The sequence below is a fragment of the Stenotrophomonas sp. 220_Sma genome (assembly GCF_056487375.1).
In genome coordinates, this window is the sequence record NZ_CM151348.1 from 437019 (window position 1) to 546648 (window position 109630).

The 109630-nt window shown below is 66.1% G+C and carries 108 protein-coding genes, 1 pseudogene and 1 riboswitch (2 of these 110 only partly in view); of the genes and pseudogenes, 63 read left to right on the forward strand and 46 right to left on the reverse strand.

Annotated elements, in window-relative coordinates:
• Nucleotides 1–107, forward strand: the 3' portion of a protein-coding gene (gene hglS / locus ACZLIB_RS02080; RefSeq protein ID WP_478469018.1) for a 2-oxoadipate dioxygenase/decarboxylase HglS. It extends 1258 nt beyond the left edge of the window; the window shows 107 of its 1365 coding nt (coding positions 1259–1365); its start codon lies off the left edge, out of view; its stop codon occupies nt 105–107.
• Between the two features lie 162 nt (nt 108–269).
• Here the strand turns inward: hglS and ACZLIB_RS02085 are convergent, their stop codons facing one another.
• On the reverse strand, nt 270–1784 hold the full coding sequence (locus ACZLIB_RS02085) for an acetyl-CoA hydrolase/transferase family protein (protein WP_125429983.1): 1515 nt from the start codon (nt 1782–1784) through the stop codon (nt 270–272).
• Nucleotides 1785–2169: 385 nt separating this feature from the next.
• On the opposite strand from ACZLIB_RS02085, the gene glnE reads away from it, so the two are divergent.
• Nucleotides 2170–4965 (forward strand): bifunctional [glutamate--ammonia ligase]-adenylyl-L-tyrosine phosphorylase/[glutamate--ammonia-ligase] adenylyltransferase, encoded by a 2796-nt coding sequence (gene glnE, locus ACZLIB_RS02090; protein WP_478469020.1) that lies wholly within the window; start codon nt 2170–2172, stop codon nt 4963–4965.
• A gap of 486 nt (nt 4966–5451) precedes the next feature.
• Here glnE and ACZLIB_RS02095 read toward each other — a convergent pair whose 3' ends face one another.
• The 6 genes from ACZLIB_RS02095 to ACZLIB_RS02120 form a co-directional block, all read right to left on the reverse strand.
• A complete protein-coding gene (locus ACZLIB_RS02095; RefSeq protein WP_004139497.1) occupies nt 5452–6012 on the reverse strand; it encodes a queuosine precursor transporter in 561 nt (186 codons plus the stop codon).
• A gap of 75 nt (nt 6013–6087) precedes the next feature.
• Nucleotides 6088–6603: a hypothetical protein gene (locus ACZLIB_RS02100; RefSeq protein ID WP_478469021.1), complete on the reverse strand. Its 516-nt coding sequence runs from the start codon at nt 6601–6603 to the stop codon at nt 6088–6090.
• A gap of 32 nt (nt 6604–6635) precedes the next feature.
• Nucleotides 6636–7145: a hypothetical protein gene (locus ACZLIB_RS02105; protein WP_049400082.1), complete on the reverse strand. Its 510-nt coding sequence runs from the start codon at nt 7143–7145 to the stop codon at nt 6636–6638.
• 19 nt (nt 7146–7164) lie between these two features.
• Complete coding sequence (locus tag ACZLIB_RS02110) at nt 7165–8016, reverse strand: DUF2145 domain-containing protein (protein WP_478469023.1); 852 nt, start codon at nt 8014–8016, stop codon at nt 7165–7167.
• A 48-nt stretch (nt 8017–8064) separates the two neighbouring features.
• On the reverse strand, nt 8065–8292 hold the full coding sequence (locus ACZLIB_RS02115; protein ID WP_004139505.1) for a hypothetical protein: 228 nt from the start codon (nt 8290–8292) through the stop codon (nt 8065–8067).
• Between the two features lie 154 nt (nt 8293–8446).
• Nucleotides 8447–9412, reverse strand: a complete 966-nt coding sequence (locus ACZLIB_RS02120; protein WP_478469025.1) for a mitochondrial fission ELM1 family protein — start codon at nt 9410–9412, stop codon at nt 8447–8449.
• Between the two features lie 120 nt (nt 9413–9532).
• On the opposite strand from ACZLIB_RS02120, the gene ACZLIB_RS02125 reads away from it, so the two are divergent.
• On the forward strand, nt 9533–10123 hold the full coding sequence (locus ACZLIB_RS02125) for a malonic semialdehyde reductase (RefSeq protein WP_004139510.1): 591 nt from the start codon (nt 9533–9535) through the stop codon (nt 10121–10123).
• A gap of 86 nt (nt 10124–10209) precedes the next feature.
• Nucleotides 10210–10917, forward strand: coding sequence for a YceI family protein (locus ACZLIB_RS02130; RefSeq protein WP_005407837.1), 708 nt, complete (start codon nt 10210–10212; stop codon nt 10915–10917).
• A 221-nt stretch (nt 10918–11138) separates the two neighbouring features.
• Here ACZLIB_RS02130 and ACZLIB_RS02135 read toward each other — a convergent pair whose 3' ends face one another.
• A complete protein-coding gene (locus ACZLIB_RS02135; protein ID WP_478469027.1) occupies nt 11139–11540 on the reverse strand; it encodes a hypothetical protein in 402 nt (133 codons plus the stop codon).
• Between the two features lie 210 nt (nt 11541–11750).
• Between ACZLIB_RS02135 and ACZLIB_RS02140 the strand changes: the two genes are divergently transcribed.
• Nucleotides 11751–12584 (forward strand): hypothetical protein, encoded by an 834-nt coding sequence (locus ACZLIB_RS02140; protein WP_478469029.1) that lies wholly within the window; start codon nt 11751–11753, stop codon nt 12582–12584.
• A 74-nt stretch (nt 12585–12658) separates the two neighbouring features.
• Here the strand turns inward: ACZLIB_RS02140 and ACZLIB_RS02145 are convergent, their stop codons facing one another.
• Together ACZLIB_RS02145 and ACZLIB_RS02150 are read right to left on the reverse strand one after the other, a co-directional pair.
• Nucleotides 12659–13456 (reverse strand): siderophore-interacting protein, encoded by a 798-nt coding sequence (locus ACZLIB_RS02145; RefSeq protein ID WP_132808963.1) that lies wholly within the window; start codon nt 13454–13456, stop codon nt 12659–12661.
• 59 nt (nt 13457–13515) lie between these two features.
• Nucleotides 13516–14076, reverse strand: a complete 561-nt coding sequence (locus ACZLIB_RS02150) for a PadR family transcriptional regulator (RefSeq protein WP_049399094.1) — start codon at nt 14074–14076, stop codon at nt 13516–13518.
• A gap of 568 nt (nt 14077–14644) precedes the next feature.
• Here ACZLIB_RS02150 and aceE point away from each other — a divergent pair.
• The 7 genes from aceE to ACZLIB_RS02185 all read left to right on the forward strand — a co-directional run bounded on the left by aceE (nt 14645) and on the right by ACZLIB_RS02185 (nt 22932).
• Nucleotides 14645–17332, forward strand: coding sequence for a pyruvate dehydrogenase (acetyl-transferring), homodimeric type (gene aceE, locus ACZLIB_RS02155; protein WP_164225596.1), 2688 nt, complete (start codon nt 14645–14647; stop codon nt 17330–17332).
• Between the two features lie 224 nt (nt 17333–17556).
• Entirely contained in the window at nt 17557–18519 is a 963-nt protein-coding gene (locus ACZLIB_RS02160; RefSeq protein ID WP_478469031.1) for a hypothetical protein, read from the forward strand.
• 246 nt (nt 18520–18765) lie between these two features.
• Nucleotides 18766–19236 (forward strand): hypothetical protein, encoded by a 471-nt coding sequence (locus ACZLIB_RS02165; protein WP_478469033.1) that lies wholly within the window; start codon nt 18766–18768, stop codon nt 19234–19236.
• The gene (locus tag ACZLIB_RS02170) at nt 19226–20191 is read left to right on the forward strand and encodes a beta-ribofuranosylaminobenzene 5'-phosphate synthase family protein (protein ID WP_478469034.1); all 966 of its coding nucleotides are present in this window, start codon (nt 19226–19228) and stop codon (nt 20189–20191) included. Before ACZLIB_RS02165 ends, ACZLIB_RS02170 begins: the two co-directional genes overlap by 11 nt.
• Entirely contained in the window at nt 20184–21821 is a 1638-nt protein-coding gene (locus ACZLIB_RS02175) for a non-canonical purine NTP pyrophosphatase (protein WP_478469035.1), read from the forward strand. Before ACZLIB_RS02170 ends, ACZLIB_RS02175 begins: the two co-directional genes overlap by 8 nt.
• A gap of 422 nt (nt 21822–22243) precedes the next feature.
• Complete coding sequence (locus ACZLIB_RS02180; protein WP_478469036.1) at nt 22244–22741, forward strand: hypothetical protein; 498 nt, start codon at nt 22244–22246, stop codon at nt 22739–22741.
• Nucleotides 22738–22932 (forward strand): HNH endonuclease, encoded by a 195-nt coding sequence (locus tag ACZLIB_RS02185; protein WP_478469038.1) that lies wholly within the window; start codon nt 22738–22740, stop codon nt 22930–22932. The genes ACZLIB_RS02180 and ACZLIB_RS02185 overlap by 4 nt, the downstream gene beginning before the upstream one ends.
• A gap of 831 nt (nt 22933–23763) precedes the next feature.
• Here ACZLIB_RS02185 and ACZLIB_RS02190 read toward each other — a convergent pair.
• The 3 genes from ACZLIB_RS02190 to ACZLIB_RS02200 all read right to left on the reverse strand — a co-directional run bounded on the left by ACZLIB_RS02190 (nt 23764) and on the right by ACZLIB_RS02200 (nt 25315).
• A complete protein-coding gene (locus tag ACZLIB_RS02190) occupies nt 23764–24132 on the reverse strand; it encodes a hypothetical protein (protein WP_478469040.1) in 369 nt (122 codons plus the stop codon).
• Between the two features lie 456 nt (nt 24133–24588).
• On the reverse strand, nt 24589–25014 hold the full coding sequence (locus ACZLIB_RS02195; protein WP_478469041.1) for a TonB family protein: 426 nt from the start codon (nt 25012–25014) through the stop codon (nt 24589–24591).
• Nucleotides 25015–25105: 91 nt separating this feature from the next.
• Complete coding sequence (locus ACZLIB_RS02200; RefSeq protein WP_478469043.1) at nt 25106–25315, reverse strand: hypothetical protein; 210 nt, start codon at nt 25313–25315, stop codon at nt 25106–25108.
• Between the two features lie 519 nt (nt 25316–25834).
• Here ACZLIB_RS02200 and ACZLIB_RS02205 point away from each other — a divergent pair.
• The 4 genes from ACZLIB_RS02205 to ACZLIB_RS02220 all read left to right on the forward strand — a co-directional run bounded on the left by ACZLIB_RS02205 (nt 25835) and on the right by ACZLIB_RS02220 (nt 29770).
• On the forward strand, nt 25835–26452 hold the full coding sequence (locus ACZLIB_RS02205) for a hypothetical protein (protein ID WP_478469044.1): 618 nt from the start codon (nt 25835–25837) through the stop codon (nt 26450–26452).
• A 9-nt stretch (nt 26453–26461) separates the two neighbouring features.
• Nucleotides 26462–27400, forward strand: coding sequence for an XVIPCD domain-containing protein (locus tag ACZLIB_RS02210; RefSeq protein WP_478469045.1), 939 nt, complete (start codon nt 26462–26464; stop codon nt 27398–27400).
• 132 nt (nt 27401–27532) lie between these two features.
• Entirely contained in the window at nt 27533–28459 is a 927-nt protein-coding gene (locus ACZLIB_RS02215) for an XVIPCD domain-containing protein (protein WP_478469047.1), read from the forward strand.
• A gap of 165 nt (nt 28460–28624) precedes the next feature.
• The gene (locus ACZLIB_RS02220) at nt 28625–29770 is read left to right on the forward strand and encodes a YncE family protein (protein WP_478469048.1); all 1146 of its coding nucleotides are present in this window, start codon (nt 28625–28627) and stop codon (nt 29768–29770) included.
• Between the two features lie 50 nt (nt 29771–29820).
• On the opposite strand, the gene ACZLIB_RS02225 is transcribed toward ACZLIB_RS02220, so the two are convergent.
• The 3 genes from ACZLIB_RS02225 to ACZLIB_RS02235 all read right to left on the reverse strand — a co-directional run bounded on the left by ACZLIB_RS02225 (nt 29821) and on the right by ACZLIB_RS02235 (nt 32123).
• Nucleotides 29821–30882: an MrcB family domain-containing protein gene (locus tag ACZLIB_RS02225; protein ID WP_478469049.1), complete on the reverse strand. Its 1062-nt coding sequence runs from the start codon at nt 30880–30882 to the stop codon at nt 29821–29823.
• A gap of 293 nt (nt 30883–31175) precedes the next feature.
• Nucleotides 31176–31568 carry an XVIPCD domain-containing protein gene (locus ACZLIB_RS02230; protein ID WP_094000574.1) on the reverse strand — a complete coding sequence of 131 codons (393 nt, stop codon included), beginning with the start codon at nt 31566–31568 and terminating at the stop codon, nt 31176–31178.
• 75 nt (nt 31569–31643) lie between these two features.
• Nucleotides 31644–32123 carry a nuclear transport factor 2 family protein gene (locus tag ACZLIB_RS02235; RefSeq protein WP_478469050.1) on the reverse strand — a complete coding sequence of 160 codons (480 nt, stop codon included), beginning with the start codon at nt 32121–32123 and terminating at the stop codon, nt 31644–31646.
• Between the two features lie 221 nt (nt 32124–32344).
• Here ACZLIB_RS02235 and ACZLIB_RS02240 point away from each other — a divergent pair, with 221 nt between their 5' ends.
• Nucleotides 32345–33157, forward strand: coding sequence for an alpha/beta fold hydrolase (locus ACZLIB_RS02240; RefSeq protein WP_458074931.1), 813 nt, complete (start codon nt 32345–32347; stop codon nt 33155–33157).
• Between the two features lie 9 nt (nt 33158–33166).
• Complete coding sequence (locus ACZLIB_RS02245) at nt 33167–33340, forward strand: hypothetical protein (protein WP_097048477.1); 174 nt, start codon at nt 33167–33169, stop codon at nt 33338–33340.
• Between the two features lie 91 nt (nt 33341–33431).
• On the opposite strand, the gene ACZLIB_RS02250 is transcribed toward ACZLIB_RS02245, so the two are convergent.
• Nucleotides 33432–34112, reverse strand: coding sequence for a hypothetical protein (locus ACZLIB_RS02250; protein WP_478469052.1), 681 nt, complete (start codon nt 34110–34112; stop codon nt 33432–33434).
• Between the two features lie 133 nt (nt 34113–34245).
• Here ACZLIB_RS02250 and ACZLIB_RS02255 point away from each other — a divergent pair, with 133 nt between their 5' ends.
• Together ACZLIB_RS02255 and ACZLIB_RS02260 are read left to right on the forward strand one after the other, a co-directional pair.
• The gene (locus tag ACZLIB_RS02255; protein WP_177179481.1) at nt 34246–34905 is read left to right on the forward strand and encodes a hypothetical protein; all 660 of its coding nucleotides are present in this window, start codon (nt 34246–34248) and stop codon (nt 34903–34905) included.
• A gap of 70 nt (nt 34906–34975) precedes the next feature.
• Nucleotides 34976–35944: a polysaccharide deacetylase family protein gene (locus tag ACZLIB_RS02260; protein ID WP_182267156.1), complete on the forward strand. Its 969-nt coding sequence runs from the start codon at nt 34976–34978 to the stop codon at nt 35942–35944.
• A gap of 3 nt (nt 35945–35947) precedes the next feature.
• Here the strand turns inward: ACZLIB_RS02260 and ACZLIB_RS02265 are convergent, their stop codons facing one another.
• The 3 genes from ACZLIB_RS02265 to ACZLIB_RS02275 all read right to left on the reverse strand — a co-directional run bounded on the left by ACZLIB_RS02265 (nt 35948) and on the right by ACZLIB_RS02275 (nt 37731).
• Nucleotides 35948–36790: a class I SAM-dependent methyltransferase gene (locus ACZLIB_RS02265; RefSeq protein ID WP_478469053.1), complete on the reverse strand. Its 843-nt coding sequence runs from the start codon at nt 36788–36790 to the stop codon at nt 35948–35950.
• A 131-nt stretch (nt 36791–36921) separates the two neighbouring features.
• Complete coding sequence (locus tag ACZLIB_RS02270) at nt 36922–37245, reverse strand: hypothetical protein (protein ID WP_032130414.1); 324 nt, start codon at nt 37243–37245, stop codon at nt 36922–36924.
• A gap of 69 nt (nt 37246–37314) precedes the next feature.
• Entirely contained in the window at nt 37315–37731 is a 417-nt protein-coding gene (locus ACZLIB_RS02275; protein WP_164079999.1) for a hypothetical protein, read from the reverse strand.
• Nucleotides 37732–37821: 90 nt separating this feature from the next.
• Here ACZLIB_RS02275 and ACZLIB_RS02280 point away from each other — a divergent pair, with 90 nt between their 5' ends.
• Entirely contained in the window at nt 37822–38106 is a 285-nt protein-coding gene (locus tag ACZLIB_RS02280; RefSeq protein WP_478469055.1) for a hypothetical protein, read from the forward strand.
• 88 nt (nt 38107–38194) lie between these two features.
• Here ACZLIB_RS02280 and dmeF read toward each other — a convergent pair whose 3' ends face one another.
• On the reverse strand, nt 38195–39172 hold the full coding sequence (dmeF, locus tag ACZLIB_RS02285) for a CDF family Co(II)/Ni(II) efflux transporter DmeF (RefSeq protein WP_478469057.1): 978 nt from the start codon (nt 39170–39172) through the stop codon (nt 38195–38197).
• 48 nt (nt 39173–39220) lie between these two features.
• On the opposite strand from dmeF, the gene ACZLIB_RS02290 reads away from it, so the two are divergent.
• Complete coding sequence (locus tag ACZLIB_RS02290) at nt 39221–39505, forward strand: metal-sensing transcriptional repressor (RefSeq protein WP_032130410.1); 285 nt, start codon at nt 39221–39223, stop codon at nt 39503–39505.
• Between the two features lie 173 nt (nt 39506–39678).
• Here ACZLIB_RS02290 and ACZLIB_RS02295 read toward each other — a convergent pair whose 3' ends face one another.
• The gene (locus tag ACZLIB_RS02295; RefSeq protein ID WP_014645760.1) at nt 39679–40050 is read right to left on the reverse strand and encodes a MerC domain-containing protein; all 372 of its coding nucleotides are present in this window, start codon (nt 40048–40050) and stop codon (nt 39679–39681) included.
• Nucleotides 40051–40119: 69 nt separating this feature from the next.
• Here ACZLIB_RS02295 and ACZLIB_RS02300 point away from each other — a divergent pair, with 69 nt between their 5' ends.
• Entirely contained in the window at nt 40120–41445 is a 1326-nt protein-coding gene (locus tag ACZLIB_RS02300) for a GTP-binding protein (RefSeq protein WP_478469058.1), read from the forward strand.
• Nucleotides 41446–41517: 72 nt separating this feature from the next.
• On the opposite strand, the gene ACZLIB_RS02305 is transcribed toward ACZLIB_RS02300, so the two are convergent.
• Nucleotides 41518–43125, reverse strand: a complete 1608-nt coding sequence (locus ACZLIB_RS02305) for an ABC-F family ATP-binding cassette domain-containing protein (protein ID WP_478469059.1) — start codon at nt 43123–43125, stop codon at nt 41518–41520.
• Between the two features lie 240 nt (nt 43126–43365).
• Nucleotides 43366–44265, reverse strand: a complete 900-nt coding sequence (locus tag ACZLIB_RS02310) for a LysR family transcriptional regulator (protein WP_032130406.1) — start codon at nt 44263–44265, stop codon at nt 43366–43368.
• A 228-nt stretch (nt 44266–44493) separates the two neighbouring features.
• Between ACZLIB_RS02310 and ACZLIB_RS02315 the strand changes: the two genes are divergently transcribed.
• Together ACZLIB_RS02315 and ACZLIB_RS02320 are read left to right on the forward strand one after the other, a co-directional pair.
• The gene (locus tag ACZLIB_RS02315; protein WP_478469060.1) at nt 44494–45672 is read left to right on the forward strand and encodes a serine hydrolase domain-containing protein; all 1179 of its coding nucleotides are present in this window, start codon (nt 44494–44496) and stop codon (nt 45670–45672) included.
• Complete coding sequence (locus ACZLIB_RS02320; protein WP_478469061.1) at nt 45669–46853, forward strand: MFS transporter; 1185 nt, start codon at nt 45669–45671, stop codon at nt 46851–46853. The genes ACZLIB_RS02315 and ACZLIB_RS02320 overlap by 4 nt, the downstream gene beginning before the upstream one ends.
• Before the next feature lie 403 nt (nt 46854–47256).
• Here the strand turns inward: ACZLIB_RS02320 and ACZLIB_RS02325 are convergent, their stop codons facing one another.
• A complete protein-coding gene (locus tag ACZLIB_RS02325; RefSeq protein ID WP_478469063.1) occupies nt 47257–48873 on the reverse strand; it encodes an EAL domain-containing protein in 1617 nt (538 codons plus the stop codon).
• Nucleotides 48874–49101: 228 nt separating this feature from the next.
• On the opposite strand from ACZLIB_RS02325, the gene cycA reads away from it, so the two are divergent.
• Both cycA and ACZLIB_RS02335 read left to right on the forward strand, forming a co-directional pair.
• Nucleotides 49102–50475: a D-serine/D-alanine/glycine transporter gene (cycA, locus tag ACZLIB_RS02330; RefSeq protein WP_049399140.1), complete on the forward strand. Its 1374-nt coding sequence runs from the start codon at nt 49102–49104 to the stop codon at nt 50473–50475.
• Nucleotides 50476–50693: 218 nt separating this feature from the next.
• Complete coding sequence (locus tag ACZLIB_RS02335) at nt 50694–51470, forward strand: lytic transglycosylase domain-containing protein (protein WP_478469064.1); 777 nt, start codon at nt 50694–50696, stop codon at nt 51468–51470.
• A 42-nt stretch (nt 51471–51512) separates the two neighbouring features.
• On the opposite strand, the gene ACZLIB_RS02340 is transcribed toward ACZLIB_RS02335, so the two are convergent.
• Nucleotides 51513–53033, reverse strand: a complete 1521-nt coding sequence (locus ACZLIB_RS02340) for a tetratricopeptide repeat protein (protein WP_478469066.1) — start codon at nt 53031–53033, stop codon at nt 51513–51515.
• 165 nt (nt 53034–53198) lie between these two features.
• Between ACZLIB_RS02340 and ACZLIB_RS02345 the strand changes: the two genes are divergently transcribed.
• Nucleotides 53199–55280, forward strand: coding sequence for an NHL repeat-containing protein (locus ACZLIB_RS02345; protein WP_336684663.1), 2082 nt, complete (start codon nt 53199–53201; stop codon nt 55278–55280).
• On the opposite strand, the gene ACZLIB_RS02350 is transcribed toward ACZLIB_RS02345, so the two are convergent.
• Nucleotides 55258–55665: a YciI family protein gene (locus tag ACZLIB_RS02350; protein ID WP_478469068.1), complete on the reverse strand. Its 408-nt coding sequence runs from the start codon at nt 55663–55665 to the stop codon at nt 55258–55260. The two genes, ACZLIB_RS02345 and ACZLIB_RS02350, sit on opposite strands and share 23 nt — an antisense overlap.
• 207 nt (nt 55666–55872) lie before the next feature.
• The gene (locus ACZLIB_RS02355) at nt 55873–56100 is read right to left on the reverse strand and encodes a hypothetical protein (RefSeq protein ID WP_478469069.1); all 228 of its coding nucleotides are present in this window, start codon (nt 56098–56100) and stop codon (nt 55873–55875) included.
• A 294-nt stretch (nt 56101–56394) separates the two neighbouring features.
• On the opposite strand from ACZLIB_RS02355, the gene ACZLIB_RS02360 reads away from it, so the two are divergent.
• The 13 genes from ACZLIB_RS02360 (at nt 56395) to ACZLIB_RS02420 (ending at nt 68894) form a co-directional block, all read left to right on the forward strand.
• Nucleotides 56395–56808, forward strand: coding sequence for a YciI family protein (locus ACZLIB_RS02360; protein ID WP_279943182.1), 414 nt, complete (start codon nt 56395–56397; stop codon nt 56806–56808).
• A gap of 68 nt (nt 56809–56876) precedes the next feature.
• On the forward strand, nt 56877–57299 hold the full coding sequence (locus ACZLIB_RS02365; protein WP_012509913.1) for a VOC family protein: 423 nt from the start codon (nt 56877–56879) through the stop codon (nt 57297–57299).
• A gap of 34 nt (nt 57300–57333) precedes the next feature.
• Nucleotides 57334–57744 (forward strand): VOC family protein, encoded by a 411-nt coding sequence (locus ACZLIB_RS02370; protein ID WP_134952180.1) that lies wholly within the window; start codon nt 57334–57336, stop codon nt 57742–57744.
• A 23-nt stretch (nt 57745–57767) separates the two neighbouring features.
• Nucleotides 57768–58124 (forward strand): DUF1428 domain-containing protein, encoded by a 357-nt coding sequence (locus ACZLIB_RS02375; RefSeq protein WP_110710915.1) that lies wholly within the window; start codon nt 57768–57770, stop codon nt 58122–58124.
• A 45-nt stretch (nt 58125–58169) separates the two neighbouring features.
• Nucleotides 58170–59432: an RNA polymerase sigma factor gene (locus tag ACZLIB_RS02380; RefSeq protein ID WP_478469070.1), complete on the forward strand. Its 1263-nt coding sequence runs from the start codon at nt 58170–58172 to the stop codon at nt 59430–59432.
• Nucleotides 59433–59539: 107 nt separating this feature from the next.
• Entirely contained in the window at nt 59540–60736 is a 1197-nt protein-coding gene (locus ACZLIB_RS02385) for a hypothetical protein (RefSeq protein WP_049398325.1), read from the forward strand.
• Nucleotides 60727–61827, forward strand: a complete 1101-nt coding sequence (locus tag ACZLIB_RS02390; RefSeq protein ID WP_019337987.1) for a hypothetical protein — start codon at nt 60727–60729, stop codon at nt 61825–61827. The genes ACZLIB_RS02385 and ACZLIB_RS02390 overlap by 10 nt, the downstream gene beginning before the upstream one ends.
• A 100-nt stretch (nt 61828–61927) precedes the next feature.
• Nucleotides 61928–62605, forward strand: a complete 678-nt coding sequence (locus ACZLIB_RS02395; RefSeq protein WP_049398327.1) for a hypothetical protein — start codon at nt 61928–61930, stop codon at nt 62603–62605.
• Nucleotides 62606–62621: 16 nt separating this feature from the next.
• Nucleotides 62622–64268 (forward strand): CsgG/HfaB family protein, encoded by a 1647-nt coding sequence (locus ACZLIB_RS02400; protein ID WP_478469072.1) that lies wholly within the window; start codon nt 62622–62624, stop codon nt 64266–64268.
• A 381-nt stretch (nt 64269–64649) separates the two neighbouring features.
• Nucleotides 64650–66299 carry a M28 family metallopeptidase gene (locus ACZLIB_RS02405; protein WP_346487126.1) on the forward strand — a complete coding sequence of 550 codons (1650 nt, stop codon included), beginning with the start codon at nt 64650–64652 and terminating at the stop codon, nt 66297–66299.
• Between the two features lie 212 nt (nt 66300–66511).
• A complete protein-coding gene (locus tag ACZLIB_RS02410) occupies nt 66512–67771 on the forward strand; it encodes a sensor histidine kinase (protein WP_049398329.1) in 1260 nt (419 codons plus the stop codon).
• Entirely contained in the window at nt 67761–68531 is a 771-nt protein-coding gene (locus ACZLIB_RS02415) for a LytR/AlgR family response regulator transcription factor (RefSeq protein WP_032128763.1), read from the forward strand. The genes ACZLIB_RS02410 and ACZLIB_RS02415 overlap by 11 nt, the downstream gene beginning before the upstream one ends.
• A gap of 18 nt (nt 68532–68549) precedes the next feature.
• Nucleotides 68550–68894, forward strand: a complete 345-nt coding sequence (locus tag ACZLIB_RS02420) for a hypothetical protein (RefSeq protein ID WP_032128762.1) — start codon at nt 68550–68552, stop codon at nt 68892–68894.
• 39 nt (nt 68895–68933) lie between these two features.
• Here the strand turns inward: ACZLIB_RS02420 and ACZLIB_RS02425 are convergent, their stop codons facing one another.
• Entirely contained in the window at nt 68934–69548 is a 615-nt protein-coding gene (locus ACZLIB_RS02425; protein ID WP_032128761.1) for a hypothetical protein, read from the reverse strand.
• A gap of 309 nt (nt 69549–69857) precedes the next feature.
• On the opposite strand from ACZLIB_RS02425, the gene ACZLIB_RS02430 reads away from it, so the two are divergent.
• Nucleotides 69858–70787 carry an oxygenase MpaB family protein gene (locus ACZLIB_RS02430; RefSeq protein WP_149909013.1) on the forward strand — a complete coding sequence of 310 codons (930 nt, stop codon included), beginning with the start codon at nt 69858–69860 and terminating at the stop codon, nt 70785–70787.
• Between the two features lie 228 nt (nt 70788–71015).
• On the opposite strand, the gene ACZLIB_RS02435 is transcribed toward ACZLIB_RS02430, so the two are convergent.
• On the reverse strand, nt 71016–71603 hold the full coding sequence (locus ACZLIB_RS02435) for a TetR/AcrR family transcriptional regulator (protein ID WP_132809048.1): 588 nt from the start codon (nt 71601–71603) through the stop codon (nt 71016–71018).
• Between the two features lie 133 nt (nt 71604–71736).
• Between ACZLIB_RS02435 and ACZLIB_RS02440 the strand changes: the two genes are divergently transcribed.
• The gene (locus tag ACZLIB_RS02440) at nt 71737–72951 is read left to right on the forward strand and encodes an MFS transporter (protein ID WP_478469073.1); all 1215 of its coding nucleotides are present in this window, start codon (nt 71737–71739) and stop codon (nt 72949–72951) included.
• Complete coding sequence (locus ACZLIB_RS02445) at nt 72948–74120, forward strand: MFS transporter (RefSeq protein ID WP_032128757.1); 1173 nt, start codon at nt 72948–72950, stop codon at nt 74118–74120. The genes ACZLIB_RS02440 and ACZLIB_RS02445 overlap by 4 nt, the downstream gene beginning before the upstream one ends.
• A 391-nt stretch (nt 74121–74511) precedes the next feature.
• Here ACZLIB_RS02445 and ACZLIB_RS02450 read toward each other — a convergent pair whose 3' ends face one another.
• Entirely contained in the window at nt 74512–76623 is a 2112-nt protein-coding gene (locus tag ACZLIB_RS02450) for a M13 family metallopeptidase (protein WP_329914202.1), read from the reverse strand.
• Between the two features lie 176 nt (nt 76624–76799).
• Between ACZLIB_RS02450 and ACZLIB_RS02455 the strand changes: the two genes are divergently transcribed.
• The gene (locus tag ACZLIB_RS02455; RefSeq protein WP_107433506.1) at nt 76800–79862 is read left to right on the forward strand and encodes a bifunctional diguanylate cyclase/phosphodiesterase; all 3063 of its coding nucleotides are present in this window, start codon (nt 76800–76802) and stop codon (nt 79860–79862) included.
• Between the two features lie 95 nt (nt 79863–79957).
• Here ACZLIB_RS02455 and ACZLIB_RS02460 read toward each other — a convergent pair whose 3' ends face one another.
• Nucleotides 79958–80839, reverse strand: coding sequence for a LysR family transcriptional regulator (locus ACZLIB_RS02460; RefSeq protein ID WP_478469074.1), 882 nt, complete (start codon nt 80837–80839; stop codon nt 79958–79960).
• A gap of 96 nt (nt 80840–80935) precedes the next feature.
• Between ACZLIB_RS02460 and ACZLIB_RS02465 the strand changes: the two genes are divergently transcribed.
• The 3 genes from ACZLIB_RS02465 (at nt 80936) to ACZLIB_RS02475 (ending at nt 83933) form a co-directional block, all read left to right on the forward strand.
• The gene (locus tag ACZLIB_RS02465; protein WP_164080459.1) at nt 80936–81346 is read left to right on the forward strand and encodes a DoxX family protein; all 411 of its coding nucleotides are present in this window, start codon (nt 80936–80938) and stop codon (nt 81344–81346) included.
• A gap of 31 nt (nt 81347–81377) precedes the next feature.
• A complete protein-coding gene (locus ACZLIB_RS02470; RefSeq protein ID WP_478469076.1) occupies nt 81378–82166 on the forward strand; it encodes a dioxygenase family protein in 789 nt (262 codons plus the stop codon).
• A 117-nt stretch (nt 82167–82283) separates the two neighbouring features.
• Nucleotides 82284–83933 carry a Na+/H+ antiporter gene (locus tag ACZLIB_RS02475; RefSeq protein WP_032128751.1) on the forward strand — a complete coding sequence of 550 codons (1650 nt, stop codon included), beginning with the start codon at nt 82284–82286 and terminating at the stop codon, nt 83931–83933.
• Nucleotides 83934–84034: 101 nt separating this feature from the next.
• On the opposite strand, the gene ACZLIB_RS02480 is transcribed toward ACZLIB_RS02475, so the two are convergent.
• Entirely contained in the window at nt 84035–84283 is a 249-nt protein-coding gene (locus ACZLIB_RS02480; protein WP_032128750.1) for a DUF3297 family protein, read from the reverse strand.
• 90 nt (nt 84284–84373) lie between these two features.
• Here ACZLIB_RS02480 and ACZLIB_RS02485 point away from each other — a divergent pair, with 90 nt between their 5' ends.
• Nucleotides 84374–84916, forward strand: a complete 543-nt coding sequence (locus tag ACZLIB_RS02485; RefSeq protein ID WP_005407911.1) for a DUF6630 family protein — start codon at nt 84374–84376, stop codon at nt 84914–84916.
• A gap of 42 nt (nt 84917–84958) precedes the next feature.
• Here ACZLIB_RS02485 and ACZLIB_RS02490 read toward each other — a convergent pair whose 3' ends face one another.
• From ACZLIB_RS02490 to msrB, 5 genes and pseudogenes are all read right to left on the reverse strand, one after another.
• The gene (locus ACZLIB_RS02490; protein WP_049398338.1) at nt 84959–85234 is read right to left on the reverse strand and encodes a DUF4031 domain-containing protein; all 276 of its coding nucleotides are present in this window, start codon (nt 85232–85234) and stop codon (nt 84959–84961) included.
• A gap of 13 nt (nt 85235–85247) precedes the next feature.
• Nucleotides 85248–85745: a hypothetical protein gene (locus tag ACZLIB_RS02495; protein ID WP_032128748.1), complete on the reverse strand. Its 498-nt coding sequence runs from the start codon at nt 85743–85745 to the stop codon at nt 85248–85250.
• A 128-nt stretch (nt 85746–85873) separates the two neighbouring features.
• Nucleotides 85874–86813 (reverse strand): annotated as a pseudogene (gene motB / locus ACZLIB_RS02500) (flagellar motor protein MotB).
• Nucleotides 86814–86816: 3 nt separating this feature from the next.
• On the reverse strand, nt 86817–87671 hold the full coding sequence (gene motA / locus ACZLIB_RS02505; RefSeq protein WP_032128746.1) for a flagellar motor stator protein MotA: 855 nt from the start codon (nt 87669–87671) through the stop codon (nt 86817–86819).
• A gap of 91 nt (nt 87672–87762) precedes the next feature.
• Nucleotides 87763–88230: a peptide-methionine (R)-S-oxide reductase MsrB gene (gene msrB, locus ACZLIB_RS02510; RefSeq protein ID WP_005415117.1), complete on the reverse strand. Its 468-nt coding sequence runs from the start codon at nt 88228–88230 to the stop codon at nt 87763–87765.
• A gap of 140 nt (nt 88231–88370) precedes the next feature.
• Between msrB and ACZLIB_RS02515 the strand changes: the two genes are divergently transcribed.
• Together ACZLIB_RS02515 and ACZLIB_RS02520 are read left to right on the forward strand one after the other, a co-directional pair.
• A complete protein-coding gene (locus ACZLIB_RS02515) occupies nt 88371–88748 on the forward strand; it encodes a classical arabinogalactan protein 4 (protein ID WP_478469078.1) in 378 nt (125 codons plus the stop codon).
• A gap of 144 nt (nt 88749–88892) precedes the next feature.
• On the forward strand, nt 88893–89072 hold the full coding sequence (locus ACZLIB_RS02520) for a hypothetical protein (protein WP_004140556.1): 180 nt from the start codon (nt 88893–88895) through the stop codon (nt 89070–89072).
• A 56-nt stretch (nt 89073–89128) separates the two neighbouring features.
• Here the strand turns inward: ACZLIB_RS02520 and ACZLIB_RS02525 are convergent, their stop codons facing one another.
• Entirely contained in the window at nt 89129–89608 is a 480-nt protein-coding gene (locus ACZLIB_RS02525; RefSeq protein WP_005407919.1) for a winged helix-turn-helix transcriptional regulator, read from the reverse strand.
• 149 nt (nt 89609–89757) lie between these two features.
• Between ACZLIB_RS02525 and ACZLIB_RS02530 the strand changes: the two genes are divergently transcribed.
• The gene (locus ACZLIB_RS02530; RefSeq protein ID WP_032128742.1) at nt 89758–91062 is read left to right on the forward strand and encodes a D-amino acid dehydrogenase; all 1305 of its coding nucleotides are present in this window, start codon (nt 89758–89760) and stop codon (nt 91060–91062) included.
• Nucleotides 91041–92111: an alanine racemase gene (gene alr / locus ACZLIB_RS02535; protein WP_125892444.1), complete on the forward strand. Its 1071-nt coding sequence runs from the start codon at nt 91041–91043 to the stop codon at nt 92109–92111. The genes ACZLIB_RS02530 and alr overlap by 22 nt, the downstream gene beginning before the upstream one ends.
• A gap of 563 nt (nt 92112–92674) precedes the next feature.
• On the opposite strand, the gene ACZLIB_RS02540 is transcribed toward alr, so the two are convergent.
• Nucleotides 92675–93238: a DUF3016 domain-containing protein gene (locus ACZLIB_RS02540; RefSeq protein ID WP_478469079.1), complete on the reverse strand. Its 564-nt coding sequence runs from the start codon at nt 93236–93238 to the stop codon at nt 92675–92677.
• A 244-nt stretch (nt 93239–93482) separates the two neighbouring features.
• Between ACZLIB_RS02540 and ACZLIB_RS02545 the strand changes: the two genes are divergently transcribed.
• Both ACZLIB_RS02545 and ACZLIB_RS02550 read left to right on the forward strand, forming a co-directional pair.
• The gene (locus tag ACZLIB_RS02545; RefSeq protein ID WP_478469080.1) at nt 93483–95471 is read left to right on the forward strand and encodes a hybrid sensor histidine kinase/response regulator; all 1989 of its coding nucleotides are present in this window, start codon (nt 93483–93485) and stop codon (nt 95469–95471) included.
• Between the two features lie 43 nt (nt 95472–95514).
• Nucleotides 95515–95805, forward strand: coding sequence for a DUF3247 family protein (locus ACZLIB_RS02550; protein WP_032128738.1), 291 nt, complete (start codon nt 95515–95517; stop codon nt 95803–95805).
• A 166-nt stretch (nt 95806–95971) separates the two neighbouring features.
• Here ACZLIB_RS02550 and ACZLIB_RS02555 read toward each other — a convergent pair whose 3' ends face one another.
• On the reverse strand, nt 95972–96235 hold the full coding sequence (locus tag ACZLIB_RS02555; RefSeq protein ID WP_005407925.1) for a hypothetical protein: 264 nt from the start codon (nt 96233–96235) through the stop codon (nt 95972–95974).
• Between the two features lie 156 nt (nt 96236–96391).
• Here ACZLIB_RS02555 and ACZLIB_RS02560 point away from each other — a divergent pair, with 156 nt between their 5' ends.
• The 3 genes from ACZLIB_RS02560 to ACZLIB_RS02570 are packed head-to-tail and all read left to right on the forward strand — an operon-like array spanning nt 96392 to nt 98834.
• On the forward strand, nt 96392–97456 hold the full coding sequence (locus ACZLIB_RS02560; RefSeq protein ID WP_032128737.1) for a class I SAM-dependent methyltransferase: 1065 nt from the start codon (nt 96392–96394) through the stop codon (nt 97454–97456).
• Nucleotides 97453–98154: a pseudouridine synthase gene (locus ACZLIB_RS02565; RefSeq protein ID WP_005407927.1), complete on the forward strand. Its 702-nt coding sequence runs from the start codon at nt 97453–97455 to the stop codon at nt 98152–98154. Before ACZLIB_RS02560 ends, ACZLIB_RS02565 begins: the two co-directional genes overlap by 4 nt.
• The gene (locus ACZLIB_RS02570; protein WP_032128736.1) at nt 98151–98834 is read left to right on the forward strand and encodes an HAD family hydrolase; all 684 of its coding nucleotides are present in this window, start codon (nt 98151–98153) and stop codon (nt 98832–98834) included. Before ACZLIB_RS02565 ends, ACZLIB_RS02570 begins: the two co-directional genes overlap by 4 nt.
• Nucleotides 98835–99078: 244 nt before the next feature.
• Here ACZLIB_RS02570 and fabB read toward each other — a convergent pair whose 3' ends face one another.
• The gene (gene fabB, locus ACZLIB_RS02575; protein ID WP_014645811.1) at nt 99079–100287 is read right to left on the reverse strand and encodes a beta-ketoacyl-ACP synthase I; all 1209 of its coding nucleotides are present in this window, start codon (nt 100285–100287) and stop codon (nt 99079–99081) included.
• Nucleotides 100287–100802, reverse strand: a complete 516-nt coding sequence (gene fabA, locus ACZLIB_RS02580) for a 3-hydroxyacyl-[acyl-carrier-protein] dehydratase FabA (protein ID WP_005407930.1) — start codon at nt 100800–100802, stop codon at nt 100287–100289. The genes fabB and fabA overlap by 1 nt, the downstream gene beginning before the upstream one ends.
• A 191-nt stretch (nt 100803–100993) precedes the next feature.
• On the opposite strand from fabA, the gene dinB reads away from it, so the two are divergent.
• A complete protein-coding gene (gene dinB / locus ACZLIB_RS02585; RefSeq protein WP_478469082.1) occupies nt 100994–102088 on the forward strand; it encodes a DNA polymerase IV in 1095 nt (364 codons plus the stop codon).
• Between the two features lie 295 nt (nt 102089–102383).
• Here the strand turns inward: dinB and ACZLIB_RS02590 are convergent, their stop codons facing one another.
• Nucleotides 102384–103295, reverse strand: coding sequence for an MBL fold metallo-hydrolase (locus ACZLIB_RS02590; RefSeq protein WP_478469084.1), 912 nt, complete (start codon nt 103293–103295; stop codon nt 102384–102386).
• Nucleotides 103296–103380: 85 nt separating this feature from the next.
• On the reverse strand, nt 103381–104019 hold the full coding sequence (locus ACZLIB_RS02595) for an NAD(P)-dependent oxidoreductase (protein ID WP_478469085.1): 639 nt from the start codon (nt 104017–104019) through the stop codon (nt 103381–103383).
• A 108-nt stretch (nt 104020–104127) separates the two neighbouring features.
• Between ACZLIB_RS02595 and ACZLIB_RS02600 the strand changes: the two genes are divergently transcribed.
• The 3 genes from ACZLIB_RS02600 to gph all read left to right on the forward strand — a co-directional run bounded on the left by ACZLIB_RS02600 (nt 104128) and on the right by gph (nt 106566).
• A complete protein-coding gene (locus ACZLIB_RS02600) occupies nt 104128–105057 on the forward strand; it encodes a LysR family transcriptional regulator (RefSeq protein WP_049398348.1) in 930 nt (309 codons plus the stop codon).
• The gene (locus ACZLIB_RS02605; protein ID WP_049398349.1) at nt 105054–105845 is read left to right on the forward strand and encodes a class I SAM-dependent methyltransferase; all 792 of its coding nucleotides are present in this window, start codon (nt 105054–105056) and stop codon (nt 105843–105845) included. The genes ACZLIB_RS02600 and ACZLIB_RS02605 overlap by 4 nt, the downstream gene beginning before the upstream one ends.
• A gap of 64 nt (nt 105846–105909) precedes the next feature.
• Complete coding sequence (gph, locus tag ACZLIB_RS02610) at nt 105910–106566, forward strand: phosphoglycolate phosphatase (RefSeq protein WP_182267210.1); 657 nt, start codon at nt 105910–105912, stop codon at nt 106564–106566.
• Between the two features lie 141 nt (nt 106567–106707).
• Here the strand turns inward: gph and btuB are convergent, their stop codons facing one another.
• On the reverse strand, nt 106708–108552 hold the full coding sequence (gene btuB / locus ACZLIB_RS02615; protein ID WP_478469087.1) for a TonB-dependent vitamin B12 receptor: 1845 nt from the start codon (nt 108550–108552) through the stop codon (nt 106708–106710).
• Between the two features lie 115 nt (nt 108553–108667).
• A riboswitch (cobalamin riboswitch) is annotated at nt 108668–108890 on the reverse strand.
• A 61-nt stretch (nt 108891–108951) separates the two neighbouring features.
• On the opposite strand from btuB, the gene ACZLIB_RS02620 reads away from it, so the two are divergent.
• Nucleotides 108952–109630: the 5' portion of an acyltransferase family protein gene (locus tag ACZLIB_RS02620; RefSeq protein ID WP_110710946.1), read on the forward strand. 449 nt of this gene lie beyond the right edge of the window; only the first 679 of its 1128 coding nucleotides appear in the window; the start codon lies at nt 108952–108954; its stop codon lies off the right edge, out of view.

A 109630-nucleotide genomic window follows, 5' to 3' on the forward strand; every position in this document is an offset into this window, starting at 1 on the left:
CCAACCGCGAGGCCTTCGAGCAGGCGCTGGGCGTGGCGGTGAATGACGAGTTCGAGATCTACGAGCGGCTGCAGGCCGAATCGTTGGCGAGCCTGCGCACCGCGTGAAGGTAGAGCCGGCCGCTGGCCGGCTGTTCTGGGGAGCCGGCCAGCGGCCGGCTCTACCCGATGTCCGCACCTGGGATCATGGCGCTGCCCTCTGTAGAGCTGAGCCATGCTCGGCTGCCCAGGAAAGCAGTCGAGCATGGCTCGACTCTACAAAAGCGGGTTTCAGCTCTTCATCGTGCCGGTATCCAGCCAACGCTGGTGCCACGACAACGCTTCCGGCAGCAGATGCGGGGTGTGCTTGCCGTAGCTCTCGCGGCTGGCGCGGTCGAAGTAGTCCTGCAGCTGCGGGCGGAAATCCGGGTGCGCGCAGTTGTCGATCAGCACCTGCGCACGCTTGCGCGGGGTCAGGCCACGCAGGTCGGCCAGGCCCTGTTCGGTGACGATCACCGACACGTCGTGTTCGGTGTGGTCCACGTGGCTGGCCATCGGCACGATCGCCGAGATGGTGCCGTTCTTCGCGGTGGACGGGCTCAGGAACGCCGACAGGAAGCCGTTGCGGGCGAAGTCACCGGAACCGCCGATGCCGTTCATGATCCGCGTGCCCATCACGTGCGTCGAATTGACGTTGCCGTAGATGTCCACCTCGATCATGCCGTTCATGCCGATGCAGCCGAGGCGGCGCACCAGTTCCGGATGGTTGGAGATCTCCTGCGTGCGCATGATGATGCGCTCGCGGTAGAAATCGATGTTCTCCTTGAACGTCTCGTTGGCCTGCGGGCTCAGCGCGAAGCCGGTGCACGAGGCATAGCTCAGCACGCCGTCACGCAGCAGGTCGAGCATGCCGTCCTGGATCACTTCGGTGAACGCGGCCAGGTCGCGGAAACCACTCTTGGCCAGGCCGGCCAGCACCGCGTTCGGAATATTGCCCACGCCTGACTGCAGCGGCAGCAGGTTCGGCGGCAGGCGCCCCTTCTTCACTTCGTGCTTGAGGAACTCGATCAGGTGCGAAGCGATCTGCTCGCTGGTCGCATCGATCGGGCTGAACGGGCTGTTGCGGTCCGGGCCGTTGGTGCGCACCACGGCCACGATCTTGTCCGGGTCGCAGCGCAGCGCGGTGTCGCCGATGCGGTCGTTGGCGTTCACCAGCGGAATCGGCTTGCGGTGCGGTGGCAGCGCGGTGCCGTAGTAGATGTCATGCATGCCGTCGACGCCGGCCGGCTGCCATTCGTTGACCTCGACGATCACCTTCTTGGCCAGGTCCAGCCAGGTCTTGTTGTTGCCGACCGAGGTGGAGGGCACCAGCGAACCGTCTTCGCGGATGGCCGAGACTTCGATCACGGCGGTATCGATCTCGCCATAGAAGCCGAACCACACGTGCTGGGCCACGTGGCTGAGGTGGATGTCGATGTAATCCAGCTTGCCCTCGTTGATGCGGTTGCGCGCATCCGGGTCGCTCTGGAACGGCATGCGCATGGCGATGCCATCGGCCTTGGCCAGCGCGCCATCGAGTTCCGGCGCGGTGGAGGCGCCAGTCATCAGGCTGATCTGGAAGGGCTGGCCCTGGGCATGCACCGCTTCGATGCGGCGGGCCAGTTCGACGGGAACGGCCTTGGGATACCCGGAGCCGGTAAAGCCGCTCATGGCCACGGTTTCACCGGGCTGGATCAGCGCGGCTGCGGCCTCCGCGGAGACCACGCGGTCACGGAGACGCGCGTTGGCGATGCGATCAACAGACATGACGACACGTGTTGCTGGGGGGAATTCCGATTATCGGCCATCCTCCTCCGTACGGGGGGTTCTACCTTCGTGGAATGGCTTTTCCCCGCAGGGGTCACCCCTACCCACCGGTTTTGTTTTGCAGTGCAGCGTGCAAAGTGCTTTCGCAGCCCGCACGATGGACCTGCATCCCGACGTGGGGGAGGGAGCAGAGCCCGCTGGCAGTTCGCTGCAAGCGGGCTTTTTTATTGCCTGTCGTCCAGTATGAATACGCGGTCTCCATTATCGGTAGTGCCGACCGCTGGCCGGCAACCCCAGTAACCTTCGGCAGGATCATCGGATTTGCCGGCCAGCGGCCGGCACTACCGGGTCCGTTGCGTCCCGGCCGGGTCGATACAATCAGCCCATGAGCCTCGCCACCGCTGACCTGCCCGCCACCCTGCAGCCTCTTGTCGACCGCGCCTTGGCGCGCCTGGCCCAGGTCCTGCCCGAGCCCATCCCGGCCAACCTGCTGCCGTTGCTGACCCGGCTGGCGGTGGCCAGCGACTTCGCACTGGACACCCTGGTGCGGCAACCGGCCTTGCTGGCACAGCTGGCCGCGCCCGGCTGCCCGCCGATCCCAGCGCCGGTGCTCGATCCGCTGCAGCCCAGCGACTGGCCGGCGCAGATCCGGCGCTGGCGTACCGCGATGTCCACACGGCTGATCTGGCGTGACCTGGCCGGCCTCGACGACGTGCCGCAGACCCTCGCCGGTGCCACCACCTTGGCCGAGGACTGCCTGCGGCTGGCACTGGACGCCCTGCAGCAGGAATTCGCCCAGCGCCACGGCGTCATCGCTGATGAACATGGCACGCCGCAGCAGCTGGTGGTGTTCGGCCTTGGCAAGCTGGGCGGTGGCGAGCTCAACTTCAGTTCCGATGTGGACCTGGTCTACGCCTACCCGCATGGCGGCGAATCCGACGGCGCGCGCGCACTGGCTGCCGAGGAGTATTTCGCGCGCCTCGGCCAGCGCCTGGCCAAGCTGCTGGACGAGACCACCGTCGATGGCTTCAGCCACCGCGTCGACCTGCGCCTGCGTCCGTTCGGCAGCGCCGGCCGCGTTGCACTCTCGTTCGCGGCGATGGACCAGTATTTCCAGCGCGAGGGCCGTGATTGGGAGCGCTATGCCTGGCTGAAGGCGCGCGCGGTGGCCGGCGATATCGAGGCCGGTGAGGCGTGGCTGCAGACCCTGCGCCCGTTCGTGTACCGCCGCTACCTGGATTTCACCGCGCTAGACGGCCTGCGCGAAATGAAGGCGGCCATCACCGCTGAAGTCGCACGCCGCGAACTGCACGACGACATCAAGCGCGGTGCCGGTGGCATCCGCGAGATCGAATTCCTGTGCCAGGCGCTGCAGCTGATCCGCGGTGGTCGCGAACCGGCATTGCGCGAGCGTCGGCTGCTGGTGGCGCTGGACGCACTGGTGGCCGCCGGGCAGATCGCGCCCGAGGATGGCAGCGCATTGCGCGAGGCTTACCTGTTCCTGCGCCGGCTGGAAAACCGCCTGCAGATGCTGCGTGACGCGCAGACCCATGTGCTGCCCAGCGACGCACTTGACCGCGAACGCATCGCCGTTGGGCTCGGCTATCCGGACTGGGAGGTGCTGCGCGCGGCGCTGGCCGTGCAGCAGCAGCGGGTCAGTACCGAATTCGCCGCGCTGCTGGCGCCGCGCAAGGGCCAGGCCGCGCCCGATGCACTGGCCAACTACTGGCGCAGCCTGCCCGAAGGCAGCAACGCACCGCTGCTGGCCGAAGCCGGTTTCCTCGATGCCAACGGCGCTGACCAGTCGCTGCGCGATTTCGCCCAGGGCACCGGCGTGAAGTCGTTGTCCGATGCCGCGCGTGCGCGGCTGGATCGCGTGCTGCCCGCGCTGCTGCATGCGGCCACGCGTTCGCCGCAGCCGGATGCCGCGCTCAAGCGCGTGCTCGGCCTGTTGCAGGCGGTGCTGCGCCGGACCAGCTATCTCGCCTTGCTGGACGAACAGCCCAGCGCACTGGCGCGGTTGGTGGACGTGCTGGCGCGCAGCGCGCTGCTGGCCGAACGGTTGGCGGCGTATCCGCTGCTGCTGGACGAACTGCTGGACGTGCGCGTGTCCGGGCCGATGCCCGATGCCGCCGGCATGCTGGCGGAGTGCCAACAGGTACTGGTGGTGGAAGATCCGGAATCCGCGCTGCGCTGGCTCAATGAAACGCGGCTGGCACTGAGTTTCCGCATGGCGATGGCCACGCTGGATGGCCGCCAGGGCGCGGTCGACAGCACGCGGCAACTGGCCGAACTTGCGCAGGCGGTGGTGGTCACCGTGCTGGCGATGGCCGAGGCGGACATGCGTGCCGCACACGGCGAGATTCCCGGTGGCCGCTTCGCGATCATCGGCTATGGCAGCCTTGGCGGCCTTGAACTGGGCTTCGGTTCCGACCTGGACCTGGTGTTCCTGCACGACAACCCGGCCGGCGTAGATGCCAGTGATGGCGCGCGTCCGCTGGAGCCGGGGCGCTGGTATGCGCGCCTCGCGCAGAAGGTGATGGCGCTGCTCGGTGCGGTGACCGCCGCCGGGCGCCTGTACGACATCGACGTGCGCCTGCGCCCGGATGGCGGCAAGGGTTCACTGGTGTCTTCGCTGGCCAGCTACACCGAATACCAGCGCGAACGCGCGTGGACCTGGGAACACCAGGCACTGGTGCGCGCGCGTGGCGTGGCCGGCGATGCCAGCCTGCTGGCCGACTTCGAGCAGGTGCGTGCGCAGACGCTTGGGCGTGAGCGCGACACGGGTGTGCTGTACGCGGACGTGCTGAAGATGCGTGGCCGCATGCGCACCGAACTTGACCGCAGCGATGCCGCGCGACTGGACCTGAAGCAGGGCGCCGGTGGCGTGGTGGATCTGGAGTTCCTGCTGCAGACCGGTGTGCTCGCGCGCAGTGCACAGCACGTGGCGTTGCTGCAGCCGCGCGATACGCCATCGTTGATCGATGCGTTGGCCGTTGCTGGTTTCCTGCCGGAAGACACGGCGCAGGCATTGCATGGAGCACATGCCACGCTGCTGGACGTGGGCCTGGCCTGCACCCTGGACCGGCGCCCGCGGCTGGCACCGACCACGCCCGCGATTGAAGAGGCGTGTGCCGCGATTACCGCCGCGTGCATCGCCGCGGAGCTGCCGTTCGCCTGAGTGGGGGCACCCGCCAGCGCAATGGCCTGCTTTGGGTGGGTGCCGACCGTTGGTCGGCACAATCTGTCGGCAGCGATGGGTTCTGCAGGGCGTGCCGACCAACGGTCGGCACCCACCGGATCAATGGCCGGCGATGACCCGCTGTTGGTAGATGCCAACCTTGGTTGGCATGAATGCAAAGCGCCAACCAAGGTTGGCGGCTACCAGATCAATTGCTCGGCGATGGTCGCCGTTGGTAGGTACCGACCGTTGGTCGGCACCATCTGTCGGCAGCGATGAGTTCTGCAGGGCGTGCCGACCAACGGTCGGCACCCACCGGATCAATGGCCGGCGATGACCTGCTGTTGGTAGATGCCAACCTTGGTTGGCATGAATGCAAAGCGCCAACCAAGGTTGGCGACTACCGGATCAATGGCCCGGCGATGACCCGCCGGATCAATGATCTGAGCATTGGCCTGCTGTTGGCACCTACCAGAGCAACGGCGGTCAGCTGGTGGTGCGCAGCGGCGCCATCTTCCACAACAGCGCGCGGAACGGGGCCAGCAGGCAGACGCCGATCGCCAGCTTCACCGCCAGGTCGCCGGCAGCCCAGCTCACCCACGGCAGGGTCGAACCGGCGAACGCGATCGACCAGAAAATGGTGGTATCCACCGTCGCGCTGCAGGTGGTGGCCACCATCGGTGCGCGCCACCAGCTGCCACGCCGCAGGCGGTCGAACACGGTGATGTCCAGCAGCTGCGCCACGATGAAGGCCGAGCACGAGGCAATGGCGATGCGCGGGGTGGCCACCCAGATCGACAGCAGCACCGCCACCGCGAAACCGATCCACGCCACGCGGCGGGCGGGGCCCGGGCCGAAGCGGCGGTTGATCAGGTTGCTGACCAGGAACGCGACCGGGTAACTGAAAGCACCCCAGGTCAGCCAGTCGTTGATCGGGTACTGCACCAGTACGTTGGACAGCAGCACCACCGCGCCCATGGCCAGCACCGCCAGCACCAGGGCGCGGGCGGTCAACGGGGCAAACACAGGGGCAGGACGCACGGACATGGCGAGCCAGGGGGACAAAGGGGATCGCCCATTATCCGCCCGGCCCGCGGCAATGCCAAAACCGGCCGTTCAGCTTTACAGCGTTTCGCTCATCACATCGCCGGCGGCATAGGCGGTCGGCACATAGGCCAGCGCCTGGCCCTGCGCGCTCTTCACGGTCCAGCCGGCACCCGCGTCGGTCGGGTCGAAGCGCACCTGCTGGCCGACGACGAAACCGGCAATCGGGTCATCGCCTGCAGCCGCCGGCCATTGCAGCGTTGCGGTCTGGTCGGCCTTGCCGGGCACCTGCAGGTGCACCTGGCGATCACCGGTTGGCGTGGTGGCGACCTGCTTCACTTCCATCGGTGGCAGCGGCACCGCCGGCGTGCGTGCGGCGACCTTGCCGTTGCGCTCGCTGGCCTTGAACGGGGCCTTGGACAGTTCGGCCAGTCCCATCGACGTGGCCAACGGAATCGACAGCACGATCAGCGACGTGACCAACACGCTGGCCTGGCCGCTGTTCAACTGCGGCGCGGCGCCGGCATGGACGGTGGGCACCACCAGCGCCGAAAGCAGCAGGGCAGTGGCGGGAACGCGCAGGCAACGGAACATGGAGACCTCCTGGTCAGGGTGGGGACGGCGGCTCAGCGCCGGGTGTCGAAGATGTCGCGCGGGCCGGTGGCCTCGGGTAGATATTCCAGTGGACGGCCCTGGTTGTCCTTCAACTGCCATCCCTGGTCGGCGCCGGTCGGTTCGAAGTTCACGGTCTGGCCCACGGTGAACTGCACGGCGGGATCGCCGATGCCGCGCGGGTACTGCATCGATGCGGTGTTCTGCGGGTCGTTGGCATCGCGCAGCAGCACTTCGCGGCGGCCATCCACGGTGGTGGCGATCGCACTCACCTGCATCTGCGGCAGCTTGATCTGCTGCGGGCGGGCCAGCGGCTGGCCAGCATCGGCGGCATCCTGGGCTTCCTTCGCCGCCGCCGCGCGGGCCGACGTCACCATCTGTGTGGACATCTCCAGGCTCGGTCCCTGCGGGCCCGGGTCGTGGATGATCACGATGCGGCGCTCTGCATGAGCGGCCGTGGACCAGGCCAGGCTTGCGACGATCAGCATCAGCATCGGCATCAGGACGGCGGGCAGGGTACGCATGTCGTTCTCCTTGCTGGATTCAGGGCGTGGCGGCGGCAGCACCAGCTACCGGCACGTGAGGGATCACCAGTTCCTGCTGCAGCTGGCTGCGCTGGTGCAGGAAATCGAACACCGATTCCACCGTCACCACCGAATAGTTGCCGGAGATGCGCTCGCCGGCCGGATGGTCGGTTGTGGTGGCGTTGGCCACGAACAGACGCGCACCCACGCGCTTGCCGAGGCCGATATGCAGCACGCTGGGCTGGTACTTCTGCTGGCGCAGCCACTGCTGCGCCTGTTCGCGCTTGACGATGGCCGGCGCGCCTTCGGTCTGCGCCATCGCCGCGGCCAGCACTTCCAGCACCCACTGGTTGGAGTTCTGGTAGTCGGTGGCAAACGGGTAGGCAACCACGTTGTATTTGGTTTCGTGCAGTGCCTTCGGCTGGATCGACGGCGACACCAGCATCGCTTTCAACGCGGCACGCAGTTGCGCCGAGGGCACGCCGATGCGCAGGTCGGTATGGCCGCCGCTCTCACCGACGAAGTTGCCCAGCCCTTCGTGGTACAGCTGCGAGCTGTCGGTCTTGCAGCGGTTGAGCAGGTGCATCGCGCGCCAGCGGCCATTGTCCTCACGCACCAGGAAGGCCAGGTGGCTGTGGCGCAGGCCGTAGCGGCTCAGATCCTGGCCACCGCGCGCGGCCACCACCACGTCCACATCGGGCAGCGCGTCCAGGCGCTCAGCGGTGGTCCAGGCCACGTCCAGCATCGCCGCCTGCGCGGCCACGCTCGGGTAGCGCTCGCGGCATTCGGTGCTGTTGGCCCAGGCCGGTGCGGTCGCCAGCAGGCTGGCGATCAGCAGCGCGGCGCGCGGCAGGTGGGAGAAACGATCCATGTCGATACCTTCAACGGCGGGCAGGCCCGCGCGCCGATCATACGCTGCTCAGCGCAGGGGACGATCCACGCCCTTGCGCTGGAGCTCCTTGTCGCAGGCATCGCTGATCGGGGCCACCGGCAGGGGCGGGCGCTGGCCCTTCGGATCGCGCAGCGCCGGTTGTTCGCGGTACGCGTCCAACTGCTGCTGGCATTGATACGAAATCGGATCCAGCTCGGTGGGCGTGGTGGAGCAGGCAGCGAGCAGGGCCAGGGGCAGCAGGAGCAAGGTACGCATGAAGACGTTCAGAGTGATGGGGGAAGCTGGACTCTAACCGCGCAGCTGGATCGAAATGTTCAGAAATCGCTGGATACCCCGGTAGTGCCGGCCGCTGGCCGGCAATGTCAGGATCTTCGGTAGCGCGTAGAGCATTGCCGGCCAGCGGCCGGAACTACCGCAATGCCAGGCGCTGTTTCACTTCTGCCGCGATCCGTGCGGTTTCGCGCAGTGGCTCGATGCGGTTGTACTGCCAGTCCAGCCAGTGCGCCTGCAGCCGGCCGCGCTCGCGCAGCTGCTGCTGGAAGCGTGCCAGCCGGCCCTGCACGGTATCGGCCAGCGCCACCATCACCGGCATGCGCGTGGCGCAGGCTTCAGACAGCAGATTCACCGAATCGGGCGAGACCACCACGCGGTTGGCCCAGCCGAGCAGGCCGCCATAAGGATTCGTACCGTCGCCGCCGTCGCCCCAGATCACGTGCGGCAGGTCGGCGAACGTCGCGCGCAGGATCTCGGCCAATGCCGGTGGCGTGCGCCGCGAAGTCGTGGCCAGCAGGCTGCCGCCCTCAGCGCGGATCTGATCGGCCAGCGCCTGGAACACGCCCACCATCGCGGTCTCGTCCCAGGGTGCCAGCGGCGTCGGCCCGCCCACCAGCAGCGCGGTGCGCGGGCCAGGCAGGGTACTGAAGCCAGCGAACGCGGCGCGGCCCCAGGCCAGCCAGTCATCATCCACCGGGTTGAGGCTGCCGAGCAGGGTCAGCACGTTGCTGCCACGCAGGGCATCGTGTTCGGGCACCACCACCATGTCCCAGTGGCGGGCATTGATGCGCGGGTCGAGGATCTGCACCACCTGGCTGCCACGTGCGCGCAGCACGCGCAGTGCGCCGGCGGCCTGACGGCCACAGCCGATCGCCAGCGGCGGTGCGTCCGCGGCGAGTGACGCGAAAGCCTCGCCATAGCCGTTCACATCACCGGGCAGCCGCCGCGGCGACAGCCAGCGCCAGGGTGCGCGGGGCTGCAGGACCAGCGGGCGATGGGTGCCCTGGCGCAGCGCAGAGGCCAGCGCGACCGCCTGGCGGACATTGCCCGCACGGCCGTCCGTGACCGTCCAGGGCGCACTCGATCGTTTCACCTGTGGCATTAATTCGTTTCAGCCCTGCTGGGTGTTGCAACAGTCGCGACACTCTACACTGCGGCTCGTCGTTTCGCCCCGCGCCGCCCGCGGGCACTGACTTCCCTTAGCCGCCCTGGAGATCCACCGATGTCCCACGCGCTCGACGCTGCTGCCCTCGACCAGCTGTTCCGTACTGCCCGCACCCAGAACGCTTTCCTCGACAAGCCGGTCCCGGCCAGCCTGCTGCAGGAACTGTATGACCTGGTGAAGTGGGGCCCGACCGCCGCCAACACCACGCCGGCCCGTTTCGTCTTCGTCACCTCGAAGGAAGCCAAGGCCAAGCTGGCCCCGGCCCTGTCCGAAGGCAACCACGACAAGACCATGGCCGCCCCGGTCACCGTCATCATCGGCTTCGACCTGGACTTCCACGAGAAGCTGCCGTACCTGTTCCCGCACACCGATGCCAAGGCCTGGTTCGACGGCCCGCAGGAAGGCCGCCACGAAGCCGCCATCCGCAACGGCAGCCTGCAGGGCGCCTACCTGATCCTGGCCGCACGCGCGCTGGGCCTGGATGCCGGCCCGATGTCGGGCTTCGATGCAGCCAAGGTGGATGAAGCCTTCTTCGCTGGCACCTCCATCAAGTCGAATTTCCTGGTCAACCTGGGTTACGGTGACTCGGCGGGCCTGTTCCCGCGTCTGCCGCGCCTGTCGTTCGACGAAGCGGCGCGCATCGCGTAAGTCGCTGTATCGGTTTCGGGCCTGCCGTCCCGTGGCAGGCTCTTGCTGCACCGTGTACCCACCCTACGATCCGGAGAGTTCCTCAGATGAGCGCCACCCGTAAACTGCTGCTGCCGCTGGCCCTGACCCTGGCCATCGCCGCCTGCTCCAAGCCGGCCGACACCGCTGCCCCGGCTGCTGACGCTGCCGCCCCGGCCACCACCGAACAGGCTGCCACCCCGGCTGCCGACGCCGCTGCCGCCGCGCCGGCCGCCGAAGCGATCAAGATCGCCTCGGGCACCTACAAGCTGGACCCGACCCACACCGACGTGCTGGCCCAGTGGAGCCACTTCGGCTTCTCCAACCCCAGCGCGCACTTCGGCAACGTCGAAGGCACCCTGGTGTACAACGCCGAAGACGTGACCAAGTCCACCGTGGAAGTGAAGCTGCCGCTGAGCGGCCTGAACAGCTTCACCGCGAAGTTCGACGAGCACCTGAAGAGCGCCGACTTCTTCGACGCCGCCAAGTTCGCCGATGCCACCTTCAAGAGCACCAAGGTGGAAGCCGCTGGCACCAACAAGCTGACCGTCACCGGCGACCTGACCATCAAGGGCATCACCAAGCCGGTCACCCTGGACGTCACCGTCAACGGCGGCGGCGAGCACCCGATGGCCAAGGTTCCGGCCGCCGGCTTCGATGCCACCACCACCCTGAAGCGCAGCGATTTCGGCGTCGGCGCGTATGCTCCGAACGTCAGCGATGAAGTGAAGATCCGCATCACCACCGAAGCCACCGGCGAAAAGCCGGCCGCTTGATGCACCCAACTCACTCGTCGTGAGAAGGCAGAAGGCCCGCTGAAAAGCGGGCCTTCTTTTTGGGGTTCTGGTAGAGCCGGCCGCTGGCCGGCTGCATGCTAGGTGCCCGATGCTGATGGGGTTGCCGGCCAGCGGCCGGCACTACCCGGTAGGTGCCAACCTGCATCTGGTGGGTGCGGACCTACATTTGGTGGGTGCGGACCGTTGGTCCGCACGATCCCTCAGCGCAACGCGCCCAACCACGCCCCACACGCTTCGCTCGGGCTCTGCTTGGCCTTCACCGCCAGCCCGCTCACCCGCACGAAGGTCTGCGCGGCCTGCGCGACCACCTGGCGTGCGATCAGCGCCGCCTGCTTGGTCGCGGCCTGCTGCTTGCGCAGCTGCACGATGTTGATCGAAGGCCGGCCCACCGGCGCGTACTTCTGGTCGCGGCGCAGCACATCGGCCACCTGCGTCACTTCGAATTCGGCCTGCAGGTAGCGGTGTTGTGCTTCCACCAGCTCACGCAGCGGTACGCGCAGGGCAGCGGTGTCGGCGAAGGCGGCCAGTGCCGCGTCGCAGGCGGCGTCATCGGCAAAGCGGGTACGCAGCGCATCCACGCTGGCCAGGGTCAGTTTGGCCATGTGGCCCTCGTTGCTGCAGGAAAGGAGCGCGATTGTCGCATTGCTTGGCGTGCTCCGGGCCGGGAGGCTTTCGCTTTGGTAGAGTCGACTGTCAGTCGACTGCTCTTGGCGCGATGCCGGAAACCTCCGCGCTGCGCGCGATAGTCGACTGACAGTCGACTCTACCTGGCTGGCATTTCAGGCGCAGCCGCATCCACGGAAGGAAGACCCATGCAGGACACGCAGTACTGGTTGAACGAATTCTGGACGGGCCTGAGCGTGCTCGATCTGCTGGGTGGCAGCGTGCTCGGCACGTTGCTTGGCCTGGTGCTGGGCATCTTCGCCTGGCGCTGGCTGCACCGCCGCGGTTGGTTGCAGCGGCGCAAGCGCTGGCATCACTGGCTGCTGGCCAGCTACGTGGTGCTGCTGCCGCTGGCCACCGCCTTCTTCGGCCTGCAGCTGGGCTTTACTGCTGGCGCGCACCGCGCGCTGTTCAAGCAGCTGGACCATTTCCGGCCGCACCTGCAGACCCTGGTGGAAGGCTGGAGCGAAGGCTTCACCGATTCGCTGGACGACCCGCGCATGCGCGAGGCATTGCGCAGCCAGGGCACGGTGGGGGATGTGGCCGATACCATCGCTTCGGCCTACCTCAGCGAACATCCGTTGCCCGGTCTTGATCGTCTTGGCAACGGCCCGTTGGCGCGCGGCACCGGTTGGGTGATCGGCAAAGTGCGCGAAGGCCTGCTGCGCGGCATGGTGGAAGACACGCTGGTGGACAAGGCCGGCACGCTCGGTCTGGAGCCCAAGGTCGTGCGCGAGGCGCTGACCATGCATGTGGATGAGCTGCTGCACACCCGTGGCGTGCTGCGGCTGGTGAAGGCGCAGATCAACGGCATAATGCCCGGTGTGTACTTCGGGCTGCTGTTGCCGTTGCTGATCATCGCGCTGCTGGTGGCGCTGGAGATCTGGGCCGCGCAGCGGTTCGGGTGGACGCGGCAGGTGGCATCCAACGCGGTAGTGCCGGCCGCTGGCCGGCAACTGCAGGTTCCTGCCGAAGGTTCATGAGGTTGCCGGCCAGCGGCCGGCACTACCTGTTGCAGGGCGGGCGGACCAACGGTCCGCATCCGCCATCTCTTCGATCAATCGCCGTCGGTTTCGTCCGGGTGGGCCTTCCAGTAGCCGGTCGAGCGGATCCAGTCGCGCGGCACGCCCAGGTGGCCTTCGATGAACTTGCGCATCATCCGGGCGCGGCGCGATTCGGTGGCGATCCAGTAGAAGACATCGCCTTCCGGCGCTTCGAAGTCGGTCAGCATGTCTTCCAGCAGCGTGCTGCTGGCCGCCGGAAAGCCATTGCGCTCCAGCCAGTGGATACGCACGTTCTCGTACTGCGGCAGGTCCTGGCGTTCGGCTTCATCGCTCACTTCGATGAAGGCCTGCACCTCGGCATCCTCCGGCAGCACGTCCAGCCAGCGGGCGATGGCCGGCAGCGCGGTTTCATCGCCAATCAGCACATAGGCGTCGTAGCTGTCGGCCACCACGAACGAGCCGCGCGGGCCGCCGATCACCAGCGTGTCGCCAGCCTTGGCCTGCTCGGCCCACGGCCCGGCAATGCCCTGGTCGTGCAGCACGAAGTCGATGGCCAGCTCGCCGGTCTCGTGGTCCCACCAGCGCGGGGTGTAGTCGCGGGCCGGTGAGGGCTCCTTGCCGGCCGGATAGCTGCGGCCTTCGGCAGTGACCACCGGCAGCACCATCTCGCCGCTGGCATTGGGGAAGAACAGCTTGATGTGGTCGTCGGCGCCGGGCGAATCGAAACCGGCCAGCTCGGCGCCGCCCAGCACGATGCGGCGCATGTGCGGGGTGACCTCTTCGGTGCGCAGCACGGTCAGTTCACGGAAGCGCACATCCAGGCGCAGGCGCGTGTTGTTGTGTTCGGTCATGGGGTTACCTGTAAAGGTGTCGCGCGGGGGCGCGCGGCGTAGGGGCGACCTGGCTGGAGTCAGTCTGGCTGGGTCGTTGAAAAGGATTGGCTCTCGCTACCGGCCGTACCGTTGAGCAGCGCGGACGCCCGCGTCAGCAGCGCCGCTACTTCTTCCGCCTCGCCCTCGGCCCAGCGGCCGTGGTGATGCACCAGCGCCCGCTTGAACTCGCGCAGGGCACCGGCCAGCGGCGGCGGCAGCGAGGCCTTGGTGATCTCGCGGGCACGGTCGAAGGCGCGCCGCTGCGCCAGGCGCACCTGGGTGCGCTGCACCTTCAGCTCGAACTCGCCGGCGGTGGTGATGCGGAAGATCCGCTTGCCGTCCACTTCCTCGGCCTCGATCCAACCGGCCTGCTCGAAGCTGGCCAGCAGCGGGTACATGGTGCCGGCGCTGGGCGTGTAGGCCTGCATGAACTGGTTGCTGATCAGCTGCATCAGCTCGTAGCCATGGCGCGGCTGCTCGCCGATCAGGGCCAGCACCAGCAGGCGCAGGTCGCCGCGGCTGAGCACCCGCGGCTGGCCGTTGCGGCGTGGCACTTCCGGATTGGTGGAACGGGCTCTGGGAGAAGCGGTACGGCTCATTTCGATATATCGGTAAACGAGTGTGCAAACGATATATCGATATATCGAAGCCGACAATCATCGATCCGGCCACAAGCAGGTCAGTTTTGGGCCACGGCCGGCCCCGCGCACAGCAAAAGGGGCGCCCCTTGCGAGGCGCCCCGGGCAACACTGTGGAAGGGAGTGAGGCAGGGCCAGACGGCGGACCGAAGCGGGCGAGGCCAACACTCGAGGCCTACCCTGAGGGCAGGGCGGGGGGCTATCCAGAGGCAGGTGCGACACGTTGTCGCCCGTTCAGCGCCAGCACGCGGAGCCGATACAGGTGGGCATGGCGCTGCCCTACAACCGTCATCGGCAGCGGTAACACTGCGTCCTGCACATGGGCGCAGCGGCCCGCAAGCGACAGCGCGCGCAGCCAACAAGGCCCGCCGCAGGGCCTTCAGCGGGCCCGGCAAGCCCCTTGCGGACACTGGCCGGTTGCATCCATACGCCTGCGTAGCCAAGTGACGAAAGCCCTTGGTGCGCTACACTTTGCGGTCTAGAAATCTATACAACAGTCGCGCGCGTGCGTGCGGTTATGGGAGCGCTAATGAACTGGTTGAACGAGGTGCTGAACAACGACCCGAATCCTGTGGAAACCCAGGAGTGGATCGAGTCGTTGAAGGCCGTTATTGATGTCGAGGGCTCTGAGCGCGCGCATCAGCTGCTGGAAGGCATGGTGGAACTGACCCGTCGTTCGGGCGCCTACCTGCCGTTCTCTCCCACCACCGAGTACGTCAACACCATCGAGCCGCAGCTCGAGGCCAAGAGCCCGGGCAATGCCGAGCTGGAATGGCGCATCCGTTCGATCATCCGCTGGAACGCGATGGCCACCGTGGTGCGTGCCAACCGCAAGCCGGGTGACCTGGGCGGCCACATCGCCTCGTTCGCCTCCGGCGCCACCCTGTACGACGTGGGCTTCAACCACTTCTGGCGCGCCCCGAGCGAAAACCACCCGGGCGACCTGCTGTTCATCCAGGGCCACAGCGCCCCCGGCATCTACGCGCGTTCCTTCCTGGAAGGCCGCATCAGTGAAGAGCAGCTGGACAAGTTCCGCATGGAAGTGGACGGCGGTGGCCTGTCCTCGTACCCGCACCCGTGGCTGATGCCGGAGTACTGGCAGACCCCGACCGTGTCGATGGGCCTGGGCCCGCTGGCCGCCATCTACCAGGCGCAGTTCATGCGCTACCTGGAAAACCGTGGCCTGATCGAGAAGTCCGACCGCAAGGTGTGGTGCTTCATCGGCGACGGCGAGAGCGACGAGCCGGAAACCCTGGGTGCCATCGCCCTGGCCGGCCGTGAAGGCCTGGACAACCTGATCTTCGTGGTGAACTGCAACCTGCAGCGCCTGGACGGCCCGGTGCGCGGCAACGGCAAGATCATCCAGGAACTGGAAGGCGTGTTCCGTGGCGGCGGCTGGAACGTGATCAAGCTGCTGTGGGGCGGTTACTGGGATGCCCTGCTGGCCAAGGACAGCGACGGCGTCCTGAAGAAGCTGATGATGGAAACCGTCGACGGCGAATACCAGAACTGCAAGGCCTTCGGCGGCGCGTATACCCGCGAGCATTTCTTCGGCAAGTACCCGGAAACCGCTGCGATGGTGGCCGGCCTGAGCGACGACGACATCTGGCGCCTGAACCGTGGTGGCCACGACCCGCACAAGGTGTACGCCGCCTACCACCAGGCTGTGAACACCAAGGGCATGCCGACCGTCATCCTGGCCAAGACCGTGAAGGGTTACGGCATGGGCAGCGCCGGTGAAGCGCTGAACCCGACCCACCAGACCAAGAAGCTGGACGACGAAGCGGTGCGCCACTTCCGCGACCGCTTCAACATTCCGGTGACCGACGCGCAGCTGGCCGACGGCCAGGTGCCGTTCTACCACCCGGGCCCGGATTCGCCGGAAGTGCAGTACCTGCAGGAACGCCGTGCCGCGCTGGGCGGTTACCTGCCGCAGCGCCGCCGCAAGGCCGACAAGACCTTCGTGGCACCGAAGCTGGAAAGCTACGAGCGCCTGCTGAAGAGCAGCGGCGAGCGCAGCTACTCCACCACCATGGCCTTCGTGCAGAGCCTGAACATCACCCTGCGCGACAAGGAACTGGGCCCGCACATCGTGCCGATCGTGGCCGACGAAGCCCGTACCTTCGGTATGGAAGGCCTGTTCCGCCAGATCGGCATCTACGCGCCGTTCGGCCAGAAGTACAAGCCGGTCGATGCCGACCAGCTGATGTTCTACCGCGAAGACCAGAGCGGCCAGGTGCTGCAGCAGGGCATCAGCGAGCCGGGTGCGATCAGCTCGTGGATGGCCGCCGGTACCAGCTACTCGGTCAGCAACGTGCCGATGCTGCCGTTCTACATCTACTACTCGATGTTCGGCTTCCAGCGCGTGGGCGACATCGCCTGGCAGGCCGCCGACATGCGTACCCGCGGCTTCCTGCTGGGTGGCACCGCCGGCCGCACCACGCTGAACGGTGAAGGCCTGCAGCACGAAGATGGCTTCAGCCATCTGGTGGCGGGTGGCATCCCGAACGTGCGCAGCTACGACCCGACCTTCGGCTTCGAAGTGACCGTGGTGCTGCAGCACGGCACCAAGCGCATGATGGAAGACCAGGTGGACGAGTATTACTACGTCACCCTGATGAACGAGAACTACACCCACCCGGAAATGCCGGAAGGCGCAGCCGAAGGCATCGTCAAGGGCATGTACCTGCTGACCGACGCCGGCAAGCCGAAGAAGGGCGAGCTGCGCGTGCAGCTGCTGGGTTCGGGCACCATCCTGCGCGAAGCCATTGCCGCGGCCGAGCTGCTGGACAAGGACTTCGGCGTGACCGCCGATATCTGGAGCTGCCCGAGCTTCAACGAACTGCGTCGCGATGGTTTCGACGTGGAACGAGCCAACCGCCTGCATCCGGAAGGTGAGCAGCGCAAGGCCTACGTGACCGAGCTGCTGGAAGGCCGCCAGGGCCCGGCGATTGCCGCCACCGACTACGTGCGTGCGTATGCGGACCAGATCCGCGCGTTCGTGCCGATGTCGTACACGGTGCTGGGTACGGATGGTTTCGGCCGTTCGGATACGCGTGCGAACCTGCGCCGGTTCTTTGAAGTGGACCGGTACTACATCGCCCATGCCGCGATTGCGGCGCTGGCGAAGGAAGGGAAGATGACCGCGAAGGACGTGGCCCGGGCGATCAAGCAGTACAAGATTGATCCGGAGAAGGCTAATCCTGTTGGGGTTTGATTAGCTCAAAGCTCGATGTAGAGAAGCGGCCCTAGGGCCGCTTCTTTTTTTTCAGAAATCGGGCATTCTTACTGTTAGCTTAGTGAATATTTTGGGCCGTGATTGTGCAGATAAACGGGAAACCTGAGACTCACGTCGCCGTAGTGAACGGAAAAGCTCATCTTCCTACGACTAGATACTATGGAAGCAAACGTCGACAGATCAATTGGCTTTCCAATCAGCTGTTGAAGTATGAATTTCATAGTGTGCTAGATGCCTTTGGTGGTACAGGTACTGTCTCGCTTCACCTGTCCAATCTGGGAAAGGAGGTTTTCTACCACGACTCATTCCATTTCAATTCAATCTCTGCAAGAGCGCTGCTTTCTCCTAATTCGCGTCTCATAAAGAGGGAAAGGTTGGAGGGCGTTATTTCAGCTGTACGTCCTCAAAGCGGTTTCATCGCTAAAAACTACGACGGAATTTTCTATCCAAAGTCCGAGAACCGGTGGTTGGATGGTGCGTTGCGTACTCTCGATGAGGCTAGACTAAGGAGAGATGATCAGAATGTTTTCCAGTACTGCCTTTTTCAGGCGTGCCTTCAGAAACGCCCCTACAATATGTTTCATCGCGCTAATCTGGGAATGAGAACGGCGAGAAACGTTTCGAGAAGTTTTGGAAACCTGACTACATGGGAGACGCCTTTTGAGGTGTTAATGCTCAGGGCATATGATGAGCTTGTTCTTGCGAGAGATAATTATTCTGGTCGTGGGCGAGTTTTAAAGCCAACTTCCGTCATGAGCATTAAGCCGAAATTCGATCTTGTGTACCTGGATCCGCCATATTTGCGTGAAAGAGCGCCTGAAACTTATTTGCGCAGATATCACTTCCTGGAGGGGCTGGCGAGAAGGGCGAGCTGGGCGGATTTGATCGATCGTGAGTCAGGGTGTAATTTCTTCAGGGAAGGCTATCTTTCTGAGGACTGGGAAAATCCTAAGACAATCGAGGTAATGCTTGATAAATTGATTGAGATCCATTCGGGGGCAACTGTAGCGTTGTCATATGTTGATAATGGCGTTCCAGATGTGAGTGCTCTTCGTAGAATATTCAGAAGGCATTTTTCTGAAACAAAAATATACAGAATGCCAGTGAGCTATGCGTTGTCGCGACGAAGCAATAGCGAGCTACTAATTATTGGAAGGAATCAATAGGTATGTGGGAGAAATATTTAAGAGTTAGAGCTCCGTTGCTTGTTCTCGTTTTCTATTTATTTCTCTCGCTGGGGTTGTTGATATGGCATTTGTGGTCGCCATTTGTAGGTAAATGGGAGCCGATAGTCACGGGAGTCATCGCTGGCGCCTTCATTGCAGTCCTTCAATTCTCATGGGACTGGCTCGATGCAAAGGGTGTAGCCAAGTTAAAGTCACTGAAAGTTTCAAATGTGCTAGTTACGCGAGATGAAGAGGAGTACTACCGTAGTAAAATTGAGGGGTCGAAAAAAAAAGATCGATTTGCTTGGCAGTACTGCATCTCGATTTCTTAGAGATTTCGCTGACGGCTCAACTAGCCGGGAAGACAAAAAGGTACTGTTGCGAGCACTCGATAGAAATGTTTCGGTAAGAATTCTGGTTGCTGAAGAGGAGTTTCTTCCGGATGAGGAGGCGAGATCCAAGGCGCAGCTTGCTAAGGTTCGAATGAAAGAGCTAAGCAAAAGATATGACTGTTTCAAGGTGCGTTATTATTCGCATTCTGCCGCGCACTCAGTATTTTTGGTCGATGACATCTGTATGGTAGGTCCTATTTTCGCCGATCGCATGAGTAAGGACACTCCTGCCATTGAAATGCTCGTCGAGAGTCCTTTAGTTGCCGTGTACCTCGAGCACTTTGAGGCGGAATGGAAAGGTGGGGTGTCGATTGGTGAAGATTGAGATTCCGGCCAGAATTCATATTGGCCTTATATCGCTCTCTGACAACGCAATAAGGAGAAACGGTGGCCTGGGGTTTTCGATCGCTGACTTCGGGACGAAAATGACAGTCGAGGCGGCCGCGTCTACTGAGGTCATCGATCTCCGCGATTCGCCGCTCTCCGCAGATGAAAGGGAAAAAGTACGGCGTCTGATCTGCGCCGCACTGGAGAAGGTGGCGAGCGGCGCTGCAGCAAAGATCGTTATTGAGCAGGACTCGATTGCTCCCCACATAGGGCTTGGCTCAGGTACTGCCACCATACTAGGCGGAATTGAAAGCGCAGCTCTGGTTAATGGAGTACCCCTGGATCGGGCAGCCCTACTTGCGCTATCAGGACGAGGGGGAGCCTCGGGCGTCGGTGTAAACACGTACTTTGATGGCGGCTACGTGTTTGATCTTGGCCACCGCCGAGGGAGCGGCTCATTCACATCTTCAGACTTCTCGTTCTGCAGTGAACAGCCTGTAGTTGGATGGAAAGGAGTGCTTCCAGATTGGGAGATTGGTCTCTGTATCCCTCATATCCCTGCGCCCTCACTCGACGACGAGAAACGGTTGTTCGAAGAAATCTGCCCGATCCCGATGTCCGAGTCAGCACTTGCGGCGTACTACGCGCTCTTTGGAGTACATGCTTCAGTAATTGAGAGGGATTACAGCGGTTTCGGGCAAGCCGTGGAGGAAATGCAAAAACTCGCTTGGAAAGGTGCCGAGTGGGCTCTTCATGGGGGTGAACTTAGACAAGTCCGTGCCATCCTTCGGTCGTCAGGTGCACACGCGGTTGGTATGAGTAGCTTAGGGCCAAGCTTGTACTTCATGTCGGACAACATCGCGGCGACCATGAGGCGAGCGGAGAGTCTGCTGCCGACGGCGTCTCTAGCGGCGGTCTATCCGAGCCGACTTGGGAGAGTTATAAGTGACTGAGCTTTGGTTTCTTACTACAAATGCCATTAAGCTCGCAAACTTTAGAGCTCTAGCCAGAGGTACTGGCCTTTCGATACACAGCTTTCATGAAAGAACATTTCTCGCAAGTTACTATGAGCCACGGCTAGACGATCGCCAGGAGATCCTTCGGCTTAGCTATGAGAGTGCTCTCTTTCAATGGAATCGTGCCGGTTTAGACTTGGAGTCATTCTTCTTCATTGAAGATACCTCAGTGATAATTCATGCGTTAAGCGGTGATCGAGAGGTCCCTGGGGTCGATGTCAAGTACTGGATGAGGGATATGGACTTTCCGACACTAGACGAGCTGCTTAGGGCTCGTGGAAATGACCGCGCGGTAACGGTCAGGTCGGATATAATTCTTCACTTGCCCCCCAGCATTCAAAAATGGTTTCGTTCTGATAGTGGATATATTCAGTTTACGGGGGAGACAAGCGGTCATATTACTGATGTTGAGCACGCTCTAGGCCAGAACCCCCTCCGGCCATGGCAGGACTCCAAGAGCTTTAATAAGTGGTTTGTACCGAACGGATGCGAGGTTCCATTCAGTGCGTTGGATCCGGACAGTGCCGATCGGGCTGACTTTAGGCGGCGTGCATTTGAAGGGCTTATTTCATTCCTATCGGATATTGGGATACGTTCCACAAATTCGTCTCCTCCTCAGCGGCAGATGCAGATGCCCGGATTGCCGCCGGGCTCGCCACTTCTAGTCATTTGTGGTCTTAGCGGTTCTGGAAAAACTACCATCGCAGAGTATCTCGTTAATAGGGCGGGATATATGCACTTTGAGGCGAGCGATTTCATGCGCTGCGAGTACTACGAGCGCCTGGGTCGTTCTCCTTCTGTTCGCTTGTCAGACTTCGCTATTCAAGTGCTTGACTCTGAGCCTTGGATAATTCCAGAGAAAATAATGTCAGCCATGGAGGGTTTTGGTGATTTCCCGATGGTAATTACCGGATTCCGCTCCGAGAGAGAGGTTGAGCACCTTCTTGCAAACTATGAAGGTCGCGGTGGTGTTGAGGTCGTTGTGGTGGATGCCAGGCAGAATCTAAGGTACGCACGCATTCGCAAGCGAGGTCGACGAGACGCGCCAGAGTCATTGCGAGATCTGCGCTCTAAGGATCAAGAGCAGCTCAGGATGGGTGTTTCGAGGATACGCAAGAATTGGCCAAAAATAATTAAGAACAATGGAAGCATTTCTGAGCTAAGGCGAAACGTTCGCCATATTGTTCCAACTCAAAAGCCAGAAAAATGGCGTAAAGCAATGCGTATTGCAACGAATGAGCTGGAGCGCTCGCTGATTCGAGCGATGGGTTCAATTAGTAGTGCGGACGGGCTGACGACAACTCGGATTGCAGATCTGGTTAACCGATTGTCGATTCGCGATTTTGACACCCATAAGGACAACGTAAGCAGATACTTCAATCAGCGCTTTAGTCCTTATTTTACTTTCAAATTGATAGCTGGTAGGGGGCACTACTCGTTGTCGCAGACGGGGCGATCCTATTTGCTCGCTCTGAAGGCTAGTCCTCACGCTAGCCTAAAGCGAGCCCCTCCAGAGAAGAATGAAAGGCCTCAACTGAATTTGCCCTTCCCTCCTGCCAAACCTTAAAAAATGTAGCAAGCGCGTTCATATAAGTACCCAGCGAATCCATAGGGGGCTTAGGAAGTATTAAGCTATGAAACTATGAGGAATGCAGGTATCGATATCCATCGAGGTCCGCACACCTCGCGTTATGCTGGCTAGGTTGCATGCCAATCAAAGCGACTACGCTCGAAGCGGGAACGATGATTGTCACCAGCACTCATAGTTTCAAACGAAGTTGATCCCGCTGAAAAGAGGCAGTTGTAGGAGATGGGCCGCGTTGCCTCCTACTGTGGCTGGCAAGAACGTGCTGATTGCGACATGGATAGATACCATCCGTCTCGGAGGCCAATAGGCCTCATCAATCAGTTGAGACGGGGGAAGCAAGGTAGAAGTAGACGTTTGATAGGGCTGTTAAGGCGGGTTACCTGTGGTCTTCGAAGACCAACGTGAAGGGCGACGCGAATCCCTTCTATGAGCACATGACTCAAGTACAGTCAGGTGATGTGGTCTTTGCGTTTGCCAACACCCGCATTCAGGCCATCGCGATTGTCAACGGTGCGTACTACGCGAAAGATCGCCCCGAGGACTTCAAGGCGACGGACAACAAGTGGCGCAACGATGGTTGGGCCGTTCCGGTCGACTATCACCTAGTGGACGCGCCACTGAAGGTGAGCGACCACATGGGGAAGATCGGGAGTCTCCTCCCTACGAAGCACTCACCGCTGAAGGTTGATGGCAAGGCCAATCAGGCTTACTTTTTCCCAGTGCCCGACGCGATGGCTGCCGAACTACTAGAGCTGCTCAAGTCGATCCGGAAGATTTGGGCTAGTGGCGAGACGAAGGCCCGGTCAAGGAACTCGAGGAAGAAAAGCGCACTAGCGAGACCGAGAAGTCCCAGCTCATCAAGGCAGGAAAGGGCCAGGGCATCTATCGAAGGAACGTGAGCGCTATAGAAAGATATTGCCGCGTTACCGGTGCAAGCGATGCTGATTTCCTGATCGCTGGTCACATTAAGCCGTGGGCGAAGAGTGATAATCGCGAGCGCCTAGATGGAAGTAATGGACTTCTGCTGGCGCCCATATCGACCGGCTGTTCGACCGGGGGTACATCTCTTTTGAGGGTGATGGTGGTCTGATTCTGAGCAGGGAGCTGCCGGAGGCAGTACGGTTGCAGTGGGAGGTGACTCAGAACACCTCGCCCGTTCCGTTCTCGGCAGTGCAGGTCGAGTACCTGAACTATCATCGGACCGTACTGCTGCGTAAGTAGGCAGGAATTACCGGCTGCAGGCGTCTCCGATGTGGAGATGCCTTGCGCAACCCGCAGAGGTGAATTTCTACCGCTGGTCGCTGGCGTTCCAGAGCTCGACTACTTCGTGGGGCGGAAGGAAAAGCCAGCTTCAGCAACGCTCGATGGGCAAAGCCGTCACCTGCTACGACACAAGAATGCCGCATGTCGTCGATGGGGCAGGTGAGGAGCCGAATGATGTGATTTGTAGGCATCAGTTGGACTGAGCGACTACTCCGGCACAATCCGTCTATTCCAATGCGACAGCACCGGTTCGACACAGGGGACATCAATTTCCCTGCCCCCATACAGCACAATCACAAGCTGCTCCAACGAGTTGTCCACCAGCATCACGGGTGCACCGTGACAGCTGACCTCGAAGTACCTCTCTCCCGCGTACCGCGCGTGCTGTACCAGGCCCTCGCGCACAAGTCGAACGGCTTCCTCGCGCATGACAGAAAATTCAGCGTCGGACACCTTCCGAAACGTCCGCAGTTCCAAGCCAGCTTTGGGTACATGACAGCTGGCGATCGTCGCAGATAGCGCCGCCAGCAGGGCGGCACCACAGATCACAGGTCTCATTGGACGCTCTGCAGAGAGGGAATGAACTAGAAGGCGAATGGACCGCCGATAACACGTGGATGACCAGCAACCACGCGGCAGATGGCCAGACTCAACTGCACTACTCTCGCACGTGCAACCGCTCAGCCACCTGCGCAGTCAACGCTACACAAGCCATCTTCAACCCTTCCATCACCCGATCCCCCAGATACTCCTCGGGCGCGCCATTCTGCCGAGTCCGCTCCGCAGCCAGCATCAGCTCCGCCACCACACGCAGCCCCGCCAACGCGCAATCCGCATCCGCCAGCTGAAGGCAACGCCCAGGCAGTTGATGCCGCTCCGGCCAAGGCTGGCCGTCCGCAGCCGCGCCGGTGCCGATGCGGTGCAGCGTGGCGACGAAGGCGTTGGGATCGACGGACGGTTCGCGCTCGGGTTCGGCGTTGTCCGGATCGTACTGCGCGTGCAGGGAACGGAAGTCCGGTGTGTTCATGGCAATGCTCCGTACAGGACAGATAGCAGCGCCACCAGATAAAGGCGGCGGACGGTGCGTGTCTCGAAAACCGGTGAATACCCAAGCCGGCGGGCCCGAAGGCCCCCACGCACCGCCCGCCATGGAACGCGAACGGATTGCCAGCCGGCGCCATCCGAAGATGACGCCGACTGGCAAGCGCAAAGCACTGGGTATTCAGACGGGTTTTCGAGTCCCGCGCCACCCTTTTCCGGTGGCACGCCAAGAGATACCCGTGCAGCGACCAAATGCCAAGAAAACCGCAGAACCGGCGATTGCCAGTCCTGACGCTTTCGGCATTGTCGCACACGGTGTTAAGCCGGCAAGGGATTGTGCTGCAACGCTCTTGAAGGGCTTGGCGCTATTGGCTCTAAGCGCAGGAATACCCGCAGCCAAGGCGATGACCTGGGGCCAATCGCGACAGATTGGACCGACGGTTCAGCCGGGCGGCGCCTCGGCCGTAGGCACGAAGGTCAGACGGACCCGAACCCGCGCATGCAGCGCGACGCCCTCAACCACGACCGGATCAAAGCGCCACTGGTCCACTGCGGTAAAGGCCGCACGATCAAGCTCCCGCAGCCCGCTGGACCGCGCCACCATCACGTTGGAAACGTGGCCCAGCTCATCCAGTTGAGCAACCAGCAGCACCGCCATGGGAGCCTGCAGGAAGGTATCGGGCGGCGTGGCGTGGGGCGTTGAATACACAACGGTGGGCGCCTGCTGCAGCTTGAAGGTGGGGTTGTCGCCGGCCTCTACGAATACTTCGGTGGAAACCTGCGGGTCTGCCGCCATGGCCATGGCAGGTGTAGCGCCCAGCAGCATCAGGGCGAGGTTCAGTGCCAGGGCGGTGTTCAAACGGGGCATACGTGGTTTCCATTCCGGTGCGCTGCCAGCATAGCGGCCATCCCCTGGCATCGCTTGCCTTGAATGCCGGCATGCGGGACTGCTGCGCGGATTACATAGGCGCGCCCGGCCGTGGCCATAGTGCATCGTCGCGCTCCAGGTCGTAGTCGCTGCCGAACGTCAACGCCGCCTCGCGCGGCGGCAGGTCTGCGTAGCAGCCCAGCAGGTACTCATCCATGCCGGCATCGCTATGGTCGATGGCGAACAGGTGGATGAGCTCCTTGTCGAAGGCTTCCAGCCATGTGGGGTCGATCTTGGTCATGGTCATCCTCCAGTGGGGGAAGGGAAGATGGCTTAGGGCTGTCTCAGCGACTGTGACGGTGCGGCCCCGCCCAACTTTGGCGGGGCCGCATCCGCTTCGCTTTCGGCCGTTGATCAACTCGTATGGCAAGCTGCAGCGCAAGTGGCACAGCCATTCGACTGCCGGTACCACCTCTGGGCTTCAGCCACGGCCGTCCTGCAGCTGGTGTGCAAGCCCAGGTCCTGCGTGGACTGGGCGCGAGCAAGCCAATAGCATCCCTGTTTATGCACCTCATGGTCTCCATTGGCCTGCGGCGTTCTGTTCACAAAGTAGCGGTCCATTTACTACCCCCTATGCGTGTACGTAAGCGCACCATTGCGCGTGGTCGACTTTGATCACTCCCAGTCGCAGGAGCCGCGACGCAGCGAACTTCGTCGCAGAATCATCTGCGGCCGGGGTGTATAAGTACGGGCGAAGGCGCCTTCAACGGCTGCGATGAGCCTTGGAAGAGGAAAAGCGATGTTTCGACAAGGAAGATGGTTGGTCTGCCTGGCCCTGGTACTGTCGGGTTCCCTGCTGAGCGGCTGCCAAGCCAGCTCGGAGGCGGCACCCGGGCCGCGCGCTCCGGTAGAGAACGGGACCCTGGTGCCCTTCGTCAGGCCGCTGCCGCTGGTAGCGATGACCACACCCATGGTGGTCGAGTTCACCCTACCGTCCCCAGGGGAAAGCTCCTCGCAAACCTTGTTTCTTGGAATTCGGGTGAGTGGAGAAGACGGGCTGCAATCACTGAATGCGGGCCGTGAGGTCCGCAGTACGGGCCTGCCCGCCGAGGTGAAACTGGAGCGGCTGGAGGCCCAGCAGCGCATTCCTGTTCCGTTGGTGAGGGTGGAGTCGGTGGCAGGAACGCCCGCGCGGATTGAGCCCATAGGACCCACGGGCCGGGTGGCAGGCGGGTGGTTGGATGACGTCGATCATCAGTCTCTGCAGTCAGCAGGATTGGAGGCGCCCGACAGCCACCACACACAACTGGCCCTCGCTTGGGCTCAGGAACTGCAGCCTGGCAACTACAGGCTGAGCATGCAGATACTGAAGCCTGATGATCGATTGGCGGCCACACAAGCCGAGTTGCTGGTGGCCTACGTAAACAAGTCGAAGTAGGAGTGCGTCATGGACGACAAGTACACAGTCACAATCTTCGTTGCCGCTCCTGGCACGCCGCTGCTGGCGGGAGGGACATCCAGCGCCGGCCACGTCTACTACAAAGTGGCGCATGGCAAGGACGAGGTGAGTTTTGGCTTCGCACCCATCGAGCATGGCGTCGTCACTGGGCCCGGAATGGTCTACAACAATGACGCCGAGCAGTACAAAGACCCGTACTACACGCGGACGATGGAGATCAGCAAGCAGCAGTACGACAAGCTGGTGGAATTCGGCGCAAAGCCCGGCGAGCATGGATTCAATACCGAGTATCACGGTGTAGAGAACAGCTGTATCGACTACACGTGGGGCGCGCTGAATCACGCTGGGCTTCATCGAACCAACCTTCTCTTCATGCAAGACAAGAGCTTCGAAGGTGGCCTGAAACCGCTCAGCAATGTGGAGTACATCCGCAGCATCCGCGCGCCCTTCCCAGATAGCGCGCTGAATACCGAGCACTACAACAAAATGCCGGAGAGAACGCTGATGCAGCGAATCATCAGCGATGAGCAACTGCCGCGCGGCGATCGAGATATGCTCGATTCCATCCGCAGGGGAGTGGCGGGCATCGATGAGGTGCATGGCCGTTCCTACGATGGGACCAGCGAGCGGATCTCAGCGGGGTTGTTGGCTACGGCCAAGGAGAGCGGGCTGGAGCATGTCGACCATGTGGTATTGGGTAATTCTCCAAGCGATGGTTCGGCGCAGCTACTGTTCGTCGTGCAGGGGGAGCTCAACGATCCCGCCCATGTGCGAGCTTCGATGACGGCGGAGGAGGCTGCGCGAACGCCGGTGGAGCAGTCATTCGCCAAAGTCGAGCAGATTTCGCAGGCCCAGCAGGAGCGCGCCTCGTTGGCGCCGCAGGAGCCGACCCTGGAACAAACCCGGGCGCCGCTGCAGATGGGCTGACTTCCAGCGACTGCACGGCAGATCACAGTTTCGAGCGCCTCGGCCTCGAAACTGCTTTCATCTCCACCTGCCCCCATCCCACCTATGCCATCATCCAGCCAGGACCGCAGCACCCATCAAGGCTGAACAGGCATGGAGCAGGCAACACGCTACACGGCAACGCTGTACCTGGCCGCCCCCGGCACCCCGCTTAAGAGCGGGGGCATCTCGCCGCGCGGCCATATGTACCTTCAGGTGGCCGCTGGCGACGAAGCCCACAGCTACGGCTTCGCACCACCGCGCCAGGCGCCGGACGAAACCCGCACCGGCGTGCAGTACGCGCAGGTGCGCCACGATGATGCCGACGAGCATCTGGACCCGTACTACAGCCGCACCCTGGAAATCACCGAGGAGCACTACGGCTGCCTGCGTGATTTCGCCGAGGAACCGGCCGAGTTCGAATTCGATGTGGATCGCCCGGCCACCATCAACCGTTGCAGCGATTTCGTCTGGGCGGCGCTGCACTACGCCGGCCTGCATCCGCTGCCGGCGCCGCTGGACGGCGGCAGCAACCTGGGCGAGTTCGCGGTGTTGTTCAACCTGCCGGAAATCCAGTGCATTGCCGCGCCGTTCCCGGGCAGCGACCTGAATACCGAAACCCACCATGCGATGCCCGAGCGCGAGGCCGAACACCATCGCCAGGGCGACCGTGCGAGCGATGAGCCGCCGCCGACGCCGATCGAAGTGGCCGGCACGCTGCTGGACCCTTCGCATCCAGACCATCGCCTGTTCGCGCAGCTGATCCAGAAAGTGGCCGAGCTGGACGCCGCGCATGGCCGCCCGTTCGATGCCGCCAGCCAGCGCATCAGCGCCAGCCTGCTGGTGCTGGCCAAGCAGAACAATCTCTCGCGCGTGGACCACGTGCTGCTCAGCCAGCCGACGAAGAGCAGCCATGCGGCGGAGAGCATCTTCATCGTGCAGGGCGACCGCAACGACCCGGGGCACCGTCGCGCCAGCATTGCCACCGAAGTGGCGGCCAAGACCGATGTGGCCGATTCGCTGCGCTTGAAGGAGCAGTAATCAGCGCGCCTGCCATACGCGCGTCGGCGCACGCCACGCCCCCCACCTGCTACCATTCCCCCGCAACCCCAGCCAGCCCACCCGCGCAGACAGATGCAGGTCGGGCCGTCGCAGTACGGCCCAGCGAGCCAGGACACCTTCCCGTGCCCATTCAAGGACGCTCGCATGTTCCGTAATCCTCTTTTCCGCTCGGCCGCCCTGGCCGTTGCCGTTTCGCTCAGCCTCGGCGTGCCCTCCGCGTTCGCCGACAACGCACCCTCCGCCAGTGCCACCGCCGCAGTGCAGCGCCAGGCGGTGGCCAAGGGCCTGTACGAGCTGGCCTACAGCCCGAAGCAGAACGCCGTGTTCGTGGCCTCGTCCGGTGGCTTCGGCGATGACGCCGGCCCGGCCCAGGTGCTGCGCCTGAATCCGACTACGCTGGCCGTGGAAACCCGCATTCCGCTGGAGCGCAAAGCGTTCGGCGTGGTGCTGGATGACGCCCACAACCGCTTGTACGTGGGCAACACCGTGGACCTGTCGGTGACCGTGGTCGACACCGCGCAGAACAAGGCCGTGGGCACCATCCAGCTGATGGAGAAGAAGACCGGCAAGGACGGCAAGGCCGCCTACACCCACGACCTGCGCGAGCTGGTGGTCGACAGCGCGGCCAACCGCCTGTACGTGACCGGCCACAGCAGCCAGCCGGACGTGAGCAGCGTGCTGTTCGTGATCGATACCACCACGCTGAAGGTGATCAACACCATCGATGGCCTGGGCAATGCCAAGGCACCGGGCCTGGCGCTGGATGCGGCCAACAAGCGCGTCTACACCAGTAACCTGCTGGCCGACCTGGTGGTGGTGGGCACCGATTCGAACAAGGTGGTGGCGCAGCACAAGATCGCCGCCGAGCAGCCGATGAACATCGCGCTGGACCCGGCCGGCAAGCGCCTGTTCGTGACCGATCAGGGCTCGGAATTCCTGCGTGGCTACCAGGCCAAGAGCAGCGGCCTGGTCAGCAAGCATCCGGGCCAGCGCGTGCTGGTGCTCGACCGCAGCACTGGCAAGGAACTGGCCAGCATCCCGACCGATGCCGGCCCGCTGGGCATCCTGCTGGATGCGCCGCGCAAGCGCCTGTACGTGACCAACCGCGAAGCCGGCACGGTGACCGCCTACAACAGTGACAGCTACCAGAAGGTGGCCACCTACACGGTGCCGACCCACCCGAACAGCCTGGCGCTGGATGCGAAGAACAACGTGTTGTTCGTGAGCATCAAGAACGGCGAGAAGGACGACAAGGGCGCTGACGAGAGCGTGGCGCGGATTCAGCTGTAACGAGCAAGAGTCGGCCGCGCATGAGAGAAGCGCGGCCGACTCGTTGGGTTCTACGCAATACGATATCGATAGGCGAGAGCTTGCAGATTCGCATTTGAGATTTGCCACGGCTGCTGAATGTGCGCGGTCCCACCGGCGCAAACGGGTACGCCGTCGTGCGATTGCAATTGGATACCATGGACGACGAACAGGCCGTTGTTCGGATGATGCTTTAGGTGGTGCTGTACTTCGTTCTTGGTGAGCACGATGTCACCCAAACCGCCGGTGGTTCCCTTCACCTCAATGTAGTGAACCTGGCCTTCCTTTCTGATCTCTAGATCGTAAGGGGCCGTGGCACTCGTATCCTTGATTTCATATCCAGCGCTGCCGAAGTGCTCCTTGGCTAGTGCCATTGCCCGCAGCTCCACTGCACGGCGCTGAGGTTGCGTGAGCCCGAAGCCCTGTCCATTCTTCTTGAGACCCGAGGCGGTCTCTTCAATTGCTTCGACCACTGCAATGACGTCCGGCGAGGTTTGGCCACTGCGCTTCTGCGCTGGCTCGCCGTGATAGATGCTCCTCAGTAGGCGCGCCATCGTGAGCATATCGTCGCGCAGTTGCTCATCGGAAGGGACATCATCCTTTGCGTAGAAGTATGAGACTGCCGTCGTGCTTTCGTAGGCCTTGGCCAGGCGGTGCGCACCCAGCGCCATATTGGTGGTTAGGCGAGGATCCTGCGCGATCTCTTGCGCAAGGATCTCGACCGCCCATTTGGTTAGGCGTTGTGTCTCATCATGCGATCGGCCAACGAGCCGGCCGTCAACGTTCCTGGTAGAGGCGTGGGACAGCGCTAAATAGACCCCAGAACCATCCTCTGTGAACAACCAAACTACGTACCAGCCAACAGTGGCGGAAGGTGAGCGTTTTTGGGATGAGAAGCGAGCCCAGGGAACTCTGGCCTTTCGGGTAACCCCATCTTTCCCCTCTACCAGGAGGTCGCTTTGGCTAATGCCTACCGTGCTGCTGAGGCGCTCGCTGTCAATCCTGACAAGAGTGGGTAGCCGCTGCTTGATGATTTGTCCACGCGCCTGCATGGCATCTGTTGGTAGTGAACTGTACTGAGGCTGCAGTTCCATCACGTTCTGCAATTCGTCCCTGATACCCACGACGCCCCCTGCGCTCTTTTCGATAGGCGCAATTAATGCATGCAGGGGTATCGATCCGCAATGCGTATCAAGCTGGAGTCATTGGCGCCAAGGCATGTCGTTTGTGGACGGTTTGGCGTAGATGTGGCCAGAGCCACCGCAGTTCGCGGTAGACAGGGTTATGATCGGGATAGCTTCCGATTGGACTGAATCCCAAGTAGGGCGCTGCAATTCAGCGGGCGCCCTGGTCAGGTGTTGGCCAGCTCTGAGGAGAGCCGGTGCGATTACCCCATCCGCGGCGCAGGATTCTGCATTTCCTGCGCCTGCGCCTCGACCGGCTGCTCTACACCCACCCCCAGCTTCTGCATCGATTGCTCCACCGGCGTCTGCGCCGCCAAAGCCGTCGGCATCATCGCGCGCAGGTGCGCAGGGTTGGCCGGGTCGCCCTGCACCACAAAGATGTTGTGCCCGGCCGGCTGGTTGGCCGTGGCGTTGCTGACCAGCACATGGTCGACCTGCTGCAGGCCCTGTTCGCGGGCGAGCACGGTCAGGCTGGCGGTCAGACGCTCGCTGGTCTGATCGAACGGGCGACCATGCTGGGCGTCCAGTGTGGCCACGCCCTGGCGGATCTGCTGGTTGAGGCCATAGTCGGGGTGGTTGGGGGTGATCTCTGCCATGGCGATCGAACGGTAGCGGTGGGTCGTGGTGGGCCCGGTCAGTATAGATCCGGCCCGCGAAGCACGCCCGAGGGGTCAGTCCGCCGCACGATGGTCGTAGCTGATCACCCGCTCGGCCAACCAGCGTCCGTCCACGCGACGCCAGACCTGGATGAAGCGGGCCTGGCCCACCCAGCGCTCCACGCCGTCCTTGCCGCGTTCATGGAAGCGGTGGTCGCCGATCTCCAGCGCCCGCTCGTCGTGCAAGGGGAACACCTGCAGCGAAGGTTCCACCAGCTCACGGCGCAGGCTCCAGCCGCCCTTGCGCGCATTGCTGCACATGTTGGCCACGCTGCGGCGGAAGTCCTCGCGATTGCTGGCCGACTTGCCGTCCTTGTCATGGAAGAACTCCATGTCTTCGGTGGTCATCGCCGCGGCCTTGTCGGCGTCGCAGGCCTCGAAGGCCACAGCAAAGAGCTGGGTGTCGGCCTGGCGGATCTGTTGGCGCAGGTCATCGGTGGACGGCGCTGTGGCGACGAGGCCGGCAGCCAGCAGGGGCAAGGTAAGCTGCAGCATGGCGAGGCTCCAAGGGTGGTTCACGCAGGCTCGCATGGCGTTTGGGCCGCTGCAGCCGGCTTCCGATGAAACGGCCCTTCTACGGAGTGAATGCCCGCATTGACGGTCCGGCTCCGGCGGCGTCGCCTGTGCAGGCGATGTCATGGCGATCGGCGATTCCGTCACGGTCGCGATAGGGGCCGGCCAATAGCCTGAAAGCCTCCCCTTCCACAGGAGCTCCCATGCCTGCTTCCCGCATCCGCCTGCACGTTGAAGACACCGGTGGTGACGGCCGCCCGGTCATTCTGATCCACGGCTGGCCGCTGTCTGCCGATGCCTGGAAACAACAGGTGTCGATCCTGCGCGATGCGCAGCATCGGGTGATCAGTTACGACCGGCGCGGCTTCGGCCGTTCCGACAAGCCGGCCGAGGGCTATGACTACGACACGCTGGCAGCGGACCTGGCCGGGGTGATCGAGGAGCGTGACCTGCACGACGTCACCCTGGTCGGCTTCTCGATGGGCGGCGGTGAGGTGGCGCGCTATGTGAGCAATCATGGGCAGGACCGTCTGCACAGCGTGGTGTTTGCAGCGGCGGTGCCGCCGTTCCTGCTGCGCAGTGATGACAACCCGGAAGGCCCGCTCACCCAGGAAAAGGCCGATGAAATGCGCAGCGGTCTTGAGAAGGATCGTGAGGCGTTCTTCGATGGCTTCACCCGCGATTTCTTCAGCGCCCATGGCCAGTTGATGGTGACCGAAGAGACGCGTCAGGCGGCGATCGCGCTGTGCCATCAATCCGACCAGACGGCGGCGCTGGGGTGCATGAAGGCGTTTGCTACAACCGACTTCCGCGAAGACCTGAAGAAGATCACGGTGCCGACCTTGATCCTGCACGGTGACAGCGATGCCATCGTGCCGTTTGAAGGTTCTGGCCAGCGCACGCACCGAGCCATCCCGGGCAGCGAAGTGGTGATCCTTGAGGGCGCGCCGCATGGCTGCAACACCAGTCATGCTGATCACTTCAATCTGGCGCTTTTGAACTTCCTGAAGCAGTAAGCTGCAGCCATGCGTGAACCGAAGACGCCCCCGTGGAAGAAGCCCAATCCCAAGGGCCAGACGTCGCAGCCGTTGTCGCCTGCGCAGAAGGAGGCAGCCCGGCAGCGTGCGGAAGAGAACGGGCGGCGTTATCCCAATCTGGTGGACAACATGTGGGCCGCGAAGCTGCCGCGCGGATCGTGATCTGTAGAATCGAGCCATGCTCGACTCCGCTCTGCATCCATCCATGCATGGCGTGGATCTACTGCAACAGCAGCCGAGCATGGGCTCGACTCTACAGGTCGACCAGCGGCTTCCAGCCGGGTTCCAGCCAGGGTGAGATCTCGCGCTGGCGGACGGTGATTGCCTCCGTCGGCAGCCCCGCCAAGCGCGCAAGCTCTGCACGCAGCAGCTCGGCATCCACCGGCACTGCCGTAGCCACCTGCAGCCGATCCCCCTGATGCCTCACCTGCACCGGTAGCGTGGCGTGCGCTTCATGCTCGCCGCCGGTGCGACCGATCGGGTAGCGCATCGTTACCGGGCGCGACAGCTGCGCCAGTGCTGGCTGCCACGCCTGTAGTACGAGGGGCTGCCCGGCAGCGGGAACATGTACTTCAGCAATCGTAGCCGGGTAGCCGGTGATGCTCTCGAGCATGACCTGGAAGCGCGCGCCATCCGGCACGACCAGCACGGTGGCGATCAACGTGAAGAGCGAAACGAACACCGCTGCGACGTTCCAGCTGCGCGGCGCGGAGGCCGGGCGCGTTGCGGTACGCAGACCTGGCTTTCGCCGCAGCTTGCGCGCGTAGATGCGCCGGTCCTTCCTGCGCGGGCTGCTGCTGTGCTCGGGCAGGTTCAAGGGAACCCGTGGAAGGCGCGCCACGCGGGCCTTGATCAGGCGCGAAAGCAGCATCCACGCGATCACGAACGCCAGCAGCGGAAGCAGCGTTCGCACCCACAGATACAGCGTGACCATCCACAACACCTCTACATACGACCATCCATGCTCATCCACATCCTACCGGGACCAGGCCGCGGTTGTCGTATCCGCCAGCCGACAAGCACAGGGCGCTTGGTTAGGATGGTCCTTTGTTGTCATGGATGAACCGATGGTCTCTGCTGCTACCCGCTTCTGTCGTATCTGTGGTCCTGGCCCGATCCTGCTGGCACTGCAGGTGGTGGCGCTGCTGGCGGTAGCCCTTGCAGTCGGCTTCTTCCACTACCGTGTGGGACTGCTGCTGGAGCCGGTGGATGACGCATGCGGTGGGCCCGACCCTGTGGCGCGCATGCAGGTGGCCGAGCAGCTGCTGGCGCGGTCCACTGCGCTTGCACCGTGGCAACCCTTGCAGTGGATTCCGATGGCGGGCGTGGTACTGGCGCTGCTGGGCGCGATGTCGATCAGCGTCTACCGGCTGGGCCGCCTGTCGGAACGCCTGCGACGTGCCAACTGGGGGCTGATGGCGCTGCACGCCGCGATCCTGGCGCTGGCCCTCAGGGCATTGCACCTGTACGACCTGGCATGGACTGGCGTGGCCAAGCTGTCCCCAGCGGCGTGCCTGGTGGAGCTGGGCGAGCAGGGCCGGTTGCCGCTGGCACAGGCACAGCAGGTGGTGTTCGAGATCCTCACCCATGAGCATGCACCGCTGCTGCGCAATCCCGATGATCTTGCCCTGGTGCTGGTCGCGTTGATGCTGATGGCGATGGCTGCAGGATTCATGTTGTGGCGGGCGATCGTTCGCGAACGTCAGGTGCAGTCGCCCGGCCTATAGCGGGTGTGGGACCGGCCGCGCGCCCGCAATCGCGCTAGAGTCAGCACTTCGCCCCTGCAAGGATGTGCTGATGCGTTGGTTGCTGCGTGCTGTGCCATTGCTGCTGTGTTCGTTGGCGGTGCACGCCGCCGAGGTGGATCGCCGGATCGCGATGACCATCGACGACCTGCCGTGGGCGCGGGTGGACGAGATCGTTCCGCCGGACCTGCAATCGCGGCACGAAGCGCTGATGGCCCAGCTTCGCCAGGCGGGTGTGCCGGTGGTCGGCTTCGTCAACGAGAACAAGCTTGAGATCAACGGACACGTGCAGCCCGCGCGGGTGCAGATGCTGCGCGACTGGCTGGACGCCGGGTATGTGCTGGGCAACCACACCTATTCGCACATGGATCTGAACGCCAGGGGGGTGCCTGCGTTCCAGCAGGATTTTCTGCGTGGTGAAACGGTGCTGCGGCCGCTGCTGGCCGAACGTGGACTGAAACCGCAGTGGATGCGCCATCCCTATCTGCGTGCCGGACGCACACCGGAAGAACGCGCGGAGATGGACGTGTTCTTCAAGCAGCATGGCTACCGCGTGGCGCCGGTGACGGTCGACAACGGTGAGTGGGTGTGGGCCTTCGCCTATGCCAACGTGATGAACGAGCAGCCTGATTCCCCGGCGCGCGAGGCGATGCTGGCGCAGCTGCGCAAGGGCTATGTGCCCTACATGCTGAACAAGCTGGACTACTACGAGAAGCAGTCGCAGGCGCTGCTGGGCTACGCGCTGCCGCAGGTGTGGCTGATGCATGCCAACGAACTCAATGCAGCCACCTTCGCCGAACTGGTGGCGGCGACGAAGCGGCGCGGCTATCGCTTCATTTCACTGGATGAGGCGATGCGCGATCCTGCTTACGGGCGTGGCGCCGAGGGCTACAGCGGTCGCTATGGCCCGAGCTGGCTGCACCGCTGGGCGATGGCCGAGAAGAAGCCGAAAGACTTCTACGCCGGTGAACCGGAAGTGCCGAAGTGGGTGATGAAGCTGGCGAAGGTTGACTCGGAATGAAGCTCAGCGCTTGACGGCCAGCACGCCGTCCAGCGCCAGCTCGGCCTTGAAACCGGCCTTTTCCAGGCGCTTGGCCACTTCGCGCGGCACGTCGCGGCCGCTGGTCAGCTTGTTCGGCGCGCCGGTGTAGTGGAACAGGCGCCCTCCCTTGCGGATGACGCGGGCGAGGTGGTCGTAGAACACCTGCGAGTACAGTTCGCCGGCGATGCCGAAGCGCGGCGGGTCGTGCAGGATCGCGTCGACACTGTTACTGGCCACCTGTTCGATCTGCTGCGAGACGTCGCCCTGGCTGAACTGCAGGCGCCCACCGGCGGCGGCCGAGTCCGGATCGGGCGACCACGGGTTGAGTGTGCGCAGCCACATCACGTCGGCGTTCTTTTCGAACGAGCGGATCTGGCCGACACCGGCCTCCAGCGCGCAGGCGGCGAAGTAGCCCAGGCCGCCGCAGGTATCGAGGATGACCTTGCCGGCCGGGGCGACCAGCTCGACCTTGCGGCGCGCATCCTCGAACGGTGACAGCTTGGAGGTCGGCAGCATCTTGATGCCGTCGATCTCGAAGGTCGGTGCGCCCCATTCGGTCGGCACCAGCTTGATCAGCGAGCCGCTGTAGCGCGAGATCGGCGCGAAGTCCTCGCCGTCCCAGTAGTACAGCGTGCGGTCCTTCAACTTGCCCGGCCACGGGTAGGCCTGGCCACGGAAGTGGAAGCCGTCGGCGTTCAGGGCCACGCTGTCCTGGCCGCGGCCAAGGTCGAGCGAGCCCTGCCATTCAGCAGCGCCCTTGTCATGGGCACGGCGCAGGGTGTCAGCGCTGTCGCGGGTCAGCAGGGGGCCGGTGTAATGGGGCACGGCGGGTACCGGGGCGGTTCGGGGGAGGGCATGGTACCGCAGCTGTTGCCGGGGTCACGCGTGGCTGCTGTTGCGCTAGATCCACGCCATGCGTGGATGCCGGCATGGCGGAGCCGAGCGTGGGCTCGGCGCTACCGCTGGCTGGTGCAGCTGAAGCCGTGCGTGGCTCCTTCTCCTGAGATCATGTTGACGCCACGCGATGGCCGCATGCCCTGCAGCGCGCACGACTGACGGTGGACCTCCTGGGTTTCTGGTGGCTGCCGATCAAAGTCGTAGCGCAGGCTGCCGTCTTCCTGCAGCAGCCAATGCACGGTAACGCGCTCGTGGCGACCATCGCCGAGATCCCAGTCCAGGGTGCGCATGATCAGGGTCTGGCCATCGGGCAGCTGCCGGACTTCGTCATAGGCACCCTGGGTCTTCGGCGCGCTTACCGCAAGCAGCAGGAACAGCAGCATTGGCATCGCTCCTCAAAGAAGACAGGATGTGCCCATATTGCCCTGAGCCGCCATCAGAATCATTGCGTCTTACGGGCACTTGACCGCGTATACGGGCCCAGCCCCGATCAGCATCAGCGCCATGTAGTCACTATCACTGGCCTTGCCCTTCAGCGTCGCGCCCTTGTTGAAGTGGAAGATGCCGAAGCCACCGGCCATGCGGATCAATGCGCTGTCGATCTGCTCGGCGTCATCGCGGAAGTAGCGGCTGATTTCGCTGCGGGAGGCCTTGTGCAGGGCATTCGGCTCGCGCTGCCACTGCTCGCCGCGGCTGAAGGAGACGAAGTACTGGCCGCCTTCCTTGTCGATGCGGAAGTCGGCCGGTTTGCGCGCGCCGGTGGCGAAGCAGCCCTGCAACGGGTCGGCGCTGAAAGGAAGCCCGGCATCACCACTGCAGGCGGTGAGCAGCAGTAGGGCACCGGGCAGCAGCAGGCGGAGCGTGCGCATGGGATGTCCCGACGGGGCAGGTGCGGCTAGTGTAGGCAGCGCACGGGCGTGGTCCGTACAGAAATTCGGCAAGGACACAGGGGTTTTCGGATGGCGAAGGACAAGGCACCGTGGTGCGGCGTGGCCAGTTGGCTGGGGATCGTGGTGGGCTGGGGCGCGGGCAGCCTCGCTGCGCAGGCGGCGGTGGCCGCAGGCGGCAATGGCTTGGCTGCGGGATTGGGCGTGGGGGTGCTGGGCGCGGCGCTGGTGGGCTGCGGTCTGGCGGTGGCTTCGCGCGTGCGCGGCGAGCGCTGGCCGTGGATCGGCATCGGTGGTGCAGTGCTGAGTGCGCTGCCGCTGCTGATGTACCTGTTGCGGATGATGTTGAAGCTCTAGCGGTAGTGCCGGCCGCTGGCCGGCACCTGCAGGTTGTGTGCGGCGTTCATGGGGTTGCCGGCCAGCGGCCGGCACTACCCGGCGTGGATCATGCGCTGCGGTGAATCTCCACCGTCACGTGCACCAGCTCCTCATGAATCGCCAGCGCGTTGCGCACGGTATCGGCATCGAGGCTGGCGTCGCTGGTGACCACGCTGGCGCTGACCGCGTACTTGCCGCGACCCACCTGCCAGACGTGCAGGTCGGCCAGGCGTGCCGGCCACGGGCCCTGTTCGATTACCTCGCGTACTTCGGCCACCACCGGCGCATCCATCTGCGCGTCGAGCAGGATGCGGCCACTGTCGCGCAGCAGGCCGATCGCCCAGACCGTCACCAGCACGGCGCCGACCAGGCCCATCACCGGGTCCAGCCAGGTCAGGCCCAGCAGCTTGCCGCCAAGCAGGGCGACGATGGCCAGCACCGAGGTGGCGGCGTCGGCCAGCACGTGCACGTAGGCCGAGCGCAGGTTGAGGTCGTGACCGTGCGCATGGCCGTGATCGTGGTCGTGCCCGTGCCCGTGCCCGTGATGATGGTCATGGTCATGCCCGTGGTGGTGGTGCGCGTGGCCCGGGCTGTCGTGCAGCCACCAGGCGCAGAGCAGATTCACGCCCAGGCCCACCGCTGCAATGGCGATGGCTTCGTCGTAATGGATCGGTGCCGGCACCCACAGCCGTTCCAGCGATTGCACGGCCATCAGCGCGGCGACGCCAAGCAGTGCGATGGCGCTGGTGTAGCCGGCCAGGATCTCGATCTTCCACGTACCGAAGGCGAAGCGCGGATCGTGCGCGTAGCGGCGCGCGCAGCGGTAGGCGAACACCGTGAGGCCCAGCGCCAGCGCGTGCGAACTCATGTGCCAGCCGTCGGCGAGCACGGCCATGGAGTTGAACCACCAGCCGCCGACGATCTCCACCAACATCATGCTGACGGTGAGCCACAGGGCGCGGCGGGTGTTGCGTTCGGCCAGCGGGTTGCCGTCGTCGAAGCGGTGTTCGTGGCGACGGGCGGCGGCGAGGGCGTCCAAGTGCATGGCGGCGGGAGCTGGAGTGGATACCCCCATAGGGTATATGATCCCGCCATGGCCCATGTACACAAGAATCGAAAGCAGCTGCTGACCCGGGTACGCCGTATCGCGGGTCAGGTGGCGGCGTTGGAGCAGGCGCTGGACAAGCCCGAGGGGGAAGCGGGGGACTGCGCGGGCGTGCTGGTGCAGGTCGCCGCGGTGCGCGGTGCCGCCCACAGCCTGCTGATGGAGTTGCTGCACGAGCATCTGCAGGAACACGTAGTGGGTGCCGATGACCCGCAGCAGCGGGCGGACGAGGCTGCGGTGCTGGTGGAGCTGCTGCGCCGCTACGGCAAATAGCAGGGGTAGTGCCGGCCGTCGGCCGGCAACTGCAGGTTGCGTCCGAAGCTCATGCGGTTGCCGGCCAGTGGCCGGCACTACCCGTGGCGTCTGAAGCTCATGCGGTTGCCGGCCAGCGGCCGGCACTACCCGTGGCGTCCGAAGCTCATGCGGTTGCCGGCCGGCGGCCGGCACTACCCGTGCCGGTGCCGCGCGTTCCAGATATGCGTGGCGGCCAGCAGCAGGCTGCCGGTGACCGTCATCGGCGTTTCCCAGTCATGTGAGGGCAGCGCCAGCGCGCCGGCCAGCAGCAGGCCGAGCCCGGCGCCGGCGGTGGCCCAGGCCAGCACGGGCAGTGGGTGGCGGCGCTCGGCCCGCCACAGCGCGTAGCCGGTCAGTGGCAGGGCGATGGCCACGAACAGCAGGTGGACCCATTCCGCTTCGGCCCAGGTGCCGAACAGCGGCAGCGCGGCGGCAAGCAGGGGCAACGCCAGGCAGTGCAGCAGGCACAGGCTGGACAGGGCGACCGCGCCGGCATCGAGCAGGGCGGCAGAAGGCGACTTCATCGGGGGAGGTTCCTTGCGCGGCAATTGTTATACAGTAACATTTCCGTTCCGCAGCCAACCCGCTCCGACATGAACACTGTTTCCCGCGCCGACCGTCGCCTTCCGGTCACCGTGCTGTCCGGCTTCCTGGGGGCCGGCAAGACCACCCTGCTCAACCAGATCCTGCGCAACCGCGAGGGCCTGCGCGTGGCAGTCATCGTCAACGACATGAGTGAGGTCAACATCGATGCGCAGCTGGTGCGCGAAGGTGGCGCCGAGCTGCGCCGCACCGAAGAGACGCTGGTGGAGTTCAGCAACGGCTGCATCTGCTGCACGCTGCGCGATGACCTGCTGCAGGAAGTGCGGCGCCTGGCCGACGCGGGTCGTTATGACTACCTGCTGATCGAGTCGACGGGCATCGGTGAGCCGATGCCGGTGGCGGCTACGTTCGCGGTGCGCGACGAGCACGGCTTCAGCCTGAGTGATATCGCGCGGCTGGACACGATGGTGACGGTGGTCGACGGCAGCGCGTTCCTTGCCGACTTCGGCTCGACCCTGCGCCTGGCTGAACGCGGCCAGCAGGCCGGGCCGGAGGACGATCGAGGTGTGGTTGATCTGCTGTGCGAGCAGGTGGAGTTCGCCGACGTGATCGTGGTCAGCAAGGTCGACCAGGTGGACGACGAGGTGCTGCAGGACACGCTGGCGGTACTGCGTGGCTTGAACCGGGATGCGAAGCTGCTGCTGTCCAGCTTCGGTGATGTGCCGTTGGCCGAGCTGCTGGATACCGGCCGCTTCGACATGGAGCGTGCGCAACGCGCGCCGGGTTGGGTGAAGGAGCTGCGTGGCGAGCACACACCGGAAACCGAAGAGTACGGCATCGGCAGCTTCGTCTACCGTTCGCGGCGTCCGTTCCACCCCGCGCGATTCGCCCACGCGCTGCAGTCCGGCATGCCCGGCGTGATCCGCAGCAAGGGCTGGTTCTGGCTGGCCAACCGCATGGATTGGGTAGGCGAGTTGAACACCGTGGGTGCGGCGACGCGCACGCAGGCGGCTGGCGTCTGGTATGCCGCGCGCGACCGCGTGCGGGCTGGGCTGGAAGACACCACGCCGTTGTTGCCGCCGACGCCGTTGCCCTACAGCGACCTCGGCTGGGCGCGGCAGCAGGCCGATTGCTGGAGTGCGCCGTTGCCGGGGCTGGAAGAGTTTCCGGATGCAGCCGCGCACACGGCGATGCAGCGGCTGTGGCACCCGTTGTGGGGTGATCGCCGCCAGGAGTTGGTGGTGATTGGTGTGCACATGGATGAGCGTGCGGTGCGCGCGGAGCTGGATGCGTGCCTGCTCAACGACCAGGAGCTGCGGGCGGGGCCGCTGCTGTGGCAGCAGATGCCACAGGCGTTCCCGGTGTGGAAGCGCTGACGGTGCATTGAGGCTCCATGGGTTGCCGGCCAGCGGCCGGCACTACCCCGGGTCGATACGCCATGCGTGGATCTACAAGGCGTCATGCCACTGCCAGCCCTCGGTGCTCACGTGCAGCACCTGGGTCGGCCGCAACGCCTGCAGCAGGTGCCGGTCGTGGCTGACCATTACCAGTGCGCCCGGCCATGCCGCAAGCAGTTCTTCCAGCGCCTGTAATGCACTGAGGTCCAGTGCATTGCCGGGCTCGTCCAGCAGCAACAGTTGGGGCGCGGGATCGGCATACAGCACGCTGGCCAGCGCACCCTTCACCCGCTCGCCATCGCTGAGGCTGCTGGCGGCGCGCTGGATGCGCTGTGCGTCCAGACCCAACAGGGCCAGGCGCGTGCGCAGCTCCCCGGGGTCGGCACTCGGGTTGGCCGCCTGTACGCTATCGAGGATGCTGCGCTCGCCGGACAATCCCAGCAGCTGCTGGTCGAGCAGAGCCAGTGGCGCATGCCGTTGCACGATGCCGCTGCGCGCGGGCAGCTGACCCGCCAGCACCCGCAGCAGGGTCGACTTGCCGCTGCCGTTGTCACCCACCACGGCGATGCGCTGGCCGCGACGGACATCCAGCTGCAATGGGGCATCGCAGCCATGCGGCAGCACCAAGGCTTCGGCTTGCAACAGGCGCGTGCTGCCACGTTCCCCCGCACCGGCAAACAGCGCCAGTTCCGGCGCGGTGTGAACCGCCGAGGCCGCTGCGCGCAGTTGCTCTGCGCTGGCCTGTAGGCGTTCGGCCTGCACCTGTTGTGCGCGGCCGTGGCTGGCCTCGGCGCGCTGCTTCTGCCGGCCAAGCAGGATCGGTGCCTGGTTGGCCTGCTTCGCATCGCGATTGCCGCGTGCCTGGCGTTGCTGCTGGCGCTCGTGCTGTTCGCGAGCGCTGCGTTGCTGCTGCCGGTGCTGCGCACGCGCATGGTCAAGCTGGGCGGCGACGGCTTCACGTTCGGCGGCGCGTGTGTCGGCGTAGTGCCGCCATGCGCCGCCATAGCGATGCAGGCCACGCCCATCGAGTTCGACAATCTGCTGCATGCGGCCCAGCAGTTCGCGATCATGACTGATCACCAGCAGGCCACCGCGCCACTGCTGCAACTGTTCGTACAGCTGTTGGCGATGGCGTGCGTCGAGGTGGTTACTGGGTTCGTCCAGGATCAGCCAGTCGGCACCGCTGGCCCAGGCGCCGGACAGCGCCACCTGCATGGCCTGGCCGCCACTGAGGCGCGCGGCCGGCTGGGCGGGATCGAGGTCGTCGGGAAGCTGCAGCGCACGCCATTGCTGCTGCAGGCGTTCACGCAGATCCCAGCGGTCGCCGATGCAGGCGAAGTCGGCCTCATCGACGCTGCCGGCTTCGATGCGTGCGAGCGCGGACAGCGCTTCACCCACACCGGCCAGTTCACCGACCGTGCCGGCGGGTGGATAACCGGGTGTCGGCAACAGGAACACGCGGCCGCTGCCACGTACCTGGCCGTTGTCGGGCGACAGCCGGCCGGCCAGCAGGCGTGCGAGCACGCTTTTGCCAGCGCCATTGGCACCGACCAGGCCGGTAGCAACCGGTTCGAAGGAAAACGTCAGATCGGAAAACAGCGGGCGGCCGTCGGCCAATCGATACGACACGCGATCGAGCGTGAGGGAATGCGGGGTCATGCGACCTCCATGGATGCCGGGTTCTCCCCTGCGCGCAGGGGCGGGAGAAGTCAGGCCGTCTGTTGCGAAGACGGCGGCATCAATGGCGCATTGGTCGCGAGCCTCTGGGAGGGATGAGGGGAGATTATACCGCCCGCAGGGCATGCGAATTGTAGAGTCGAGCTTGCTCGACTGCTTTTGAGGAGCAGTCGAGCAAGCTCGACTCTACGTGGCACGGCCATCGAGCGCGGATCTACCGGCCTACGGCACGGTTTCCAGGCGCGCGCTGACGAAGTCGATGAATACCCGCAGCTTCGGAAGCACGTGGCGGCCCGACGGCCACAGCAGGTGGAAGATGCCGCAGGAGTGCACATGCTCGTCGAGCACGGTCAGCAGGCGTCCATCGGCCAGTGCATCGCGCACCGAGTGCACCGGCACGAATGCCAGGCCAATATCGCGCAATGCAAGCGCCACCCGCGCTTCGATGGTATTGGCCACCATGTGTACCGGCAGTTCCTGCGGTGTTTCATGGTCGGGCCAGTGGATCGGCCACAGTTCCAGCTTGCCGGTGCTGGGGAAGCGATAGTGCAGCAGCGTGTGCTGCATCAGATCGGCCGGCGTGCGCGGCGTGCCGCGCCGCTGCAGGTACGCCGGCGAGGCGACGATGCGGCGTGGGAACACGCCCAGGCGTCTTGCGTTCATGCGTGAGTCGCTGGGCTCGCCGACGCGCAGCACGGCATCGAAACCCTCCTCGATGACATCGACCAGGCGGTCGCTGAAATCCAGATCGAGGCGGATGTCCGGATACGCGGACATGAACTCGGCCATCAGTGGCAGAGTGAGATCACCCACCAGCGGCAGACCGATGCGCAGCGTGCCACTTGGTGCGGCATGCGGTTGCGCCAGCTCGGTGCGCGCGGCATCGCGCTCGTCGAGGATGCGCCGGCAGCGTGCCAGGAACAGCTGGCCCTCGGCGGTGAGGGTGATGCTGCGCGTGCTGCGGTGGAACAGGCGCACGCCCAGTGCCTGTTCCAGCCGGGCAACGCATTTGCCGGCGGCCGAGGCCGAGATGCCCTGCAGGCGCCCGGTCTCGACGAAGCTGCGGGTGTCGGCCGCGTGCACGAAGGTCTGCAGATTGGCGAGGTTGTCCAGGACTGACATGGGCGTGCGGGCAATGAAAGCGGCAGGGTAGGTCGGCGCGGCTGTAGCGGACGGCTCCGCCATCGCAACACTGTGGTGCGAAGTGGTGTGGAGCCCGTTGCGGCCTTGCAGTTCCGGCCATCATGCCGATTGCGGACTGCACGGTCCATGATGCCCGGAGCGGCAACCGGCTTTTTGCACGAGGGCGTGGTGCCTAACGTGGCGGGCCTCTCCCCACGGATCACCGCGATGAACGCTGTTCCTTCCCTTGCACCTGCGCCGACGCTGCCGTCGGTGCAGCGGCTGCTGCAGCAGGTCCACCCACAGCGCCTGGTCGGTACGGTGGTGCTGGTGCGCGAGCACGGTGTGCTGCGCCACGCCAGCGCGACCGGGCTGGCCGATCGCGAGTCGGCCACGCCGATGCAGCGCGATCAGTTGTTCCGGCTGGCATCGGTCAGCAAGCCGCTGTTGACCACGGTGATCCTGCGCCTGGTAGCCGAAGGCGTGCTGGACCTGGATGCGCCGGTACAGCGCTGGCTGCCGGACTTCCGCCCGGCGCTGGCCGATGGCAGCACGCCGCCGATCAGCCTGCGCCAACTGCTCAGCCATAGCAGCGGGCTGGGTTACCACTTCCTCGAAGCCGATGCGGATGGCCCGTACGCACAGGCCGGCGTCAGCGATGGCATGGATGCGAATCCGCTGACGCTGACCGACAACGTGCATCGCATCGCGCAGGCGCCGCTGTTGTTCGCGCCGGGCAGCCAATGGTTGTACTCGTTGGGCGTGGACGTCGCGGGCGCCGTGGCTGAAGCCGCGACCGGTGAAACGCTGCAGGCATTGTTCGCACGCCTGTTGGCCACGCCGCTGGGCCTGCGCGATACCGCGTTTGCCATCGACGATGCCGCACGGCTGGCCACGCCCTATGTCACCGACGCGCCGCAGCCGCATCGCCTGCAGGAAGGCGAGGTGGTCGCTCCATTCGAGGGCACCGTCGGCATCGAGTACAGCCTCGCCCGTGCTACCGATGCCAGCCGTTTCCCTTCGGCCGGCGCTGGACTGATTGGCAGCGCCGACGAGGTGATGGCGGTGTTGGAGGCCTTGCGCGATGTGCAAGCTTCGAATCTGTTGCCGCCCGCGCTGGTGGCGGAGATGGCCAGCCCGCAGGTGGGCGAGCAGGGGCCGCCGGAACCGGCCGGCTGGGGCTTCGGGTTGGGCTTTGCGGTGCTGCGCGATGCCGCCGCCAGTGGCACACCGCAGAGCGAAGGCACCTGGCGCTGGGGCGGTGCCTACGGCCATAGCTGGTTTGTCGATCCTGCGCGTGGGCTCAGCGTGGTGGCGCTGACCAACACCCTGTACGAAGGCATGGATGGCGCCTTCGTCGATGAACTGCGTGACGCGGTCTACGCCGATCTGGAGGCTGCACGATGAGCGGCCATGCCATTGATGCGGCGAGTCCTGCCGGCGAAGCTACACACCTGCCGTGGGCCGGCCTGCTGGCGCTTGCAGGTGGCGGCTTCATCACCCTGCTGACCGAAACCCTGCCGGCCGGTGTACTGCGGCCGATGGGCGAGAGCCTGGGCGTGAGTGATGCGGCGGTGGGCCAGCTGGTCAGCGTGTACGCGCTGGGATCGGTGATGGCCGCACTGCCGATGACCGCGTTGACCCAGCGCCTGCCGCGACGCCCCTTGTTGCTGGCCGCCATTGCCGGCTTCGTGGTGGTCAACACGCTGACCGCCGTGAGCAGCAGCTATCCGCTGATCCTTGCCGCGCGTTTCCTGGCCGGTGTGAGTGGTGGCCTGCTGTGGTCGCTGGTGGCCGGCTATGCGGCGCGCATGGTGGTGCCGTCGCTGCAGGGCCGGGCAATCGCGGTGGCGATGGTTGGATCGCCGTTGGCGCTGTCGCTGGGCGTACCGGCGGGCACGTTGCTGGGCCAGCAGATCGGCTGGCGCTGGGCGTTCGCGTTGATGAGCGTGCTGGGTGTCGGCCTGCTGGCGTACGCGCGCTGGGCACTGCCGGCGCTACCGGCGGCCGCGGCCGGTCAGCGCACGTCGTTGGGTACGGTGTGGCGCATGCCCGGCGTGCGCAGCGCGCTGGCGGTGATGGTGCTGTACGTGCTGGCGCACAACGTGCTGTACACCTACATCGAACCGCTGGCGGTGGAGGCCGGCGCCGGCCGGTGGCTGGACCGCCTGCTGCTGGCCTTCGGCGTGGCTGCCATCGTTGGTATCGGCATTGCCGGTTGGGGCGTGGACCGTCATCTGCGCACGCTGGTGTGGGCGGCCGTGATCGGTTTCATTCTTCCGGTGTTGGCCCTGCTGTTGTGGCCAGGACAGGCCACACCGCTGCTGCTTGCAACGATCCTGTGGGGCGTGGCGTTCGGGTCGGTTGCGACCCTGTTCCAGACCGCTCTCGCACGCCGTGCCGGTGCTGCCGCCGACCTGGCGCAGTCGATGCTGGTGACCGGCTGGAACCTGGCGATTGCCGCCGGTGGCGTAGCAGGCGGTGTGCTGCTGCAGGCCAGTGGCCCGAGCCAGCTGGGCTGGTTGCCGTTGCTGCTGCTGGCGGTGACCGTGGTGTGGCTGCTGGCACGGCCGAAGGCCTGGGCGTAGGCGCAGACCAGACGTTACCGAGGTGCCGGCCAGCGGCCGGCACTACCGTGGTCCACGCCATCCACGCATGGCGTGGATCCACCGAGCGCAGCGACCCGCGTTTGCTTTTGCTTTTGCTTTCTTCTGTTGATTCCGTGGTGGGACGCCGCCGCAATGTGTCCGTGGCCGGGTGGGTGGGTTGCGCAGGGGCGTGAGCCGCATGGGCCCGAGGCATGCCTCGGGCGGGTTGGGCAGGACGCCCAACCCCGGTCTTGCCGTGTGCGCAGGACAGCGCACACGAGCAGGCGGCGACCGAGCTTACATGGACGTACTTGCAGCGCCCCCTGCGCGACCCATCCACCCGGCCCCAACTGATGGATCCACTGGGCGCGACCCACCACGAGGGGCTCTGCCGTTGGCCGTCCTACTCGATCTCCTCACGCTCGATCGGCACGCTGCGCGGATTCTGCATGTGCTCCCGCGCCGCGCCATAGCGCTGCTGCCGCTTGTGATGGAACACCACGAACTCATCCCGCGGCAGCGGCCGCGAGAACAGCCAACCCTGCGCGAACTCGACCTTCCGGGTATGCAGATACGCCAGCTGTGCCTCGGTCTCCACGCCCTCGGCCACCACCCACAGGCCCAGCTCCTTGGCCATGTCGATGATGTGCGGGGTTACCGGGCTGGTGGCGCTCTCGGTGTCGATCGCATCGATGAATGATTTGTCGATCTTCAACGCGTCCAGCGGCAGCTGTTCCAGGTACTGGAGGCTGGAGAAGCCGACGCCGAAATCGTCAATGGCCACGCTGTGCCCGGCCCGACGCGCCTGCGCCAGCATCGTGCGGGCGCGGTCCAGATCCAGGAAGCCGCGCTCGGTGGCCTCCATCCAGATCTGCTGCGGCAGGATGCCGCTGCCAGCCATGTGCTTGGAGATCATCTTCAGCGCACGGCCGCTGCTGATATCTTCGGCGGCCAGGTTGATCGCGATGTGCGCGCTGCGGTCGGCCACCAGCAGTTCACGCATGTCGCGCACCACGTTCTCGATCACCAGATCGGTGACCGCGCCGATCATGCCGGCCTCTTCGGCCAGCGGAATGAACAGGTCCGGCCGCACCTGGGTGCCATCCGGGCGCTGCCAGCGCACCAGCGCTTCGGCGCCGACGCAGATGCCGGTATCCAGCTCGATGATCGGCTGGTAGTGCAGGTACAGCTCGCGGCGGCGGATCGCTGTGGCCAGCTCGCCGCGCAGGGACAGGCGGCGGCGCGACAGCCAGATCACCAGGCCGGCACCGGCAGCGGCCAGCAGAACGCCGATCGGCACGAACAGCCACGCCTGCTGGCGGAAGGTCGCGGCAAGCGCGGTACGCGGCATGGTCGCGATCGCCAACCACTCTTCGTTGCGGGCGGTGGCATACAGGGTGTGGTGGTCCAGGCCTTCATCGGGGGCGCGCAGCAGGGTCTCCAGCAATGCCGGATCCATGCCGTCCTGCCTGGCCAGGAGACGCCCATCGGGGCTGGCCAGGGCAAGGCGCACGTTCGGGTCGGCGATGACATCGACGAAGCGGCGCGGATCGACCAGCACGTCGTAGTTGCCGTACAGGAACGACAGGACCTGGCGCCGTCCGCTGGCCTCGGGGCGCACATCCACGGCGATGCCGGCGCCATCACTGGTGACGTGGTCGGCCTTGGGCTGGTTGACGTCGGACAGGAACGGCCCCCACGACGTACAGCGCAGCTTGCCACCCTCGAAGTAGCCCATCTGGTCGACCGACGGCGAGGTCATCACCAGCGTCTGCATGCGCCGGATATGCTCGGGCCCGCAGGCGTCGTGGGCGCCGACCTCGGCCGACTGCAGTGCCGCCAGCGCTTCCTGGTAGGACTGGTCGGCGCGGCGCAGCGCGCGACCGGCGATGTCGCGCAGCCGCTGCTGCTCGACGCTGACTGCACGGTCCCAGGTGGCATAGGCCATCACCGCGATCGGCACGGCCGCGGCCAGCAGCGCCAGCGCGGTGCCACCAATGATCACGCGCAGCCGACTCAAGGCCGGAGCTCCAGCGGGGCGGGCAGGGCAGGGCACATGGTCGGGCCGATCCTTGGGCAGGTGCGGCTATCTGAGCATGACGCCGGGCCGGGCGGAATGGGACGAATCCGGTATTCGGTCACAATGTGATGAAAGCGACCATGATTGACGCAATCGGGCCGTCCAGCGCTGGCGCTCCGGGCCGGGGAGGACTAACGTCGAACGCTTCGCCCGCCCCAGTGCACGCCCATGACCGAGCCCGCAACGCCCCCCGAGCACCTGCGCCGCAGCCTGTCCAACCGCCACCTGCAGTTGATCGCCATCGGCGGTGCCATCGGCACCGGCCTGTTCATGGGCTCGGGCAAGACCATCAGCCTGGCCGGCCCGTCCATCGTCTTCGTCTACCTGATCATCGGCGCGATGCTGTTCTTCGTGATGCGCGCGATGGGCGAGCTGCTGCTGTCCAACCTGCAGTACAAATCCTTCATCGACTTTTCCACCGACCTGCTTGGTCCCTGGGCCGGCTTCTTCTGTGGATGGACGTACTGGTTCTGCTGGATCGTCACCGCCATCGCCGATGTGATCGCCATCGCCGCCTATGCGCAGTTCTGGTTCCCTGGGCTGGATGCCTGGATACCGGCACTGGCCTGCGTGCTGCTGTTGCTGGCACTGAACCTGGTGACGGTGAAGCTGTTCGGCGAGATGGAATTCTGGTTCGCGCTGATCAAGATCGTGGCGATCTGTGCACTGATCATCACCGGCGCCGGGCTGGTGGCGTGGGGCTTCACCTCGCCCAGTGGCCACACCGCGTCGTTGTCGAACCTGTGGAATGACGGCGGCATGTTCCCGATGGGCCTGGTCGGCTTCTTCGCCGGTTTCCAGATCGCGGTGTTCGCTTTCGTCGGCATCGAGCTGGTGGGTACCACCGCCGCTGAAACCGCAGACCCCGAGCGCAACCTGCCCAAGGCGATCAACTCGATCCCGGTGCGCATCATCATCTTCTACGTGCTGGCGCTGATCGCGATCATGGCGGTCACCCCGTGGCGCCAGGTGGTGCCGGACAAGAGCCCGTTCGTGCAGCTGTTCGTGCTGGCCGGCATTCCCGCCGCGGCCAGCCTGATCAACTTCGTGGTGCTGACCTCGGCCACGTCCTCGGCCAACAGCGGCATCTTCTCCACCAGCCGCATGCTGTACGGTCTGGCCGAAGAGGGCCACGCACCGCGCGGGTTGTCGAAGTTGTCACGCGCTGCAGTGCCCGCCCGTGGCCTGCTGTTCTCGTGCCTGTGCCTGCTGGGCGGCACGTTGCTGATCTACCTGATCCCGAACCTGGTGACCGCCTTCACCCTGGTGACGACGCTGGCCACCGTGCTCTTCATCTTCGTCTGGTCGCTGATCCTGGTGGCCTACATGGCCTACCGCCGCCGCTACCCGGAACGCCACGCTGCCTCGATCTTCAAGATGCCCGGCGGCGTCGCCATGTGCTGGGCCTGCCTGGTGTTCTTCGCCGCCGTGCTGGTGCTGCTGAGCCTGCAGGCCGACACCCGCCAGGCGCTGGTCGCCAGCCCGGTGTGGTTCGTGCTGTTGGGCGTGGGGTACTGGGTGCGTCGGAGGACCGCGAAGTAATCCAGCATTTGCGTTCCATCGATTGATCCAGAGATCTCTCCGGAGTGGGGTCAGAGGCCGTTGCGCAGCAACGGGATCCGACCCCCGCAGGAAATCGGCCGTTGCCGTTGCTGTTGAGGTTGCCGGCCAGCGGCCGGCACTACCACGGGTGCAGGGCGCAGCCCTGCCGACCCCCATTCACCCAACATTAGCGGGCGCGGCCGGATGATCCGGCCGCCATGTCCTGTCGCCCTCTCCTGCTTGCGCTGTTGCTGCTGCCCAGCCTGTGGCCCGGGCTGGCCGCCGCGCGCACCGTCTACCGCTGCGTGCAGGGCAACACCGTCAGCCTGGCCACCGCACCGGAGCCGGGCTCGCGCTGTACCGCGAAGGAGATCGACGACAACGCCATCCAGACCCCGAATCTGTGGGGCAACATGGGCGTGTTCAGCGGCGTGCTGTACGAGCGCGAGCAGGATGGCGCGCTGGTCTACTCCACCCGCAACCTGCCCGGCTCGCGGGTGTTCCTGAAGTTCACCATGGCCACGCCGCCGGGTGAGCCTGCCCACGAAGGCCTGGGCAAGGTGGGCAAGCCGCAGCTGGCGCAGCATGCCAAACAGTTCAAGGCCGCCGCCAAGGCCACCGGCGTGGATGATGCGTGGCTGCGCGCGATCGCCCATGCCGAAAGCAACTTCGATGCGCTGGCGGTGTCCAGCAAGGGCGCACAGGGCGTGATGCAGTTGATGCCGGACACCGCGCAGGAGTACGGGGTGAATGATCCGTTCTCGCCGCAGCAGTCGATCGATGGCGGCGCCCGCTACATGCGCGCGTTGCTGCGTCGCTACAACGGTGATCGGCCGCTGGCAGCGGCCGCCTACAACGCCGGCATCGGCGCGGTCACCCGCTACAAGGGCGTGCCGCCCTATGCCGAAACCCTGGCCTACGTGGACAAGGTGATGGCCCTGTACGCACGCTACCGCGAGGCGATGGGCATCCGTACCGAGGTGCCGGCGCGCTAGGCGGGTGGTGCTGCACGCACGTGGTTCTACATGGGAGCTTGCTCAGCGCGAGGTGGAGGTGCTGACCAGTTCGTAGCGTTCGATGCGGCCCAGGCGGGCAACCTCGGCCTGCACGTCGGCGCGCTGCTTCAGCGCACGCCAGGCCGCATCGATCTTCACGTCACCGGGCAGCGACGGATAGGTGCGCATGTCCTGCAGGCTGGCCAGCGTTTCACCGCGTTCAACGGGTGAGCGCAACTGTTCGATCAGCACGGCAGCTGCGCCGTCGAGATTGCCCTCGTCCAGCAGCATCTCGCGCTGGAACAGGCGCGCGTCATCGCCCTGGGCCAGGATCGCTGCACGCGCGGCCTGTTCGGCCTTGGCATCGCCACGTTCACGGGCGGCAACGAACTGCAGCAGTGCCTGGGCCGCCTTGCCGTAACCGGCCAGGCCCGGCATGTCATTCACTGCCGTGGCGGCATCCTGCATGCGGCCCAGCGAACTGAACACGAAGCCGACGTTGAACTGGTGCTCGGCACCATCGGGGCCCAGTGCACCGATGCGTGCGGCCAGCTTGGCTGCCGCCAGCGCATCCTCGTTGCGGCCCAGCCGGCGCAGCGCGGTGAGCCGGCTGTTGAGCAGCCATGCCACCCATTCGGCTTCTGCCGCCGAAGGCGCCTCGCCTTCGGCGGCCGCAGCGGCCATGCCATCGGTCAGCGCCAGCACTTCCTCGTTGCGGTCCAGCATCAGCAGCGTGCTGCTGAACTCGGCCATGCGCGCGTCCAGCGCCCGGTCGAGCAGGCCGGAAACCCGCAGTTCGTCGAGGTGCTTCTGTGCAGCCTGCACGGGATCAAAGCGCGGGTTGGCGCGGTCGACATAGGGATCGAAGCGCTTGTCACTGCGCAGCCGGATGATTTCGGCGGGCGCGGAGATGCGGGCCAGGGTCGCGGGGATGGCCTCGCCACGGCCGTTGTCGGCCTGCAGCGTGGCCAGTGCCAGCCACAGTCCGGTGGGTTCCAGACCGCCGCTCTTCCAGCCGTTGTCGAACAGTGCCTGCAGCAGTTCCATACGCTGCTGCGGCTGGTCCCGCAGGCGGAACTGCAGGTAGTTGATCGCGTGGTGGTCCACCGGCAACGGCGCATCGGCATGCTTCAGCGCCTGCACCAGGTGCTTGGTGGCAGGCGCCGGTTGGTTCTCGGACAGTTCCACCGAGACCAGGGTCAGCAGGATCTGCGCATCGTCCGGCAGTGCCTCCTGCGCGCGCTGCAGATAGCGGCGAGCCTGGTCCGGCTTCTTCTGCACCATCGCGGTCCAGCCGGCCACCTGTGCGGCGCGGCCGCGATGTTCAGCATCGAAGTCATCCAGCATCGGATCTTCCATCAGCCGTTCCATCGCGATGAGTGCGCCCAGCGTGTTGCCACTGCGTGACTGCTGGATCGCCTCATCCCATCGCGTGGCATAGGCCTGGTGCATCGCATCGGCGGTGACTGACGGCTTCTGTGGTGCCACCGAGATCGAGGCGGAGGCCGGCGTGCTGGCCAGTGTGGCCACCAGCAGGGCGGCGAGGGGGAAGATGCGGGGCATGGAGGATCTCCATCCGTGGGAAGAGCATTGAACCCGCTGTAGCCAGGGAGAACAAGCGCGACGCATGGAACTCTGGTATCCGGCAGTACGTTTGGCCGTGGCGGATCCTGCGTTCAGCGTCTATTGTCGGTGCCTCTTCAGACAGCAGGCAGGCAGCGCAGCACGATGGCACGGTGGCAATGGATGGCGGCAGGCGTAGCGTTGGCGACCGTAGTGGCACTGGCCGCGACCTGGTGGGAGACGCCGCTGCATACGCCGGCTGAACCGGCAGGTCCGGTTCCAACGCCGCTGGCGTGGACCGCGCAGATCGAGCCGCTGGCCGGCGATGGCCACCCGGGTGACCGCGATGGCGCGTCCGCGCAGGCGCGTTTCGCCGATCCGTACGCGTTGCTGCGCAGTGCCGATGGCAGCGTCTATTTCACCGATGCCGGTGACAACAACCGGATCCGTCGCCGACTTCCCGATGGCCGCGTTGAAACGGTGGCCGGGCAGGGCGAGGGGCGTATCGATGGCCCGGCACTGCAGGCCAGTTTCAATACGCCCTCGGGCATCGCCGCCGATGCGCAGGGCAACCTGTATGTGGCCGACACCGGCAACCACGCGATCCGCCGTATCGGCACCGATGGCCAGGTGACCACGCTGGCCGGTGGCGAACAGGGCTACGCCGATGGCCCTGCCGCGCAGGCCCGCTTCGATGCGCCGATGGGCATCGCAGTGGATGCGCAGGGCCAGGTCTACGTGGCCGATACGTTCAACGATCGCATCCGGGTGATCGGTACCGATGGCAGCGTGCGCACCCTGGCCGGTGGCGATCGGCCAGGCTTTGCCGACGGCGTGGGTGCCGCCGCGCGTTTTGATACGCCGGTGGCGCTGGCCTTCGATGCACACGGTGCGCTGCTGGTGGCCGACCTGTTCAACAACGCGGTTCGCCGGGTGGCGGCCGATGGCACGGTCAGCACCGTTGTCGCCGCCGGTGGCGTGATCAATGGGCCGCTGTCACTGGCCACCACCCACGACGGCGTGCTGTACGTGGGTGACCTTGATGGCCGCATCGTGCAGGTAACACCGCAGGGCCACCAGATCGCGCTGGTGGGCAACGGCCGCCTGCCACGCCTGGCCCGCCCCAGTGGGTTGGCGATGGATGCCGATGGCAGCGTGCTGGTCGCCGATTCCGCCAGCTATCGCCTGCACCGCCTGCGCCCGCTGCCGGTGGGTGACCTGCCGGCACCGGCGCTGGTCGGGCCCGCTGCCGATGCAGCATTGCCGGACACCGGTGGGCGCTGGCCATTGGCACCCCAGGATGGCTGGCATGAAGTGGTCGGCACGCTGGGCGAGGTGCGCGGCAACTTCAAGGGCGAGAGCCGCCACCACCTGCACGGCGGTTTCGATGTGCGCGGCGATGTCGGCCAGACCGTGCTGGCGATCGCCGATGGCAAGATCAGCAGCCCGGTAGCGGCGTGGAGCCTGGGTGGGCAGGCCGAGGGCCTGGCCGTGGACCGTCTCAAGTACATCCACATGCGGGTCGGCCGCACCCCGCGCGACCAGCCGTTCGATGCGCGCTGGCAGGCGCTGTACGACGAGCAGGGCAAGCTGGAGCGGATGCGCGTGCGTCGCGGCACGCGCATCCACGTCGGCGATCGCCTGGGCAGCATCAACAACCAGGCGCACGTGCACCTGGCGGTGGGCACCGGCGGCTTCGAAACCAACGCCGTGGCGCTGGGCTTCCACAACTACGCCGACCACTTCGCACCGCGCATCACCGATGTGGCGCTGCTGGACGACAACGACCAACCGCTGGCGGCCGGCAGCGACGGCGTGGTGATGCTGGCGCGGCAGGGCCGCGGCGTGCAGATCGTGGTCGAGGCCTGGGACCAGGTCGACAACAACCTGCCGCGCCGCCGCCTGGGCATGTACCAGGTGGGCTACCAGATCCTTGATGCTGCCGGGCAGCCGCTGCAGGGCTACGAGCAACCGCGCTGGAACATCGTGTTCAACCGCATGCCGCCGCAGAACGAAGCGGTGCGCGTGGCCTACGCGCCGGACAGCGGCATCACCGTGCATGGCAGCGCGGTGACCCGTTTCCGCTACCTGGCCACCAACACCGTGCGTGACGGCCTGATGGAAACCGGGCGCTGGCAGCCGGCGGCATTGCCACCGGGCGAGTACACCGTGCGCGCCAGCGTGCGCGACTACAGCGGCAACGAAGGCGTGGGCCCGCGCGAGATCAGAGTACGGTTGCTGCCATAGCCGCAGCCGGGGCGCCGCAGCGTTCGCGCTCGGCGTCCATGTCTTCCAGCGGCCGCACCTCGATGCTGCCGAAGCGTGCCCACGGGAAATCGCGGGCGATGCGCATGGCTTCGTCGCGGTCGCGGGCGACGATCAGGTTGAAGCCGGCCAGCAGTTCGCGGGTTTCCGCGAACGGGCCATCCAATACACGGCTGTGGCCATCACGCACGCGCAGGGTCTGCGCGGTGTCGACTGGCTGCAGCTTCTGCGCGGCCAGCAGCGTGCCTTCCGCCTGCAGTCTGTCGGCGTGGGCGAGGCAGTCGCGCATCAGCGCGTTGAATTCTTCGGTGGGCAGGGCCTGCAGCAGGGCAGGCTCGATGTAGATCAGAAGCAGGTACTGCTGCATGGCACGGTCCTGGCGGGGGCGGGGTGTCCATGATGGCGCAGGTTTGCCTGCCGGCATGCTGCAGCGCGGGAGGCCGCCTGCGGCGGGCGATCGGCGAACGGCGGAGCCCCTCCGTGGTGGGGTGGGTTGGTCGCTGAAAGCTGGGTTTCAGAGGGTGGGTCGGGCGGGTGGGATTGGCGGGGACGCCGTGAATCCGTCCCTGGAGGCTTAGCCGCGCCATCCATGGCGCGGATACCCCGCCAATCCCACCCGCCCGACCCCTGACAGATTCCGGTCGCCGAACCACCACGGGAAATCAACAACAAGAGCGAAAGCGGGTCGCTCCGCTCGCAAAGCCGAGGCCGCCAGCCAACCGCCGTTGCTGTTGCTTTTGCTTTTGCTTTTGCTTTTTTTCTTGATCTTCCCGTGGTGGAACGGAGACAGGAACTTGTCCAAGGCCGGGTGGGTAGGCGGGGCGGGGGTGTCCGCGGCATGGATGCCGCGGCCAAGCCCCCAGGGACGGGTTTACGGCGTCCCCCGACCCGCCTACCCACCCGGCCAAACCCATGAACCCGAGCTTTTCAGCGACCAACCCAACCCACCACGGAGGGGCTCCGCCGTTCGCCGACTCCCGCCGAAGGCGCGCTTTCCACGGAAGAAATAATTTTCAGAAGACGTGTCGATTCCCAGCCCCCTGGTTCGTTGTACCCAGTGAAGGGCACGCACCACGCGTCCCCACGGGAGACCGCAATGAAAGTGATGGTGATCGTGAAGGCCAACGCCGACTCCGAAGCCGGCCGCATGCCCAGCGAACAGGAACTGTCCGAAATGGGCGCCTTCAACGAACAACTCGTGGCCGCCGGCATCATGCTGGCCGGTGAAGGCCTGCATGCCACCCAGCGCGGACGTCGCATTCATTTCGGCGGCGGCGCGCCGAAGGTCGAGGCCGGTCCGTTTGGCCCCGCCAGCGAACAGATCGCCGGTTTCTGGCTGTGGGACGTGCGCTCGCTGGACGAGGCCGTTGAATGGGCCAGCCGCGCGCCGTTCAACAGTGGCGGCACGCTGGAGCTGCGCCCGCTGATTTCCGCCGAAGACTTCGGTGAAGCCTTCACCCCCGAATTACAGCAGCAGGAACAGCGTCTGCGTGCACAGCTGGAAGGTTGACCCGATTCATTTCCCCCGCCGGGCATGGCCCGGCGCCACCCCCCTGAAACCCACGACGGAGCATTGCCATGAAATTGATTCCCTTCCTCGGCTTCAGCGGCCAGGCCCATGAGGCGATGGCGTTCTACGCCAAGGCACTCGGTGGCCAGGTCACCTCGGAAATGAAATACCGCGACATGCCGCCCTCCGATGGCTCGCCGGGCTGCAACGAGATGCCGCCGGAAACCCTGGACCACGTCGCGCACAGCCAGCTGGAAATCGGCAGCGCCATCGTGATGGCGGCCGACGGTCCCGGCGGTGGCGAGGGTGGCTCGACCACCATCAATGTCGACGTCGACAGCATCGAAGAAGCCGAACGCGTGTTCGCCGCGCTGGCCGACGGTGGCCAGGTGCAGATGCCGATCGCCGAAACGTTCTGGGCGCACCGCTGGGGCATGCTGATCGATCGCTACGGCAAGCCGTGGATGGTCAACTGCATGAAGCAGCCCTGATTCTTCTTTCTTCCATTCACAAGGAGCTTCACCGATGAGTGCACCGCAACCGCAGATGATCTTCGTCAACCTGCCCGTGCAGGATCTGAACGCGTCCAAGGCCTTCTTCGCCGCGTTGGGCTACAGCTTCAACCCGACCTTCACCAATGACGATGCGGCCTGCATGGTGATCAGCGAGAGCATCTTCGTGATGCTGCTGACCCAGCCGTTCTTCAAGCAGTTCACCAACAAGGCGATCGCCGATGCACGCAGCCAGACCGAGGTGATCACCTGCCTTTCGGCCGACAGCCGCAAGGCGGTGGACGTGATGGTGGACAAGGCACTGGCGGCCGGCGCCAGCGAACCGCAGCCGGCGCGCGACTACGGCTTCATGTACCAGCGCGGCTTCCAGGACCTGGACGGTCATCTCTGGGAAATCGCACACATGGACGGCGAGCCGGGCTGACGGTCGCCGCAGGGAGACACCTCATGGCTTACGTGGATGCTTACGTGCTGCCGTGCCCGCAGGACAAGGTGGCGGCCTACCGCCGCCTTGCCCGCAAGGCCGGCGCGGTGTGGAAGGACCATGGCGCGCTGCAGTACATGGAGTGCGTGGCGGACGACGTGGAGCCGGGCAAGAGCACCTCGTTCCCGCGCGCGGTCAAGGCAAAACCGGGCGAAACGGTGATCGTCGCCTTCGTGGTGTTCCGTTCGCGCGCGGCGCGCGACCGTATCAACGCGAAAGTGATGGCGGACCCGCGGCTGGCGTCGCTGGGCCCGAAGGACATGCCGTTCGACACCAGGCGCATGTTCTGGGGCGGCTTCAGGCCCATTGTCGAAGCGTGAGCCACGGCGCTTGTGCGGGCCACGCGTGCGTGCTGTGATCGGCGCATGCTTGATCCCGCACTGACGCAGCGTCTGGAAACCCTCTGGCGGATGGAGTCGCCGGTGTTGATCGCGCGCCTGGCGCGGCTGCTCGGGGGCGATGTCGGCCGCGCCGAGGAGCTGGCCCAGGACACCTGGCTGGCCGCGCTGGAGCGCTGGCCGGAGCAGGGCATCCCGGACAACCCCGGAGCCTGGCTGATGACCACTGCGCGCAACCGTGCCATTGATGTGCTGCGCCAGCACCAGCGGGTGGCGCAGCAGCATGCGCAGTGGGGCGAGGAACTGCATCCGGCACCCTTGCCAGCACCGGACGACAGCCAGGCGCTGGAAGATGATCTGGGTGACGACCTGCTGCGGCTGATGTTCGTGGCCTGCCATCCGGTGCTGCCGGCCGATGCACGGGTGGCATTGACCCTGCGCCTGCTCGGTGGCCTGACCACTGTCGAGATCGCGCGCGCCTTCCTGCAGCCCGAGCCGACCATCGCCCAGCGCATCGTGCGCGCCAAGCGCACCTTGGCGCAGAAGCAGGTGCCCTACGAGGTCCCGCGTGCTGACGCGATGCCCGAGCGGCTGACTTCGGTGCTGGAGGCGATCTACCTGGTGTTCAACGAAGGCTATGCGGCCAGTGCCGGTGATGACTGGATGCGTCCGGCGCTGTGCGAGGAGGCATTGCGGCTCGCGCGCATCCTGGCGCACCGGCTGCCGGTGCCGCCGGTGCTGGGCCTGCTGGCGCTGATGGAGCTGCAGGCCTCGCGTGCCGCGGCACGGACCGATACGCAGGGCGTGCCGGTACTGCTGGACCAGCAGAACCGCGCGCGCTGGGACTGGCTGCAGATTGAACGCGGGCAGCAGGTGCTGGCGCGCGCGCTGGCCGCCGGTGGCGCTGATGATCCCTATGTACTGCAGGCGCGTATCGCAGCGTGCCATGCAGCGGCGCGCCGCCCCGAGGATACCGACTGGCCGCGCATCGCAGCGCTCTATACGCAGCTGCTGCAGGTGCAGCCTTCGCCAGTTGTCGCATTGAACCGCGTGGTGGCGATACTGCGCAGCGACGGTGCCTTCGCGGCGTGGGCGCAGCTGCAGCCGTTGCTGGTGGACGCGCGACTGCGCGAGTACGCGCCGCTGCAGGTGGTGCGCGGGGAGCTACTACAGGCGCTGGGGCGCGACCTGGACGCACGTCACGCTTTTGCGGAAGCCGCCAGACTCAGCCAGAACCAGGCAGAGCGGGGCCTGCTGCGGCAACGGGCCGGCCTGCCTCCCACGGAGTGACCTCGACGAAGGCAGCACTTGTCGGCGGGCCCGCGAGCCGTTATGTTTCGCGCCCAGCGGACGCGTCAGCGTCCACTTTCCATGCGTATTGACCGAGGAGCGGTTGGATGTATTCAAGGACGAAGAGCGCATCGCGCGCTTTTGCGCGCCTGCTTGCCTGTGCCCTGTGCCTGGCCGTATGGCCGATGGCCGTGCAGGCGGCAGACAAATCACAGCAGGCCTATTGGGCCGGGTTTGCCTATACCGCTGATGCCGCTGCCGTGCAGGCGACCACGCCGCATGCGCACGCCGTGCTGGAAAAGCGTGGCTTGATCCCGCTCAACCAGACCCTGGGGCAGGGGCTCAAGCGTCGCCCGCCGGCCAATCTGGAACTTATAGACCAGCCGGTGGCGATGCTCGACGGCACCACCAGTGCGACAGTGCTGGCCGCGGCACTGGACCGCGAACTGGTCTCGGTCGAGCCGATCGGCGACCAGTACAAGGTGCTGGTGGAAGTGGCGCTGCAGGCGCTGTTCTTCGATTTCCGCGAGCGCCAGGTGATCGCGTCCTATCCGCTTACCCTGCAGCGCATCGACGTGCAGGATTACCGGCCGGACAACGACGATATCGACGCGATCGTCGCCGATCTCCTGTATGGCAGCGCCGATACCAGCCTGTCGCAGGTGCTGGCTGCCAGCCTCGCCCAGGCCCGGCTGCCCGATGCCGCCGTGCGTCGCCTGCAGGTCGGTGGCGTAACCCTGTCCGACGCGGTCCGCGCCAAGCTGCCCGACCCGAAGTGGGAAGCCCCGCTGCGCGCCACGCTGGCCCATGAGCTGTCCAAGACGCTGTCGTCCAATACCGGCGTCGGCCTGCTGCCGCCGGCCTCGGGCCAGGCGATCGGTGGTGCGATGGCGGCGCGCTTTGCCGACGGCAAGGTCTACCAGCTGAAGATTCCCGAGCCGGACTACGTCATCAACCTGCAGGTGGATGCGCTGAAGAACGGCGTGATCGAAGAAACCCCGGCGATGAAGACGATGCTGTTCGGCGCGTTCTTCACCGCCAAGGTGACCGAGCCGTTCTCCGGCAAGGTCTATTTCGAACAGCCGCTGCGCAAGGGTGCCACCAAGGTGGTGCCGGTCACGCAGTGGCAGGTCGACCAGTGGTCGGCCAGCTACGAAACCCTGCTGGCCGGCTTCGACGCCTTCGCCGGCGCCGCCGCCAAGCGCGCCGATTCGCGCGGCTGGCTGGACGAACAGAAGCCGGGCGGCCGCCCGTTGCAACAGCAGACCCAAGCCCTCCAGGAGTTGATCAAGTCATGTCGTTGATGCGTACCATCCTGCTCATCCTCATCGCCCTGGTGGTGGCCTCCCCGGTCGCTGCACAGACCGCCAGTTCGCGCGGTACCGGTTCGGCCAGCTACGGCCTGCGCCTGAGTGCCGACACCCGCGCCCAGGCCCTGAACAAGGCCAAGGTCAATGCACTGGAGGCGTACATCGCCGAAACCGGTGCGGCCAAGCTGCGCCTGTTCGAAGCGCGTCGCGCCGAGTTCATCGGCGAGATCGACCGCTACGTGCTCAGCGCCGTGCAGCTGTCGGACACCGAAGACAAGAAGGCCAAGACCTACACCGTCACCGTCCGCGCCGAGATCAACACCACACTGCTGCAGACCAAGCTGGATGCCGGCTCGGCCGTGGCCGGTGCCACCGCCGCCCAGCGTTCGCTGCTGACCTTCCTGTTCATGGCGCGCTCGCAGGACACCGTGCAGTCGTTCCAGGACAAGGAATACCGCCGCGTCGACGCCAGCAGCAGCTACAGCGAGAATACCCGTGAAGGCGACAGCTTCCGCGGCAACTCGGTCAGCACCAACGGCAGCATCAACCAGAACGGTTCGATGTCGGTCACCAGCGGCGGCAGCACCACCCAGCGCAGCGACAACATCAGCTGGAAGGTGGCCAACGCCGCCGAAGTGAACACCGCGATGACCGGCGCCTTCAGCGCCGCCGGCTACGAAGTGGTTGAAGCCGAATACGTGGAAGGCGAATCGCGCGGTCTGCTCAGCATCGAGCGTATCCGCAAGGACTTCAGCACCGGCAACGACCTGGCCCCGGCCACCCTGCGTGATACCGCCAACGGCATCCGCGCGGCCAACATCCCGTACATCGCCGTCGGCACCCTCGACGTCGGCATGCGCGACCGTGACCCGGCCAGCGGCAACACCCGCGTGTTCGTCACCGTCACCGGCAAGGTGCTGGATGTGACTGGTCGCTTCCCGCGCACCGTGTCGTCGGTGGGCCCGGTGCAGTTCTCCGGTACCGGCCCGAATGAAACCGTCGCCCGTACCAACGCGCTGCAGCTGGCGGCTGAAAAGGCTGCCCAGCAGATGATCAACGAACTGAACGTCAAGGCAGTTCGTTGATCCGCCACCCCGGTGGGTGCCGAGCTCGCTCGGCATCGCCCTGGGGTTACCGATTTCCCACGTGCCGCTTCGCGGCCGTCTCTCCCAAAAGGACACTCACATGATCCGCAATACCGCTCTTGTCGTGGCCATCGCTGCCGCCACCCTGTCGATGCCGGCCCACGCTGGCCTGGGCAAGCTGAAGGACCTGGCTGGCGCCGCTACCGGCACCTCCAGCAGCAGCGCCTCCAGCGCCGCCGCTCCGGACGAAGCCGCGCAGGAAGCGCTGGTGCGTCGTTTCGTCAGCTCGCAGTCGCACTCGCTGCAGGCCCAGACCTCGTTTGCCCGCGCCTTCGGCCTGGCCGAGCAGGTGCAGCTGCTGGAAGCCGAGCGCCAGGCGCTGTCGTCGGGTTCGGTCAGCGTCGATGCGATGAAGAAGTCGGTGTCGGTCAGTGAAGCTGCGCAGGCGGCGATCAACGAGCGCCAGGCCGCACAGCCGGAACTGAACGCTGAATCCAAGCAGCACTACGCCGAAGGCCTGGTCTCGCTGCTGTCCTCGGCGGCCGAAGCACAGAAGCTGGGCGGCGAAGCCAGCAACTTCACCGCCGGCATGAAGAACCTGGGCGCGACCCAGCTGGCCACCGTCGGCCGCAAGCTGGCAGCAGGTGCATGGGTGGCCAAGGAATCGCCGGGCTTCATCCAGGGCCTGTACGGTTCGACCAAGTCGGCCGTGACCTTCGCCAAGAAGAGCAAGGTGAAGGTGCCGTCCAACGCCGATTCGATGCTCGACACGCTCTGATCCGAGGCGAATCTCCATGCGTATGACCTACCGTTTGATCGGCCTGGGCCTGGCTGCCACGCTGCTTGCAGCCTGTGGCAAGCAGGACACCCCGGCCGCCGCGCCCGCCAAGGACAAGGCAACCAGTGCACTGGCCAGCAATGCGCCAGTGGAAGCAGCGCCCCTGCGTGGCACGCCGGATTTCGGCGGCACCACCCAGGTCGCGCGCGAAGCCGACGGCATCGGCAGCACCCCGGAACTGGCGGTGCTGGCGGCATTGCAGTCGGCGGTGGCGCAGGTCAACGGCGTACGCGTGGCCAGCCAGATGCAGAGCCTGCGTGCAGGCCTGCATGTGGATGTGGATGACGAACACGTCGGCGATATCCGCGCCGACGCGTTCACCCAGCAGATGATCGCCGGCTCGCAGGGCGCGGTGCTGGGCTATGAAATCCTGTCGCAGGATGAAGTGCGGCAGCTGGACGAGGAAACCATCGCCCGCGTGCGCGCCAGCGACGAAGGCTGGAGCTTCAAGGGCTCGGCGTCGGCCAGTGCCTCCGGCGAAGCCTCGGCCAAGAGCGGTTCGGCCTCGGCCAGCGTCAGGGAAAGCTACGACGAGAAGGTCAGCGTCGATGCCAAGCGTGGCGCCAGTTCGTTCGATTCCGACGTGACCCATCGCAGCATGCGCAGCTACTGGAAGGTGCGCGTGCGCGCACAGATCGCCCAGTACCGCGCGCCGGACGAGCAGGGCAAGCCGAAGATCGTGGTTGCCCTGCCGCGCACCAAGGCCGGCAGCTACGCCGTCGGAGACGGCCGCGTGGATGCCGATGAAGTGGCCGATGCGATCCGCGCACGGCTGTCCGACACGCTGACCCAGACCCAGCGCTTCATCGTGCTGGACCGCGAGTTCGGCGACGAACTGCAGGCCGAGATCGACCACATCAACAGCGGCAACGTGCGCCTGCAGGACACCGCACGCGTCGGCCAGCAGCTGGCGACCGACCTGATCCTGATCCCGACCATCGAACGCTTCGAGTACCCGCGCAGCGTGCGCAACCTGCGCATGTCCGACCGCCAGGTGATCTCGTACTCCGGTGGCGGCCGCATTACCCTGCGCCTGATCAACGCCACCACCGGCCAGGTGGTGATGTCCGACAGCTTCGATCACCAGCTGGCCTCTACCGGCCCGAGCACCCTGCCGCGCGTGGTCAATGGCCGCAACATGGCCGCGGCGATGATGGAATCGCTGTCCGGCCAGATCGGTACCACCATCGTCACCACGCTGTTCCCGGTGTCGGTGGTTTCGGTGGACGGAGACCAGGTGGTGCTGAGCCAGGGCGGTGACACCGTGCAGGCCGGCCAGCGCTGGCAGGCCGTGCGCCTGGGCGAAGAACTGAAGGACCCGCAGACCGGCCGCTCGCTGGGCCGCAGCGAACACCCGTGCTGCACCATCCGCATCGACCGCGTGGCTGCACAGACCTCGTACGGCACCATCGAAGACGGCGTCGACGCCATGCGCGGCGGCTTCCGTCCGGGCCAGATTGAACTGCGCCAGAAGCTGGGCAGCAAGCCGGCTGCCGCCGCTGCTGGCGCAACGGCCTCGGCTGCACCGGCCGCCGCCGCGCGCCCGGCGGCCAAGCCGAAGCCCAAGCCCGCTGCCGCCCCGGCCGAAGACCCGAACTGGTAACACGCCAAGGCAGCACACAGATGGGGTCAGAGCCCTTTCCCACCGGGAAAGGGAACTGACCCCTTCTTGTTTCCGTCCGTGTCGACCAAGGTCGACACCTACCAACAGCGGTGTGTCGACCAAGGTCGACACCCACCAACAGCAGCAGAAATCTGTCGAAGGCGGGGTGGGTCCGGTTGCGGGGGTGTAAGCGCCATGGATGGCGCGCCCAAGCCTCCAGGGACGGATTCACGGCGTCCCCCGCAACCGGACCTACCCCGCCTACCCTCAGGAACCCAGCTTTTGCTGTTGCTTCGGCCGTTGCCGTTGTTTCTGCGGGTGCAGGGCGCAGCCCTGCCGAACCCCTTACACTCCAGAAGGATTTCCCTGCTGGAGAGAGCAATGAAACGAGTGGTACTGGGCGTGCTGGCCCTGTCGGTGTCGAGCGCACTGATGGCGGCCACCCCGAAATTCGATGGCGCGCGGATCTCCGCCGACGTCAAGGAACTGGCCTCCGACGCCTACGAAGGCCGCTCCCCGGCCACCGCCGGCGAAGAGAAGACCATCGCCTTCCTCAGCAAGCAGTTCGCCGACGCCGGCCTGCAGCCGGGCGGCGACCTCAAGGACGGCAAGCGCCTGTGGACCCAGGCCGTGCCGCTGCGCAAGGGCGACATCGTCGGCGCACCGCAGCTGGCGCTGCACCAGGGCGGCAAGACCGTTGCGCTGGAACAGGGCAAGCAGATCGCCGTGCGCGCCGCCATGAACGGCGCCAGCAACGTCGACATCAGCAAGGCCCCGCTGGTGTTCCTCGGCTACGGCGTGAAGGCCCCGGAGCGCAACTGGGATGACTTCAAGGGCGTGGACCTGAAGGGCAAGATCGCCGTGGTGCTGATCAACGACCCGGACTTCGAGACCGGCCAGGGTGATTTCGACGGCAAGGGCATGACCTACTACGGCCGTTGGACCTACAAGTACGAAGAAGGCGCCCGCCAGGGCGCGCTGGGCGTGCTGATCGTGCACGAGACCGCACCGGCGTCGTACGGCTGGGCCACCGTGGCCGGTTCCAACACCAACACCATGTTCGATGTGGTGCGCGACAACCCGGCCGACAGCCACCCGCTGCTGGAAGGCTGGATCCAGCGCGACCTGGCCGTGGAGCTGTTCCGCTCGGCCGGCCAGGACTTCGAGGCGCTGAAGAAGAAGGCGCAGCAGCGCGACTTCACCCCGGTGCCGCTGACCGGCGCCAGCCTGGACGCGAAGTACGCGGTGAAGACCGAAGTGATCACCTCGCACAACGTGGCCGCACGCCTGGAGGGCAGCAGCCACCCGGACGAGACCCTCGTCTACAGCGCGCACTGGGATCACATCGGCGTGGGCGAGCCCGACGCACGTGGCGACCGGATCTTCAATGGCGCTCTGGACAACGCCAGTGGCACCGCATCGCTGATCGAACTGGCCCGTGGCTTCGCCAAGGCCAAGCGCCCGCAGCGTTCGCTGCTGTTCCTGGCGGTCACCGCCGAGGAAAAGGGCCTGCTGGGTTCGGAGTACTACGCCACCCATCCGCTGTATCCGCTGGAAAAGACCGTGGCGGTGATCAACATGGATGGCATGGCGCCGTTCGGGCCGTCGCGTGATTTCGGCATCTACGGTGCCGCGCGCTTCGAGCTGCTGGACCAGCTGAAGGACGTGGCCAAGGGCTGGGATATCCGCTACACGCCGGACCCGAAGCCGGAAGCGGGCCTGTTCTTCCGCTCCGATCACTTCCCGTTCGCCAAGCGTGGCGTGCCGGCGCTGTCCTGGTCGGCCGGCCAGGACTGGGTGGACGGTGGCGTGGCCGCAGGCAAGAAGGCCTCCGAGGACTACACCGCCAAGCGCTACCACCAGCAGGGCGACGAGTGGCAGCCGGACTGGGTGTTCGCCGGTGCCGCCCGCGACCTGGAAGTGCTGTACACGCTGGGCAACCAGCTGGCCAACTCGCGCAGCTGGCCGAACTGGAGCAAGGACGAATCGTTCCGCGCCGTGCGTGACGCCAGCGCCGACCAGCGCAAGTAAGGGAATGCGCCGGGTTCGCCCGGCGCCTCCCGGGTAGTGCCGGCCGCTGGCCGGCAACCTTGTGATGCTTGTGGAGGTCATGGGGAGCCGGCCAGCGGCCGGCTCTACCAGAATGGCTTCCATCCCCGCTTTCCGGCCCTTCGTCGCAACCCGCTTGTTTGCCCGGCGGGCCGCCCTATGCTCGGCTCACCCCCTTCCTCCAAGGCGCCGCCGTGTTCGCCAGCCTCTCTCTCCTGCTTCGTCACCTGCTGGCCTGGGCTGCGGCGCTGTTCGTCGCCGGCATGGTCTGGAGCGGCATTTTCAGCGGCATGAACGACGGCCCTGGCTGGGTGTTCGGGCTGCTGGTGATGTTCCTGATGATTTCCGCGCTGGGCAGCGCGATTACCCATGTACGCCGCGTCTGGCTGGTCGCCGGCCGGCTGGATTCGACCACGCTCTCCGGCCGCCAGCGCCGCCAGGTGGAACTGCCGATGGATGCCGGCCAGGCATTCTCGGTGGTGGAAGCGGCCATCGCTGAACTGCCGCGCGTTGAAGACGTGGAAAGTTCGGCCGGCAGCCTGCAGGTGCGGGCCTACGTGCGCCGCGTGGATGCCTGGAACGGCCGCCAGCCATCGCGCTGGAACCTGCCGGCACGGCTGGCGATCAAGCGCAACAGCGTGCTGGCGACGGTCACGCCGGGGCAGGGCACCAGTACCGTCACCCTGTTGTTTGAGCCGGATGCCGGCTGGTGGGCCGACCTGCTGGCACTGGATGAGGGCAGCAACTTCGAGAACGCCGAAGCGGTCACCCGCGCGATCAGCCGCCGTGTTGCCGACCAGCGTCGCGACGAGCAGGCCGCGGCTGAGCAGACCCAGGTGGAAAAGGAGCTGTCGGTGGCCCGGTTGAACCTGCTGCATGCGCAGGTGGAACCGCACTTCCTCTACAACACGCTGGCCAACGCGCAGGTGCTGACCCGCACCGACCCGGCACGTGCCGACCAGATGCTGGGCCACCTGATCCAGTACCTGCGCAGCTCGTTGCCACAGGTGGACGAATCGCTGTCCACGCTGGGCGTGGAGCTGGAGCGCACCCGTGCCTACCTGGAGATCCTGCGTATCCGCATGGGCGCACGGCTGGGGGTGGAGGTGCAGGTACCGAACGAACTGCACGGCGTGCAGCTGCCGGCGATGGCGCTGCAGACGCTGGTGGAGAACGCGATCAAGCATGGCCTGGAACCGAAGCCCGGCGGTGGCACGATCTGGATCCTGGCGCGTGGCTTCGATGACCATGTAACGGTGACGGTGGCCGACGATGGCCTCGGCTTCGGCCAGGGCACCAGCGGTACCGGCATCGGCCTGAAGAACCTGCGCGAGCGCCTGCGCCTGACCTGCGGCGAACAGGCCGGCGTGGCGATCGTCGCCAACTTCCCCAGCGGCGTGGCCGCGACCATGACCCTGCCGCAGTCGAGCAAGGAGCGCAGCCATGCCGCTTGAGGCGCTCATTGCCGAAGACGAGGAACTGCTGCGGCAGTCGCTGGTCGAGCAGCTGGGCCGGTTGTGGCCGGACCTGAAGCTGGTGGCCGAGTGCGAGGATGGCGCCAGTGCGCTGGAACAGCTGGCCGAGAAACAGCCGGACATCGCCTTCCTCGACATCCGCATGCCCGGCATCAGTGGCATTGAAGTGGCCCGTTCGCTGTCCGAACTGAGCCCGCGCACCCAGGTGGTGTTCGTTACCGCCTACGACCAGTACGCCATCGACGCGTTCGAGCAGGGTGCGATGGACTACCTGCTGAAGCCGGTCAGCGATGAGCGCCTGCTGGCCACGCGCGAACGCATCCTGTCGCGGCTGCCATCAACGCGCCAGGACGATGCCGTACTCGAACGCCTGCTTCAGCGCCTGGGGCCGTCGCAGAGGGCGGCAGAGCGCCCGCCCTTGGCCTGGATCACCGCCAGCAACGGCCGCGAGACGCAGCTGATCATGCTGGAAGACGTGGCCTACTTCCGTGCTGACAACAAGTACACCACCGTGATGACTGCGGCCGGTGAGAGCCTGCTGCGCACACCGTTGCGCGAGCTGCTGGAAGTGCTCGATCCGCAGCACTTCCGCCAGATCCATCGCTCGACCATCGTCAACATGAAGGCGGTGGCAGCGGTCAGCCGCGACGATACCGGGCGCGGGGTGCTGCGCCTGCGTGGGCGTACGGAGACGCTGGTGGTCAGCCAACCGTTCATGAGCCTGTTCCGCGGCATGTAGCCGCACCCTGGAGGCACCATGCGCCTGTTCCTGTTTGCCTGCGTTGCTGCGCTGTCGTTGGCCGGCTGCGAGAAGTCCAGCGAAACCTCGATCACCCGTACCAATGCCAACGGCGTGGACACGCTGTACAGCAAACGCACCGTGGTCGATGGCGAGGCGCGGTTCCAGTGCATCGCCAGCAGCAGTGGCCACTGCCACTACGTGGTGCTGGACCCTGCATGCAGCAGCGGGGCCGCGTGTGCCACGCCGCCGTTGCGCCGGTTCGCGGTGGCGGTGGGAAAGACCGAGGCGATGCGTGACCTGCCCAGGGGCTTCCACCAATGCGTCAGCCAGGACCCGATAGAACAATGCCACCGTGAGTGATCACGGTGGCATTGTGGGTCCCCCCGCTTCCCTGAAGGGTCAGTAGGCAGGTTGCAGTGTCAGGTCGTGGTGGTGCTCGTTCTCACCCACATGGTTCAGGCGGCCGACCAGTTCTGAGTGCTGCTTCATGCGCCCGATCTCGGTCATGATGCGGATGTCCTCATGGCGCAGCTCGCGCTTGGCAGTGACGGCCTGCTTGTAGTCCAGCACTTCTGGGTAGTGCTCGGCCAAGTCCAGTGCCTCGGCCACGTTCTCGACGCTGTCGGCCTTGGAGCTGATGCGGGCGCGGCTGTTGAAGGCCTTCATCCAACGCTCGAAACCGGCGGTGCGGTCGAACATGTTGGCCATGAACCAGATCACGAACAGGATCGAGATCCATGAGCCGAACACCACGACCACGCGGGTGAAGGTGATGTGGTAATCGTCGCGCCACAGGTAGTTGGTGATCAGCCCGAGGATCAGCAGCGAGGCCGCCTGCCAGCCGACGATCGAGGCGATCAGCCATTGGCACTTGGCCTGGGCCAGCACAGCCACTTCATCGCGGATCTGCTGCTCGCTGAGGCTGCGCCAGTGCGCGACCTGTTTTTCGAACGGGCTGCTGTAGAGCTCGTTGTCGCGAAGCAGTAGTCCCAAACCCTTGAACAAAGCAATCATGGCTGGCTCCTTGTGGAACGTGCGTCGATCAGCGTTGGACGGTGTGGCGGGTTCAGTTCTAGCACTTCCAGCGAGCCGTGCAATGGGCGCAATGCCTAGCGGCGTAAGGGTTTTGTCTGAATGGGTGAATGTTGGTGCGTTGCAGCATCGCGGCCGCAGCCTGCGACAGGATGTCGCAGGGTGAAATGTGCTGCGGCCGCACATGAAACCGCGGCTGAGCGCGGAGACTCGCCGCCGGCGTCGTGATCGCCCAGAATCGGGGCCGACCGCGCAACGCGTGGCCGTACTTCCGCCTTTCCTGGACCTGTGATGCCGGCTCTGCTGCAGCGACTTTCCCGCCCTGTCACCGCGCCGATCCGGCGCTGGGTGCTGGAGGCCTTCCCGCGTGGCCAGAGCGGCATCGATTACGACCACCCCCTGGGTGACCCGGGCTGGTTCGGCCCCGACAGCGTCACCTGGCGGCTGCATGCCGAATTCCCCTCGATGCTGGCTGGCGGGTTGTGTGCGCTGATGCTGCAGACCCTGCATCCGCGCGCGCTGGCCGGCGTCTACGACCACTCCAATTTCCGCCAGGACCTGGTGGGACGCCTGCGCCGCACCACCGCCTTCGTTGCCGGCACCAGCTATGCGCCCAGCGGCGAGGTGGAGGCGCTGGTGGCCAAGGTACGCCGCATCCATGCGCAGATCCGCGGCCAGACCGCGCAGGGGGAGCCCTATGCGGCGGACGATCCGCAGCTGCTGACGTGGGTGCACGTGACCGAGGCGTTTGGCTTCCTGCAAGGCTTCCGCCGCTACGGGCGCGAGGTGCCGGCGCACATCGCCGATCGCTACTACGACGAGTACCGCTGCGTGGCCGAGGCACTGGGTGCGGTGGATGTGCCGCGCAGTGAAGCGGAAGTGGCCGCGTACTTCTGCGCGCGGCAGCCGGAACTGCGCGTCGACGAACGCTCGCGCGAAGTGCTGGAGGTGTTGTCCGGCGTGCGCCTGCCGGTACCGGTGCCGGGTCTGTCGCGCGAAGTGTTCCTCGGCGCCGGTGCGGCGCTGCTGCCGGACTGGGCCGAAGGCATGCTGGAACGCAATGCGCGCCAGCGCGCACAGGCTGCAGCGTCGGCGAAGCTGATGCAGGGCATGGCGCCGCTGTTCCGCCGCGCGCTGCCCGATGGCCTGGCCAGCCGCGCCTGCACGCGCATGGGCGTGCCGGTGGCGGTGTTGCGCGAGTGGCCCGAACTGCTCCGGTAGGTGCCCACCTTGGTTGGCACGCATTTCGCGCAGTGCCGCAGAAGCGCCAACCAAGGTTGGCCTCTACCAGAGCGGATTCCGCAGTAGGTGGATCTACTGACACCTTGGTTCTGGTAGCTGCCGACCTTGGTCGGCACGCATTTCGCGCGGTGCCGCAGAAGCGCCAACCAAGGTTGGCCTCTACCAGAGCGGATTCCGCAGTAGATCCACGCCATGCGTGGATGGGCGTTACCCGGCCGACTTCAACCCACGCAACAGCATCTCCAGCGCCGCCGTCGCCTGCTGCAGGCGCGCGTCGCCATCCTCGCCCTCGGCGATCCAGAACGCGGCCTCGGCCAGGCTGCCGTAGATCAGCGACGCCAGCGCCTGCGCGTCCACCGGCGCCACCACGCCCTGCGCCACCAGATGTTCGATCAGGTGCTGCATCGAGTGCACGCAGTGGCGCTGCGATTCCGGTGAGGCGCCACCCAGTACTGCGCGCGCATCGCGCAGCACGATGCGCTGGATTTCCGGCTCCAGTGCCATCTCCAGATAGGCGCGGCAACGCTGCACGAAGCCGTCCCAGGCATCATCCGCGCCATCGCTGATCGCCTGCAGGCGCAGGTCGGTCTCGGCATCGAGCTGGGTGACGACAGCCGCCAGCAGACCCTTCTTGTCGCCGAAGTGGTGGTACAGCGCGCCGCGGGTCAGCCCGGCCTGGGCGGTCAGGTCGTCCATCGAGGTGGCGGCATAGCCATGCGCGCTGAACACCCGGCGGGCGGTGGCCAGCAGGGTGGCGCGGGTTTCTTCCATCTCGGCGCGGGTGCGACGAACCATCCGGAGCTCCTTACATACACAGTGCATGATTATTTACATACGATTCGTATGAATGTAGCCTCTTATTCATACGCTCTGTATGTATTGTCGTGGCGCCCGGTGCGCCAGGCAAGTCACTGCCCTGGAGAACCTGATGGCCACCCCCTATCGCGACCTGTTCGCGGCCCCCGGCACCGCCGGCCTCGCCCTGGCCGGGCTGCTGGCACGCCTTCCTCTACCGATGACCGGTATCGGCATCATCACCCTGCTGTCCCAGCTGCGCGGCAGCTATGCACTGGCCGGTGCGGTGTCGGCCACCTTCGTGCTGACCTACGCGTTGCTGTCGCCGCAGGTATCGCGCTGGGTCGACCGGCGCGGGCAGGGCAGGGTGCTGCCGTGGGCCACCGCGGCCAGTGCGGCCGGGTTGCTGTTGCTGCTTGCGTGCACGCTGCTGGCCGTGCCGGACTGGACGCTGTTCATTGCGGCGATGCTGGCCGGCTGCATGCCCAGCGTGTCGGCGATGGTGCGCGCGCGCTGGACCGCGATCCATCGCGGGCGCCCGCAGCTGCAGACCGCGTATTCGCTGGAGACCGTGTTCGACGAGGTGACCTTCATCGCCGGGCCACCGTTGTCCGTCGGGTTGTCGGTGGCGGTATGGCCGCAGGCCGGCGTGCTGGCCGCCGCCCTGCTGCTGGTGCTCGGGGTGACCGCACTGGTTCTGCAACGCGGTACCGAGCCGCCGTTGCAACCGGTTGACAGCGCCACACCACGCCGCTCCCTGCTGCGGCAAGCGGAGATCCGCCTGCTGGCGTTGCTGATGCTGGCGATGGGTGTGATTGTCGGTACCGTCGACATCACCAGCGTGGCCTTCGCCGAACAGCGCGGGCAGCCACTGGCTGCCAGTTGGGTGCTGTCGGCCTATGCGCTGGGCAGCTGTGCGGCGGGCCTGCTGTTTGGTGCACTGAAGCTGCAGATCCCGTTGCCGCGCCTGTTGCTGACCGGAGCAGCGGCCACTGCATTGGCCACGCTACCGCTGCTGTGGGTCGGCAACCTGCCTGCCCTGGCCGTTGCCGTGCTGCTGGCCGGGGTGTTCTTCGCGCCGACGATGATCGTGGCGATGTCGCTGGTCGAACAGTACGTGCCCGAATCGCGCCTGACCGAAGGCATGACCTGGTTGCTGGCCGGATTGAACATCGGCGTGGCGCTGGGCGCGGCACTGTCCGGGCAGAGCGTCGATGCGGGGGGCGTGCGCAGCGGTTTTGTTGTTGCGCTGGTGGCAGGCGGTGGTGTGCTGCTGTTCGCCGTGCTCGCGCAACGTGCACTGCGCCCGTCTGCCTCGACCACATCCCCTGAAGGAATCGTCCCGTGAGCGCTTCATCGCCTGCGCACGCCGCGCCTGTGCCTCGTCATCCGTGGTGGGCGGTTTCCGCCGTCGGCCTCGCCACGTTCTCGGTGGTCACCACCGAAATGCTGCCGGTCGGCCTGCTGACCCCGATCGCCGAAGATCTCGGCGCGTCCACCGGCACCGCCGGCCTGATGATCTCGCTGCCGGCCCTGCTGGCGGCAGTGTTCGCACCGCTGGTGGTGATCGCAGCCGGTGGCATCGATCGCCGTCGCATCCTGTGCGCGCTGCTTGCGCTCCTGCTGGTCGCCAACCTCGCGTCGGCGCTGGCACCGGGCATCGGCTGGCTGTTGGCCGCACGGGTGCTGGTGGGGTTCTGCATGGGCGGCATCTGGGCCATCGCCGGCGGTCTGGCTGCGCGCCTGGTGCCGGCTGACCGCATCGGCCTGGCTACCTCGATCATCTTCGGCGGCGTGGCCGCAGCGTCGGTGCTCGGCGTTCCGTTGGGCGCGCTGATCGGGGATGCATTGGGTTGGCGCAGCGCCTTTGTGGTGATGGCGTTGTTCAGTGCGGCGGTAATGCTGCTGCATCTGCGGGTGGTTCCCGCGTTACCTGTAAGTACATCGGTGCGGCCGCGGCAGTTCGTGCAGCAGCTTGGCCAGCGCGACCTGCGGCGTGGCCTATGGCTGACCGTGCTGCTGGTGTCCGGGCACTTCATCGCCTTCACCTACGTGCGGCCGCTGCTGACGTCCGTCTCGGGCGTGGAGGCGTCCTGGATCGGTGCACTGCTGTTTGCCTACGGCTTGGCCGGCATCGCCGGCAACTTCATCGCCGGGCCGCTGGCAGCACGCCATCCGCGCGGTACGTTGCTGGCGATCGCATCGGGCCTGCTGCTGACGCCGCTGCTGTTGCTGTGGCTGGGGGGCACGCCGAGCGGTGGCATTGCGGTGCTGCTGCTATGGGGCCTGGCCTATGGCGGCGTATCGGTGGGCCTGATGAGCTGGATGATGAAAGCGGTGCCGCAGGCCGTGGAGATCGCCACCGCCCTGTATGTGGGCGTGTTCAATATCGGCATCGCGCTTGGCGCGTGGGGCGGTGGACGGCTGCTGGATGGTGTCGGGCCGTACGCCACGCTTTGGGCTGCTGCGGTGTTGGCTGCGAGCGCTCTGCTGATGGTTGCCACCACCCGCAGGTAGATCCACGCCATGCGTGGATTCCTGCCCCGTGCCAACCAAGGTTGGCACCCACCAGAGCGAGGCATGTGCCAACCAAGGTCGGCACCCACCAGAGCGGGGCATGTGCCAACCAAGGTTGGCAGCTACCAGAGCGGGGCATTTGCCAACCAAGGTTGGCAGCTACCAGAGCGGGGCATTTGCCAACCAAGGTTGGCAGCTACCAGAGCGGGGCATTTGCCAACCAAGGTTGGCAGCTACCAGAGCGGGGCATTTGCCAACCAAGGTTGGCAGCTACCAGAGCGGGGCATGTGCCGACCAAGGTCGGCACCCACCAGAGCGGGGCATGTGCCGACCAGGGTTGGCAGCTACCAGGAAATGAAACGGGCGCCTTTTGGCGCCCGTTCCGGTTACATCACCACACCTTGACCCGCTTGTCCGGGGCCAGGTACAGCTTCTGGCCTTCCTTCACTTCGAACGCCGGGTACCAGGCGTCGATGTTGCGCACGGTGAGTGCGCGGAACTGGCCCGGTGCATGCACATCGGTCAGCAGCGAGTTGCGCAGCGCCTGCTCGCGGCTCTTGCTGCGCCACGCCTGGGCGAAGCCGAGGAAGAAGCGCTGGTCGGGGGTGAAGCCTTCCAGGGTCTGGCCTGGCTTGCCCTGCAGCGACAGCTGGTAGGCATCGTAGGCGGTACCCAGGCCAGCCACGTCGGCGATGTTCTCGCCCAGGGTCAGCTTGCCGTTCACATGCACGCCCGGGAACGGCTCGTAGCTGCTGAACTGTGCGGCCAGCGCATCACCAGCGGCGTTGAACTGCTTCAGGTCTTCAGCGGTCCACCAGTTGTGCAGCTTGCCGGTCTCGTCGAACAGCGCACCGGCGTTGTCGAAGCCGTGGCTGATCTCGTGGCCGATCACTGCGCCGATGGCGCCGTAGTTCACCGCGTCGTCGGCAGCACCGTCGAAGAACGGCGGCTGCAGGATCGCGGCCGGGAACACCAGGCGGTTCTCCAGCGGCACGTTCATCGCGTTGATGGTCTGCGGCAGCATCGCCCACTCGCTGTGGTCGACCGCCTTGCCCAGCTTGGCGATGTTGCGCTGGTACTCGAACAGTTCGGCGCGCTGCGCATTGCCCAGCGCGTCATCACGGCGGATCTCCAGGCCGGTGTAATCACGCCACTTTTCCGGGTAACCCATGCCCACAGTCAGGCCGGCCACCTTGGCCTTGGCGCTGGCCTTGGTCTGCGGCGACATCCACGCGAGCGCGTCGATGCGCTTGGCGAAGGCGGCGATGATGTTCTTCGCCATCTCGTCGGCGCGTTCCTTGGTCTTGGCGTCGAAGTGCTTCTCGACGTAACGCTTGCCGATCGCTTCGCCGATGGCATGGTTGGCGTCGTCCACTGCACGCTTCCAGCGGTCGCTCTGCTGCGGCGTGCCGCTCAGCGTGGTGCCGTGGAAGGCGAAGCGGGCATCGGCGAATTTCTTCGGCAGGTAGGCAGCGGCGCGGTCCAGCGCGTGGAAGGCCAGGTAATCCTTCCAGACATCCAGCGGCTCGGTGGCGACCAGCTTGGACAGGCCGGCCACCGCCTTGGGTTGCCAGACGATGAAGTCCTGCTGCTTGCCCAGCGCAGCCGCGTCGAGGAAGGCGTTCCAGTCCATGCCCGGCGCCTTGGCATTGAAGTCGGCCTGGGTCCAGGGATTGGCACCCTTGGTCACATCATTGGTTTCTTCCTGGGTGGCGTGCGCCTGCGCGATCTTCGTCTCCAGCGCGAGGATGCGCTGCGCCTTGCCCGCCGGATCGGCGACACCGGCCAGCTGCAGCATCTGTGCGATGTAGGCCTGGTACTGCTTGCGCAGCTCGGCCATGCGGCCGCCGCCCAGGTAGAAGTCACGGTCGGGCATGCCCAGGCCGCCCTGCACCAGGTAGGGCGCGTTGCGGTCCGGCTGCAGCAGGTCCACCGACACCCACAGGCCGAACAGGCGGTCGGTGTAGAAGTTGGTCGCATTGAGCAGGTCGACGTCGGCGCGCATCTCGCCGCCGAGGGCACGCGCCAGGCCGGCCTTGTCGGCGATCGCATCGATGGCCTTCAGCTGCGGCTGCACCGGCGCGATGCCGTGCTGCTCGATGCCGGCTTCGTCCATGTAGGCGGCGTAGTAGTCGCCGATCAGCTTGTCATCACCGCTGGCCTGGGTGTTGCCGGCGGCGCCTTCGAGAATGGCGCGGGTGTCGGCCAGGGTCTTCTCGGCGATGACGTTGAAGCTGCCGAAGCGCGAGCGGTCGGCCGGGATCTCGGTGTTCTTCACCCAGGTGCCGTTGGCGAAGCCGAAGAAATCATCGCCGGCGTTGATGCTGCGGTCCATGCCGCTGGCATCGAAGCCGAAGCTGCCCAGCATCGGCTTGGCGGCCGCAGGTGCGGCATCGGCAGGCGCGGCGGTGCCGGCAGCCGGATCGGCCGGGCGGTCGCAGGCGGCCAGGGACAGGCTGGCAACGATGGCCAGTGCCAGGGTGGGACGGCGCAGCTTGGACATGGACTTCTCTTGCAGCGGAAAACCCCAAGTCTAATCCGCTCCGCCCCGGCTGGCCCTCCCGTAGTGCCGCCCGCCCTGTGCGGGATCTGGCTGAACGCGCGGAAGCGATCTTCACGCCGTCACCGGTGTGGTGCATGCTGGCCTCAGGAGCCCTGCGCGGACACGGGGAGGTGGCCATGCGGGGGCGGGTCAGGCGTCAAGAATGGCGTCCGCCGGCCGTTGAGGTCGGGGATGTGGAGGATTCGTTCGCGCATGAAGCCAGCCGACTGCACAAGGAAGACCAACCGATGCCCGCGCTGAAACGGGCGTTGGCCCGGCCGCTGCGCGCCATTACCTGGGGCGGGGTGTTGCTGGGCATTCTGCTGGTGGCCGGGTTGACCACCATGCTGGCCAACGACCATCACCGCCGGCTGGAGGCCGCACAGCGCCAGAGCCGTGCACTGGCGGTGGGCAGCGAGCGCCTGCTGGCGCTGGAGCTGCGCAACCTGGAGCGGGCGATGTCCGGCATCGCCGCCGATGCCGTTGAAGTGTTCCGCAGCGTGCCCGCGCAGGCGCCGGCGCTGCTTGATGCCTCCATCGGCGGCGTGCTGCGCCGGCATGCCGAGCTGCACAGCATCGTGGTGCTGGACAGCTATGGCCGCGCCCTGACGGCCGGCAAAGGTGACCTGAACCTGCCGCTGTGGACCGATCCGCAGCGCCGCGGCCTGGGCAGTTCGCTGTACATCGGCCCGCCGCTGCGCGCCAGCGACGGTGGCTGGGTGGTGCCGCTCGCGCTGCCGATGGCCGGTGACCGCTGGTTGCTGGCGCGGCTGCGCTGCGGCGAACTGCAGCGCATCATCGGCGGCCTCGATGTTGGCCCGAACGGGCTGGTTTCGATCAGCGATGCGGAAGGCTACATGCTGGCCCGCGTACCGGACCCGCACGGTACGGTCGGCCGTCGCTACGATCTCCCGCATCGCGACCTGCTCGGCAAGCAGGCCGTGGTCGAGCTGGGCAGCCTGCCGGGCGCGGTCGATGGTGTGCAGCGCATCATCACCATCAGCACGCTGGAGCGCAGCCCGCTGGCGGTGCAGGTCGGGTTGGCCGATGAGGACGTGCTGGCGCCATGGTGGCCCTACCTGCAGGCGTCAGTAGCGATCGTGCTGGCCTACGTCGGGGTGCTGCTGGTCCTGCTGTACGCGGTGCGCCGCAGCACCCGCCGCCAGCAGTCGATGGCGGAGGAACTGAAGACCGGGCATGCCGAACTGCGCCTGGCCCACCAGGTCGGGCGCGTCTGCACCTGGTACGTGGACGAGGATGCCGCACTGTTGCGCTGGTCACCGCTGGCGCGTGAGATCTTCGGCGTGCAGACCGATGCGCTGCCGGTGGCCGATTTCTTCGCGCGCGTGCATCGTGATGATGCAGCGCGCCTGCAGCAGGCCTTCGACCAGGCCTTCGCCGGTGGCGCGGTGCTCGACCAGGTGTTCCGCCTGGTACTGCCCGGAGGCGCAGTGCGCTGGGTGGGCGCACGCGGGCAGCGGGTGGAGGTGGCCGACAGCGAGCGCCGCATGATCGGTGCCCTGACCGACCTGAGCGAACGCTACCAGGCCCGCGAGCAGATGAGCGAAGTGGAACGCCGCTTCCGCCTGTTGTTCGACCGCAATCCAGCACCGTTCTGGGTGTTCGATCCGGATACGCTGCGCTTCATCGAGGTCAACGATGCCGCCGTGCGCCAGTACGGCTACAGCCGCGAGGAATTCCTGGCGATGAGCATCCTCGACATCCGCCCGCGCGAAGGCTGGGACGAGGTGAAGGGTGCGATCGCCAAGGCCCGTGTCGGCGAGCTGCAGGATGCCACCGTGCGCCTGCACCGGCGCAAGGACGGCAGTGTGTTCGAAGTGCGCGCACACCTGTCCAAGCTCGATTTCGATGGCCAGCCCGCCTGCCTGGTGCTGGCCGAGGATGTGAGCGAACGGCTGGCCTACGAGCGCGACCTGGCCTACCAGGCGCGGCACAACCCGGCCACCGGCCTGCTCAACGTGCGTGCGTTGACCGAGCAGCTGGACGAGCAGCAGGAGGGCTACACCATCGCCTTCGTGCAGCTGCGCGGCCTGCAGCTGGTGGCCGACACGCTGGGCCGCGAGATCGGCGATGCGGTGCTGCAGTCGATGGCGACCCGGCTCGGTGGCCTGGGCGCGCGCTGCGGCACGCTGGCATTCCAGCCGGCGGAGGACTTCGTGTTCGCCATCGGTGCCGAGCACGATACCCAGCGCGTGCTGGACGACCTGCTGCAGATCGTGTCGGCGCCGATGCGCGGCAAGGATTCGCTGCACCAGTTCGAGCCGCGCATCGGCGTGGCCGTGCACATTGCCGGCGACGGCCACAGCGCCGAGCAGGTGATCGGCATGGCCGCACAGGCCGCGCATGCCGCGCGCGCCGAAGGCAACGTGGTGGTCTGGTTCGACGCGGCGGTGACCACGCGGTTGGCCGACCGCCTGCGCCTGGCCGGACGCATCCACGCCGCCATCGACAACGAGTTCCAGCTGTATTTCCAGCCGATCCGGCACGCCAGCGATGGCAGTCCGGCCGCGCTGGAGGCCCTGCTGCGCTGGCCGCAGGCCGATGGCAGCTTCATCCCGCCCAACGAGTTCATCCAGCTGTGTGAGGACACCGGGCTGATCCTGGCACTGGGGCGCTGGGTGATCCGTGCGGCGGCGAAGGCGCAGCGCCGGCTGGTCGAGGCCGGTTGGGGCGAGCTGCCGATCGCGGTCAATGTATCGGCGGTGCAGTTCTTCAACAGCGATCTGGTGGCCGAGTTCACCCGCGCGCAGCAGGAGTTCGGCCTGGCCCGCGGCGCGCTGCACGTGGAGCTGACCGAGAGCAGCCTGATGCGCAAGCCGGCGCAGGCGATGCAGACCATGCAACGCCTGCACGAGCAGGGCATCAGCGTGTCGCTGGATGATTTCGGTACCGGCTATTCCAGCATGTCCTACCTGCAGCACCTGCCACTGGACATCCTGAAGATCGACCGCAGCTTCGTCGCCGACGTGGAAACCAATCCGCGCAATGCCTCGATCTGCCGCGCGCTGCTGTCGCTGGGCCACAGCATGGGCCTGACCATCATCGCCGAGGGCGTGGAAACGCCGGGGCAGCTGGACTGGCTGGCTGCGCACGGCTGCGACCAGGTGCAGGGTTACCTGCTTGGGCGGCCGGCGCCGCTGGAACGGATCATCGAGGCGCTGGATGAGGTTGCCGCCTAAGTGGTAGTGCCGGCCGCTGGCCGGCATTCGCCCAGGACCGGGATGTGTCTGATTGCCGGCCAGCGGCCGGCACTACCGGCAAGCGCCAGATTCGGCTACACCCCAGCCTCCACCAGATGGTCGATGAAACTGCGCACCTTCGGTGCCAGGTGGCTGCGGCTGGTATAGACCGCGAAGATGCCGATCGGCGAGGCCTCCCATTCGGGCAGGATGCGCACCAGGCGGCCATCGGCCAGCGCGTCTTCCAGCAGGAAATCGGGCTGCAGGATCACGCCCATGCCGGCGATCGCTGCTTCTCGCAGCACGTCGCCGTTGTTGGCGTGCAGCAGGCTGCTCACCGCCACCTTCACTTCGCCGCCGGGCCCCTGCAGCGGCCAATGGTCGCCGGCGGCCCAGTAGCTGTAGCTCAGGCAGGCGTGGGCCTGCAGCTCCTGCGGCGTCTGTGGCGTACCGCGTGCGGCCAGGTAGGCCGGCGCGGCGCACAGGCTCACCTGCGATTCGCCCAGACGTCGCGCGATCAACGTCGGCCCCGGCTCGCGGGTGATGCGGATGGCGACGTCGTAGCCTTCCTCGACCATGTCCACCAGCCGGTCGGACAGGGCCAGGTCCAGTTCCACCTGCGGGAAGCGTTCGCGGTAGCTGGCCAGCAGCGGGCCGAGGCGGGCGATGCCCCAACTGACCGGTGCGTTGATGCGCAGCGTGCCGGAGGGCTCCAGCGCCTGCGCGCCGATGCTGGCCTCCAGCGCGTCGAACTCGGCCAGCAGGCGCACGCACTGGGCGTAGTAGGCGGCACCGGCACTGGTCGGGCTGACCCGGCGCGTGGTGCGGTGGAGCAGGCGGGTGGACAGGCGCTTTTCCAGCGCGGCGACCTGGCGGGTGACGCCGGCAGTGGACATATCCAGGGCCTGGGCGGCGGCACTGAAGCCGTTGCGCTCGACCACCGCCACGAACACGCGCATCGCCTCGAGGGTGTCCATTGTTGCGCCTTTTGAAATAAATACGGTCAATCCATCGTATTTATTGGTCCACGAAGGCGCAATAACCTGTGCCCACTCCCTTCAAGGTGTTTCCCCATGCACACCACGACCGCTCCTGTTTCGCCGCTGGCCCCGTACGGCGCCACCCTGCTGCGCCTGGCCCTGGGCGTGCTGTTCCTGGTCCATGCGCTGATCAAGCTGCTGGTATTCACCCCGGCCGGCACGGCGGCGTTCTTCGAGTCGCTGGGCCTGCCCGGCGTGCTCGGCTACCTCACCATCGGCGTCGAGCTGGTGATCACCGTCGCGCTCCTGCTGGGCATCTACGCACGCTGGGTGGGCCTGGTCGGTGTGCCGCTGCTGCTGGGCACCATCATCACCGTGCATGGTGCCAACGGCTTCGGTTTCGCCAATGCCGGCGGCGGCTGGGAATACCCGGCGTTCTGGGCACTGGCGCTGGTAGTGCTGTTCCTGGTCGGCGACGGCAAGTGGACCCTGCGTTCGCGCTGATCGCCGCCTGACCCTGCAACTGGAGAATTCCATGTCCCGCCTGCCTTCGCTGTACATCTCGCATGGTTCGCCGATGACCGCCCTGCATCCGGGCCAGGTTGGCGTGCGCCTGGCCGAGCTGGCGCGCGACCTGCCGACGCCACGCGCCATCGTGATGGCCTCGGCGCACTGGCTGGGCCGGCAGCCGCTGGTCGGCGCGCATCCGCAGCCACCGACCATCCACGACTTCGGCGGCTTCCCGCGCGCGCTGTTTGAACTGCAGTACCCGGCGCCGGGCGATCCGGCGCTGGCCGAAGAGGTGGCCGGCCGCATCGCCGCCACCGGCCTGCCGGTGGCGCTCGACCCGCAGCGTGGCCTCGACCACGGTGCCTGGGTGCCGCTGCGGCTGTTGCGCCCGCAGGCCGACATCCCGGTGGTGCCGCTGTCGATCCAGCCACTGCTCGGGCCCGAGCACCAGTTCGCGCTGGGCCGTGCGCTGGCGCCGCTGCGCGAGCAGGGCGTGCTGCTGGTCGGCTCGGGCAGCATCACCCACAACCTGCACGACTGGGGCGACTACCAGGACGGCAAGGAAGCGCCGTACGTGCGGCCCTTCATCGAGTGGGTGGAGCAGCGTCTGGCCGCCAATGACCGCCAGGCCCTGTTGGATTACCGCAGGCAGGCGCCATTCGCCGAACGTGCGCACCCGACCGACGAGCACCTGCTGCCGTTGTTTTTCGCGATGGGCGCGGCCGGCGAGGGCGGCTTCGGTGCACGCCGCATCGACGCTGGTATCGATGCCGGCTTCCTCGCCATGGATCTGTACCGCTTCGACGGGGCATGAGCCGGGGCTGACGCGCGGCGGCCCCGGCCGTCGCGGTCATGGCCGCATGTGGTAGTTTTTTCCGGGTTTCCGGCGCTGGCTTGTGAGCCTCCCCGCGCGCCGCTTCCTGGAAGAAGCATGCATACCATTGAAGTCGTCCTGGCGATGCTGGTGGCCGTTGTCGCCAGCGGCTACCTGGTTCGTGTCCTGCCGTTCTCGTTGCCGCTGCCGCTGGTGCAGATCGGCCTGGGTGCGGTCATCGCCGGCGTGTTCAACCGCGGCCACGCGCTGGAGCCGGAGGTGTTCTTCCTGCTGTTCCTGCCGCCGCTGCTGTTCCTGGATGGCTGGCGTATTCCCAAGCAGGGCCTGTTCCGCGACAAGGGCGCGATCCTCGAGCTGGCGTTCGGCCTGGTGGTCTTCACCGTCATCGGCGCCGGCTTCCTCATCCACTGGCTGATTCCGGTGATGCCGCTGGCGGTGTGCTTCGCGCTGGCGGCCATCGTGTCGCCGACCGACCCGGTGGCGGTCGGGGCCATCGCTTCCAAGGCGCCGATTCCCAAGCGCCTGATGCACATCCTTGAGGGCGAGTCGCTGCTGAACGATGCCTCGGGCCTGGTCTGCTTCCGCTTCGCGGTGGCAGCGGTGATGACCGGCACCTTCTCGCTGGCCACCGCCTCGCTGACCTTCGTGTGGGTGGCGGTGGCCGGCCTCGCCGTGGGCGTGGCGGTGACGCTGGGCGTGTCGACCTTCCAGCGCTGGCTGTGGCGCCGCTTCGGCGAAGAGCCGGGCGCGGCGATGCTGGTCAACCTGCTGATTCCATTCGCGGCCTACCTGCTGGCCGAAGAGATCCATGCCTCGGGCATCCTCGCCGCGGTCGCCGCCGGTATCGCGATGAGCTATGTCGAGCTGACCGGCCGCGTCTCCGGCAGCATGCGCGTGCAGCGCGCCGGGGTCTGGAACATGCTGCAGTTCAGCTTCAACGGCATCATGTTCGTGCTGCTGGGCGAGCAGCTGCCGGGCATCGTCGAACGCGCCACCACCACCATGAACGAGACCGGCCACCAGAGTGCGTGGTGGCTGCTGGTGTATGTGGTGGTGATCAATCTGGCACTGGTCGTGCTGCGCCTGCTGTGGGTGTGGCTGTCGCTGCGCTGGAACCTGCTGCGCGCGCGCCGTCGCGGCCTGGAGCGGGGCGAGGCGCCGAACTGGCGCATCGTGGTGGCGACCTCGGTGGCCGGCGTGCGCGGTGCGATTACCTTGGCCGGCGTGTTGACCCTGCCGCTGTTCCTGCCCGACGGCAGTGCGTTCCCGGCGCGTGACCTGGTGATCTTCCTGGCCGCGTCGGTGATCCTGTTCTCGCTGCTGGGCGCCAGCATCGCGCTGCCGCGGCTGTTGAAAGGCCTGCAGCTGCCGTCCGATTCGGGTGAGCGCAAGGAAGAGGACCTGGCGCGCCGGCTGTCGTCGAAGGCAGCGCTGGCCGGGGTCGAGCGCATGCGCCAGCAGATGGTGATGAACCAGAACACCGAGAACGTGCAGCTTTACAACGATGCCGCCTCGCGGGTCAGCCTGCTTTACCAGCGCCACCTGGAGAAGGACAGCGACGGGCCCGACGTGGACCCGGAGAAGGTGCGGCGCATGGAACTGGGCTACCGCCAGCTGCGCAGCGCCGGCCTCAATGCCGAGCGCGAGGAGCTGTTCCGGCTGACCCGGCGCGGGGTGATCTCCGATGAGATCTCGCGGCGCCTGATCCGCAACCTGGACCTGCTGGAATCGCGCAAGCGCGAGTGACGCCGAATGTAGAGTCGAGCCATGCTCGACTGCTCTTGCCCCAGGCGTCATGAACCCGGAACGGAAAGCAGTCGAGCATGGCTCGACTCTACACAAGCCGGTTATTCCGGCTTCTGGTCCAGGAAATACGCCTCAACCTTGCCCTTGACCTTGATGGTCATCGGGTTGCCGCGGCGGTCGCGGGCCTTGCCGGCCTGCACGCGGATCCAGCCTTCGCTGACCGAGTATTCCTCAACGTTGTCGCGCTCGACGTCGTTGAAACGCACGCCAACGCCGCGCTCCAGCGCCTGCGCATCATGGAAGGGGCTGGCCGGGTTGATCGCCAGGTGGTCGGGAGGGGTATCGCTCATCGCTTCATTCACAGTGACGGCCACCAAGGCCGGCTTCAGCGGCACAGGATAAACCGTAGAATGCCGGCCTGCCCCAGAGGAAGTTCCGCCATGCCAGACAACAGCGACTATTTCGACTTCGAGGAAGACATCCACGACTTCGACGAAGATGGCTTCGAGGCACGGGTCTGGAACCTGCTGGTGCTGATCAACCCGGGCGACGAGGAACTGGCCCTGCAGCAGTTCAACCGCTGGCGCGAACACCTGGCCGAGGACGGGCAGCCGCTGGAAGCGGACAGCGACTGGCTGCCGGCCCTGTTCACGGCCATCGCCTGGCAGTCCGGTTTCGAGGTGGAACGAGATGACCTGGAATCGCTGCAGTCGGCGGTGAACGAGCTGTCGGCGCGCTTCAACCTGCAGCTGGACTGGGGCGGCGACCTGGACGACGAGGACTTCGCCGAAGACCTGGACGGCGTGCAGCTGATGTCCACCGCCTTCGACCGCCTGCGCGAGCACAACTACACGCTGTGGAGCGTGGATGCCGGCAGCGACGGCTTCACCGGCGTGATGGCGCTGACCCGCGACGATGACGCGATGCTGGCGCTGTGCTCGCTGCTGAACGTGGAAATCCGGCTGGGCAGCGACCCGTTCTGAGATTGATCGGTAGCGCCGGGCCATGCCCGGCGGCGCTCCCATCTACGGCCGGTACTGCGCCCTGGCGTTGGCGATCACCGCTTTGACCAGCGCGCGGTCGGTGTGCCTTGAGATCGCCTGCGCGCCGAGCGCGATCGCCTGCGTACGCAGCTCGGCGGTGACGTCGTAGTGGGCGCCGCTGGCCTTGTTCTGGAAGGCCCGCGGGGGAATGCCGAGCTGCGCCGCCATCGCGTGCAGCTCGGCCAGGGTGTCGGCCATCAGGTGCGCCCAGCGCTGTCCGCGCCAGGGATGCACCGCGTCATCGACGTAGACCGTCACCGCCGCGGCCGGTTCAGGCCTGCGGCTTGCTGTCGCTGTCAGCGGCCGGAGCGGCCGGAGCGGCCTCGGCAGCGGCTTCTTCGGCCACGTCGCCCTCGGCGGCTTCGCCTTCCTCGCCCTCAGCAGCGTCGACGCCTTCGAACTCGGCGACCAGCTTGTCCAGATACTCGTCAGCGGTCTGCTCGGATTCGGCGGCCAGGGTGTCCAGCAGCTTCTGCAGCAGTTCGGAGTACTCCAGGTTGACCTTGCGGCCTTCCTTCTCCTGCACGTTGGCCAGGTGCTTGAGCATGGCCAGCATCGGCACCGGGTTCTCGGCGTTGCCCATGGTCTGGCCGCCGATGGCCAGCAGCCACTCACGGCCCTGCAGGCCGATGGCCGCAACCACCTGGCCGTCTTCGTTGGTCAGCACGGCATGGTTCTGCACCTGCTGCTGGGCATTCAGGCGGAGGAACGGGCGCTTGGCCTGCTGCTTCTTGCGCTTGTCGCGCTTGGCCTTGGAGTTCTGGGACATGGGGTGGAGTCACCTGGAAACGGAAAGACCGCCATTGTAGCGGGTGCGCCGGGTCATGCCCCTGGTGGGTGCGGACCTTGGTCCGCACGCTTTTCCCGGATGTGCGGACCAAGGTCCGCACCTACCGTTTACTTTGCCGGCCCCTGCGCGGCCTGCACGTCCGGGTCGGCGGCGGGGGCCGACAGCCCCACCTGCGGGCCGGCACCGGCCAGGGCGGCTGCTTCGGCGGCCTGGGTCATCACCACGATGCTGATGCGGCGGTTGATCGGGTTCTGCGGGTCGGCCTTGTCGAACAGCACCGACGACGACAGGCCGACCACGCGGGTGATCTTGCTGTCCTCCAGGCCGCCGTCCACCAGTGCGCGCCGTGCGGCGTTGGCACGATCGGCGCTCAGTTCCCAGTTGCCGTAGCCGCGCGCGGCCGAATAGGCGGTGATGTCGGTGTGGCCGGTCAGGCTGATCCGGTTCGGCACGTGGTTCAGGTAGTTTGCCAACTCGTGCAGGATCTGCTGCGTGTACGGCTTCAGCGTGGCGCTGCCGAGGTCGAACATCGGCCGGTTCTGCTTGTCCACGATCTGGATGCGCAGGCCTTCCGGGGTCAGATCCAGCAGCAGCTGGTCCTTGAACGGCTCCAGCGCCTGGCTCTTGCTGATCGCCTCCTGCAGTTCCTTCATCAGCGCTTCCAGCTGCTGCTTGTCGCGCTGCTGCTGGTCCACCGGCTGGGGCACCGCCTCCTTCTGGTTCTGGAAGGGATCGTTGCTGCTGCCCCGCGAGATGTCGGTGGCACCGCCGAGCTTGATCATCGAGGTGCTGGCGCCGCCCAGGGCCGGCCATGCCGGGCGCCGGCGTGGCGTTCTGCCCGCTCAGCGGGCTGGGGTTGCGGAAGTACTCGGAAATGGCCGCACGGTCGTTCTTGTTGGTGGTGGCCATCAGCCACAACACCAGGAAGAACGCCATCATCGCGGTCACGAAGTCGGCATAGGCCACCTTCCACGAACCGCCATGATGGGCGGCGTGGCCGGCCTTCTTGACCCGGCGGACGATGACGGTGGGCTTTGTCTCGGCCATGGCTTACTTGACCGTCTTCAGGTGCTGCTCGAAATCGGAGAAGGCCGGGCGCACGTTCGACGGCAGCGTCTTGCGGGCGAATTCCAGCGCGATCTTCGGGTTGTAGCCACGCAGACAGGCCAGCAGCGCGGTCTTCACCGATTCGTAGATGCGGCTGTCCTGCTCGGCGCGCGCTTCCATCGCGGCCGCCATCGGGCCGACGAAACCGTAGCCCAGCAGGATGCCCAGGAAGGTACCGACCAGCGCGCCGGCCACATGGCCGCCGACCTCGACGATATCCCCGCCGATCGAACCCATGGTGATGACGATGCCGAGCACCGCCGCGACGATGCCGAAACCGGGCAGTCCGTCGGCGACCTTGGTCAGCACCTGCGACGGCGCCATGGCCTCGGCGTGGTGCTTTTCCAGCTCCAGTTCCAGCAGCGGCTCCAGCTCGTGTGGCTCGATGTTGCTGCCGATCATCAGGCGCAGGCAGTCGGTGATGAAGTCGATCAGGTGGTGGTCGGCCTGCACCTTGGGGTAGTTGCCGAACAGCGCGCTTTCGGCCGGGCGCTCGACGTGGTCTTCCAGCGCCATGAAGCCTTCGCGGCGGGCCTTGTTGAGCAGTTCGTAGAGCAGGCTGAGCACATCGATGTAGTCCTGCTGCTTGTAGCGCGGGCCCTTGAACACGCCGACCATGGCCTGCAGGGTCTGCTTGACCGTCTTGGCCGGGGTGCCGACCAGGAAGGCGCCGAGCGCGGCGCCGCCGATGATGACCAGCTCGTAGGGCTGCCAGAGGGCACCCAGGCGGCCGTGGGCGCCGAGATAGCCCCCGATCACGCTGACGATGACGACCAGGAATCCAACGATGATGAGCATGGGGCGACGCAAGGAGAGGGGATATCTCCTTGTCGGCCCGTCGCCCGGATTTCTGAAGAGGGAATTCTGTGAAATCGGTCAGCGGGGTGTTTCAGCCCGCCACGCCGCTTTCGGCGCCGCCACGCTGCAACGGGTCGGGCCAGGGCTCGCCATTACCGGTGAACGAAAGTGAGACGGAGTTCAGGCAGTGGCGCTCGTAGGTGGGCGGCGGGCCGTCCGGGAAAACGTGACCCAGGTGGCTGCCGCAGCGCGCGCAGGTGATCTCGGTGCGGACCATGCCGTGGCTGGTATCGCGGATCTCGCGCACGTGCGCCGGGTCGAACGGGGCGAAGAAGCTCGGCCAACCGGTGCCGGAATCGAACTTGGTGCTGGAGCGGAACAGCGGCAGCGCGCACAGCCGGCAGCAGTAGACGCCCTCGCGCTTGTTGTCGAGGAACACGCCGCAGAACGGCGCCTCGGTACCGTGCTGCAGCAGCACGCGGCGCTCTTCACTGCTGAGGCCAGCGATCAGCGCCTCGGTCTGGGTGGCGGTGGGGGGCGTCAGGTCGAAGGCAGTCATGGCGGCGCTCCGTGGGGTTGATGGCCTGGGGATGGCGGAAAACGTGGGGGTGCCGGCGCGCGCTTGCAAGTGTGATGGCCGTTCATGGCCGGCACACAGGTGCAGGCGCAAGGTACATGTGATCCACGCCGGAGCGTGACATGAAACCGACCCTTTCCCTGCTGTTGATGGCCCTGTTGCCCCTGGTCGCGCAGGCCCAGGTACCGACGTCGTCGAGCCCGACCGCCACCCGCAGTGCCACCACCGTGGCACCGCAGCCGGTGATGCCGCCGCCGCAGGCCGCCCGCCCGCAGCCGCAGGTCCTGCCCTCGCCGCAGCCGGCGCAGCCGATCAAGTCAACCGGCCCCGCCCAGATCGCGCCCACCCCGGTACCGAAGCCGGCCGACAAGGTGTACGACCGCAATGGCCGTATCGTCCCCGGGGTACGCCCGGCCGGTCCGAACCGCGTGTTCGATTCGCGTACCGGCCGCTATTACGACAGCGTGCCGGCCGGCGATGGCCAGCAGATCAAGCGCTGATCACGGGTGCCAAACGAGGTTGGCGGCTACCGCACGCTGTCCGGCCTGAACGCACGAAAACAACGTCCTGCAGATCACTGCTTTTTCGCCTGCGATTAACCGTTCCGGGACCAACGTGACCGTGCGCCGGCATTGCGCCGCCGCATGTCCTTCGTCCACTGGATCGCGATCATGAAAAACCAGCAGAACCGTCATCCCGGCAAGGAACCGCAGGGCCGCAACCCGCAGCAACAGCAGCAACAGCAACAGATGGACCCGCAGCAGCCGCACAAGGGTGGCAAGCAGCAGGAACAGCGCTCGCAGAAGCATCCGCAGCAGCGCTGACGGACCTGGGGGTCAGAGCCCGCTGCACGGGATCTGGCCCCACTACCGTTCCGGACTCAATCCGGAATCGGCAGGCTCAGCGTTTCCTTCACTTCTTCCATCACGATGTAGCTCTTCGACTCTCGTACATGCGGCAGTGTCAGCAAGGTGCTGCCGAGCAGCTTGCGGTAGGAGGCCATTTCGCTGATCCGCGCCTTCAGCAGGTAATCGAAGTCGCCCGAGACCAGGTGGCACTCCAGCACGTTGGGCAGCTTCAGGGCGGCGCGCCGGAACTCCTCGAAGATGTCGCCGGACTTGTAGGCCAGGCTGATCTCCACGAACACCAGCAGGCTGGCTTTCACCGCCGCCGGGTCGAGGTGGGCGTGGTAACCGGTGATCACCCCTTCGCGCTCGAGCCGGCGCACGCGCTCGGTGCACGGGGTGGTGGACAGGCCGACCCGCTCGCCCAGTTCGGTGAAGGAGATACGGCCCTCGGCCTGCAGGATGCGCAGGATCTTGCGGTCGATCTTGTCCAGTTCGCGGGTACGGGTGGCCATGGCCGTCAACCTTGGGGAATGAATTGCAGAAGAACATCCTGCCGGTTGATTGCAAATCAGGCAAATCAACTGGGAATGGCTGTCTATACTTCCCCAATTATGGTCCCGGCACGCTCCAGTGCAGGGAATGATCGGGTTGGAGAAGTCCCATGCGAGTCCTAGTTCTCGGCAGCGGCGTGATCGGCACCACCAGTGCCTGGTACCTGCGACAGGCCGGGTTTGAAGTCACGGTCATCGACCGCCAACCCGGCCCGGCGCTGGAAACCAGCTTCGCCAATGCCGGCCAGCTGTCGTTCGGCTACACCTCGCCGTGGGCCGCCCCGGGCGTGCCGAAGAAGGCCATCGGTTGGCTGTTCGAGAAGCATGCGCCGCTGGCGATCAAGCCGGGCATGGACCTGGCCCAGTACCGCTGGCTGTGGCAGATGCTGCGCAACTGCACCCACGAGCGCTACGCGATCAACAAGGCGCGCATGGTGCGCATGTCCGAGTACAGCCGCGACTGCCTGAACGAGCTGCGCGCGCAGATCGGCATCGAGTTCGAAGGCCGCGACCTGGGCACCACCCAGCTGTTCCGCACCCAGCAGCAGCTGGATGCCTCGGCGCAGGACATCGAGATCCTGGCCCAGTACGGCGTGCCGTACGAAGTGCTGGATCGCGCCGGCATCATCCAGGCCGAACCGGCCCTGGCCCATGTCGACGGCCTGGTGGGCGCGCTGCGCCTGCCGCGTGACCAGACCGGCGACTGCCAGCTGTTCACCCGCCGCCTGGCGCAGATGTGCGTGGATGCCGGGGTCGAGTTCCGTTTCGACCAGGACATCACCGGCCTGGAATTCGATGGCGATCGCATCACCGGCGTACGCATCGATGGCAAGCTGGAAACCGCCGACCGCTTCGTGGTCGCGCTTGGCAGCTATTCGCCGGCGCTGGTCGCATCGCTGGGCATGCGCCTGCCGGTGTATCCGCTGAAGGGCTACTCGCTGACGCTGCCGATCACCGACCCGGCGATGGCACCGACCTCGACCATCCTTGATGAGAGCTACAAGGTGGCGGTGACCCGCTTCGACGACCGCATCCGCGTCGGTGGCATGGCCGAAGTGGCCGGCTTCGACCTGTCGCTGTCGCAGCGCCGTCGCGAGACCCTGGAGCTGGTGGTCAGCGATCTCTACCCGAAGGGCGGCGACCTGTCGCGCGCGCAGTTCTGGACCGGCCTGCGCCCGGCCACGCCGGACGGTACGCCGGTGATCGGCGCCACGCCATTCCGCAACCTGTACCTCAACACCGGCCACGGCACGCTGGGCTGGACCATGGCGTGCGGCTCGGGCCGCTACCTGGCCGACCTGATGAGCGCGCGCCAGCCGCAGATCAGCACCGAAGGCCTGGATATTTTCCGCTACGGCCAGTACGGTCACGCGCCGCAACAAGAGAACCGCACATGCGTCCTGCCCGCGCGCTGATCGATCTGGGCGCCCTGCGCAGCAACTACCGGCTCGCCCGTGAACTGGGCGGTGGCAAGGCCCTGGCGATCATCAAGGCCGATGCCTATGGCCACGGCGCAGTGCGCTGTGCGCAGGCACTGGAAGGCGAGGCCGATGGTTTCGGCGTGGCCACCATCGAAGAGGCGCTGGAACTGCGCCAGGCCGGCATCCGTGCGCCGATCCTGCTGCTGGAAGGCATCTTCGAGCCCAGCGACATGGCGCTGGTGGCCGAGCATGATTTCTGGTTCGCCGTCGGCTCGCCGTGGCAGCTGGAGGCCGTCGCTGCCTTCGACAGTCCGCGTCCGTTGACGGTGTGGCTGAAGCTGGACAGCGGCATGCATCGCCTCGGCCTGGACGTGGACAGCTTCCGTGCGGCGCATGCGCGCCTGTCGGCGCTGCCGCAGGTCGAGCGCATCGTGCTGATGACCCACCTGGCACGCGCCGACGAGCTGGACAGCGAGCGCACCCACGAGCAGGCGGCGACGTTCGCGCGGGCCATCGACGGCCTCGATGGCGAGACCAGTGTGTGCAACTCGCCGGCGCTGCTGGGCTGGCCGGATGTACGCAGCGACTGGGTGCGCCCGGGCCTGATGCTGTACGGTGCCAACCCGCTGCCGGACAACACCGTACTGACCGAGCGCCTGCGCCCGGTGATGACGATGCAGTCGAAGGTGATCGCCGAGCGCTGGATCGAGGCCGGTGAGCCGGTGGGTTATGGCGCCCGCTTCGTGGCCAAGGCACGCACCCGCGTGGGCGTGGTCGCGCTCGGCTATGCCGACGGTTATCCGCAGTTCGCCCCGAATGGCACCCCGGTGCTGATCGATGGTCAGCCCGGTGCCCTGATCGGGCGCGTGTCGATGGACATGCTGACCGTGGACCTGACTGCGCACGCGCAGGCCGGCATCGGCAGCGTGGTGGAACTGTGGGGTTCAGCGCCGACGCTTTCGGAACTGGCGCCGCGCTGTGGCGTGAGCGCGTACCAGCTGCCGTGCGCGGTCAAGCGCGTGGCGAAGGTCTATCAGGACTGAGCGAGCACTGGCCGTGCACGGCTCTGGTAGCGGCCGACCTTGGTCGGCGCTGTGAATGCGTGTCGACCAAGGTCGACACCTACCGATGGGTCTAACGCGCAGTGGCCGCCGGGCGCGGCTCTGGTAGCGGCCGACTTTGGTCAGCGCTTTGAATGCGTGTCGACCAAGGTCGACACCTACCGGTAGGGACCGGTCGGCGCGCACGGCTCTGGTAGCGGCCGACCTTGGTCGGCGCTCTGAATGCGTGTCGACCAAGGTCGACACCTACCGGTAGGGACTGGTCGGCGCGCTCGGCTCTGGTAGCGGCCGACCTTGGTCAGCGCTTTGAATGCGTGTCGACCAAGGTCGACACCTACCTGTAGGGACCGGTCGGCGCGCACGGCTCTGGTAGCGGCCGACCTTGGTCGGCGCTGTGAATGCGTGTCGACCAAGGTCGACACCTACCGATGGGTCTAACGCGCAGTGGCCGCCGGGCGCGGCTCTGGTAGCGGCCGACCTTGGTCGGCGCTTTGAATGCGTGTCGACCAAGGTCGACACCTACCGGTGAGTCGCGTCGCCCGGGATCATCGCGCGGCGGTGGCCTGGCTGACCAGCTGCCGCTTCACCCAGTCATCGATCAGGCGCTTCTCGTAGCGCAGCGGATCACTGTCGCTCTTCAGCCCCAGGTTGTGCAGGTAGCCGGTATCGCTGAGGCGCGCATCGCCCTCGCTGACGATACGGCCGCTGGCGTCCTTCAACGTGTACTGCAGGCTGATCCGCGGCGGGTAGATGTCACGCATGATCCGGATGTCGCGGCCACGCGGGCCATGCCACGGCTCGTAGTCACCGGCGCGCTTGATGTCGACCAGGGTCACATCGAGGGTCTGCCCAGGCTGCAGCGGCTTGGCGGCGGTGGTCTGCAGGTAGCGTGCCAGCTGCTGTACCCAGTCGCCACGCTCGGCCTCGAAGCGGTTGGTGCTCTGGCGGATCTCGGTGAATTTGGCCGGGTCCTCCCATTTCACGCTGACCGGGCCATCGGCCTGCAACGCACGTGGCGCGTCCGCATCGGTCACGGTGCGCGGTGCAGCGGCGGCGCCGCCCGCCACCAAGGCGCCTGCCAGCAGGGCAATCGCGAGTGAGCGTTTCATGACGGTCTCCTGCGTCCCCGCGATGGGGACGATGTTGATCACAGATCGAGTGTGATCCTGCGGCCGGGCCGCCGCAATGGCAGATTGCGTCATGCACAAGAGTGGTTGCCGCCAATTCATCGTCGTCAACCATGACTGACGGCGCTTGACGCTGTGAATACGCCCTTTGGAAGATGCTGTGCCTCCAACCCGGCCTGCACTGACGCCCTTGTCCACACTGCCGCCCCTCGTGGAGCGCCCACCGATGATGGTGCCGGCGCCCGAACCCGACCTGCATCATGGCGTGCTTGAGCGCATCAACGCCGGTTTCTGCGTGATCCAGGTGCTGTTCGAGGGCGATCGTGCGGTCGACTATCGTTTCATCGAGGTCAACGACGCCTTCGAGCGCCACACCGGCCTGAAGGATGCGCGTGGCCAGCGCATGACGGCGCTGGAACCGGGCCACGAGGAAGACTGGTTCCGCATCTACGGCGAAGTTGCCCGCAGTGGCCGGCCGGCACAGTTCGAGATGGAAGCGCGTGCGCTGGGCCGCTCGTTCGCGGTGGATGCGGTGCGCGTGGGCCGCCCGGGTGAGGACAAGGTCGGCATCCTGTTCTTCGACATCACCGCGCGCAAGCAGATGGAAGTGGAGCTGGGCGAAAGCGAAGCCCGCTTCAGTGCGCTGGCCGATGGCCTGCCGATGCCGGTGTGGGTGCTCGACGAGCGCGGCCATGCCCGTTTCGTCAACAGCGCTTTCAGTGAGTTCTTCGGCGGCGACGAGACGCGCGTGCCGGAAGATGTCTGGCGTGGCCTGGTGCACCCGGACGATGCGTCGGTATTCGAGTACGAACTGCAGGAAGCGCTGAAGGCGCAGCGGTCGATGCATGCGCTGGTGCGGGCCCGACGCGCCGATGGCGACTGGCGTTGGTTGGAGATGAACGCGCGTCCGCGCTTCTCGCGGATGGGCCGCTTCATCGGCCTGGCCGGCAGCAGCCCGGACGTGACCGAACGCCGCGAGATCGAACTGGCCCGCGAGGAGCTGCTGCAGTCCGAGCGTGCCGCGCGCAGCGCCGCGGAGAACATGGCGCGGCTGAAGGACGAGTTCCTGGCCACGCTGTCGCATGAACTGCGTACGCCACTGACCACCATCCTCGGTTGGAGCGAACTGCTGCTGCAGCGCGTGGACAACACCAGCCCGCTGTACAAGGGCCTGAACGTGATCGCCAACAGCGCCGGTGCGCAGAAGCGGCTGATCTCGGACATGCTCGACCTCAGCAGCATGCTGCTGGGCAAGGTGCAGCTGGAGGTGGAGATACTGGACCTGCGCGACCTGCTGGGCGAAGCCATCGGCGCGCAGGAGCTGGTCGCCGAAGGCAAGGCGCTGGACGTGAGCCTGCAGCTGCCGGAGCAGCCCAGCCTGGTGCTGGGCGATGCCACCCGCCTGCAGCAGGTGTTGTGGAACCTGCTGTCGAATGCGATCAAGTTCACCCCGGCCGAAGGCCGCATCGATCTGCAGCTGCAGGCCGACGGCAACCACTGGGTGATCACCGTGCGCGACACCGGCGACGGCATCGCGCCCGAATTCCTCAATCATCTGTTCAGCCGCTTCCGCCAGGCCGATGGCACCACCACCCGACGCCATGGCGGCCTCGGCCTGGGCCTGGCTATCGTGCAGCAGCTGGTTGAACTGCATGGCGGTACCGTCACCGCTGCCAGCGAGGGCCATGGCCACGGCGCCACCTTCACCGTGCGCCTGCCGCAGCACATTCCCGATGCCGAACGGCGGCCGCTGCGCGAAGTGATCAGCGGACCGATCCTGGAGCCGGTGATCGTCGAGCCGTATCCGCTGCGTGGCATGCACGTGCTGGCGGTGGAAGACCAGCCGGAAGTGCTGGAGTACCTGCGGCGCATGCTGGAAGAGCAGGGCGCAAGCGTGTCGGCAGCCAGCTCGGCCGGTGAAGCGCTGGCGCTGCTGGCCGATACCGGGCACCTGCAGTACCAAGTGATGCTGACCGACATCGGCATGCCGGGCATGGATGGCTATGGCCTGGTGCGCACGCTGCGCGAGGACATGGGCGTGGATGCGATGACCCTGCCGGCGGTTGCCGTGACCGCGCTGGCACGTGCCGATGACCGGCGCCGAGCGTTGGCGTCGGGCTTCCAGGAACACGTGGCCAAGCCGTACTCGGTGGCACAGCTGGTGGCTGCGGTACGCAAAGTGCAGGTGCCACGCGCGGACAGCGCGCTGCACTGAGCATTCACGGCCGATCGGCGACCCTGCACGCAGGAGGTCGCCGATGTCCCGTACAGCTCCCCGCATCCATACCGATCCGGCGCAGATCGCGCGCCTGGAAGCCCTGCTGCCGCAGCTGGAAGGCGAAACGCAGGTGGAACTGACCCTGCAGGATGGTCGCCGGCTGCTCGGCACCGTCGCCGTGAAACCGACGGTGCAGCAATACCGCAACGAGGCCGGCGACGAAGGCAGCAACGGCCAGCTGCGCCTGGATGACTACGATACGCCGGTGCAGCAGCACCATGTGTGGCTGGACGAGATCGCCAGCATCCGCAGGTTGCCGCCCAGGGTCTGACGGCAACCTGCCAACCCCATCCACGCATGGCGTGGATCTACTGGAAATGGAAAGGGCCACGCATGGATGTGCGTGACCTCGTCATCGGCCAGGCCTCATGCCGTCCACGCACAGCGTGGATTTTCCAGAGGTTGCAGTAGAGCCACGCCATGCGTGGCTGTTGGGATCAATGCTCGAACAACGTAGGCGTCGCCTCGAAACGGCGCGCGTAGGCGCGTTCTTCAGCGACCCGGGCCACCTCGTCATCGGCCAGGTCCGGTGCGCCGTACACCGCATAGGCCACGCTTCCGTCGGCACCATGGCCGACCTGGTGCAGCCGGTAGCGCGAGTGGCCACCGCCGGTGTCCTCGGGGTAATGCACGGGCGGATGGCTGCCTTCCAGGTCCATTTCACTGTTGTCGACCACGCCACCGACGAACAAGGCTCGCATGCAGGTTCTCCTGGGTTTCCGGGGGAGCCTCTACCCTGAACGTTTCAATGTTGCTGGCAGATCAAGGCCCCGTTCGGGTTTCGCAAAGCGGCCGCGGGGGCCGGCCCGGCCAAGCCGGTACAATGGACGGCCCTCACGCTTGAAGTACCCGCGCCGATGGCCTCCAGCGACGACGCCCCCCTGCAGACCCTGTTCCTGCCGTTCTCCCAAGGCGCCCTGCGCTGGCCGGAGGGCCCGGTGGCCTTCCTGCGTGCCCGCGACGGCTGGCCGCTGCGCGAAGTGGCCGGCAACCGCGAAGTGCATTGCGAGCAGAGCTTTGCCCCGTTCGCGCAGCCGCTGCAGCAGGCCGCCGGCTGGACCGTCAGCGGCCAGCTGGATGATGTGGCCGGCAAGGGCCGCTACCCGCTGGTGCTGGTGCTGCCGCCGCGCCAGCGCGAGGAGGCCCGTGCCCTGTTCGCGCGCGCGCTGGCGCTGGTCGCCGACGGCGGCCGCATCGTCGCCTGCCAGTCCAACAACGAAGGTGCACGTTCGGGCGAGGGTGACCTCAAGCAACTGACCGGCCTCGGCGGCAGCCTGACCAAGAACCACTGCCGCGTGTACTGGACCGCCCCGATGCAGGGTCAGCATGACGCCGACCTGGCCAAGCGCTGGTCGGCACTGGATGCGGTGCGGCCGATCGTCGGCGGCCGTTTCCTCAGCCGCCCGGGCGTGTTCGCCTGGGATCGCATCGACCCGGCGTCGGCGCTGTTGGCCGAGCACCTGCCGGCCGACCTGGCCGGGCGTGCCGCCGACCTCGGCGCGGGCTATGGCTACCTGTCGCGCGAGCTGCTGGAACGCTGCCCGAAGATCACCGCGCTGGATCTGTACGAAGCCGAGCAGCGTGCGTTGGCCCTGGCCGAACTGAACCTGGCGCCGCCGCCGCGCGCGCTGCCGCTGCGCTTCCTGTGGCAGGACGTCACCGCCGGCATCGAGCCGGGCTACGACGTCATCATCAGCAACCCGCCGTTCCACACGCCCTCGCGCGCCGATCGCCCGGACATCGGCCAGCGCTTCATCGCCGTGGCCGCGCAGGCGCTGCGCCCGGGCGGACGCCTGTACGTGGTGGCCAACCGCCACCTGCCGTACGAGTACACGCTCAACGAGAGCTTTGGCGCGGTGCGCGTGATCGCCGAGCGTGATGGCTTCAAGCTGGTGGAAGCGGTGAAGGGGAAGGGCAAGTGAAGCTGGTCAAGCTTATCGCCAACCTGGGCTATGGCAGCCGCAAGCAGGTGCAGTGGATGTTCCGCGAAGGCCGCGTCACCGACGCCGACGGCGAGGTGCTGTATGCCGACGACCAGGTGCCGCACGAGGCGATCCGGGTCGACGGCGAGCCGCTGGACCCGCCGGTGGGGCTGTCGATCGCGCTGCACAAGCCGGCCGGCTACACCTGTTCGACCAAGGACACCGGCCGCCTGATCTACGACCTGCTGCCGCCGCGCTTCCGCGACCGCGATCCGGTGCTGTCCACCGTGGGCCGCCTTGACCGCGAGACCAGCGGCCTGCTGCTGCTGACCGACGATGGCGGCCTGCTGCACCGGATCATCTCGCCGAAGTCGAAGCTGCCCAAGGTCTACGAAGTGGAACTGAGCGACGACCTGCGCGGCGACGAAGTGGCGTTGTTCGCCAGCGGTACGCTGATGCTGGAGTCCGAGAAGACCCCCCTGCTGCCGGCTGAACTGGAAGTGCTGGATGCGCGTCGCGCACGCCTGGTACTGCATGAAGGCCGCTACCATCAGGTACGCCGCATGTTCGCCGCCACCGGCAACCACGTGCAGGCCCTGCACCGCAGCCGCGTCGGCGGGCTGGACCTGCAGGGACTGGACGAGGGGCAATGGCGGCAGCTCACCTCCACCGATCTGGATACGCTGTTCGCTCCATGACCACCATCGCTGCGCTGCCGTTCCTGCCCGACGCCGTCATCTTTGACATGGACGGCCTGATGATCGACAGCGAGCGGGTCTCGCTGGCCTGCTGGAGCGAGGCGGCCGACGAATTCGGGCTGGGCCTGGACGAGACCGTGTTCCTGCGCATGGTCGGCCTCGGTGACCGTGACACGCACGCGCTGCTGCGTGCGCAGGGTATCGAGGACAGCGTGATCGAAGCGGTGGCCGCACGCTGCCATGAGCTGTACGAAGCACGCACACAGACCGGCCTGCCGCTGCGTCCGGGCATTCTGGAGCTGCTGGAGCTGCTGAAAGCGCACGCGGTACCGCGGGCGGTGGCAACCACCACGCGGCAGCCGCGGGCCAACCGCAAGCTGGCCGCTGCCGGCCTGCTGCCGTATTTCGATGCCGTGATCACCAGTGGTGATGTGGCGCGGCCGAAGCCGGCGCCGGATATCTACCTGCTGGCCGCGCAGCGGCTGGGCCAGGTGCCCGAGCGCTGCCTGGCGCTGGAAGATTCACCGGCCGGCACGCGTGCAGCGCTGGCGGCAGGCATGACCGTGATCCAGGTGCCGGACCTGGTGCATCCGGATGAAGAGCTGCGCGCACTGGGCCACCGCATCGTCGGCTCGCTGGTGGACGCGCACGCGCTGCTGCTGCCGCTGCTGCTGAAATAAGGTGGGTGCCGACCGTTGGTCGGCACACCCAATGCCCCGGTAGGTGCCAACCTTGGTTGGCACGCCCAAACGCCCTGGTAGGTGCCGACCTTGGTTGGCACGCCCAAACGCCCCGGTAGGTGCCGACCTTGGTTGGCACGCCCAAACGCCCCGGTAGGTGCCAACCTTGGTTGGCACGCTTTTCAATGCAGTCGAGCAAGCTCGACTCTACGGGTGCCGACTGTGGGTCGGCACACCTGCCCCATCACACCCGCCCGAACACCAGCGCCGCGTTGGTGCCACCGAAGCCAAAGCTGTTGGACATCACGGTATCCAGCTTCTGCTCGCGGCTCTCGCGCAGGATCGGGAAGCTTTCCACCTTCGGGTCCAGTTCGCCGATGTTGGCCGAACCGGCAACGAAGCCATCGCGCATCATCAGCAGGCAGTAGATCGCCTCATGCACGCTGGCCGCACCCAGCGAATGGCCGGACAGCGCCTTGGTCGAGGACAGCGGTGGCACCGCATCGCCGAACACTTCGCGGATCGCGTTGAGCTCGGTGACGTCGCCCAGCGGCGTGGAAGTGCCGTGGGTGTTGAGGTAGTCCAGCGGACGATCGACGCCCTGCAGCGCCATCTTCATGCAGCGCACCGCGCCTTCACCGGACGGCGCGACCATGTCGGCGCCATCGGACGTCACGCCGTAACCGATCAGCTCGGCATGGATGTGCGCACCGCGCGCAACGGCGTGGTCGTAGTCCTCCAGCACCAGCATGCCGCCGCCACCGGCGATGACGAAGCCGTCGCGGTCCTTGTCGTACGGACGCGAGGCGCTGGCCGGGGTCTCGTTGAAGCTGGTCGACAGCGCACCCATCGCATCGAACATCACGCTCATCGACCAGTGCAGGTCTTCACCGCCACCGGCGAACATGATGTCCTGCGCGCCATGGCGGATCATGTCCGCGGCGGCGCCGATGCAGTGCGCCGAGGTCGCGCAGGCGGCCGACAGCGAGTAGCTGACACCCTTGATCTGGTAGGCGGTGGCCAGGCAGGCCGAGACCGTCGAGCACATCGTGCGCGGCACCATGTACGGGCCGACCTTGCGCACACCACGTTCGCGCAGCAGGTCGACTGCGCCGATCTGCCATTCGCTGGAGCCGCCGCCGGAACCGGCGATCAGGCCGGTGCGCAGGTTGCTGACCTGCTCGGGGCTGAGCCCGGCATCGGCGATCGCATCGCGCATGGACAGGTAGGCGAAGGCCGCCGCATCGCTCATGAAGCGCTTCTGCTTGCGGTCGATCAGCGCCTCCAGGTCGAGGTCGACGCGACCGCCGACCTGGCTGCGCAGGCCCGCTTCGGCGTGGTCGGCCAGGGCGGTGATGCCCGAGCGCCCTTCGCGCAGCGCAGCCGAAACGGTATCCAGATCATTGCCGAGGCAGGACGTGATGCCCATGCCGGTGATGACGACGCGACGCATCAGAAGCTCCCGGTTTCAGTGAACAGGCCGACGCGCAGGTCGCGCGCGCTGTAGATTTCGCGGTCATCCACGTACATGCGGGCGTCCGACTGGGCCATCACCAGCTTGCGGTTGATGACACGGCTGATGTCGATCTCGTAGCGCACCAGCTTGGCCTCCGGCAGTACCTGGCCGGTGAACTTCACCTCGCCGCAGCCCAGGGCGCGGCCCTTGCCGGGGGCGCCCAGCCAGGTCAGGAAGAAGCCGGTCAGCTGCCACATGGCATCCAGGCCGAGGCAGCCGGGCATCACCGGGTCGCCGATGAAGTGGCAGCCGAAGAACCACAGGTCCGGGCGGATATCCAGTTCGGCGCGTACCATGCCCTTGCCATGCGGTCCGCCGTCCTCGCGGATGTCGGTGATGCGGTCGAACATCAGCATCGGATCGTTGGGCAAACGGCCGGCGGCGGTGCCGAACAGTTCACCGCGTGCGCTGGCCAGCAGCTGTTCGCGGTTGAACGCGTGGAGACGGGTCATGAAGCACAATCCTGGAAGCGGGGAAACAGGGAAACAAGCGCTCGAGGATGCCCGTGGAAACTGCGCCGATCAAACATTTCAACCGTACGCAGCCGTAGTGTTTTCAATGGAATACGCGCATCCTGTTGATGTGCAACGACCATACTTCGGCGTGTGGCCCGTTCGGCACGCCCCCGCCCTTTCCGCCTGACATGACCCGACTGCGCAAGATCATCCACGTCGACATGGACGCGTTCTACGCGTCGGTGGAGCAGCGCGACGATCCGTCACTGCGCGGCAAGCCGGTGGTTGTGGCATGGCGCGGCGCGCGCTCGGTGGTGTGCGCGGCCTCGTACGAGGCACGCGTGTTCGGCGTGCGTTCGGCGATGCCGGCGTTGCGTGCCGAACGCCTGTGTCCGGATGCGATCTTCGTGCCGCCGGACTTCGCACGTTACAAAGCGGTGTCACGCCACGTGCGCGAGATCTTCCTGCGCCACACCGACCTGGTCGAACCGTTGTCGCTGGACGAGGCTTACCTGGATGTGACCGAGCCGAAGAGCGGCATCGAACTGGCCACCGACATCGCCCGCACCATCCGTGCGCAGATCCGCGAGGAGACAAACCTGACCGCTTCAGCCGGGATCGCGCCGAACAAGTTCCTGGCCAAGATCGCTTCGGACTGGCGCAAGCCCGATGGCCAGTTCGTGATTCCGCCGCAGCGGGTGGACGCGTTCCTGCTGCCGCTGCCGGTGAACCGCGTGCCCGGCGTCGGCAAGGTGATGGAAGGCAAGCTGGCCGCGCGCGGCATCGTCACCTGCGGTGACCTGCGGCAGTGGGCACTGATCGATCTGGAAGAGGCGTTTGGCAGCTTCGGCCGCAGCCTGTACAACCGCGCACGCGGCATCGACGAGCGGCCGGTGGAGCCGGACCAGCAGGTGCAGTCGATCTCCTCCGAAGACACCTTCGCCGAGGATCTGCCGCTGGAAGATCTGGGTGAGGCCATCGTGCAGCTGGCGGAGAAGACCTGGAACGCCACGCGCAAGACCGAACGCGTCGGCCACACCGTGGTGCTGAAACTGAAGACCGCGCAGTTCCGCATCCTCACCCGCAGCTTCACCCCGGAGCGCCCGCCGGAATCGATGGAAGAACTGCGCGACATCGCCCTGGCCCTGCGCGCCCGCGTCGACCTGCCGGCGGAGACGCGTTACCGCCTGGTCGGCGTCGGGCTCAGTGGTTTCCGCGACAAGGAACCGATGGTGCAGGGCGAGTTGTTCGAGCACGGGCCGAACGAGTCCCCACGTAGCTGATCTTCGTGTCGACCAAGGTCGACACCTACCAAGAGCAGGTCATGCCATCCAGACAGGTTGCGGAGACATGCCATCCAGGCAGATCGCAGAGAACTGTCGAAGGCGGGGTGGGTCCGGTTGCGGGGGCGTGAGCGCCATGGATGGCGCGACCGAGCCTCCATGGACGGATTCACGGCGTCCCCCGCAACCGGACCCACCTCGCCATCCCACGGATAGCCAGCTGTTGCTGTTGCTTCGGCTGTTGCCGTTGCATTGAGCGGGTGCAGGGCGCAGCCCTGCAAAAGAACCCCCTACCTCATGGCCACTGCATCTCGCCCTTGGCCACCTTCGCACTCAACTCCAGCGACTCCACGCCCGCCAGCTTCGGGTAGCGCGCCTGCATCGCCTTCACCAGTGCCGCACTGTCCTTCGCCTTTGCCGCCTCAACATCGAACGCACGGATGTAGTCCGCGGTGAAGCGCAGCGCACTGGCATCCAACGCCGCACCCGGCGCGTAATGCCCCGGCACCACCACCTTCGGCTTCAGTGCCTGCAGCCGCTGCAGGGTCTGCAGCCAGTCGGTGTGCGACTTCGGCGTCTGCGTATCGGCCATCCACACGTGCTCACCGGCTACCACCGGAATACCACCGACGATCGCGCGCAGCGACGGCACCCATAGCACCGTGCGGTCCGGGGTCGGGCCAGCGAGGCCGATCAGCGGCAGGCGCTGGCCTTCCAGTTGCAGGGCATCGCCGTCCAGCACCTGCGGCACCACGATGCGCGCCGGCACGTCGGCACCCATCTTCGGCCCCCAGTAGGCCAGCTTGCCGGCCTGGGTCTGCTGGATGTGGGCGACGGTCTGCGCGGTGGCGACGATGCGCGCCTGCGGGAACGCGTCCTGCAGGGTGGCCAGGCCGAAGTAGTAATCCGGATCGCCGTGGCTGACGTAGATCGTGGTCAGCTGCTTGCCGCTGGCACGGATCAGCTCGACCAGCTTGCGCGCGTCGCTGGCAGCAAACTGCGCATTGACCAGGATCGCGTCGTGGCGGCCTTCGATCAGCACCGAGGACACCGAGAACATCGCCTGCGGGCCGGGATGGAAGGTCTGCAGGTGCAGCTGGGATTTCATGGCTGTGGCCGGCGCTGCGGCGGCCGGCGCGGCGAGCAGTGGCGCACTGGTGAAGCTGGCGGCCAGGGCGAGGGGAAGCAGCAGGGCAGCGGTACGCATGGGGCATTCCTTGTGGCGGACGGCGAGCCGGGCGTGGGCCTGGCTCACAGGTGGGTAGCGCCGGGCCATGCCCGGCGGCCTGGCATCAGTACGCCGCAGTGATGATCTGCTTCGGGTACTGGTGCGCTTCCAGCTCGGCGACGAACGCCGCGCCGTAGTCGGCGTAGCTGATGCGGCTGTGCCCGCTGGCGTCGGCCAGGAACGCCTTGGGCTGTACGCGGTACTGGCCGCGCTCTTCACCCGGGCCGATTTCGGCGGCCGGCGAGAAGAAGGTCCAGTCCAGGTCATCCACTGCCTGCAGGCGGTTGAACGCCTCACGGTGGGCCAGTGCGTACGGCTTGTAGGCCTCCGGGAAGGTGGGGGTATCGACCAGCTGCACGCCGGGTGCGACTTCGAGGCTGCCGGCGCCACCGACCACCACCAGGCGGGGCACGCCGGCCTTGCGTGCGGCGGCGGCCAGCTGCGCGGCGATCTCGCCGACGCGGCCGATGTCATCGCCCGGGCGCGGGCCGTAGGCACTGGCCAGCACGTCGTGGCCGGTGATGGCGGCAACCAGCGCGTCCTGGTCATCCAGCGAGGCGATCACCGGATGGGCACCGGCCAGCTCGGCCGGGAGGTCCTGCGCGCTGCGCACGATGACAGTGAGTTGGTGGCCGCGGGCCAGCGCGTGGCGGGCGATCTGGCGGCCGATGTTGCCGGTGGAACCAACGAGGGCGGTTTTCATGGCAGGACTCCGTGGGGCGGTGTGGGGTGGGAATGGGGCCACTCTAGGCTGCTGCAGTTGCTCGAAAAACAGCGTATAACGCGCTTGTTTGTTGCATGAATCGAGCATATGGACCGATTGACCGCCATGACCGTGTTCGTCGAGGTGGCCGAGCGCGGCAGCCTCACCGCCGCCGCCGAGGTGCTGGACATGTCGCGGGCGATGGTCAGCCGCTACCTGGCCGAGGTCGAGAGCTGGCTGGGCGCACGCCTGCTGCACCGGACCACGCGCCGGGTCAGCCTGACCGGCCCCGGTGAGGCGGCGCTGGCGCGCTTCCGGCAGATGCTGGCGATCGGCGAAGAACTGCAGGGCGAGCTGGCCAGTGATGATCCCGAGCCGCACGGGACGCTGCGGGTGACCGCCAGCGTCTCATTCGGGCAGAGCCACCTGGCGCGGGCGGTGGCCGGCTTCGTCGCGCGCCATCCGGCGGCGCGCATCGAGCTGCTGCTGGTCGACCGCACGGTGAACCTGGTGGAGGAGCGGGTGGATCTGGCGGTGCGCATCGCGCGCCAGATCGATCCCAGCCTGATCGCACGGCGGCTGGCCACCTGCCGCTCGGTGCTGTGCGCGACGCCATCCTACCTGCAGGCGCGTGGCACACCGACCGCCCCCGAGCACCTGGCCGCGCACAACTGCCTGACCCACCACTACGTCGGCAAGAGCCTGTGGCAGCTGCACCGCGATGGGCGTTCGCTGTCGGTGGCGGTGGGCGGCAACATCAGCGCCAACGAGGCCTCGCTGCTGCTGGAGGCGGTGCGCGCCGGTGCCGGCATCGCCATGCTGCCGACCTACCAGGTGGCGCCGCTGCTGCGCAGTGGCGAGCTGATCGAACTGCTGCCCGAATTCAGCCTGGACGAACTCGGCATTCATGCCGTGTACGCGTCACGGCGCCAGCAGCCCGCTATCATGCGGCGATTCCTGGATTTCCTGGGCGAGTGTTTCGCCAGCCCGGCCTTCCAGGATCTGGATTGGCGCCCACCGGGCAAGGAGAACACATGAACCATGGACAGGCCTTGATCGACCACAACCGTGCTGCCTGGGACCGCCAGGCCAGCGAAGTGCGCGAATGGTCGCGCCCGGTGGAAAGTTCAACGATTGCCGCCGCGCGCGAAGGCCGCTGGCAGGTGCACCTGACGCCCCGCGCGTTGCCACTGGACTGGATGGGTGATGTGCGGGGCCGTCGCATCCTGTGCCTGGCCTCGGGCGGTGGCCAGCAGGCACCGGTGCTGGCCGCTGCGGGCGCTGACGTCACCGTGTTCGATCTCTCCGACGGGCAGCTGGAACAGGACCGCCAGGTCGCTGCGCGTGATGGCCTGCAGCTGCGCACGGTGCAGGGTGACATGCGCGATCTGCACGTGTTTGCCAACGACAGTTTCGACGTGGTGTTCCATCCGATCTCCAACCTGTACGTGCCCGACGTGCGCCCGGTGTGGACCGAATGCCGCCGTGTGCTGGCACGCGACGGGATGCTGATGGCGAGCTTCTACAACCCGGTGCTGTTCGTCGGTGCGCGTGATCCGCAGCTCGATGCACAGGGATTGATCCGGCCGCAGTACGCCATTCCCTATTCGGACCTGGAAGACCTGGCGCCAGCCGAGCGCGAGGCAAAGCTGGCACGCGGCGATGCGCTGACCTTCGGCCACAGCCTGACCGAACTGATCGGTGGGCAGCTCGATGCCGGCTTCGTCATCGATCGCTTCATGGAAGACTGGCAGCCGCAGCCGCGCTTCCTGATCGACCGCTATCTGCCCACCTTCCTGGCGACCCGCGCGCGCCGGATCGGCTGAGGCGGATCGGCGCAAAAACCAGCGGCGTACAATGGACGGCCCCACGTCATGCAGGTGCCGTCCCTTGTCGTATCCCTATCCGCTGGTCGTGTTCGACCTTGATGGCACGCTGGTCGACAGCGCAGCTGATATCGCCGAAGCACTGAACCGCACGCTGGAGGACATCGGTGTGGCACGCGTGCCGGAAACCACGGTGCTCGGTTGGATCGGCGACGGTGTGCGCCGCCTGGTTGAACAGGCCGTGCATGCGGCCGGCCGCGAGGTGGACCTGGCCGAAGTGATGCCGGTGTTCATGGTGCACTACCGTGAGTGCCTGCTGCGCAGCCCGCGCCTGTTCGATGGCGTGGCCGAAGCGCTGACGCAGCTGCGTGCGCGCAACGTGCCGCTGGCGATCTGCACCAACAAGCCCGAAGCGCTGGTGCCGCCACTGCTGCAGCACCTGGGTATCGGTGATGCGTTCGCGCTGGTGCTGGGTGGCGACTCCCTGCCGCAGCGCAAGCCCAGTGGTGAACCGCTGCTGCATATCGCCGCGCACTTCGGGCTGCCTGTAGAGGCGTGCCTGATGGTCGGTGATTCGTTGACCGACTACCGCGCCGCCGAAGATGCGGGCATGCCGATCGCACTGGTGCGTTACGGCTATCCGCGTGGCCTGGACCTGGCCACCGCGCATGCGGTGGCGGTGATCGACGACCTGCGTGAGTTGCCGGGGTTGCAGGGCTGATGCAACGGACATCCCTGGTCGCCGGCCGGTAACCCGGGCTGACGAAATGGGTAGTGCCGGCCGCTGGCCGGCAACCCGGGATGCGTTGCCGAAGGTCATGGTAGTGCCGGCCAGCGGCCGGCACTGCCATGAGCGTCGCGGTCACTTCGGCTGGTAACGCACGCTCAGCTGGTACTCGCGGCCCGGCTGGTTGAACCACGCCACGGTCTCATACCTGCGGTCGAATACGTTGGCGGCGCGCGCCAGCAGCGACCACGACGGCGTCAGCGCGTACTCGGCGCGCAGGTCCAGCGTGCCGTAGCCGCCAACCTTCACCGAGTTGCTGGCGTTGTCATAGCGCTTGCCCGCACCCTGCACGGTCAGGCCGGCGCGGACGTCACCGAAGCGGCGGTCGACGTCCAGGCGCGCGGTCTGCTGCGCACGGCGCGGCAGCCAGTTGTCGAACTGGGTGCTGCCATGGGTGCGGTTGCGCGGGTCGGTGTAGCTCAGCTGCGCGTTGATGTCGAAGCCGGCCAACAGCACGCCACCGGTCAGCTCGGCACCACGGATGCGCGCCTTCTCCACCTGCTGCATCTTCATCGTGGACGCATCGTAGGTGATCAGGTCATCGATGCGGGTCTCGTACACATCCAGGCCCCAATGCCAGCCCTGGCCCTGCTGCGAAACACCGAGATTGGCGCTCTTGGACTTCTCCGGGTTCAACGTCGGCACGCCGCTCCACGGGTCGTACAGGTCGCTGAAGGTCGGCGCCTTGAACGCCGTGCCGTAGCTGGCATTGACGCGCAGGCCGTGCTCCAGTTCCATCGCCCAGCCCACGCTGCCGGTGGCATGGTTGCCGAACTGCTGGTTGTCGTCATTGCGCGCGCTGGCCTGCAGCTGATGGTGGCCGAAGCGACCCTGGTACTGCACGAACACGCCGGTGTTGCGGCGGCTGTCGACGAGATATCCGGCGCTGCTGCCGTCCAGGTTGTCTTCGCTCCAATCCACGCCTGCACTCAGCAGCTGGCCCTCGGCCACGCCGAAGTCGCCCTGCAGCGAGGCGCTGTCGCGATGGGTCTGCGCGCTGCCGAACACCCCCGGTGCGCCGAAGTTGTCCGACTCGTTGTCACTGCGGCCGACGTTGGCTGTGAAAGCCAGGCGTTCAGACGGGGTGTAGCGCACTTTGCCAGCGAGCACCTGCTGGCGGGTTTCCGAATAGTTGTAGTAACCGTCGTAGTGGTTCTTGCCGTCGGCGCGCAGTGCGCTGCCTTCCACGGTCCACTGGTCGTTGAAGCTGTAGCCGCCGCGCAGGCTCTTGGACAGGTTGCGGTAGCCGTCGCGGTCGTGCTCGTCGGCAAAGCAGCCCGCGGTGAACACCGAGGCGGAGCCGCGGCAGGCATCGATGCCGTCGGAATGCTGGTAGGCGATGTCGGCGCCGAACCAGCCGCGTTCGGTGCCACCGCCGATGCCGCCGCTGGCTTCGCGCAGGCCGTTGCTGCCACCGCCGAGCTGGAAGTGCGGAGCGAATTCGCCCTGGTTGCGGCGGGTGAAGATCTGGATCACGCCACCAATGGCGTCGGCACCGTACAGGCTGGACTGCGGGCCGCGCACGATTTCCACGCGTTCGATCTGCGCCAGTGGCAGGTCCTGGTACATGGCCAGGCCGAGGTCGGCACTGTTGATGCGCACGCCATCCACCAGCACCACGGTGTGGCCCGAGTTGGTGCCGCGCAGGAACAGCGAGCTCTGCTTGCCGAGGCCGCCGGAGTTGGTCAGGTTGATGCCGGCGCGGCCGCGCAGCAGTTCCTGCAGCGAGGTGGCCTGGCTGGATTCGATCTGCGCGCGGTCGATCACCTGGGCCGGCGCGATGCTGTCCTGCAGGGCGATCGGGGTGCGGGTGGCGGTAACCAGGATCTGGTCGAGCGCGGTGGTGTCATCGGCGGCCTGGGCCAGCGCGGGCAGGGCGGCCAGCACGGCCAGGGACAGCATTCGGGACTGCAGCTTCATGGGGGACTCCAGGTGCCACGCACGCCCGCGTGGCGAAGGGGAGGAGCCGCGAAGGCAGGCATGCGCCGACGCCGCAGCGCAGGCTGCGGTCATCCAGCGCCATGCCCACCGCATCGCGACCTGAGGCTTCCTGGCCGGTCTCCGGGCTTGCCGCCGGGTGGCGCGAGGCCACCGTCCAGGCGCCTTCCCATGCCTGCGGCACAGTGGCGTTGTTGCCTGGAACTGACGTGCTTACCGTTGCGGGGGCAGCGCCGGCCTGGCGTGGCATCACGCGTCACCGGCTTCCCGTTTCAACCTGCCGGCCGTGGCCGCAGGTCACCTGGAAGTGCGCGCAGTCTACGGCATCGCCAGCTGGTAGAGTGAGGAGCGTCGCACGCGCATCTGGTTGGAACCTGGAACATGATTGCAAAGGATCGCCTGCAGTTCCTCGATTCTCTTCGGGGTTTGGCTGCCGTCTACGTTGTGTTGTTTCACGTCCAGTCGATGCCGGCGCCGACGCTGACTGTCGCTGGTTGGTTGTTGCCCGTTCTGCAGCTGGGGGCCACGGGTGTCGCACTGTTTTTCGTGATCAGCGCGTTCTCGCTGTGTTATACCCAGCCTCGTCACAGAGCCAGCGGTCGGCCGTTGCTGAGTTTCTACCTGCACCGCTTCCTGCGCATCGCACCGCTGTTCTATCTGCTGCTGGCGTTCTCGATCTTCCGCGATGGCCGTGGCAGCCATGCCGGCCACCCGTGGGCCGAAATCGTTGCGAACGCCACATTCACATTCAACCTGTTCCCCGGCTGGGAGCAGGGCATTGTGTGGGCAAGCTGGGCGGTCGGAGTGGAGATGTTGTTCTATGCGATCTTCCCTTTGCTGTACCTGTTGGTGGATAACGGGCGTCGGGCCTGGACGCTCCTCTTGGTGCTGCTGGGGCTGGCGGCGCTGGCCGGAACCGGCGCGCTGGGTGCACGCGCGGAGGCCTCGCTGGGCGGCTATGGTTGGCTGACGCACGCGCCCGTGTTCGCGATGGGGTTGGTGGCGTTCCATGCGTACAACGCGCTCTCGCAATTGTCTCCGGCGCGGGCGCGGTGGTGGG

What these genes read in the sequence shown, in the direction of transcription:
- ACZLIB_RS02095 (WP_004139497.1), bottom strand. Translation starts at nt 6,012, where the DNA reads ATGTCCGTGCGTCCTGCCCCTGTGTTTGCCCCGTTGACCGCCCGCGCC.
- ACZLIB_RS02335 (WP_478469064.1), top strand. Translation starts at nt 50,694, where the DNA reads ATGTCCTGTCGCCCTCTCCTGCTTGCGCTGTTGCTGCTGCCCAGCCTG.
- cycA (WP_049399140.1), top strand. Translation starts at nt 49,102, where the DNA reads ATGACCGAGCCCGCAACGCCCCCCGAGCACCTGCGCCGCAGCCTGTCC.
- ACZLIB_RS02255 (WP_177179481.1), top strand. Translation starts at nt 34,246, where the DNA reads ATGGTCTCTGCTGCTACCCGCTTCTGTCGTATCTGTGGTCCTGGCCCG.
- glnE (WP_478469020.1), top strand. Translation starts at nt 2,170, where the DNA reads ATGAGCCTCGCCACCGCTGACCTGCCCGCCACCCTGCAGCCTCTTGTC.
- ACZLIB_RS02215 (WP_478469047.1), top strand. Translation starts at nt 27,533, where the DNA reads ATGGAGCAGGCAACACGCTACACGGCAACGCTGTACCTGGCCGCCCCC.
- ACZLIB_RS02230 (WP_094000574.1), bottom strand. Translation starts at nt 31,568, where the DNA reads ATGGCAGAGATCACCCCCAACCACCCCGACTATGGCCTCAACCAGCAG.
- ACZLIB_RS02260 (WP_182267156.1), top strand. Translation starts at nt 34,976, where the DNA reads ATGCGTTGGTTGCTGCGTGCTGTGCCATTGCTGCTGTGTTCGTTGGCG.
- ACZLIB_RS02425 (WP_032128761.1), bottom strand. Translation starts at nt 69,548, where the DNA reads ATGATTGCTTTGTTCAAGGGTTTGGGACTACTGCTTCGCGACAACGAG.
- ACZLIB_RS02140 (WP_478469029.1), top strand. Translation starts at nt 11,751, where the DNA reads ATGCAGGACACGCAGTACTGGTTGAACGAATTCTGGACGGGCCTGAGC.
- ACZLIB_RS02340 (WP_478469066.1), bottom strand. Translation starts at nt 53,033, where the DNA reads ATGCCCCGCATCTTCCCCCTCGCCGCCCTGCTGGTGGCCACACTGGCC.
- ACZLIB_RS02400 (WP_478469072.1), top strand. Translation starts at nt 62,622, where the DNA reads ATGCGTATGACCTACCGTTTGATCGGCCTGGGCCTGGCTGCCACGCTG.
- ACZLIB_RS02515 (WP_478469078.1), top strand. Translation starts at nt 88,371, where the DNA reads ATGAAACCGACCCTTTCCCTGCTGTTGATGGCCCTGTTGCCCCTGGTC.
- ACZLIB_RS02315 (WP_478469060.1), top strand. Translation starts at nt 44,494, where the DNA reads ATGAACGCTGTTCCTTCCCTTGCACCTGCGCCGACGCTGCCGTCGGTG.
- ACZLIB_RS02245 (WP_097048477.1), top strand. Translation starts at nt 33,167, where the DNA reads ATGCGTGAACCGAAGACGCCCCCGTGGAAGAAGCCCAATCCCAAGGGC.
- ACZLIB_RS02210 (WP_478469045.1), top strand. Translation starts at nt 26,462, where the DNA reads ATGGACGACAAGTACACAGTCACAATCTTCGTTGCCGCTCCTGGCACG.
- ACZLIB_RS02375 (WP_110710915.1), top strand. Translation starts at nt 57,768, where the DNA reads ATGGCTTACGTGGATGCTTACGTGCTGCCGTGCCCGCAGGACAAGGTG.
- ACZLIB_RS02455 (WP_107433506.1), top strand. Translation starts at nt 76,800, where the DNA reads ATGCGGGGGCGGGTCAGGCGTCAAGAATGGCGTCCGCCGGCCGTTGAG.
- ACZLIB_RS02395 (WP_049398327.1), top strand. Translation starts at nt 61,928, where the DNA reads ATGATCCGCAATACCGCTCTTGTCGTGGCCATCGCTGCCGCCACCCTG.
- ACZLIB_RS02485 (WP_005407911.1), top strand. Translation starts at nt 84,374, where the DNA reads ATGCCAGACAACAGCGACTATTTCGACTTCGAGGAAGACATCCACGAC.
- ACZLIB_RS02600 (WP_049398348.1), top strand. Translation starts at nt 104,128, where the DNA reads ATGGACCGATTGACCGCCATGACCGTGTTCGTCGAGGTGGCCGAGCGC.
- ACZLIB_RS02310 (WP_032130406.1), bottom strand. Translation starts at nt 44,265, where the DNA reads ATGTCAGTCCTGGACAACCTCGCCAATCTGCAGACCTTCGTGCACGCG.
- ACZLIB_RS02295 (WP_014645760.1), bottom strand. Translation starts at nt 40,050, where the DNA reads ATGAAGTCGCCTTCTGCCGCCCTGCTCGATGCCGGCGCGGTCGCCCTG.
- ACZLIB_RS02290 (WP_032130410.1), top strand. Translation starts at nt 39,221, where the DNA reads ATGGCCCATGTACACAAGAATCGAAAGCAGCTGCTGACCCGGGTACGC.
- ACZLIB_RS02390 (WP_019337987.1), top strand. Translation starts at nt 60,727, where the DNA reads ATGTCGTTGATGCGTACCATCCTGCTCATCCTCATCGCCCTGGTGGTG.
- ACZLIB_RS02250 (WP_478469052.1), bottom strand. Translation starts at nt 34,112, where the DNA reads ATGGTCACGCTGTATCTGTGGGTGCGAACGCTGCTTCCGCTGCTGGCG.
- ACZLIB_RS02545 (WP_478469080.1), top strand. Translation starts at nt 93,483, where the DNA reads ATGATGGTGCCGGCGCCCGAACCCGACCTGCATCATGGCGTGCTTGAG.
- ACZLIB_RS02370 (WP_134952180.1), top strand. Translation starts at nt 57,334, where the DNA reads ATGAGTGCACCGCAACCGCAGATGATCTTCGTCAACCTGCCCGTGCAG.
- fabA (WP_005407930.1), bottom strand. Translation starts at nt 100,802, where the DNA reads ATGACCCGTCTCCACGCGTTCAACCGCGAACAGCTGCTGGCCAGCGCA.
- ACZLIB_RS02270 (WP_032130414.1), bottom strand. Translation starts at nt 37,245, where the DNA reads ATGCTGCTGTTCCTGCTGCTTGCGGTAAGCGCGCCGAAGACCCAGGGT.
- ACZLIB_RS02415 (WP_032128763.1), top strand. Translation starts at nt 67,761, where the DNA reads ATGCCGCTTGAGGCGCTCATTGCCGAAGACGAGGAACTGCTGCGGCAG.
- fabB (WP_014645811.1), bottom strand. Translation starts at nt 100,287, where the DNA reads ATGCGTCGCGTCGTCATCACCGGCATGGGCATCACGTCCTGCCTCGGC.
- ACZLIB_RS02220 (WP_478469048.1), top strand. Translation starts at nt 28,625, where the DNA reads ATGTTCCGTAATCCTCTTTTCCGCTCGGCCGCCCTGGCCGTTGCCGTT.
- ACZLIB_RS02280 (WP_478469055.1), top strand. Translation starts at nt 37,822, where the DNA reads ATGGCGAAGGACAAGGCACCGTGGTGCGGCGTGGCCAGTTGGCTGGGG.
- ACZLIB_RS02430 (WP_149909013.1), top strand. Translation starts at nt 69,858, where the DNA reads ATGCCGGCTCTGCTGCAGCGACTTTCCCGCCCTGTCACCGCGCCGATC.
- ACZLIB_RS02125 (WP_004139510.1), top strand. Translation starts at nt 9,533, where the DNA reads ATGTCCCACGCGCTCGACGCTGCTGCCCTCGACCAGCTGTTCCGTACT.
- ACZLIB_RS02520 (WP_004140556.1), top strand. Translation starts at nt 88,893, where the DNA reads ATGTCCTTCGTCCACTGGATCGCGATCATGAAAAACCAGCAGAACCGT.
- ACZLIB_RS02320 (WP_478469061.1), top strand. Translation starts at nt 45,669, where the DNA reads ATGAGCGGCCATGCCATTGATGCGGCGAGTCCTGCCGGCGAAGCTACA.
- ACZLIB_RS02495 (WP_032128748.1), bottom strand. Translation starts at nt 85,745, where the DNA reads ATGTCCCAGAACTCCAAGGCCAAGCGCGACAAGCGCAAGAAGCAGCAG.
- ACZLIB_RS02420 (WP_032128762.1), top strand. Translation starts at nt 68,550, where the DNA reads ATGCGCCTGTTCCTGTTTGCCTGCGTTGCTGCGCTGTCGTTGGCCGGC.
- alr (WP_125892444.1), top strand. Translation starts at nt 91,041, where the DNA reads ATGCGTCCTGCCCGCGCGCTGATCGATCTGGGCGCCCTGCGCAGCAAC.
- ACZLIB_RS02345 (WP_336684663.1), top strand. Translation starts at nt 53,199, where the DNA reads ATGGCACGGTGGCAATGGATGGCGGCAGGCGTAGCGTTGGCGACCGTA.
- ACZLIB_RS02385 (WP_049398325.1), top strand. Translation starts at nt 59,540, where the DNA reads ATGTATTCAAGGACGAAGAGCGCATCGCGCGCTTTTGCGCGCCTGCTT.
- ACZLIB_RS02195 (WP_478469041.1), bottom strand. Translation starts at nt 25,014, where the DNA reads ATGCCCCGTTTGAACACCGCCCTGGCACTGAACCTCGCCCTGATGCTG.
- ACZLIB_RS02120 (WP_478469025.1), bottom strand. Translation starts at nt 9,412, where the DNA reads ATGCCACAGGTGAAACGATCGAGTGCGCCCTGGACGGTCACGGACGGC.
- ACZLIB_RS02595 (WP_478469085.1), bottom strand. Translation starts at nt 104,019, where the DNA reads ATGAAAACCGCCCTCGTTGGTTCCACCGGCAACATCGGCCGCCAGATC.
- ACZLIB_RS02240 (WP_458074931.1), top strand. Translation starts at nt 32,345, where the DNA reads ATGCCTGCTTCCCGCATCCGCCTGCACGTTGAAGACACCGGTGGTGAC.
- ACZLIB_RS02225 (WP_478469049.1), bottom strand. Translation starts at nt 30,882, where the DNA reads ATGGAACTGCAGCCTCAGTACAGTTCACTACCAACAGATGCCATGCAG.
- ACZLIB_RS02435 (WP_132809048.1), bottom strand. Translation starts at nt 71,603, where the DNA reads ATGGTTCGTCGCACCCGCGCCGAGATGGAAGAAACCCGCGCCACCCTG.
- msrB (WP_005415117.1), bottom strand. Translation starts at nt 88,230, where the DNA reads ATGACTGCCTTCGACCTGACGCCCCCCACCGCCACCCAGACCGAGGCG.
- ACZLIB_RS02165 (WP_478469033.1), top strand. Translation starts at nt 18,766, where the DNA reads ATGAAGAGGAGTACTACCGTAGTAAAATTGAGGGGTCGAAAAAAAAAG.
- ACZLIB_RS02365 (WP_012509913.1), top strand. Translation starts at nt 56,877, where the DNA reads ATGAAATTGATTCCCTTCCTCGGCTTCAGCGGCCAGGCCCATGAGGCG.
- ACZLIB_RS02360 (WP_279943182.1), top strand. Translation starts at nt 56,395, where the DNA reads ATGAAAGTGATGGTGATCGTGAAGGCCAACGCCGACTCCGAAGCCGGC.
- ACZLIB_RS02150 (WP_049399094.1), bottom strand. Translation starts at nt 14,076, where the DNA reads ATGAGCCGTACCGCTTCTCCCAGAGCCCGTTCCACCAATCCGGAAGTG.
- ACZLIB_RS02460 (WP_478469074.1), bottom strand. Translation starts at nt 80,839, where the DNA reads ATGGACACCCTCGAGGCGATGCGCGTGTTCGTGGCGGTGGTCGAGCGC.
- ACZLIB_RS02235 (WP_478469050.1), bottom strand. Translation starts at nt 32,123, where the DNA reads ATGCTGCAGCTTACCTTGCCCCTGCTGGCTGCCGGCCTCGTCGCCACA.
- ACZLIB_RS02540 (WP_478469079.1), bottom strand. Translation starts at nt 93,238, where the DNA reads ATGAAACGCTCACTCGCGATTGCCCTGCTGGCAGGCGCCTTGGTGGCG.
- btuB (WP_478469087.1), bottom strand. Translation starts at nt 108,552, where the DNA reads ATGAAGCTGCAGTCCCGAATGCTGTCCCTGGCCGTGCTGGCCGCCCTG.
- aceE (WP_164225596.1), top strand. Translation starts at nt 14,645, where the DNA reads ATGAACTGGTTGAACGAGGTGCTGAACAACGACCCGAATCCTGTGGAA.
- ACZLIB_RS02135 (WP_478469027.1), bottom strand. Translation starts at nt 11,540, where the DNA reads ATGGCCAAACTGACCCTGGCCAGCGTGGATGCGCTGCGTACCCGCTTT.
- ACZLIB_RS02450 (WP_329914202.1), bottom strand. Translation starts at nt 76,623, where the DNA reads ATGTCCAAGCTGCGCCGTCCCACCCTGGCACTGGCCATCGTTGCCAGC.
- ACZLIB_RS02300 (WP_478469058.1), top strand. Translation starts at nt 40,120, where the DNA reads ATGAACACTGTTTCCCGCGCCGACCGTCGCCTTCCGGTCACCGTGCTG.
- ACZLIB_RS02475 (WP_032128751.1), top strand. Translation starts at nt 82,284, where the DNA reads ATGCATACCATTGAAGTCGTCCTGGCGATGCTGGTGGCCGTTGTCGCC.
- ACZLIB_RS02605 (WP_049398349.1), top strand. Translation starts at nt 105,054, where the DNA reads ATGAACCATGGACAGGCCTTGATCGACCACAACCGTGCTGCCTGGGAC.
- ACZLIB_RS02525 (WP_005407919.1), bottom strand. Translation starts at nt 89,608, where the DNA reads ATGGCCACCCGTACCCGCGAACTGGACAAGATCGACCGCAAGATCCTG.
- motA (WP_032128746.1), bottom strand. Translation starts at nt 87,671, where the DNA reads ATGCTCATCATCGTTGGATTCCTGGTCGTCATCGTCAGCGTGATCGGG.
- ACZLIB_RS02200 (WP_478469043.1), bottom strand. Translation starts at nt 25,315, where the DNA reads ATGACCAAGATCGACCCCACATGGCTGGAAGCCTTCGACAAGGAGCTC.
- ACZLIB_RS02130 (WP_005407837.1), top strand. Translation starts at nt 10,210, where the DNA reads ATGAGCGCCACCCGTAAACTGCTGCTGCCGCTGGCCCTGACCCTGGCC.
- ACZLIB_RS02105 (WP_049400082.1), bottom strand. Translation starts at nt 7,145, where the DNA reads ATGCGTACCCTGCCCGCCGTCCTGATGCCGATGCTGATGCTGATCGTC.
- ACZLIB_RS02470 (WP_478469076.1), top strand. Translation starts at nt 81,378, where the DNA reads ATGTCCCGCCTGCCTTCGCTGTACATCTCGCATGGTTCGCCGATGACC.
- ACZLIB_RS02590 (WP_478469084.1), bottom strand. Translation starts at nt 103,295, where the DNA reads ATGCGTACCGCTGCCCTGCTGCTTCCCCTCGCCCTGGCCGCCAGCTTC.
- ACZLIB_RS02550 (WP_032128738.1), top strand. Translation starts at nt 95,515, where the DNA reads ATGTCCCGTACAGCTCCCCGCATCCATACCGATCCGGCGCAGATCGCG.
- ACZLIB_RS02350 (WP_478469068.1), bottom strand. Translation starts at nt 55,665, where the DNA reads ATGCAGCAGTACCTGCTTCTGATCTACATCGAGCCTGCCCTGCTGCAG.
- dmeF (WP_478469057.1), bottom strand. Translation starts at nt 39,172, where the DNA reads ATGCACTTGGACGCCCTCGCCGCCGCCCGTCGCCACGAACACCGCTTC.
- ACZLIB_RS02560 (WP_032128737.1), top strand. Translation starts at nt 96,392, where the DNA reads ATGGCCTCCAGCGACGACGCCCCCCTGCAGACCCTGTTCCTGCCGTTC.
- ACZLIB_RS02305 (WP_478469059.1), bottom strand. Translation starts at nt 43,125, where the DNA reads ATGACCCCGCATTCCCTCACGCTCGATCGCGTGTCGTATCGATTGGCC.
- ACZLIB_RS02275 (WP_164079999.1), bottom strand. Translation starts at nt 37,731, where the DNA reads ATGCGCACGCTCCGCCTGCTGCTGCCCGGTGCCCTACTGCTGCTCACC.
- ACZLIB_RS02190 (WP_478469040.1), bottom strand. Translation starts at nt 24,132, where the DNA reads ATGAACACACCGGACTTCCGTTCCCTGCACGCGCAGTACGATCCGGAC.
- ACZLIB_RS02570 (WP_032128736.1), top strand. Translation starts at nt 98,151, where the DNA reads ATGACCACCATCGCTGCGCTGCCGTTCCTGCCCGACGCCGTCATCTTT.
- ACZLIB_RS02115 (WP_004139505.1), bottom strand. Translation starts at nt 8,292, where the DNA reads ATGCGTACCTTGCTCCTGCTGCCCCTGGCCCTGCTCGCTGCCTGCTCC.
- dinB (WP_478469082.1), top strand. Translation starts at nt 100,994, where the DNA reads ATGACCCGACTGCGCAAGATCATCCACGTCGACATGGACGCGTTCTAC.
- ACZLIB_RS02405 (WP_346487126.1), top strand. Translation starts at nt 64,650, where the DNA reads ATGAAACGAGTGGTACTGGGCGTGCTGGCCCTGTCGGTGTCGAGCGCA.
- ACZLIB_RS02440 (WP_478469073.1), top strand. Translation starts at nt 71,737, where the DNA reads ATGGCCACCCCCTATCGCGACCTGTTCGCGGCCCCCGGCACCGCCGGC.
- ACZLIB_RS02530 (WP_032128742.1), top strand. Translation starts at nt 89,758, where the DNA reads ATGCGAGTCCTAGTTCTCGGCAGCGGCGTGATCGGCACCACCAGTGCC.
- ACZLIB_RS02555 (WP_005407925.1), bottom strand. Translation starts at nt 96,235, where the DNA reads ATGCGAGCCTTGTTCGTCGGTGGCGTGGTCGACAACAGTGAAATGGAC.
- ACZLIB_RS02465 (WP_164080459.1), top strand. Translation starts at nt 80,936, where the DNA reads ATGCACACCACGACCGCTCCTGTTTCGCCGCTGGCCCCGTACGGCGCC.
- ACZLIB_RS02085 (WP_125429983.1), bottom strand. Translation starts at nt 1,784, where the DNA reads ATGTCTGTTGATCGCATCGCCAACGCGCGTCTCCGTGACCGCGTGGTC.
- ACZLIB_RS02110 (WP_478469023.1), bottom strand. Translation starts at nt 8,016, where the DNA reads ATGGATCGTTTCTCCCACCTGCCGCGCGCCGCGCTGCTGATCGCCAGC.
- ACZLIB_RS02380 (WP_478469070.1), top strand. Translation starts at nt 58,170, where the DNA reads ATGCTTGATCCCGCACTGACGCAGCGTCTGGAAACCCTCTGGCGGATG.
- ACZLIB_RS02100 (WP_478469021.1), bottom strand. Translation starts at nt 6,603, where the DNA reads ATGTTCCGTTGCCTGCGCGTTCCCGCCACTGCCCTGCTGCTTTCGGCG.
- ACZLIB_RS02145 (WP_132808963.1), bottom strand. Translation starts at nt 13,456, where the DNA reads ATGACCGAACACAACAACACGCGCCTGCGCCTGGATGTGCGCTTCCGT.
- ACZLIB_RS02480 (WP_032128750.1), bottom strand. Translation starts at nt 84,283, where the DNA reads ATGAGCGATACCCCTCCCGACCACCTGGCGATCAACCCGGCCAGCCCC.